General features: G+C 37.6%; 89 protein-coding genes (2 of these 89 cut by a window edge). 32 read left to right on the plus strand and 57 right to left on the minus strand.

Translation table 11 applies throughout. From position 1 onward, the window contains the following. The 14 genes from AAOP42_RS16930 to AAOP42_RS16995 all read right to left on the minus strand — a co-directional run. Nucleotides 1-846, minus strand: the 5' portion of a protein-coding gene (locus tag AAOP42_RS16930) for a glycoside hydrolase family protein (RefSeq protein WP_349529739.1). The gene continues 213 nt to the left of window position 1, outside the view; 846 of the gene's 1,059 nt are visible here — the first part of the coding sequence; its start codon is at nt 844-846; its stop codon lies off the left edge, out of view. A 95-nt stretch (nt 847-941) separates the two neighbouring features. After that, on the minus strand, nt 942-3,650 hold the full coding sequence (locus tag AAOP42_RS16935; RefSeq protein ID WP_349529740.1) for a DUF6797 domain-containing protein: 2,709 nt from the start codon (nt 3,648-3,650) through the stop codon (nt 942-944). Between the two features lie 4 nt (nt 3,651-3,654). Further along, nucleotides 3,655-5,328 (minus strand): sulfatase-like hydrolase/transferase, encoded by a 1,674-nt coding sequence (locus tag AAOP42_RS16940; RefSeq protein WP_349529741.1) that lies wholly within the window; start codon nt 5,326-5,328, stop codon nt 3,655-3,657. Between the two features lie 11 nt (nt 5,329-5,339). Then, the gene (locus AAOP42_RS16945; RefSeq protein ID WP_349529742.1) at nt 5,340-7,175 is read right to left on the minus strand and encodes a glycoside hydrolase family 97 protein; all 1,836 of its coding nucleotides are present in this window, start codon (nt 7,173-7,175) and stop codon (nt 5,340-5,342) included. A 55-nt stretch (nt 7,176-7,230) separates the two neighbouring features. Next, nucleotides 7,231-8,619, minus strand: coding sequence for a sulfatase (locus AAOP42_RS16950; protein ID WP_349529743.1), 1,389 nt, complete (start codon nt 8,617-8,619; stop codon nt 7,231-7,233). Nucleotides 8,620-8,636: 17 nt separating this feature from the next. Beyond that, on the minus strand, nt 8,637-10,133 hold the full coding sequence (locus AAOP42_RS16955; protein WP_349529744.1) for a sulfatase family protein: 1,497 nt from the start codon (nt 10,131-10,133) through the stop codon (nt 8,637-8,639). 127 nt (nt 10,134-10,260) lie between these two features. After that, complete coding sequence (locus tag AAOP42_RS16960; protein ID WP_349529745.1) at nt 10,261-11,826, minus strand: RagB/SusD family nutrient uptake outer membrane protein; 1,566 nt, start codon at nt 11,824-11,826, stop codon at nt 10,261-10,263. 19 nt (nt 11,827-11,845) lie between these two features. Further along, nucleotides 11,846-15,226: a SusC/RagA family TonB-linked outer membrane protein gene (locus AAOP42_RS16965; RefSeq protein WP_349529746.1), complete on the minus strand. Its 3,381-nt coding sequence runs from the start codon at nt 15,224-15,226 to the stop codon at nt 11,846-11,848. Between the two features lie 145 nt (nt 15,227-15,371). Beyond that, nucleotides 15,372-16,373, minus strand: a complete 1,002-nt coding sequence (locus AAOP42_RS16970) for a FecR family protein (protein WP_349529747.1) — start codon at nt 16,371-16,373, stop codon at nt 15,372-15,374. 76 nt (nt 16,374-16,449) lie between these two features. Further along, complete coding sequence (locus tag AAOP42_RS16975; protein WP_349529749.1) at nt 16,450-17,049, minus strand: RNA polymerase sigma factor; 600 nt, start codon at nt 17,047-17,049, stop codon at nt 16,450-16,452. A 156-nt stretch (nt 17,050-17,205) separates the two neighbouring features. Continuing rightward, nucleotides 17,206-17,802, minus strand: coding sequence for a 3-keto-disaccharide hydrolase (locus AAOP42_RS16980; protein WP_349529750.1), 597 nt, complete (start codon nt 17,800-17,802; stop codon nt 17,206-17,208). Nucleotides 17,803-17,982: 180 nt separating this feature from the next. Further along, a complete protein-coding gene (locus AAOP42_RS16985) occupies nt 17,983-18,537 on the minus strand; it encodes a 1-acyl-sn-glycerol-3-phosphate acyltransferase (protein WP_349529752.1) in 555 nt (184 codons plus the stop codon). 11 nt (nt 18,538-18,548) lie between these two features. Beyond that, nucleotides 18,549-19,496 (minus strand): acetyl-CoA carboxylase carboxyltransferase subunit alpha, encoded by a 948-nt coding sequence (locus tag AAOP42_RS16990; protein WP_349529839.1) that lies wholly within the window; start codon nt 19,494-19,496, stop codon nt 18,549-18,551. Nucleotides 19,497-19,560: 64 nt separating this feature from the next. Beyond that, nucleotides 19,561-21,024 carry an SLC13 family permease gene (locus AAOP42_RS16995; RefSeq protein ID WP_349529753.1) on the minus strand — a complete coding sequence of 488 codons (1,464 nt, stop codon included), beginning with the start codon at nt 21,022-21,024 and terminating at the stop codon, nt 19,561-19,563. Nucleotides 21,025-21,195: 171 nt separating this feature from the next. On the opposite strand from AAOP42_RS16995, the gene AAOP42_RS17000 reads away from it, so the two are divergent. From AAOP42_RS17000 to AAOP42_RS17050, 11 genes are all read left to right on the plus strand, one after another. After that, a complete protein-coding gene (locus AAOP42_RS17000) occupies nt 21,196-21,849 on the plus strand; it encodes a response regulator transcription factor (protein WP_349529754.1) in 654 nt (217 codons plus the stop codon). A gap of 130 nt (nt 21,850-21,979) precedes the next feature. Then, on the plus strand, nt 21,980-24,319 hold the full coding sequence (locus AAOP42_RS17005) for a TonB-dependent receptor plug domain-containing protein (RefSeq protein WP_349529756.1): 2,340 nt from the start codon (nt 21,980-21,982) through the stop codon (nt 24,317-24,319). 39 nt (nt 24,320-24,358) lie between these two features. Further along, nucleotides 24,359-25,888: an HmuY family protein gene (locus tag AAOP42_RS17010; protein ID WP_349529757.1), complete on the plus strand. Its 1,530-nt coding sequence runs from the start codon at nt 24,359-24,361 to the stop codon at nt 25,886-25,888. Nucleotides 25,889-25,890: 2 nt separating this feature from the next. After that, complete coding sequence (locus AAOP42_RS17015; protein ID WP_349529758.1) at nt 25,891-26,328, plus strand: DoxX family membrane protein; 438 nt, start codon at nt 25,891-25,893, stop codon at nt 26,326-26,328. Nucleotides 26,329-26,332: 4 nt separating this feature from the next. Continuing rightward, nucleotides 26,333-27,277 carry a DUF6607 family protein gene (locus AAOP42_RS17020; RefSeq protein WP_349529759.1) on the plus strand — a complete coding sequence of 315 codons (945 nt, stop codon included), beginning with the start codon at nt 26,333-26,335 and terminating at the stop codon, nt 27,275-27,277. A gap of 257 nt (nt 27,278-27,534) precedes the next feature. Beyond that, nucleotides 27,535-28,602: an OmpA family protein gene (locus tag AAOP42_RS17025; protein ID WP_349529760.1), complete on the plus strand. Its 1,068-nt coding sequence runs from the start codon at nt 27,535-27,537 to the stop codon at nt 28,600-28,602. Between the two features lie 298 nt (nt 28,603-28,900). After that, complete coding sequence (locus tag AAOP42_RS17030) at nt 28,901-29,956, plus strand: glycoside hydrolase family 113 (RefSeq protein WP_349529761.1); 1,056 nt, start codon at nt 28,901-28,903, stop codon at nt 29,954-29,956. Between the two features lie 320 nt (nt 29,957-30,276). Next, complete coding sequence (locus AAOP42_RS17035; RefSeq protein ID WP_349529762.1) at nt 30,277-30,756, plus strand: KdsC family phosphatase; 480 nt, start codon at nt 30,277-30,279, stop codon at nt 30,754-30,756. A 154-nt stretch (nt 30,757-30,910) separates the two neighbouring features. Further along, nucleotides 30,911-31,783: a succinate--CoA ligase subunit alpha gene (sucD, locus tag AAOP42_RS17040; RefSeq protein ID WP_349529763.1), complete on the plus strand. Its 873-nt coding sequence runs from the start codon at nt 30,911-30,913 to the stop codon at nt 31,781-31,783. Between the two features lie 299 nt (nt 31,784-32,082). After that, the gene (locus AAOP42_RS17045) at nt 32,083-32,841 is read left to right on the plus strand and encodes an SDR family NAD(P)-dependent oxidoreductase (protein ID WP_349529764.1); all 759 of its coding nucleotides are present in this window, start codon (nt 32,083-32,085) and stop codon (nt 32,839-32,841) included. An 84-nt stretch (nt 32,842-32,925) separates the two neighbouring features. Then, nucleotides 32,926-33,417, plus strand: coding sequence for a pathogenesis-related family 1 protein (locus tag AAOP42_RS17050; RefSeq protein ID WP_349529765.1), 492 nt, complete (start codon nt 32,926-32,928; stop codon nt 33,415-33,417). Here AAOP42_RS17050 and AAOP42_RS17055 read toward each other — a convergent pair. Next, nucleotides 33,414-33,923 carry an HNH endonuclease gene (locus AAOP42_RS17055; protein ID WP_349529766.1) on the minus strand — a complete coding sequence of 170 codons (510 nt, stop codon included), beginning with the start codon at nt 33,921-33,923 and terminating at the stop codon, nt 33,414-33,416. The genes AAOP42_RS17050 and AAOP42_RS17055 overlap by 4 nt on opposite strands. Nucleotides 33,924-34,212: 289 nt before the next feature. On the opposite strand from AAOP42_RS17055, the gene AAOP42_RS17060 reads away from it, so the two are divergent. From AAOP42_RS17060 to AAOP42_RS17070, 3 genes are all read left to right on the plus strand, one after another. Then, nucleotides 34,213-35,307 (plus strand): Mrp/NBP35 family ATP-binding protein, encoded by a 1,095-nt coding sequence (locus AAOP42_RS17060; protein WP_349529767.1) that lies wholly within the window; start codon nt 34,213-34,215, stop codon nt 35,305-35,307. Between the two features lie 28 nt (nt 35,308-35,335). Next, entirely contained in the window at nt 35,336-35,590 is a 255-nt protein-coding gene (locus tag AAOP42_RS17065; protein ID WP_349529768.1) for a NifU family protein, read from the plus strand. A 137-nt stretch (nt 35,591-35,727) separates the two neighbouring features. Beyond that, a complete protein-coding gene (locus AAOP42_RS17070; protein ID WP_349529769.1) occupies nt 35,728-38,703 on the plus strand; it encodes a T9SS-dependent choice-of-anchor J family protein in 2,976 nt (991 codons plus the stop codon). Here the strand turns inward: AAOP42_RS17070 and AAOP42_RS17075 are convergent. The 7 genes from AAOP42_RS17075 to AAOP42_RS17105 form a co-directional block, all read right to left on the minus strand. After that, entirely contained in the window at nt 38,700-39,437 is a 738-nt protein-coding gene (locus AAOP42_RS17075; RefSeq protein WP_349529770.1) for a DUF6048 family protein, read from the minus strand. The genes AAOP42_RS17070 and AAOP42_RS17075 overlap by 4 nt on opposite strands. Further along, nucleotides 39,409-40,116: a hypothetical protein gene (locus AAOP42_RS17080; RefSeq protein ID WP_349529771.1), complete on the minus strand. Its 708-nt coding sequence runs from the start codon at nt 40,114-40,116 to the stop codon at nt 39,409-39,411. The genes AAOP42_RS17075 and AAOP42_RS17080 overlap by 29 nt, the downstream gene beginning before the upstream one ends. Before the next feature lie 122 nt (nt 40,117-40,238). Then, nucleotides 40,239-43,643, minus strand: coding sequence for a VCBS repeat-containing protein (locus tag AAOP42_RS17085; protein ID WP_349529772.1), 3,405 nt, complete (start codon nt 43,641-43,643; stop codon nt 40,239-40,241). 172 nt (nt 43,644-43,815) lie between these two features. Further along, complete coding sequence (locus tag AAOP42_RS17090; RefSeq protein ID WP_349529773.1) at nt 43,816-45,285, minus strand: RagB/SusD family nutrient uptake outer membrane protein; 1,470 nt, start codon at nt 45,283-45,285, stop codon at nt 43,816-43,818. A gap of 43 nt (nt 45,286-45,328) precedes the next feature. Beyond that, nucleotides 45,329-48,667 (minus strand): SusC/RagA family TonB-linked outer membrane protein, encoded by a 3,339-nt coding sequence (locus tag AAOP42_RS17095; protein WP_349529774.1) that lies wholly within the window; start codon nt 48,665-48,667, stop codon nt 45,329-45,331. A 94-nt stretch (nt 48,668-48,761) separates the two neighbouring features. Further along, nucleotides 48,762-49,937 carry a FecR family protein gene (locus tag AAOP42_RS17100; RefSeq protein ID WP_349529775.1) on the minus strand — a complete coding sequence of 392 codons (1,176 nt, stop codon included), beginning with the start codon at nt 49,935-49,937 and terminating at the stop codon, nt 48,762-48,764. A gap of 146 nt (nt 49,938-50,083) precedes the next feature. Beyond that, nucleotides 50,084-50,650 carry an RNA polymerase sigma factor gene (locus tag AAOP42_RS17105; protein ID WP_349529776.1) on the minus strand — a complete coding sequence of 189 codons (567 nt, stop codon included), beginning with the start codon at nt 50,648-50,650 and terminating at the stop codon, nt 50,084-50,086. Nucleotides 50,651-50,931: 281 nt separating this feature from the next. On the opposite strand from AAOP42_RS17105, the gene AAOP42_RS17110 reads away from it, so the two are divergent. The 3 genes from AAOP42_RS17110 to AAOP42_RS17120 are packed head-to-tail and all read left to right on the plus strand — an operon-like array spanning nt 50,932 to nt 55,296. Next, a complete protein-coding gene (locus tag AAOP42_RS17110; RefSeq protein WP_349529777.1) occupies nt 50,932-51,642 on the plus strand; it encodes a 6-phosphogluconolactonase in 711 nt (236 codons plus the stop codon). Next, on the plus strand, nt 51,639-52,532 hold the full coding sequence (locus tag AAOP42_RS17115) for an ROK family protein (protein ID WP_349529778.1): 894 nt from the start codon (nt 51,639-51,641) through the stop codon (nt 52,530-52,532). The genes AAOP42_RS17110 and AAOP42_RS17115 overlap by 4 nt, the downstream gene beginning before the upstream one ends. Nucleotides 52,533-52,581: 49 nt before the next feature. Continuing rightward, complete coding sequence (locus AAOP42_RS17120) at nt 52,582-55,296, plus strand: PQQ-dependent sugar dehydrogenase (RefSeq protein ID WP_349529779.1); 2,715 nt, start codon at nt 52,582-52,584, stop codon at nt 55,294-55,296. A gap of 28 nt (nt 55,297-55,324) precedes the next feature. Here the strand turns inward: AAOP42_RS17120 and AAOP42_RS17125 are convergent, their stop codons facing one another. The 3 genes from AAOP42_RS17125 to AAOP42_RS17135 form a co-directional block, all read right to left on the minus strand. Beyond that, nucleotides 55,325-56,041 (minus strand): 3-keto-disaccharide hydrolase, encoded by a 717-nt coding sequence (locus AAOP42_RS17125; RefSeq protein WP_349529780.1) that lies wholly within the window; start codon nt 56,039-56,041, stop codon nt 55,325-55,327. 236 nt (nt 56,042-56,277) lie between these two features. Beyond that, nucleotides 56,278-57,369, minus strand: coding sequence for a sensor histidine kinase (locus AAOP42_RS17130; RefSeq protein WP_349529781.1), 1,092 nt, complete (start codon nt 57,367-57,369; stop codon nt 56,278-56,280). 364 nt (nt 57,370-57,733) lie between these two features. Next, entirely contained in the window at nt 57,734-58,729 is a 996-nt protein-coding gene (locus AAOP42_RS17135) for a lipid A-modifier LpxR family protein (protein ID WP_349529782.1), read from the minus strand. Between the two features lie 194 nt (nt 58,730-58,923). Here AAOP42_RS17135 and AAOP42_RS17140 point away from each other — a divergent pair, with 194 nt between their 5' ends. From AAOP42_RS17140 to bioA, 3 genes are read left to right on the plus strand one after another with little or no spacing between them, the layout of a single operon-like run. Further along, complete coding sequence (locus tag AAOP42_RS17140) at nt 58,924-60,057, plus strand: aminotransferase class I/II-fold pyridoxal phosphate-dependent enzyme (RefSeq protein ID WP_349529783.1); 1,134 nt, start codon at nt 58,924-58,926, stop codon at nt 60,055-60,057. Nucleotide 60,058: 1 nt separating this feature from the next. After that, nucleotides 60,059-60,658: a dethiobiotin synthase gene (gene bioD / locus AAOP42_RS17145; protein WP_349529784.1), complete on the plus strand. Its 600-nt coding sequence runs from the start codon at nt 60,059-60,061 to the stop codon at nt 60,656-60,658. 4 nt (nt 60,659-60,662) lie between these two features. Next, nucleotides 60,663-61,934 carry an adenosylmethionine--8-amino-7-oxononanoate transaminase gene (bioA, locus tag AAOP42_RS17150; RefSeq protein ID WP_349529785.1) on the plus strand — a complete coding sequence of 424 codons (1,272 nt, stop codon included), beginning with the start codon at nt 60,663-60,665 and terminating at the stop codon, nt 61,932-61,934. Nucleotides 61,935-62,292: 358 nt separating this feature from the next. Here bioA and AAOP42_RS17155 read toward each other — a convergent pair whose 3' ends face one another. The 4 genes from AAOP42_RS17155 to AAOP42_RS17170 all read right to left on the minus strand — a co-directional run bounded on the left by AAOP42_RS17155 (nt 62,293) and on the right by AAOP42_RS17170 (nt 69,622). Further along, a complete protein-coding gene (locus AAOP42_RS17155; protein ID WP_349529786.1) occupies nt 62,293-63,684 on the minus strand; it encodes a c-type cytochrome domain-containing protein in 1,392 nt (463 codons plus the stop codon). Nucleotides 63,685-63,792: 108 nt separating this feature from the next. Continuing rightward, nucleotides 63,793-64,905, minus strand: a complete 1,113-nt coding sequence (locus AAOP42_RS17160; RefSeq protein ID WP_349529788.1) for an NHL repeat-containing protein — start codon at nt 64,903-64,905, stop codon at nt 63,793-63,795. Between the two features lie 10 nt (nt 64,906-64,915). Continuing rightward, entirely contained in the window at nt 64,916-66,406 is a 1,491-nt protein-coding gene (locus AAOP42_RS17165; RefSeq protein WP_349529789.1) for a DUF1501 domain-containing protein, read from the minus strand. A 3-nt stretch (nt 66,407-66,409) separates the two neighbouring features. After that, nucleotides 66,410-69,622, minus strand: coding sequence for a DUF1553 domain-containing protein (locus AAOP42_RS17170; protein ID WP_349529790.1), 3,213 nt, complete (start codon nt 69,620-69,622; stop codon nt 66,410-66,412). Nucleotides 69,623-70,026: 404 nt separating this feature from the next. Here AAOP42_RS17170 and AAOP42_RS17175 point away from each other — a divergent pair, with 404 nt between their 5' ends. Beyond that, the gene (locus tag AAOP42_RS17175) at nt 70,027-70,899 is read left to right on the plus strand and encodes a helix-turn-helix domain-containing protein (protein WP_349529791.1); all 873 of its coding nucleotides are present in this window, start codon (nt 70,027-70,029) and stop codon (nt 70,897-70,899) included. 372 nt (nt 70,900-71,271) lie between these two features. Here AAOP42_RS17175 and AAOP42_RS17180 read toward each other — a convergent pair whose 3' ends face one another. The 3 genes from AAOP42_RS17180 to AAOP42_RS17190 all read right to left on the minus strand — a co-directional run bounded on the left by AAOP42_RS17180 (nt 71,272) and on the right by AAOP42_RS17190 (nt 74,196). Then, on the minus strand, nt 71,272-71,562 hold the full coding sequence (locus AAOP42_RS17180; RefSeq protein WP_349529792.1) for a chaperone modulator CbpM: 291 nt from the start codon (nt 71,560-71,562) through the stop codon (nt 71,272-71,274). Then, nucleotides 71,559-72,449, minus strand: coding sequence for a DnaJ C-terminal domain-containing protein (locus tag AAOP42_RS17185; protein WP_349529793.1), 891 nt, complete (start codon nt 72,447-72,449; stop codon nt 71,559-71,561). The genes AAOP42_RS17180 and AAOP42_RS17185 overlap by 4 nt, the downstream gene beginning before the upstream one ends. A 244-nt stretch (nt 72,450-72,693) precedes the next feature. Further along, a complete protein-coding gene (locus AAOP42_RS17190; RefSeq protein WP_349529794.1) occupies nt 72,694-74,196 on the minus strand; it encodes an arylsulfatase in 1,503 nt (500 codons plus the stop codon). 184 nt (nt 74,197-74,380) lie between these two features. Between AAOP42_RS17190 and bamJ the strand changes: the two genes are divergently transcribed. Next, nucleotides 74,381-74,977 (plus strand): BamJ family beta-barrel-assembly machinery protein, encoded by a 597-nt coding sequence (gene bamJ / locus AAOP42_RS17195; protein WP_349529795.1) that lies wholly within the window; start codon nt 74,381-74,383, stop codon nt 74,975-74,977. A gap of 72 nt (nt 74,978-75,049) precedes the next feature. Here bamJ and AAOP42_RS17200 read toward each other — a convergent pair whose 3' ends face one another. The 5 genes from AAOP42_RS17200 to AAOP42_RS17220 all read right to left on the minus strand — a co-directional run bounded on the left by AAOP42_RS17200 (nt 75,050) and on the right by AAOP42_RS17220 (nt 83,791). Then, nucleotides 75,050-76,528 carry an alkaline phosphatase D family protein gene (locus AAOP42_RS17200; RefSeq protein ID WP_349529796.1) on the minus strand — a complete coding sequence of 493 codons (1,479 nt, stop codon included), beginning with the start codon at nt 76,526-76,528 and terminating at the stop codon, nt 75,050-75,052. Between the two features lie 128 nt (nt 76,529-76,656). After that, nucleotides 76,657-78,405, minus strand: coding sequence for a RagB/SusD family nutrient uptake outer membrane protein (locus AAOP42_RS17205; protein WP_349529797.1), 1,749 nt, complete (start codon nt 78,403-78,405; stop codon nt 76,657-76,659). A gap of 28 nt (nt 78,406-78,433) precedes the next feature. Then, on the minus strand, nt 78,434-81,745 hold the full coding sequence (locus AAOP42_RS17210) for a SusC/RagA family TonB-linked outer membrane protein (protein ID WP_349529798.1): 3,312 nt from the start codon (nt 81,743-81,745) through the stop codon (nt 78,434-78,436). 196 nt (nt 81,746-81,941) lie between these two features. Beyond that, the gene (locus AAOP42_RS17215) at nt 81,942-83,030 is read right to left on the minus strand and encodes a FecR family protein (RefSeq protein WP_349529799.1); all 1,089 of its coding nucleotides are present in this window, start codon (nt 83,028-83,030) and stop codon (nt 81,942-81,944) included. A 119-nt stretch (nt 83,031-83,149) separates the two neighbouring features. Further along, nucleotides 83,150-83,791: an RNA polymerase sigma factor gene (locus AAOP42_RS17220; RefSeq protein ID WP_349529800.1), complete on the minus strand. Its 642-nt coding sequence runs from the start codon at nt 83,789-83,791 to the stop codon at nt 83,150-83,152. Nucleotides 83,792-83,978: 187 nt separating this feature from the next. Between AAOP42_RS17220 and AAOP42_RS17225 the strand changes: the two genes are divergently transcribed. After that, complete coding sequence (locus tag AAOP42_RS17225; RefSeq protein ID WP_349529801.1) at nt 83,979-84,707, plus strand: pseudouridine synthase; 729 nt, start codon at nt 83,979-83,981, stop codon at nt 84,705-84,707. Here the strand turns inward: AAOP42_RS17225 and AAOP42_RS17230 are convergent. The 8 genes from AAOP42_RS17230 to AAOP42_RS17265 all read right to left on the minus strand — a co-directional run bounded on the left by AAOP42_RS17230 (nt 84,683) and on the right by AAOP42_RS17265 (nt 95,302). Then, nucleotides 84,683-85,159: a DUF456 domain-containing protein gene (locus AAOP42_RS17230; protein ID WP_349529802.1), complete on the minus strand. Its 477-nt coding sequence runs from the start codon at nt 85,157-85,159 to the stop codon at nt 84,683-84,685. The two genes, AAOP42_RS17225 and AAOP42_RS17230, sit on opposite strands and share 25 nt — an antisense overlap. Further along, entirely contained in the window at nt 85,159-85,779 is a 621-nt protein-coding gene (locus tag AAOP42_RS17235) for an HAD family hydrolase (protein WP_349529803.1), read from the minus strand. The genes AAOP42_RS17230 and AAOP42_RS17235 overlap by 1 nt, the downstream gene beginning before the upstream one ends. A gap of 35 nt (nt 85,780-85,814) precedes the next feature. Beyond that, nucleotides 85,815-87,473 carry a porin family protein gene (locus AAOP42_RS17240; protein WP_349529804.1) on the minus strand — a complete coding sequence of 553 codons (1,659 nt, stop codon included), beginning with the start codon at nt 87,471-87,473 and terminating at the stop codon, nt 85,815-85,817. An 82-nt stretch (nt 87,474-87,555) separates the two neighbouring features. Then, nucleotides 87,556-90,657 carry a tetratricopeptide repeat protein gene (locus AAOP42_RS17245; RefSeq protein WP_349529805.1) on the minus strand — a complete coding sequence of 1,034 codons (3,102 nt, stop codon included), beginning with the start codon at nt 90,655-90,657 and terminating at the stop codon, nt 87,556-87,558. Between the two features lie 4 nt (nt 90,658-90,661). After that, nucleotides 90,662-91,684 carry a DNA polymerase III subunit delta gene (gene holA, locus AAOP42_RS17250; RefSeq protein WP_349529806.1) on the minus strand — a complete coding sequence of 341 codons (1,023 nt, stop codon included), beginning with the start codon at nt 91,682-91,684 and terminating at the stop codon, nt 90,662-90,664. A 167-nt stretch (nt 91,685-91,851) separates the two neighbouring features. Continuing rightward, entirely contained in the window at nt 91,852-92,295 is a 444-nt protein-coding gene (locus AAOP42_RS17255) for a DUF302 domain-containing protein (protein WP_349529807.1), read from the minus strand. A gap of 4 nt (nt 92,296-92,299) precedes the next feature. Next, complete coding sequence (locus AAOP42_RS17260) at nt 92,300-93,094, minus strand: alpha/beta hydrolase (RefSeq protein WP_349529808.1); 795 nt, start codon at nt 93,092-93,094, stop codon at nt 92,300-92,302. Between the two features lie 24 nt (nt 93,095-93,118). After that, nucleotides 93,119-95,302: a carboxy terminal-processing peptidase gene (locus AAOP42_RS17265; protein ID WP_349529809.1), complete on the minus strand. Its 2,184-nt coding sequence runs from the start codon at nt 95,300-95,302 to the stop codon at nt 93,119-93,121. Nucleotides 95,303-95,558: 256 nt separating this feature from the next. Between AAOP42_RS17265 and AAOP42_RS17270 the strand changes: the two genes are divergently transcribed. Next, complete coding sequence (locus tag AAOP42_RS17270; protein ID WP_349529810.1) at nt 95,559-96,689, plus strand: aspartate aminotransferase family protein; 1,131 nt, start codon at nt 95,559-95,561, stop codon at nt 96,687-96,689. Nucleotides 96,690-96,695: 6 nt separating this feature from the next. Here the strand turns inward: AAOP42_RS17270 and AAOP42_RS17275 are convergent, their stop codons facing one another. The 4 genes from AAOP42_RS17275 to AAOP42_RS17290 form a co-directional block, all read right to left on the minus strand. Then, nucleotides 96,696-97,868: an aspartyl protease family protein gene (locus tag AAOP42_RS17275; protein ID WP_349529811.1), complete on the minus strand. Its 1,173-nt coding sequence runs from the start codon at nt 97,866-97,868 to the stop codon at nt 96,696-96,698. Between the two features lie 167 nt (nt 97,869-98,035). Next, complete coding sequence (locus AAOP42_RS17280) at nt 98,036-99,073, minus strand: leucine-rich repeat domain-containing protein (protein WP_349529812.1); 1,038 nt, start codon at nt 99,071-99,073, stop codon at nt 98,036-98,038. A 117-nt stretch (nt 99,074-99,190) separates the two neighbouring features. After that, nucleotides 99,191-100,996, minus strand: coding sequence for a M23 family metallopeptidase (locus AAOP42_RS17285; protein ID WP_349529813.1), 1,806 nt, complete (start codon nt 100,994-100,996; stop codon nt 99,191-99,193). Nucleotides 100,997-101,069: 73 nt separating this feature from the next. After that, a complete protein-coding gene (locus AAOP42_RS17290) occupies nt 101,070-101,681 on the minus strand; it encodes a fumarylacetoacetate hydrolase family protein (protein ID WP_349529814.1) in 612 nt (203 codons plus the stop codon). 95 nt (nt 101,682-101,776) lie between these two features. On the opposite strand from AAOP42_RS17290, the gene AAOP42_RS17295 reads away from it, so the two are divergent. The 7 genes from AAOP42_RS17295 (at nt 101,777) to AAOP42_RS17325 (ending at nt 108,456) form a co-directional block, all read left to right on the plus strand. Further along, a complete protein-coding gene (locus AAOP42_RS17295) occupies nt 101,777-102,586 on the plus strand; it encodes a M48 family metallopeptidase (protein ID WP_349529815.1) in 810 nt (269 codons plus the stop codon). 260 nt (nt 102,587-102,846) lie between these two features. Beyond that, nucleotides 102,847-103,842: a biotin synthase BioB gene (gene bioB, locus AAOP42_RS17300; protein WP_349529816.1), complete on the plus strand. Its 996-nt coding sequence runs from the start codon at nt 102,847-102,849 to the stop codon at nt 103,840-103,842. Between the two features lie 36 nt (nt 103,843-103,878). Next, complete coding sequence (queD, locus tag AAOP42_RS17305; RefSeq protein WP_349529818.1) at nt 103,879-104,232, plus strand: 6-carboxytetrahydropterin synthase QueD; 354 nt, start codon at nt 103,879-103,881, stop codon at nt 104,230-104,232. A 36-nt stretch (nt 104,233-104,268) separates the two neighbouring features. Beyond that, a complete protein-coding gene (nadA, locus tag AAOP42_RS17310) occupies nt 104,269-105,228 on the plus strand; it encodes a quinolinate synthase NadA (RefSeq protein ID WP_349529819.1) in 960 nt (319 codons plus the stop codon). 6 nt (nt 105,229-105,234) lie between these two features. Further along, nucleotides 105,235-106,800: an L-aspartate oxidase gene (gene nadB, locus AAOP42_RS17315; protein ID WP_349529820.1), complete on the plus strand. Its 1,566-nt coding sequence runs from the start codon at nt 105,235-105,237 to the stop codon at nt 106,798-106,800. Between the two features lie 149 nt (nt 106,801-106,949). Continuing rightward, on the plus strand, nt 106,950-107,531 hold the full coding sequence (locus tag AAOP42_RS17320) for an RNA polymerase sigma factor (RefSeq protein ID WP_349529821.1): 582 nt from the start codon (nt 106,950-106,952) through the stop codon (nt 107,529-107,531). Between the two features lie 28 nt (nt 107,532-107,559). Continuing rightward, nucleotides 107,560-108,456 (plus strand): hypothetical protein, encoded by an 897-nt coding sequence (locus AAOP42_RS17325; protein WP_349529822.1) that lies wholly within the window; start codon nt 107,560-107,562, stop codon nt 108,454-108,456. A 5-nt stretch (nt 108,457-108,461) separates the two neighbouring features. Here the strand turns inward: AAOP42_RS17325 and AAOP42_RS23805 are convergent, their stop codons facing one another. From AAOP42_RS23805 to AAOP42_RS17360, 8 genes are all read right to left on the minus strand, one after another. After that, on the minus strand, nt 108,462-108,875 hold the full coding sequence (locus tag AAOP42_RS23805) for a GtrA family protein (RefSeq protein ID WP_502947672.1): 414 nt from the start codon (nt 108,873-108,875) through the stop codon (nt 108,462-108,464). 8 nt (nt 108,876-108,883) lie between these two features. Beyond that, on the minus strand, nt 108,884-109,834 hold the full coding sequence (locus AAOP42_RS17330) for a glycosyltransferase family 2 protein (RefSeq protein ID WP_349529823.1): 951 nt from the start codon (nt 109,832-109,834) through the stop codon (nt 108,884-108,886). 32 nt (nt 109,835-109,866) lie between these two features. Continuing rightward, nucleotides 109,867-110,529, minus strand: a complete 663-nt coding sequence (gene trmB, locus AAOP42_RS17335; RefSeq protein ID WP_349529824.1) for a tRNA (guanosine(46)-N7)-methyltransferase TrmB — start codon at nt 110,527-110,529, stop codon at nt 109,867-109,869. A 4-nt stretch (nt 110,530-110,533) separates the two neighbouring features. Then, on the minus strand, nt 110,534-111,814 hold the full coding sequence (locus AAOP42_RS17340) for a bifunctional folylpolyglutamate synthase/dihydrofolate synthase (protein ID WP_349529825.1): 1,281 nt from the start codon (nt 111,812-111,814) through the stop codon (nt 110,534-110,536). A gap of 3 nt (nt 111,815-111,817) precedes the next feature. Continuing rightward, nucleotides 111,818-112,690 carry a hypothetical protein gene (locus AAOP42_RS17345; protein ID WP_349529826.1) on the minus strand — a complete coding sequence of 291 codons (873 nt, stop codon included), beginning with the start codon at nt 112,688-112,690 and terminating at the stop codon, nt 111,818-111,820. 2 nt (nt 112,691-112,692) lie between these two features. Then, nucleotides 112,693-113,082, minus strand: a complete 390-nt coding sequence (locus AAOP42_RS17350; protein ID WP_349529827.1) for an ExbD/TolR family protein — start codon at nt 113,080-113,082, stop codon at nt 112,693-112,695. Continuing rightward, complete coding sequence (locus tag AAOP42_RS17355) at nt 113,079-113,759, minus strand: MotA/TolQ/ExbB proton channel family protein (RefSeq protein WP_349529828.1); 681 nt, start codon at nt 113,757-113,759, stop codon at nt 113,079-113,081. Before AAOP42_RS17355 ends, AAOP42_RS17350 begins: the two co-directional genes overlap by 4 nt. A 110-nt stretch (nt 113,760-113,869) precedes the next feature. Beyond that, on the minus strand, nt 113,870-115,069 hold the full coding sequence (locus tag AAOP42_RS17360) for an SPOR domain-containing protein (protein WP_349529829.1): 1,200 nt from the start codon (nt 115,067-115,069) through the stop codon (nt 113,870-113,872). Nucleotides 115,070-115,298: 229 nt separating this feature from the next. Here AAOP42_RS17360 and AAOP42_RS17365 point away from each other — a divergent pair, with 229 nt between their 5' ends. After that, a protein-coding gene (locus tag AAOP42_RS17365) for a hypothetical protein (RefSeq protein WP_349529830.1) crosses the window boundary here: on the plus strand, nt 115,299-115,343 show its beginning. Its footprint extends 342 nt past the window's final position; only the first 45 of its 387 coding nucleotides appear in the window; it begins with the start codon at nt 115,299-115,301; its stop codon lies beyond the right edge, outside the window.

The raw sequence follows: 115,343 nt of genomic DNA on the forward strand, positions 1-115,343 counted from the left end.
AACCAATCCTATAAATCCCTGTGCATGAAAAATAGCATAAAACAGATCTCTATTATTGTCATACCACATTGATATATCTTCAGTATCTACATAATCTATAACCGGCTTTTTCTGCATTTTAAAAGGCCCAATTGGAGAATCCGAAATAGCTATTGCCTGATCTCTTACTCTTTTTGGCCCTGTTTCATTTGGTTTGTCTCCCTTTACAATTAGAAAATATTTACCATCCTTTCCCTGGATAATTGCCGGGTTGACAGTCAATGTAGTAATTGGTCCTGATGGTTCTATTAAAGGTTGATCCATTCGTTTCCAGGGTCCATTGAGAGAATTGGATACTGCTACACCTGTTCGTTGATTGGATCGCAACCCTTCCCAATCAGGGTGAGTGCGGCCAGTTCTACCTATAATTCCTAATTCTTTATTTGTAAAAGAATTGTCACCCATATTTGTAGCTATATAGTACAAATAATACTTCCCTTCAAAGTACTTTATTTTAGGATTGTGCGCTGTGATAGCATCCCAATTGTTACCTCCTCTTCCAGTGAGAACTACTTCTTTAAACTTCCAGGGGCCAAAGGGTTTATCAGATGTAGCATGGGCTATTTCCGAACGTGTCAGCCATCCGGGGTAATCATATTTTTCTTTCCACCTGGCATAGAAAAGGTGGTATTTTCCATCTTCCCCTTTTATAACAGATGTACCCCAATTATGATATCCCTTAGACTTAAAAATATTGTCATCAGTAACAGGCACCATTCTGTCCGTTAGGCTAAAACCATTTCCTGCGGTTTGAGCTAAAGTGTTCTCTACTGCTAATGAAAAAAGTAATAAAAGTGCATATTTCATGCATTTACAATTGATCATACTCATGCGATATTCAGAATATTGTTTACCTGATTCTTATTTTTTCCTAAAAAAATGAATTTCAATCAACAAGTGTATTAGTCTCCTAAATTGTGAATGGTGGAATGTATCGTACCTTCGGTTTTATTTCCTTCTATATTCTTTAGCGTAAATAATATTTCCATTTGCCAGACTGGTTTCATATCGACAAGATTCAAATTCAAGGTGATTCCATCATTAGCCAAATCAGCTCTCAAAACCTGTACTTGTTTTTCATCATAATGGTCGGATCCGTAGTTGCTTGTTCGCTTCAATGACCATGTACTTATTTGATAATTTGACACATTCTCCGCTGAACTTTTATCCAATTGAGTGGCAAAGACCAATTTTAAACCGGATTTGATTGCATGTACTTTGACAGGTGCTATAACAGGCTCACCTGTATATTTTACCCTGTATAATGCTCCTGGCTGGGCTCTTTGTTTGGTTCCCCAGGCTGACATTCCACAAGCATATAGTTGTCCGTCAGTAGGATGAAATCTACCTCTCATTACCCCGGTTTGGAAATTTGGTATAGGCAATTCAAACAAAGATCCTTGCATTTGTCCATTTACCTTTTCGTGAGGGACAAGAAATACTTTACCAAAACCATAAGACAAACTGAGCAAACTTCCATTGAATGCCCCCCATTTATCACTATCCACCCAAAGTAATTCTGAAGGAGAACGATCTAACTGCTTGTCCACCCAGGACATAGGAGGCAACATCGCTTCATCAGAACTATCTACCGGAGGGTTGTAACCAAACATATTTCCATAGAACCCATTCTGATTTACCCAATTTATCCTATTCATAGGATTCCAATGCCCTTCTTGATCCGTTACCAAAAAACTGCCGTCTGGATTAATACATACTCCATTAGCTGCACGAAATCCATTGGCTATTATTTCTGTTCTTAAACCATCTTTATTTACTTTTAATAAGGTACCATGCTGGGGTACCAGTGCTTCTCTTGCATGCCTACCACTTTTTGCATAATACAAATTGCCTTCAGCATCAGTTTGCAAGCCCATAGCAAATTCATGAAAATGGTCAGTAACCTGATGATCGCTATTGAAATTTTCATAAAAATCTGTTTCTCCATCTCCATTCAAATCTCTCAAAACAGCTATTTGATCTCTACATGTGACATATATTTCTTCTTTGATTACTTTTATCCCCAATGGCTGAAACAGTCCGGAGGCAATTCTTTTCCATTTCAATTTTCCATTGACATCTTTAAGTCCCTCGATTATCCAAACATCGCCTTCAGTACAACATACTACTGCTTTGTTGTCATCCTCAAAAAAGTCTATTCCACTAATCCTCAACCTACTTTGCCATTTATTATAATAAGGTGGAGCAAGTACATCTACAACAAAGGCTTCCTCGGTATTTAACTGCGTAATTTCTGTCGTTAATTCTTCCGAATAATGAGGTCTTCCTCCCAGAGTGTATTTATTCAGAGATTCAGGCAATGATGAATTTTGTGCCAGTTCCTTAAGACCCGCAGAATATTTGGAAACAAATAATTTTAATGTAACATTTTTCCCCCGAGACAAGACGAGAACATGATACCCCTCCTCCTTTTGCAATTCGCCATGCTCTCCTGCCAGTTCCACAGCAACATCAATTGGGGCTACTCTCATTTTTAAGGGTTGTTCTACATTGCCGATGTTCAATGTACGTGTGTAAACCGGATTGTTGTTCAATAGTTCTACCCCGAATTCTTCAAGGGCGCTTGAATTCCCTACAGAATAAGATACGATTATGTGCTCTTCATGATGATATAGCCCTTTGTACTTAGCCCAGTTTCGAGGCAGTGGACCGAACCTCCTACCATCTCTGGCCAAAAATCTCACATCTTCAAACGAACCCGTCTCGGGGTTTGCCCATCCGGGTGTAGTAGAATTGCTAAACTGTAATTGACCTACGGTTCTGGGAGAAATATTGTGTTTTCCATTTAACAGTATGCCATTCCAATCTATAAAGCCTTCTCCAGACCACCCTCCTGCCACTCTTAACAGGTCATGATCAAAGACAGTCCAAAAACTTCCTTTTGCTACCCCCCCCTCACCTTTATCCAATCGTATTGCTATTCCCTTATATGCAAAATTAGCATTACTAAAATCTTCATCTTTCAATGGTGCCTTTCTACCAGATGACATCACCCTTTTAGGAGTTCCCTCATCAACTAACTCATAGGTGTTAATTAAAAAATCACCATAATCCATATCTACCCAAGGTTGAATTATTTTTGGTTTTGGTCCTAAAGATGTACCAGTTGGCAGACTTGCTAAGTATTTACTATCTACAATTGAGTATTCTTGTGGATTGTTTGCTTTAACAAATTGCTCGCGGATGTAATGAATAACTTCATATTTTTGCATCGGAGAGAGTTGAACTTGCGGTGGCATTGCATTAAATCCCCGGGTCATAGTTTGATACATAGAAAATGGATCGTTTCCTACTTTAAATTTTTGATTCCAAAACCTATGAGCAGTTGGTAAGGAACCTTCATCGTTTATGTTCCCATGGCAATTATGACAAACTGTTTGATAAGTTTTGGCTCCTTTTTGAAATGATGTTTCATCAAGCTGTCCAATTATGCCAGCATGATCTATGTTGGTTTCGTACTCGGCTAGTTGTTCTTGTTGTAGCGTAAATTGAATCCCGGCATGCCATTCTTTTTTGTGATTGCATGATAATAAAATCAGCATCAAACTAATAAAAACAGCCATTTCATTGACTTTTCTTACAATTAACATCTGCTTACTTTTTAACTTCAAATTCATTATTACTCTCAGTAGTATATCTTAACACTTCGGGTGTCCCCATACCTCTGGCGAACATTATTTCTTCTTTCCAGGCTTGCCTCATTTCTCTTAATTGAATGGAATATTGCTCATCTTTAATCAAATTGTTTGATTCGCTCGGGTCGTTTTTTAAGTTATACAACTCTTCATAGACAGGTTCCTCTCCTTGCAAGGATGCTTCTATATAATCCCTGTAAACAACAATATCATAATCATGAACAGTCGATTGAATCTTTTTTACACTTATTCCCAGCAAATTGGCAACTTCTGTCTTCTTATACAGAGACAAATTATTGTTTCTGTAATACCGAATGTATTTCCATTCTTTATTTTGAACAGCTTCACACCTTGGATTCCCAAACTGATTGGACCATAAATTCTCAGTGAAAAGAAATTCTCTTACTTTTTGGTCTTTCCCTTTAATTAAAGGGTATAAACTTTTCCCCTGAAATGATTGAGGAATAGAAATATTGGCCATATCAAACATGGTTGGAGCCAAGTCAATACTTTGTACCAGTTCGTCTGAGACCTTTCCTTCATTATTCAAATGATTTTTAGGATCATATACAATTAAAGGGACATGCGTTGTAATTTCATAGCAAAGGGCTTTTCCTCCCAATCCAAACTGCCCCATAAACAAACCATGATCAGATGTAAAAATCAAAACAGTATTTTCTTCCAAATGTAGTTTCTTGAGTTGCTTTCTCAAATTACCTACCATACGGTCTATACCTGTCATAGCTTGCAATTGGCGAATATATCTTTCCCTGACTCCCTCAGGAGTATCTACGTAATCATAACCATTTTGCCTGTTTTCTGTCAATAGCAAATCTGTTGGCAGTTTGGGGTTCTTTATTTCTTTTTTTGAAATGTAATTTTCTGGCAATGGAATCTCAACGTCTCTATACATCGTCTTGTAGATATCATCGTCTGACTCCCTCAGTTCCATACTACCAGCACCTGCATCATGCGGTAAATTGAAACAAACCGAAAGGATGAAAGGCTGATCTTTCGGTCTGTTTTTTAAAAAAAAGACTGCTCCTTTCAGCTTGTTTTCATTATCTACAAAATCCATTACGCCCTCTTCTATAACTTCTACCTGTGTATCCTTTATTGCATGAGAAAAAATATCATGTCTCTCTTTGGGATAAAAACTGAGATGTCTATGTGCTGCATACCAATAATCAAAACTACTTTCCATCAAACCACTTCTATAGCCTCCATTGCCTACAGGAGCATGATTTTTTCCAATCCATCCAGTGTAGTACCCAGCCTTTTTCATCAATACCGGGTATGAATAATTCCATGCCTTTTCAGACAGGCTTGTGCCTGAATTAAAATTCACACCATGTTTTCGTTCGTATTGACTCAATAAAATAGATACCCGACTAGGAGTGCATATAGCACTGGTAATATGAGCATTAGTAAACTGAACACCTTCTTTCGCTAACTGATCAATATTTGGGGTTTTGACAATTTGATTTCCCTCACATCCCAGCATTCCGTAAGACTGATCATCTGTTAGAATAAAAATAAAATTGGGCTTATCATTTTTTTGAGCTAAAAGTGAATGCTCATGGAGAAATATGAGAACCAATAAGAAATATATTGTTTTGAAACTGTGCTTCATTATCTATCCATTCATGAAGGTTTTACCCACATACAATGTCCTCCTCCTGAAGCCATTTTTGCTTTTATTACATCGCCTTTTGAGACCAGCCCATGACGCACTTGATATGCCTCAGGATTATTTCTGCAATGTGTATCGGGAGCATCTTCGTAATAGGTTATTTCGTAGATCACACCTTCTTCCAAAAAATCAAAAACAATATCCAATTGACCACCGTTTTGATCAATCACGCTACCAATAAACCATTCATCGCCATACCTTCTTGCGGTGGAGATATAATTGCCTATTTTACTATGTAAAACTCTGGTTTCATCCCACTTTCCAACAGGTTGTTTACGGATAAATTCAAACAAATCACTCTTTGCATCATAAGCTTCAGGTGCATCAGGAAGGCACATTAAACCACTAAAAACTATTAATGTTCGGGCCGCTTCTGCCACCACCGTAGTTAGGTATGATCCTAATATCTTTGGTGCCTTTTGCCTTTGACCGGAATTAATTCCTGAAATATCAAAATTACCATTGTTCATATCTATTGGCCCTTGAACAGCATTGATCAAAGCCATTTTTATAAAAGCTTCCGGAGTAAATACCCGACGAGAATCTTGCTGTGCATGACAATATTCACGGGTAATGGCATTAGGAAAAGTACGTCTGACTCCTGTCATGGGAACCGGACTGTCATGAAAATCTATTAATAATTTACTTTCGGCACTTAATCGTATAGCTTCCCTTGTAAAAGAGACATTTTCTCCCATAAAGCCATACTTTATTCCCTTCATACCCAAATCCTTATAGTGTTTAAATAGATCATTATCACCAAAATCACCTTTTCTTCTGTCATAGTACAAGATTAAATCCACCCCACTTTCCTTTGCATATTGATTCACTTTGTCAAGATCTATCTTATCCGAATGCTCAATTTTCCCCTTGTCCACATCGGAATACCAAGCATCATCTATTAAAAGATATTCTATCTTATTTTTAGATGCAAAATCAATAAAACGCAAATAGCTGTCTGTATTTATACCGTAAATAAAACCGTCTTTCGCTGTATATCCATGAACCCGCCAATCCCAAAGGGCTTTACCCGGTTTTACCCATGATGGATTGTCAAGTTTGCAGGGTGCAGCCAAGTTAACAGACACTGTATTCACGACTAAATCACCGGCCGTTTCACCTAGTAAGACAACTTTCCAAGGCGTTATAATATCATCATTAATATTTGATGCGACATTTTCAGAGTATAATACACCTGTTTCATTGTTTGTTTTTATGTTCACTAAATCAAACCCCATTGCGGAATAAAGATCGGATTCTAAAATGGCCATGTATTTGTCTTCCCGGGTTTCCACGATCACGGGAAGTTTTATTTGAGTTGTTATATCTTCAATTGATATGGGTCCTATTGGCTCATCCTCACCAGCAGAATAATATACCTTATTTTGATTGGATAAATTATAATCACATTTAAGAACAACCTTACTTAGATTAGGATTTTCGGGAATAACAAACCTAAAGGCAATTCCATCATCGTATGCTCTACACAAAAGATTTCCCTTGACCCCATCAAAATCTACAGTTAAATTTATTTCATTGTACTGATCATTAATTTCACTGAATTGACCCCAGACAGGCCTCCATGACTGATCAACTGATGTAACGGTTGCATTGACTATTTTAGCATCAGGTAATATCGAAATACTGGAGTTCTGAATTATTTCTTTTTCATTCCAAAAAACTGAATATTGTATTACTCCATCATTTTCACTAAGTATAATTTGTACCTTATTATCCGGTGAATTCAATACAGGAATATCTTCAGGTGCTGAACACCCTTCTAACATAAAGATTAAACATATTATTAATATTGGCTTCAAAGTAGGAAAAAGTAATTGTTGTTCAATTCTCATACGATGGGTTTAATTTTGGCATTTGAGCATAAGTTGCTTTTTGCCACTCTTTTAATTTAATATGCATACTTTTAAGTTTTTCGGGATATTTTCCCGCTAAATTTATGGTTTCACCTATGTCATCCCTTAAATTGAAAAGGCTTAATTCACCACTTTCAAATTCCCATATCATTTTCCAATCACCTTCACGTATTGCTGATGCCATCGATTTTTCGGTTGTTCTGTGGTGTGGATAATGCCAATAAATTGCCCTATCGATTTCAGCCTGTTTTTGGGTCAGTAGTGGCCAAAGGCTTTCCCCTTCAACTTGCTTATATTTTTTATGATCAACACCTGCTGCTTCCAAAATTGTAGGAAATATATCAGGACTTGTGACAGGTACGTCAATAGTGCTTCCTTTAGGAATTTTTCCTGGTAAACTAAATATCATCGGAACACGAATACCTCCTTCCAGCAAGGATCCTTTAATTGACCTTAATGGTTTATTTCCCCATAACCCTCCATTGTCTGAGTAAAGTACTATAAGCGTATTGTCATCGAGTGATAACTCTTCAATCTTTTGAACAATCTTTCCTACATTTCGATCCATTATAGCTATCATAGCTAAGTACTTGTTGCCATTAAACTTAAGTGTCATATCTTCAGGAACCTGCAATGGCGTGTGCACAGAGTAAGTAGAGAAATATAGCAAAAATGGGTCATCTTTATTATCCTCAATGTATTTACATGCTTCATCACCTAATCTATCCGTTAGGTATTCTCCTTCCAAGCCATCAGATAAAGTTCCATTTTTGTATGGAGAAAAATAACTGGCAGGCTGACCATAAGCGCACCCTGCTATATTTAAATCAAAACCTTGTTTGTCAGGATGAAATTGTGGGCGAAGTACTCCATCCAAACTTTTGGCATAACCTTCACCAGCCAAATGCCACTTGCCCATAAAAGCAGTGTTATAACGATACTCCTTTAACACCTCTGCAAAGGTGACCTCTTCTAAAGGCAATCGATCTATGAATTCAGCCTCCATGAACTTTTTTCCTTTGTTGTTTTTGGCTATGTACTTTTCCATGCCTATACCAGGAATGTGACAGGTTAATTTTAAAGAGGAGGGATACTTACCAGTCAAAATACTCGCTCTGGTAGGAGAACACACCGGACATGCAGCGTAAGCATTAGTAAAAGTTGCACCCTTATCCTTTAATTTATCAATATTTGGTGTACTTACACCAGCCTTTTGATTTACATATCCTACATCTGAATATCCCAGATCATCAATCAAAATGAAAACTATATTAGGTTTTTTGCGTGTTTTTTGAGAAAATAGAAAACTACTTTGAAAAATTGAAAGTATGATGAATATTGGAACTTTTATACTCATTGTTGCTTTAAGTTTAATTACTGTTTCGATTCATTAAGCAATGTTAGTAACTCATTTACTATCTTAGGCTTCTCATTGTATAGGTTAATGGTCTCTTCAGGATCATTTACTAAATCATAAAGCGTACCTTCTTTTCCCTCTTCTTTTTTATCAAAATCCTTAGGTTCCGAAAACCCTCCAGATCCCAAGTGAGGTGTGAGTTTCCATTTTCCTTTTCTAATAGAAAAATAGCCTGATAGCGAATGATGAATGGTGTAATCCCGAATACTCTCATCCAGATGTGGATTCAAATAAGCAGGTAACATGTTGTAACTATCTTCTCCTGCATTTTCAGGTAACGGTTTGTCAATAATTGCAGCTATAGTAGCTAACAAATCTGTAGTACATATAACCTGATTTGAAGATGTTCCGGGTTTTATTTTTCCAGGCCAATAAGCAATATAAGGAACATGATGTCCCCCTTCATATATATCCGCTTTTTGTCCTCTAAAAGCATAGTTTGACCGATGCTCATATTCCTCCTTGTCTTCGGGTGTCCAGTGAGCACCATTGTCAGAGGTAACAATTATCAAAGTATTGTTAATTTTTCCTGCTTGCTCTAATGCTTCTATGACTTCTCCAACAGTATCATCCACCATGGTCACAAAATCTCCATATCTTCCGGCTTGAGAACTTCCTTTTGCCTTATCGCCTGGAAGCCATGGCGTATGTGGAGCCGTCAGGGGAAAGTATAAAAAAAATGGATTTTCTGAGTTTCGCCTCTCCTTGATATACCTCACAGCCTTATCTGTAATGTTTTCTAAAACTTCTTCAAACACAAAATTGGAAGCTACCTCTCCAGCACGCCAAATAACCCCACGACCATCCTTTGCCTGATTTTTACCTGGAGTATATGTCATCGGCAACCCCAAAGCTTTACCATTTTCCAGGTACAAATATGGAGTCATATCCAAAGAGGCCGGAATTACATATGAATAATCAAATCCAACTTCATTTGGTCCACTTACATCTTTGGCAAAATCCACATTACTCCCCAATTCACTATCATAGAGATTGTGCCAATGATAATTTTCTATTGGTTTATCTGAATCTATTGGATTCCAACCTATACCCAGGTGCCACTTGCCAATACATGCGGTATGATATCCGTTTTGTTTAAGAAAGGAGGCAACCGTTACTTGTTTGTTTTCAATTAAAGGAGCGTCATATCCCCATAACACACCTTCTTTGAGACGAGTTCTCCAGGCATACCTACCTGTAAGTATTCCATACCTGGTGGGTGTACATACAGATGAATTGGAATGTGCATCAGTAAAATAAACTCCCTGATCCACTATTTTATCCATATTTGGTGTCTTTATACCTGAATTCTTATTCAGACTACTCAAATCACCATAGCCCATATCGTCGGCCAAAATATATACAATATTTGGATAATCCCCTTTGATTGGTTCCTGAGCATAGCTAAGACTAAAAATAAAATAACAACTAATTGAAATCAAGCATTCTTTCATTTGATATAATTAATGTTTCATCTGGTAATTAAGGTAATATCAGATTTTCAACACACCTCTTTTGATAGATATAAAAAATCCAGATGAAGGTGTCGAAACCTTCATCCAAATCTTTATTATTTTGTCATTATTGATATCCTGGGTTTTGGATATCTTCCTCCAACTCAAGGATGTCTAATTGAGATTTAGGGATAGGCAAGAGATTAAAATGAGATTGCACATTTTTTTCTATTACCATTGTTGAAGCAGTAGCCGGATTAGGATAATCCTGAAGTGTATTGCTAAAACTTTCCATAGTAGAAATATACCTTCCCTGCCTTACCAAGTCAAACCACCTGATGTTTTCAGCAAAAAGTTCTAATCGTCTCTCTAAATATACAGCCTCTCTAAAATCATTTTGACTTAACGTAGTTGATAAATCTATCAGTCCAGCCCTATTCCTTACTTCATCTATTGCATCAAAAGCCGCTGTTGTGGGCCCGGAATTTGCTTCGTTTAATGCTTCAGCATATATCAGTAGTATATCTGCAAACCTCAAAATCTTCGTATTCCTATTGCCATCGTTAAGTATTAATCCCTGATACAAAATATCCTCTACCTCAATATACTTGAATACATGTGGGTCAAATGTGGCTGTAGCAGATCCATCAGCGTTTGACAGGCTGGTAAAAAAAGCCGTTTGTAATCGAAGATCGGATGGATCATAACTGTTAATTAAATCCGGAGTAGGCCTCATTAAAGCATTACCTCTATAACTAGGACCAAGAATGGGTGTCAAATTTCTTGGTAAAAATTGAATTCCAGCCAATGCACCTTCATTCCCTAGGCCTTGAACCATTTGACCTTCAAACAATGACTCTTTACTCAAATCATTTTCGAAAACATCCATATAATTATCTTCCAGGTCATAGCCATATCTTGAACGGTTATTAACCACTTCTCCTGCTTTGTCTGCAGCCAATTGGTATTTAGATACATCACGAAGAGGTTCTCCTGCCCAAGTCAAATATACTTTGGAGAGCAGCCCTTTAGCCGTACCGGCTGTCACTCTCCCAGCATTAGCTCCAGCCCAAGTATCGGGAAGATCCTTTTCTGCATCCAGCAAATCCTGTTCTATCATATTGTATATTTCTACTGACGGAGTACGCGTAGATGCAATCTGAACCGCATCATCAAGATTTGTGATAACACTATAAGTCATAGGCACATCTCCAAAAAACCTAACCAGATCGAAATAAGCCAAGGCTCTAAAAAACTTAGCTTCTCCCAATAATCTATCTCTTATTTCCAAATCAGTCGAAATATATTCTATTGCAGCATTAGCCCTGCCTATCATAAGATAGTGATGATTCCAAACATCTAGTAGCTGGCCTATTTCAGGATAAATATTGAGCCTTCCCCATTCCTGCCATGCTACATTCCCAACTCCAGGATCGACAAACATATCATCTGTGTTTACATCTGTTTTGCTGAAAAATTCTCCCCAATACATACCATTCGTTCTAGACTGAATAGTCGCATACAAAGCATCAACTGCCGAAATAGCATCGGCCTCTGTTTTATAGAAATTAGATTTTGTCAATATGCCTGGTGGATTTTCTTCCAAAAAGTCTTGACATGAACTCAAAAGCGGGATAAGTAAAGCCAAAGTCTTTACTATATTTATATTAGATAGTTTATTTAAAATTTTCATTTCCTTCAATTTTTAATGGTTAAAAGCCAATATTTAACCCAAGCATAAAAGATTTTACTTGAGGATATACCCCTTGATCAAAACCTTGTTGAGTCACAGATCCTGAAACTGACACATCAGGGTCATAACCAGTATATTTGGTGAAAGTAATCAAGTTAGTAGCTGTCACATACAACTTAAGCATTCGGACATTGAGTTTTTCAAGCATATACTGAGGGAGCTGATATCCAAGGGTAATTGTTTTTAATCTAATGTAGGATCCGTCTTCCAACCATGAATCAGAAAATTTGGTTGAAGGCCTCAAAGCTGTGGCACGCGGTATGTTCGTATTTGTATTTTGAGGTGTCCATCGATTCAACACTTCAAGGTTATTGTTTGACTTTCCATCCAGTGACAATGAAGTAACCTGTCGTGTTAAGTTCACCAATTTATTTCCGTGGCTACCCATTAAAAAAACAGAAAGACTTAAACCTTTATAACCAAAAGTATTTGTTAAACCCCAAAATTTATTGGGAATGCCTGTTCCCAATACAACTTTATCTTTGCTATCAATATTTCCATCTTCATTGACATCCACATATTTCAAATCTCCCGGAGCACGAGTAGAACCATCAATTGTAAGAGATGCATCAGAATCATATAATCCATCATTGAGGTATCCCTGAAATACACCCAACTGCCCTCCTACAGCAAGAATCTGACTATCGGAACCATTACCAAAATCTCCAGAAAAACCAGTAATAATTGTATCATTTTCTGCTAAGGCAAGTACTTTATTTTTGGTATAGGTAAAATTGCCCATCACATCCCATCTAAACCCTTCAACATCTAAAACAGTAGCATCAACTTCTAATTCCAATCCTTTATTTCTTACACTTCCAATATTTGTAGTAGCTGCTACTCCCGTAGTACCTACCACTGATGGCAATGCTTTGTTAAAAAATAATCCTTCTGTTTTGCGGTTAAAATAATCCACCGTAAGTCCCACCCTTCCTTCTAAAAAAGTCACATCGGCTCCTATATCCAGTTGCTTTGATATCTCCCAGGTAAGGTCTTCATTAACAAAGTTTGCAGGAGCAAATCCAATGTTTTGGTTTTCATTTGCACCAATAATCGCAGTAACAGAAGTTAACCGACTAAGCGTATTATAAGTACCTACACTTTGGTTACCAGACTCCCCGTAACTCACCCTAAACTTGAGTTCATCGACTGCATTTACCGACGACATGAAAGACTCTTCACTTACTCTCCAGGACAAAGCTCCTGATGGAAACAAATACCATTTATTTCCTTGAGCCAACCTAGAAGATCCGTCGTATCTTCCAGAAACTGTAAGCAGATATTTATCATTTAAAACATAGTTTATTCTGGTCAAATAAGATAACAAAGACCATTTAGAAGCACTACTTGTTGGTGTTTGTGCTACCGACCCGGAACTAAGGTTATTCCAAAGCAAGTTATCTACTACAAAACCTGTAGCAGTGGCAGAAAAAGCTTCGTCCTGAACTTCTTGAGCCTCAGTTACCAAAGTAGCATTTAGTTTATGTATCTCACCAAATTCTTTATTGATATTCAATTGTGTGGTACTTATCCAATTTGAATTTTGATTTGTATTCCTTATTGCTCGTCCATCGCTACTTCCGATTATAAATTTTTTGGTGTATTTACCTTCCATGGAATTTAACAAACCAAAGCCAAAAGTTGATTTAATACTTAACCAATCAAACAGATCGTAATTCAAATAAAGGCTACCAATTATTTCAGTAGTATTTGACTGCCTAAGGTTACCATTAATTAAGGCCACCGGATTGTCGAAAATCGGGTCAGGCACATTAGAATTAAAATTACCATCTTCATCTTTTATTTGCAATGTTGGATTGGTAACCAATGCAGCCCAAACCACATTTGAGTCTCCATTGTTATCTCTGGTAGTTGTGCCAACTGCAACACCCGAATTAAATTGTCTATTAATGGATAGGGTATTACCAACAGATAATTTTTTAGTGATATCTGCATCAATATTTGCTCGCATTGTATATTTCTCAAATTGTGAGGTTTTAACAATACCTTCCTGGTTCAGGTAATTACCTGACATGTAAAACTTCATTTTTTCATTACCACCCCTTACTGAAATTTGATGGTTTTGCATAATGGCATTTCTATAAATTTCATCTTGCCAGTCTGTTCCTTTTCCATTGTTGTGAAAAGCAGCAATATCAGATGAGGAATATCTCTCAGGATTGCCAATTGCTAGTTCTGCTTCGTTTGCCAATTGGGCATATTGCGTAGCATCAAGCAAGTCCATTTTTTTTCTCAATGACTGAATGTTATAGCTACCATTATAATCAATAGTCAGCCCGTTTGTTCCTTTTTTTGTTGTGATGAGTATTACTCCATTCGACCCTCTTGATCCATATATTGCAGTAGCCGAAGCATCTTTTAGTACTTCAATAGACTCAATATCGTATGCGTTGATAGAATTTAAACTTCCGGTAAAAGGCAAACCATCTACTACATATAAAGGATCAATCTGACTATTGATACTTCCAATCCCTCTAATTCTAACCTGTACACCACTACCGGGTGCCCCACTAGTAGAATTAACTGCAACTCCAGCAGCATTACCCTGTAAAACATCTACAAAGTTTGATATAGGCCTATCTGCGATAGCAACATTGTCGATAGATGCAACAGATCCGGTCATTTCACTTTTCTTTTGGGTACCATAGCCCACAACAACTATCTCTTCTAATTGAGCTGCATCTAGTTGTAGTTGCAGGTCAATTACATTTCTCCCATTCGGAGTTACTTCCTGAGTAATATAACCTACATAGGATACCACCAGTACCGAGTTCTCGGGAACCTCCATTTTGTAATTACCTTCAAGGTCTGTAGTTGTACCATTAGCAGTACCTTTCGCTACAACACTCGCCCCTGGAAGTCCCTCTCCGTTTTCGTCGGTGATTTTTCCGGAAATATCCACGTCCTGGACAATTTCAACAAATTCAGTTGTTGTTTCTCTTTTTGTATAAGCTGCTTTTTTTACAGTAATATTATTATTGTATTGCCGAAAAGCCAGGTTGGTTTTTTTTGAAATATCCATCAAGACTTCATATAATGGAGCATTGATGTAATCTCCATTCATTTTGATCTCCGTATCAATTTCTTTTGCTGTGTAAACAAAAGTAAAATCTGTCTTTTCCTCGATTTCTCTAAAAACCGTTTCCAAATTTTTTGAAGTGAATTGAAAGCTAATGTTGGTGTCTTTTACACTGGCATTTTTCTGTGCATGAGTGACCTCTGTAGCCAATACCACAGTGCCTATCAAGAGTTGAATTACTAAGCCGTAAAATGAATACATTATGATTTCCTTGTGTAGGAGTAATAGTTTATTTTTCATACTTTTGAATGATTTTGATGTAAATACATTGAAATACTTCTCCCATTAGAAATTGATAGCTGCAAACTTTTATGTTTCTGGTGGGAAGATACTTTCAGCAGTGCTCCTTGAGCATTGCTGTTTTTATTTAGATGGTATTTTCAGATCATATATTTTCATATTTTAGTATCACATTATTATCTTTTATCTTAAAATCAAACCCTATTTGATGCCCTACTACTTTTAATACATGTTCAAGCGTTGAGTTTTCAAACCGGGCATTCAAATCCCATTTTTTTTGTGTTCTATTTTCCATTGAAATATCAACACCATACCACTCTTCCAACCGTTTGATTACATCAGGCTCTCCTGCATGTTTGAATATGATCACACCATCTTTCCAGGCTATATCCTCTTCAGCAAGGAAATCCATCTTATTTAATGATTTGGTGTTGGCATTGTAAACAGCTTTTTTATTTGGTTCTAAGTAAACAACAGCACTATTAGAACCTGCATCAGTATTTTCTACTTTTACTTTTCCTGTAACAACTGCAATTTCAATTTTATCAGAGCCAGGAGACGCATTTACATTAAACGATGTACCTAAAACAGTAGTAGTGATATCTCCTGATCGAATAATAAATGGTTTGTTTTTGTTTTTAGTTACTTCAAAAAATGCTTCTCCTTCCAGTATTACTTCCCTCTTTTCATTGTCAAAATATTCCGGAAATCTGAGGGAAGAGTTGGAATTAAGCTTAACAATAGTTCCGTCGGGTAAATTAAAAGTTGTTTTTCTTCCCTTTTCATTGCTCTTTTCTATGACTTTGGCATACTTCGGTATAACCTTTTCTTCATTGGTCAAATCGTAAGCAAACCAGGAAAAACCGATGGACAACAATATAATTGCTGCATATTTGAACACAGACCATAACCTGATCTTATGTTGTTTGGGTTTAGTAGAAGATAATATCCGGGTGAGCAGTGTGTACTTGGCTATGTCGTTCAGAGAATTTTCTCTGTCTCCAATGGATTCCTCATTGATTACTTCTTCCCAAATATCAAGGTGTTGTCCTTTCTTTAGAAAAGTGTCAACCATCAGGAAATCTTCATCGCTTAATTTGCCTGTTATATAATTTTGGAATAATACTTTTACTTCTTTTTTTTTCATTTAACTCCCGGTTATTGTTCGGTTCATATATAGTACAATTAAGTAGATACATATATATACCGGGGATCGAAAAAAATTAGATAAATATCAAAAATGATAAAATCAGCATCGGAGAATAATGTCCGTGTTGAGCAAAATAATTCCGTATTGAATGCAAAGCCTTTACCATTTGCACATTTACAGTTCCTTTGGTGATTCCCAACTGGCTGGCAATTTCATCATGTGTAAGCCCTTCTATCCGGGATAGCTGAAATACTTTCCTTCGTTGAGGTGAAAGTCCACTCACCGCTTCTTTGAGCAATTGATTGGCTTCATTGTACATCATCTCATTTTCTACAAGAAAATGCTTATCCATAGACATGTTAGCAACCATCTCTTCATATATGGTATTTTCGTTTGCAGCTCTCTTTATAATATTGAGCACATGATTTTTCGAAGAAGAAAATAAAAATGATTTAAAAGAAAGTTCAGAATTCAAATCATGTCTCTTATCCCAAACCTTTGTGAATATATCATGACAAACATCTTTGGAAAGCTCCGGAGACTTGCAGATGGTTAATACAAATGCATAAATACGGTCAATATACTTCAGGTATAGCTTCTGAAATGCTTCTCTGTCCCCTTCATTTAATTTGAGGACTAAACTTTCATCATTTTCTACACTGTCCTGTACCATAATACTTCAATCATCAATCGCAATATTGTGAAATATTTCTTCAAGTACCAGTAATTTATAAGCTACTCTCTCCAGAGTTGTACGAAATATGTAAACAAAAATGCCTGAATAATCTCATCCAGGCATTGTCTTTAGTGGGAATTAATGACTTGAAATCTATATTTCACCGATCATAATGTTACGAAAATCAATTGCCATGTCTTTGCCAGGATGCAATTGCAAGCCAATTGGTCCTTTGTCAATTGCATTTTCAGATTCATATTGAAGCACCTGTTCGCCATTGAGCCAAACCGTATAGACTTTCTTAACCGCCTGAACCTTCATTGTATTCCACCCTTTCATTTTGAGTAGTCTGGGTATATTTTCCGCCTCTACCGGATATCCTTTTCCGGGAATGTATGGAGAACCCGTCATATCTCTCTTTAACGATCCTGAGATTCCTATTTGTATCTGTTGTTTTTCAGTTCTTAAAAAAATACCTGAATCGACTGTTCCTTCTCCAAATTTGAAGTCAGTCTCAATAACGAAATCTTCAAATTTTTTTTCTGTCCATAGAATACTGCCTGTTTTATCAGGATCACTTTGCACTGACAAAATACCATCATTTACTTTCCACCAAATATTATTTTCCGGTTCTACCCAACCTTTTAAGTTCTTTCCATTAAATGCTTTTTTGAGCTTTGTGGTTTGAGCACTAGAAAAAAAACCACATCCGATAAGGATGAGTGTCATTACTATCAATCGACTTTTCATATTTGTATAACTGTTTAAGGATTTTGTATAGAACCTGTTCTTTGTCAATCTCAATCATATAAGACTAAATCAATTGAAAAAACTAAGCACAACAAATCTGTGCACAAAAAATGAAAATAACAAGCGCTTGCACTTATCATAATTTATGAATTATCGAAATGATCAGTGCAGTTAGCAGAATCAGTTTAACCCTAACTCAGGATTCTTTCCTGTAACTCCTTTGTAAAAATTCATAATGAAATCCATATCAGACTGCATGTCTTCACCTGGTAAAAAGGGTTCAAGAAATTCTACCGTTCTTTTTTTGAAATCAAACCCCGCAACTAATATGGGAACATTGGCTTGTTTGGCTATTCGGTAAAAACCAGTTTTTAATTGTTTGACTTTCGAACGGGTACCTTCTGGTGTTAAGGCTATAACAAACTGTTCTCTTTTGTTATAAATTTCTACGACAGAACCAACAACATCTGTATTCCTATTTCCTCTGTCAACAGGTACTCCACCCGTCCAAGTAAGTATCTTAGCCAAAATAGGATTTCTAAAGAGTTCCGCTTTAACTAAATAGTTTGATTTGAAGCCCAGCAATCCTCTAACTGCCACTCCTACTGCAAAATCCCAAAGGCTGGTATGAGGACCTATTATTATAATTAGTTTTTTTTCATGGTAGGGGTATTCTCCAATAATTTTCCAGCCAAGTATTTTAATAAAAACCAGCTTGAAAAATAATTTAACCATATTAATATTTTCTAGGCTTCAAAAACGCCCATTGTTTCAAACTTTGCAATTCTTTCCTCGATTCTCTTTTCAACACTTAATTTATCCAGATCCTGAATGTTTTTAAGAATAGTCGATTTCAACTCTGCCGCCGCAGCTTTCATATCTACATGAGCTCCTCCAAGCGGTTCCTTTATAATTCCATCAATCAGCTTGTTATTTAGCATATCGTTGGCCGTCAACTTCAACGCTTCAGCTGCCTGTTCTTTGTAATCCCAACTTCTCCATAAGATTGATGAGCAGGATTCTGGTGATATCACCGAATACCACGTGTTTTCCATCATCAGTACCCTGTCTCCTATAGCAATGCCTAAAGCTCCTCCGGATGCACCTTCTCCAATGATAATACATATAACCGGAACTTTAAGCATAAACATTTCTTTCAAATTTCTGGCAATAGCCTCTCCTTGTCCACGCTCCTCGGCTTCAAGTCCGGGAAACGCACCCGGAGTGTCAATCAAACAAACGATCGGAATATCAAACTTTTCAGCCATCTTCATCAATCGAAGAGCCTTTCTGTATCCTTCAGGATTTGGCATCCCAAAATTTCTGTATTGCCTGTCTTTAGTATTCCGCCCTTTCTGTTGGCCAATAATCATAACAGATTGTCCGTCAATTACTGCCAAACCACCCATCATAGCTTTGTCATCCTTCACACTCCTGTCACCATGCAATTCCACAAACTCTGTAGTGATCTCATAGATATAGTCCAATGTATATGGCCTGTCAGGGTGTCTCGACAGTTGAACCCTTTGCCATCTGGTAAGGTTAGAAAATGTTTCCTTTTTTAGATCTATGATTTTCTTCTCAAGAGATTTTACAGCATCTTTTACATCAACTGCATTGGTAGAAGCCAGTTGTTTCATGTCAGACAATTTAGCCTCTAATTCAGCTATAGGTTTTTCAAATTCAAGGAGCATATATCCAATGGTTATTACGAGTGCAAACCTAAACAAAATTTCATTTTTGTTTAGGTATAGCATTCTATTTAAACTCCATGGGAAAATTGAAAATATCAATCTCCCATAATAGAGGTAAAACAAAATAAAGGTACAAGCCAATTACTATGATGGAAATAATATTCAACAAAAAGCCAGTACGCATCATATCACTTATTTTTAAATAACCAGATCCAAATACCACAGCATTGGGTGGAGTAGCTACCGGAAGCATAAATGCACAAGATGCAGCTATAGTAGCACCAAACATCAGGATAAATGGGTGAACATTGATGATTTGAGCAATTGGAGCAATAATTGGAAGAATCATAGATGTAGTAGCCAGGTTGGAAGTGATTTCAGTGAGAAAGTTGACCATTGCTACTATTATTAACAAAAGTAAAATCAGAGAAATGCCATTAAGTAGTGTTGTCTGATTTCCAATCCAAATAGCTAATCCCGATGACTTAAAACCTTCTGCTATCGCCAAGCCGCCACCAAACAAAAGAATAATTCCCCATGGAATGGTCTTACAGTTTTCCCATTCCAGAATTCGCTTTTCCTTTTTACCCTTTGCCGGTAAGATAAACAATACAACAGCTCCCATTATTGCTATTATGGAGTCATCAATATTCGGTAATATTTTTACCAGTAAAAATGATCTGGTGATCCACGAAAAAGCCGTTACTAAAAAAACCGCAAGTATTAATTTCTCTTCAAAACCCAGTCTCCCCAAATCCCTTATTCTTTCTCTGATTTCTTCCTTGCCTCCAGGCAAAACTTTGTCTTTAAGAGGAAAAGCAAAAGTCACCAAAAATTTCCAGCAAACGAATAAAAGAACCACGCTGATCGGAAATACTAATATAAACCAACTTCCAAAGGCAATTTCAACTCCATAAAATTCTTCCACCACACCTGCCAATACCAAATTGGGAGGTGTGCCAATCAATGTAGAGATACCACCAATAGAAGAGGAATATGCGATACCAAGCATCAGCACCTTGCCAAATTTTTTCACTGTACTTCTATTTACTTTTTCAGATTCTGAAAGTTGGAGAACAATTGCCATACCTATGGGCAACATCATCACCGTAGTAGCGGTATTTGAAATCCACATGGACAAAAAACCAGTTGCTACCATAAAACCAAGAACCATTTTATTCATATCGGTACCAATTACCCTGATTACATTCAAAGCAATTCGTTTGTGGAGATTCCACTTCTCAATGGCTATAGCTATAACAAAACCACCCAGATAAAGAAAAATCATCTTATTTCCAAAGGCTGAGGCTGTACTTTTTATATCCAAGCCTCCGGACAGTGGAAATAATATAAGAGGTAACAGCGATGTAACTGCTATAGGGATAGCTTCTGTAATCCACCAAATAGCTACCCAACTTGTACTTGCAAGTATGGCATGCGCTTCTGGTGACATTCCTCCATAAGGGCCAGTCAATAAAATAATAATGAATGACAATGGCCCTGACAGAATAGAGATCAGCTTTTTCAAATTGAATAGTTAAATAAGTGAATTGAAATTTGAAATTATATGTTTTAGATACAGGTTCAAAATAATCACAGCATTTTTAAAAGAACATGACCAATATATACCAGTGATTCTTATTCAATATTGGATTTGTTAAATTCTCAAAGTAATTTTGTTTAGAATGATTCTAAATAAATGAGAGAACATCAAAATACTACATTTCTATTATCAAATTTTCAATTTATTACTCAAAAAGGAGTAATATATCTAATTGACCAAATTTCTGAATACAATATCGTTGGACACATTGACAAACTGGATAATCTATTTGGCACTGTATTATCAAAAAAACCGGATGTATTATTCTTAGAAACAGATGGAAATAATTTATCCCTTCATTCAGAACTTGAATCAATCATAGAACATACCAATACAAAAATATTGTTGATGACTGATAATCAGGACAATCAAACGATTGAACATTTTATAAAAATTGGAGTCAAGGTGATGGTGACCCCTAACTGCTCTGAAGAAGAAATCACAAATGCCTTAAAAGCAGTATCAGTTGGTAATAGCTTTTTTTGTAATAAACTACTGAACCTTGTAATTGAAGAAAAAGCAGCACGTCCAAAAGGTAAAAAACCTAAAGAGATTTCACAACGGGAATTTCAGGTTTTGCAACTGATCACAAAAGGATATTCCAGCATGGCCATTGCAGAAAAGTTATTTTTGAGTGTCCACACTATCAATTCACATCGTAAAAACATTCTGAAGAAACTAAACCTCACCTCTCCGGCAGAACTTATAGTCTATGCATTGGAAAATGGTATTGTAAAAAAAACAAAATAACAAAGCAGTCACTAGCCTTAGTGACATTCACTAGTACTAATGAGGATAAAATCACCTACTTCTAGCGATTGACAAGCAGGAATTTCTAATTCATTTTTGCATTATTTAGAATCAATCTAAATAATTCGCCATGCCGAAATCAATATTCCTGTTTCTATTCAGCTCTCTCATATGTTTCACTGCATCAGCACAAAAAACCGAATTGACTTTTTTAGACAAGGAGAATTCTGAACCAATAGTGGGCCTTTTGGTCAAAATGAAATCAGATATCAATGGAAAAAAGCGAACGGTCATCACGGATATTGATGGAAAAGCTTCAACAGGTCTTCTCCAATTTCCAATACTGATAGAAACCAATCACCTGAGTTATGCACCATATATAGCAACAATAAATAAGGTTCAAGATTCACCTATAGGGCTCATCCCGGCTTCTCACATCATGGAAAATGTAGTAGTTGCTTCTGATCAATATCAAAATGTAGCGATAAACCCGGCTTTGTTTATTGTAGATGAAATAGATAGGCAGGAAATAGAAGAGTTGGGAGGAAACAATCTGGCCGATGTACTCAACTATCAATTGAATGTAACCATAACACCGGATGCTTCTACAGGTCGCTCCACAGTAAGCATGTTTGGATTGAGTGGTGAATATGTGAAAATATTGATCGATAATGTACCAATGGTAAGTGACAATGGTGCCGGAAACAATATTGATATTACCCAGATCAATCTGGAAAATGTTGAGAAGGTCGAAATAGCCGAAGGATCAATGGGCGTTATGTATGGTTCCAATGCTGTCGCCGGGGTAATCAACATTATAACAAAAAAAGAAACTGAAAGCAAATGGAATATTGGTGCTTCATTACAAGAAGAAACCATCGGATCTGAATACAACTTTCAGGATAGAGGAAGGCATATTCAAACCGTTTCTCTTGCTAATAACATTTCAAAAGACCTTTTTGCTTCTGTTCAATATACACAAAATGATTTTCAGGGTTTTTTCAATACCTATCAGGGAGAAAACTACTCTGGTACAGACAATTTGAGAGGATATGAATGGAATCCAAAAGACCAACATTCCTTAAATGGATTAATAAATTATCAGTTGAGTCCAAAAGTCAGTGCCTTCTATAAATATGAACGATATCAGGATGAGCTTAATATTTACGGGCATGCGGTTAGTGGCAGATTGGGAGTGGATGGTGAACCAGACTATACTGCTAATGACGAACTGTTTAAGACCATCAGAGACTCACACCATCTCAATTGGAGTGGATATATTTCTGAGAGTCTGAACTTCAATGCCCTGATCTCCTATCAGAAACAATCGAGGAAATACGAGGACTATACTTACAATATTGATTACCAAGCCAAAGTCAGTTCAAGAGGTGAAATCACTAACCAATCCAGTGAAGTTCTATTTTCCAAAGGATTGTTGAGTGGAATTTTGTCTAACTCTGAATTCACAGACTTAACAGTGGGATATGAGATCGAACATCAAAACGGTTATGATGCTGTAGCAAGCGGAGATCACTCTTCCAATACTTCAATTCAACACTTAAAATACCACGACCTGTTTATCACTCCAAAACTCTCCCCTTCTTCTGCTTTAACCATCATACCAGGCCTGAGATGGAACAACAATTCACGATATGGCAATCACCTGATATGGTCGCTTTCTTCCAGTTACCATTTTGAGAAAAACTTTTCAACAAAACTCGTAGTGGGATCCGCCTACAAAACACCTACATTCTCCCAGCTCTTCAGGTATTTTGTAGATGCCAATCATGACGTAAGGGGAAATTCAAACTTAACTCCGGAAGATGGGATTTCTATCCTGTTTGACCTTACAAAGAAATACAAGATAGGATCGGTGGAACTAAAACAATCCATCAACGGATACCACTTCAACATACAAGACAAAATAATGCTTAATCAGGTGATGGAAGAAAATGACGGCCAAACCACCACCCGTTTCACCTATTTGAATATAAACAAATACAAAACACTTGGTTTTTCCTCATCTATCAATCTTTCATACAAAAAGATAAATGCAATGATAGGAGGTAACTATATAGGAGTGAAACAAAATATAGCCAATGAAAAACCTGATGGGTACTTCTACTCACTTGCGCTAAACTCCCGCTTTAATTATTTGATACCAAAATACGATTTGAATTTTAGTGTCAACTTAAAGTACAATGGTTCCAGGCAACAATACATAGATGGAGATGATGGAGTCTCTAAAGTTAATATAGATCCCTATACGCTGATCGATACCAGTATCAAAAAATCCTTCTTTGGTAAATCACTGGAAACTACTCTTGGTATAAGAAACATAGCAAATATTGTTTCCGCTAACACCACCGGGCAACCTTCTTCCGGACACGACGGGCAACCCGACACAAGCCTGCTATTTGCTTATGGAAGATCCTATTTTTTGAAACTGGCTTACAAACTGAATTTTTAAAACAGAACAATATATCAAACATTTCTAAATAAGATAAAAATGAATAGAATACAAAAACAATTGAAATTACTAGTAGCAATGCTGTTGCTTGGAATAGTCTTTAGTGCCTGCTCAGGCGATGAAGATGTAGTCAGAATATTTGAATCTTCACTACAAACTAGCTCGGCTGGCCTGGCAAGTGCCAATGAGCAGGTAGATGTGGTTGTCAATTTTTCCGTTCCAACCATAGTTGAGGCCACTGTTGTGCTGGAAGTAGTTGAAAACGGTGTGATCTACGGTACAGATTACACCACCTCTCCTGCCGTAGCAGATGGCCTGATTACCATAACAGTTCCCGTTGGCTCCCAGTCAGCAGGCTTTACAATTACCCGACTGACAGAGTTTCTGGATTCAGGGAAAGATGTAACCTTCAACTTACTATCTGTAGATGGAGAAGAAGATGTAAACCTCATCGGTACTCTGTCCACTACAGTGTCTTTCGACGAAGTAATAAACACAGGAAGTACAATCGATTTGCTGACAGGTGGTTCTACACAACCAAATCAATGTTATATTGATCTGAGTTCAGGAAAGCAAACGGCTGTAAGAAGAGATACATGGGAAATTGGTTTTTACAATGGAAGTGAAAACAGGGTATTCTTAAATGCCGCATTAAAAGTTTCCATTGCCGAAATTCCGGGTGTAACAGACTTAAACGCTATCAACTCCTCTACTCAATTTTCCACTCCAATCGACTTATACACTGACTATGGATCAACTGAAATTGAAGTAAAGAATGTTGAAGAACTACTTGTTGGCTTGCCTTTAGGCTATGGACAATATGGGAACTTAGGCAATGGAGTTGCATTTACTGACAGCCAGGCGGGTAACATCGACGAAACTGCCATGGGAGAAATATCTACAGCTGACACTGAAAACAACGTATATATCATTTCTTTGGGAGATGCTATTCCCGATACAGAAGCAGAACCAAGTGCTATAAACACAGCAGGAGATCACCGTGGTTTTATGAAATTAAGGGTACTAACAGACGGTTCTTCCTACACCTTGCAATATGCCGATTTGGACGACACCAATTTTAGCGAAGCAACAATAACCAAGGATGAAAGCTATGTTTTAAAGGCATTCAGTTTGGTAAATAAAGAAGAAGTAAGTGTAGAACCTGAAGCTGATAAATGGGACATAAACTTCAGTGGAGTATTTTCATATTATGGTCCGTTCTATGGTTATCCCGGAGCAGGGCTTACTTTCTCTGATTATGGGCTGCACAATACATTAGGTAATGTAGGCTTGTATCAGGTAATTATTTACTCAGGAGATGATGTATATGATGTCCCGTCTTATGATAATTTCAGTCTAACTGATATAGATGAATCGGCTTTAGTCTATGACAACCGCACCATCATAGCGAGTGATTGGCGAAACAGCACAGATGGCATTGCGAAAGATGACAGATATTATGTCATAAAAGATTTTCAGGGCAATTATTTCAAATTAAAGTTTACTGCACTTGTTAGTTCTGAAGGTGCACGAGGTTATTCTCAGTTCACTTATGCTTTACTTCAGTAATTATGAACAAGTCTGTTAAAATATCAGTCATAATAATCAGGGTAGCTCTGGGGCTACTTCTGATTTATGGCGGTGTGAATAAGTTCATACCCAAACCTCCCAGGCCACAAACAGAGGAAACCAAAGAGCTTGCTCCCCATGTATTGAAAATAAAAGCATTCATAGGAGGATTAAAGCAAAGTGGCTACTTCTGGCCATTTTTAGGTGCAGCAGAAATAGTATGCGGAGTGTTGCTCATAAGCCAGATATTGTCACTACTTGGTGCTGTGATGTCTGTACCAATCACACTAAACATCTTCCTATTTCATGCTTTTCTTGAACCTCATGATACAGTAGAATTGTTAATGACAGGGGCTTATTTAACAGGAAACCTTCTCGTAATAGCCTATGCATTTCCCAAGTTGAAATCAGTTTTCTTTCCCATAAAACAAAATAAATAAAGAAATGAAAAAATTATTCACAATGGTATTTGTTGTAGCTTCATTCGCAGCAATTGCCCAAAAGAAAAAACAAAAACAAGACATAGAAGCCATCAAATCCATGTGCGGATGTTATGAAGTCTCTTTCAATTTTGCCGAGACTTTTTCTCCAAACAAAGACTATGAATTTTATGACAATTACTCTACAGGAGCACTGGAATATGTACTGCCTGTGGAAGAAGAAAATGACAAAATAGTTTTACAGCACCTGCTGATAGTGGGTAAATCCATGATCATCAAGCATTGGCGGCAAGACTGGCTTTATGAAAACACTGATTTCATGGTGTATGATAAAGACAGCAACTGGAAATATGTAAGCAAAGATGCTAAAGAGGTAAAAGGTCAATGGACACAAAAGGTGTATCAGGTTGATGACAGCCCAAGATATGAAGGCAGTGCTACCTGGGTGCATTTTGACGGAAAACACTATTGGGAAAACACTGCTGACGCTCCTCTCCCACGTAGAGACAGAACCAAACGAAGTGATTACAATGTGATGACCAGAACGAACCGTCAGGAAATCACCGATTATGGCTGGCTGCACGAACAAGACAATGATAAAGTCTTAAGGACAAGTTCAGACAGCCTTATTGCTCAGGAAAAAGGATGGAATACCTATACAAAGGTTGACAACTCGAAATGCAAAGCTGCAAAAGACTGGTGGACAAGAAATCATCAATACTGGGCAGACGTGAGAACTGTTTGGGATGAGCTTTTTTCACTCAAAAAAGACCTTGCGTTGAATATAAAAGTCGAGGATGAGATGTTGTTTCAACGCCTGTTTAAACTAGGAGACGAATATAGTGACACTACCGATTACAACAGCGGGCAAGTGAAAACAGCAATCCGGGAAATTATCCAAAAGCATATAGCCAATGATATTCAGGTTGCCAAAGCCAGTAATTACTAGTTAAATCATTTTAAACATACTAAAAGCCACCTCGAAAGGGTGGCTTTTGTTCTTTTAACATTTACATTAAGTCAGTATTAATCCTATCAAAAGAATAAAATTTTGACATCAAAAATCGTTAATGATGTTAAATTGCGGCAATGCATAAATTTCGTTATATAGTCTTTTTAAGCTTAACCTTTTCTTTCTTCTATGCAAGTGGCCAAAACATGGTTACAAACCCTGGTTTTGAGGAAATGAAAAATTGTCCATTTACAATGAACCAGCTAAAATTTACTAAAGCCTGGTTTCCTTTTGGCACAGCCGACCCCTCTCCTGACCTGTTTCACGAATGCTCCTATGGCACTATGGTTGGAGTTCCCATCAATGTATTTGGCACTCAAAAACCCAGATCAGGAAGTGCATACGCCGGGCTTATTACCTACCTGACTTCAAAAAGTGGCAAAACCTGGAAGCTACCGGCAAACCATAGAGAATTTTTAATGGTACAACTCACCAAACCATTGATAAAAGGAAATTCATACTACGCAGAAATGTGGGTAAGCCTGGCGGAAAACTGTGAATATGCGACCAACAGCATCAGCATGTATTTCACAAAAGACCTGCCTCATATAGACTGGCAAGCCATGGATTTGGGTTATTACAAACCCCAGATTCAAAGCCACCCGGACTCACTAATGGAAGACATAAATGGCTGGATGAAAGTATCAGGAACATTTGTAGCCAAAGGAAACGAGTTGGCATTGACCATAGGAAATTTCGTGAGTGACAAAAACACTCAGGTAAAGAAAACAAAAAGGAAATTTCCGGTATCAAAAAAGGATAAAATGCCCAAAGCCCTCCAGCCAATGATCTCCTATTATTTCATTGATGACGTGAAAGTAACTCCGCTGGATCCTAATGAACCAATTTATCCCGATGAACTCCTTGTAGAAAAGGATACATCTGACACTGACTACTTCGGTCCTGCTCATGTAGGCAAAAAGTTTATTTTGAACAACATACAATTTGATTTTGATCAGGCTGTGCTTCTGGAGTCGTCTTATGACGAACTAGACAAACTCTATGACTATATGATTGAAAACAAACGCATCAAAATAGAAATAGAAGGACATACAGACAACAAGGGAACGAAAGAATACAACTTAAAGCTATCTACCCAAAGAGCAAAAGCAGTGGCAGACTACCTTGTAAAATCCAGAGGACTCAATGAATTTAGAGTGGACTACAAAGGTTTTGGCAGCTCCAGCCCCATAGTGTCCAACGAAACACCGGAAGGACAAGCCATCAACAGAAGGGTTGAGTTTGTTATAGTTGGAAATTGATTCTAATTTATTGGTGTCCGAGAAAAGATTTTGCCTTCTAAGGAAATTCATCAAAATCACCCCTAAATCCCCTAAAGGGGACTTTTTGATCACCCCTTCAGGGGGCGGGGGTAGTTTTAGGAAATCGAAAAAATCTTTTCTCATTTCGTTTAAACGTACTTTTTTAGGGTATTTAAAATTTAGTCGGACACCACTAATTCTAATTCTAAAAATTACTCAACTCTGCAACAAAACATTTTTAGATTGTTAAGGAAAAATAATTGACTTCAAATATGTATTTTCGTTGTAGTTAATACTTATGAAAAGTCGCAAAATATATTCATTTCTGTTGCCGCTCCTTATCCTTCCCATTTTGGCTGGATTTTACTTTTCCGAAGACAAATTGAAATTTACAAAAAAGGTCAATGGAGTATGTTTCGTTGCGCCAAGACACGAAATAACTACAGAACACATAGATCCTGTTGTCAAAATAAATGCCAATTGGATAGCGGTTACTCCCTATGCTTTTTCTCAGAAAGGCAAGCCTGAAGTTCACTTCAACCACGACAGACAATGGTGGGGAGAACGAGTTGATGGTACTATCCAAACCATCATTGAAGCGAAAAAATATGATTTGAAGATCATGATGAAACCACACATCTGGGTAAGAGGACAAGGATGGGCCGGAGAGTTTGAGTTGGGAAATGAAGCCGATTGGAAAAAATGGGAAAGTGATTATTCCAAATACATCCTTACTTATGCTCGGATTTCAGATTCACTCAATGTAGAATTATTATGCATTGGTACCGAATACAAAATAGCAGTTCAAAAACGACCTGAGTATTGGAAGCAACTGATAAAAGAGGTGCGAGCCGTTTACAAAGGCCAACTCACTTATGCTGCCAATTGGGACAACTACCCCAATGTTACTTTTTGGCCTCAACTGGATTACATCGGAGTAGATGCGTACTTTCCCATTTGCAAAGAAAAAACACCTGAGGTCTCTGTACTGAAACAAAACTGGAAGAAGATAAAATCAGAATTAAGTGATTTTTCTGACAAATACCACAAGCCTATTCTATTTACGGAATACGGTTACAGAAGCATGGACTATACTGCCGATGGTCATTGGGAAATGGACAGAAAAGAAGGTGTATTGAATATGGAAGGGCAAAAAAATGCCTTGGAAGCATTGTTCAATACTTACTGGGAAGAAGACTGGTTTGCAGGTGGATTTCTATGGAAATGGCATGCCAGTCATCTAAAACACGGGGGTGAAAATGATTCTAGATATACCCCTCAAAACAAACCGGCTGAGCAGGTAGTAAGACTTTGGTACGGAAAAAATCAGGGTAAAGGAAAAAACACTTTATAGTTATTTTATCAACTTGTTATAAGACATCAGCCTTCGCAGAGGTGACGGTTCTAATAGCTCCAGACCTGTAAGGTTTATCTAATTAACTCAGATGGTGACGGTAGTTTTCTGGTTCTTCTTGGGAAGAAACCTTACAGGTCTTATATCACTAGTTTATAGCTTACCTTCTGAGAGATTTCTCCTTCGTCGAAATGACATAGATTGTTAAATTCATAGCTATAAGTAAACACAAGTCGAGAGGGTAAATGATATTAAACATCTCTACAGATTAACTCACCACTTTAATTTCATAAATTGCCATTCTAATATTCAATCAGATTATGAGTAAAAAATTAGAAAATATAAAGCTATTGATTCTGGATGTGGATGGTACGCTAACTGATGGTGGAGTCTATGTGACAGAAGAAGGAAAACAATTTAAAAAATACAGTGCCAAAGACGGATTGGGAATTCGTGAATTGATAAAATCCGGTTTTCAGGTAGGCATCATCAGCCATAGTATGGTCTCGGAAATGGTAACCTTTCGTGCCAAAGCTCTTGGCATTCAAAACTGCTATGTCGGTATGCAGAACAAATTGAAAGTATTGGATGGATGGTGCGAAAACCTCAACATTTCAAAAGAAGATATCGCTTATATAGGGGATGATATCAATGACCTGGAAATCATGGGAGCTGTAGGTGTGTCGGCGTGTCCTGCGGATGCCCACAAAAAAATACAGGCCATTGCCGACATCAAACTTCAGAACAAAGGTGGCAAAGGAGCAGTAAGAGAATTTATCGATGATTACTTAATGGATTGAGTATAATTTTTCAACTCAAAACCTCCATTAAACTAAATTTCAACCTTACACTTTCATGGGATATTTAGCCTGTGAAAATATTAAATAAATCAATTGAAATTCTTCCTTTGGTTAAGAGATTAATTCTTCTATTTTTGCACAAAATAGAAAAAGCATGAGTGTATTAGTAAATAAAGATTCTAAAATAATAGTACAGGGGTTTACAGGTTCTGAGGGAACATTTCATGCCTCTCAAATGATTGAATACGGTTCTAACGTAGTAGGAGGTGTAACTCCGGGAAAAGGAGGACAAACTCACCTTGACCGACCAGTTTTCAATACTGTAAAAGAAGCTGTAGAAAAAGCAGGAGCAAATGTGACGATCATATTTGTACCCCCGGCATTTGCTGCAGACGCTATCATGGAAGCCGCAGAAGCAGGCATCAAAGTAATCGTAACGATTACTGAGGGTATTCCTGTGAAAGACATGGTGACCGCTAAAAATTACCTGAAGAATAAAGATGTTACTTTAATCGGGCCTAACTGCCCTGGTGTTATCACTCCGGGAGAAGCCAAAGTAGGCATCATGCCCGGTTTTGTTTTCAAAACAGGTAGGATAGGTATTGTATCTAAATCCGGTACATTGACTTACGAAGCTGCCGATCAGGTAGTGAAAGCAGGTCTGGGAGTATCTACTGCCATAGGTATCGGTGGTGACCCGATCATAGGTACTTCTACCAGGCAAGCTGTGGAAATGCTAATGAACGATCCTGAAACTGATGGAATCGTGATGATAGGTGAAATCGGTGGAAACTACGAAGCAGAAGCCGCCAGATGGATCAAAGCTCAGGGCAATCCTAAGCCGGTAGTAGGATTCATCGCAGGACAAACTGCACCAAAAGGAAAAAGAATGGGACATGCTGGTGCCATCATAGGCGGTGCTGACGATACAGCAGAAGCCAAAATGAAGATCATGGGTGAGTGTGGCATACACGTAGTAAAATCACCTGCTGATATAGGAGCTACTATGGCAAAAGCCATGGCATAAGCCAATACAAAACATATAAGTGCTCAAAAGCCGTCCCGAATATTCGAGGCGGCTTTTTTTATGTTTAATGACCCGTTCTAAAATAAGTTGACAACAAATCGATTTATAATGCAGAACAGCAGTTTTCGAGAATCCTTTCCTTTCAACAACTGTACTAATCAGCTTATCTATAAATAATGTGGTGGACTGAAACAAAAACGTGAACATGAGCCTTAAGGCGAGGTATTTTCTCCCATTCTCTGAGTGAGACATTAAAAGCAATGTGTATATTTAGAGTTCAAATTGAAATTCAGGCAAATATGAATACATTTTCTTTGAATAATAAAGTGGCAGTTGTCACCGGAGCAAGCAAAGGTATCGGACAGGCTATAGCAGAACTTTATGCTGAATACGGTGCTAAAGTGGTGGTGTCAAGTAGAAAACAGGATGCCATCGACCTGGTGGTTAAGAGTATAACGGACAAGGGACAGGATGCCATTGGAATAGCTGCCAACACCGGAAAAGCGGAAGACTTGAAAAACCTTATTGATCAGACGATTGCCCATTATGGACAAATAGATATTTTAGTTAATAATGCAGCAACCAATCCTACTTTTGGCCCTATGCTCAATACGGATGCTGATGCTTTTGACCATATTATGAATGTCAATGTAAAGGGTCCTTTTGAATTGTCTAAAATGGCATTTCCTCACATGATGAAATCAGGCAATGGGTCCATTATAAATATCAGCAGCATCGGTGGGCTTTCTCCGGAACCGTTACTCGGGATTTATAGTGTAAGTAAATCGGCTTTAATTTCTCTAACCAAGGTAATGGCTAAGGAATTTGGCGTAGCAGGTATCCGGGCCAACGTAATCTGTCCCGGGCTTATCAAAACCAAGTTCAGTGAGGCACTGTGGAGCAATGAACCCATTGCTGATAAAATGATCAAGCGGCTTCCTATTTCAAGAATTGGCACGCCTGAAGACATTTCAGGGCTGGCACTCTTCCTTGCCTCTGAAGCTTCCGCTTATTCTACAGGAAGTGTATTCACCGCTGATGGAGGTTATACCATTTAGAATTAGGACACAAAATTAAACCTATTGGAAATAAACAATATTTGAGAACTTGTTCTGTTTAATAATTTGTATTTTTAGATCATTATGAAATTTGTATTCTTTTCATCTCTTACGGTAGTCATTTTACTATCAATGACAACTCATGCCCAACCAGCACAAGAAGCTGAAATAAATGACATTCTTCTCCGTCACAACTACTGGAGAGCTGATGTAAGTGTAGGAAAAATAGAGTATTCTCAGGAATTGGCAGATGTGGCTTTCATATGGGCAAAAAAGCTCAAAGAGAAAAACTGTGCTTTCGAACACAGTGGCAATGGGTATGGTGAAAATCTTTTTAAAGGCACCAAAGGCTATTATTCAGTAGCTGATGCCATTGACTCTTGGGCCGGGGAGAAAAAAGATTACAACTACAATAAAAACAAATGTAAATCAGGAGCAGTTTGTGGTCATTACACTCAACTGGTGTGGAAAAATACCACCAAAGTAGGATGTGCTCAAATCGAATGCAATGGCATGATAACCTGGGTTTGCAATTATGATCCACCTGGAAATTACATCGGCCAAAAACCCTACTAAGCCACAGCTATTTTTTTGAGAAAAGGCTGCCAGTCGTCTTTCACTACTCCTACTGAATTTTTCAAGAACATTATATAAGAGGGTTTGAATGGAGGCTTTTTCAATACAAGGCCTGCCTCTTTGGGCGTGCAATCACCTTTTTTAGAATTACATTTTTTGCATGCTGTCACCAAATTATTCCAACTTGATTTACCTCCTTTTGATCTCGGAATCAGATGGTCTAAAGTCAAATCTTTGGTAGTACTGCAATACTGACATTGATAGGAATCCCTTTTAAAGATATTGTAGCGGGTAAGAACAACACCTTTGTAAGGAACATGAACATAACTTTTGATTTTAATCACCGATGGCATGGGATATGACCTGGAGATACTTCTTAGTACATTGTCTTTATCTGCAGCGAGCAATTCGGCTTTATCAAGGAAAACCAATAAAAATGCCCTGCTAACCGTACACAGTGTTAGTGGAGAATAATCCTGATTTAGTACTAATACTTTGTTATCCATAAGCCCGTATTTCACCTGTTAGTGTCCCTATACCCTCCTATTCCTTCATACTATTCTTTGCTATTTAAATTTAAGCCATGAAAATAGATAATTATATGCAAAAAAGGTATAGAGGTATTATTAAAAGTGTCATTTATTTATTCCTGACTCACAAATAACAACACAGAACACTTCCAAAGTGTTAATCCATGAAGTATGATCACCTGATCAAAATAAAAATATTTTAATTCAAAAAATCCACATAAGATGTAACTTGCAGTAAATTTTATTAAAGGAAAAGATTCGGCAATTGGATATTACAAAAGAAGACATATTAAAAGCACTGAGCACGGTAGAGGATCCTGATTTGAAAAAAGATTTGGTTACTCTAAACATGATTGAGGACTTAATAGTAGAAGGAGGCAAAATAAGTTTTTCTGTAGTATTGACCACTCCTGCTTGTCCTCTGAAAGAGATGATAAAAAAGGACTGTCTGAGTGCCATTGATAAGGTGACAAATGGAGAAATAGAAGTGATTATCAACATGACTTCTAATGTAACCACCACACGGGGAAGCTCTTTGTTGCTTCCTAATGTGAAAAACATCATTGCTGTGGCTTCAGGAAAAGGAGGAGTTGGCAAATCAACAGTAACAGCTAACCTGGCCGTAGCTCTTGCCAAAACCGGAGCAAGTGTAGGAGTCATAGATGCCGACATTTCGGGTCCTTCAATCCCTACGATGTTCAATTGTGAATATGAAAAACCATCAGTTGTTCAAAAGGAAGGAAAAAATCTGATTGTGCCCATACAACAGTACGGTGTTAAACTTGTCTCCATTGGTTTCTTAACTCCCCAAGATGGAGCTGTAGTGTGGAGAGGACCAATGGCAAGTTCTGCATTGAAGCAGTTTATTGGTGATACAGAATGGGGAGATCTGGACTATCTGCTGATAGACCTTCCTCCTGGAACCAGTGACATTCACCTGACACTGGTGCAGTCTGTACCTGTAACAGGAGCCGTATTGGTTACAACTCCCCAAAAGGTAGCTTTAGCTGATGCAAGAAAGGGGCTTTCAATGTTTAAACAACCTCAAATAAATGTACCCGTTTTAGGTACTGTGGAAAACATGGCCTATTTTACTCCGGAAGAATTGCCGGACAATAAATATTACATATTTGGTCAGGGAGGAGGACGAAAATTGGCAGAACAGTTTGATGTTCCTTTTTTAGGAGAAATACCGTTGGTACAATCTATCAGAGAAAGTGGTGACAATGGCTATCCTGCTGTGATGAAAGAAGGGCCTGTTGGAGAAGCTTTTACGGCTCTTGCTCAGTCTGTAGCCAGACAAGTTGCCATTAGAAATGCTTCCAAGGACAAAACAAAAGTCGTTCAGATGAATCAATAAGGCCAGGTAAGGTCTTTAAATATATAAAATGGAAACAGATATAAAACAGGATTTACTATCCAGGGTAGAACAAGCTCTCGAAAACATCAGACCCTATCTGCTCACAGATGGAGGAGATGTGAAACTCATCGAAATCGATGATGATCATATCGTGCAAGTGGAATTGCTTGGAGCATGTGGCTCTTGTCCTATGTCTCCTATGACCATGAAAGCTGGCATAGAAGAAGCTGTTAAGAGAGTTGCCCCGGAGATTAAAGGGATAAATGCAATAAATGTTGAATAAATACATTTAAACTACGCTATAACCTAGGGGTATAATGATTTCAAGATTATCTTCGTTAGTGAAAGATATTTTTGAAATTGTTTAATTCCTATTAGGCCTCATCATTGCGTTACGTATTAATTTTCATATCATATTTTTTGTCACAATTGTCCTGCTATAGCCAGGAAAAATGTGGAACTGACCAATACCAACAGATTTTACATCAGCGATTAAGCTTGCCGGAAAATGAAGATCGGTTTGAAGGTTGGATATATAAAAGAATCTCTGAAAAAAGAATCTCCAACTTTTTCATCAATGAAAACGATGAAACGATATATACCATTCCGGTAGTAGTGCACATCATTCATCAGGGGGAAGCATTAGGCACCCGCAGCAACATTCCTGACGAACAAATTACATCTCAAATTGAAACTTTAAATGAGGATTTCAGGAGGTTGAATGCAGATGCATCCAGTACTCCTACAGAGTTTCTACCAGTAGCGGCCGATATTAAAATTGAGTTTGTATTGGCCAAAAGAGACCCTGAAGGATTGCCAACCAATGGAATTGTCAGGAAAAAAAGTCAACTGGCCTCATACTCCTTCAATACAGACAGAGAGTTAAAAGCCCAGAGTTACTGGCCAGCAGAGGATTATTTAAACTTGTGGATCACTACTATTTCAGGAAACCTTCTGGGATATGCGCAATTCCCAACATCTAACCTGGAAGGTATGGATGTAGATCAAAGCATCAGCAGATTGACCGATGGTATTGTTATCGATTATCAGTACATGGGCACAGGCTACAATGCAGTAGCTTTTTCTAAGGGAAGAACCGCTACTCATGAAATAGGCCATTTTCTGGGATTAAGACATATTTGGGGAGAAGGAGGCTGTAGCAGCGACGACTTCTGTGACGACACTCCAATCAAATCCGGAAGTACGGAAGGATGTCCTTCAGCAGGAAGTGTTGAATCTTGCGGTTCGGTTGATATGTTTCAAAACTTTCTTGATTTTTCAGATGATCTATGCATGAACCTGTTCACCACGTGCCAAAGTCAGCGAATGAGAACCATTCTCGAAAATAGCCCAAGAAGAAAAAGCTTAATTACATCTAAAGCATTGCAAGATCCCATAGTTGTAGCAAATGATTTGGGTATCAGACAAATTCTATCTCCGTTATCAGGCGATTGCAGTACTGCCATTACACCTCAGATCGAAGTGCGCAACTATGGATTGAATACAATAGAAAGTTTTGAAATAGACTTGTATATAGACAATGTTTTCATTGAAAAAATCTCCAAAAACACTATAATCTCAGAATTGGGCTCTTCACTGGTTTCTTTTGATGAAATTACAATTGCTCAGTCAGGTGTCTGTTCCTATCGTTTTGAAATAACAGAAACAAATGGCGTGGATGATGGCAATGAAGAAAATAATACATTGCTAGTCAATGTAAGTTTTTCAGAAGAAGAACAAATTCCGTTCTTTGAAGATTTTGAAAGTTCGATTAGTAAATGGAACTTTCAAAGTACCTCCGGTGGATCATCATGGTCTCAACAACAAGCTCCATATCAGGTGATCAACAATACGGGAATGGTACTCTCTTATTTCCAAAGTCCTGCTGAGAAATATGGAGAAACTGATTTTTTGATCAGTCCTGTATTTGACCTTTCTTCCTTACCTTCAGCCGACATAAGCCTAAAATATGCTTATGCAGCTTATCCCGGAAATATTACCGATGTATTTACCATTGCTGTTTCCACTGATTGTGGCAATACATTTCCAGAGGAAAATTATGTATTCCAAAAATTCAGCCCGCCTCTAAGTACCACAGGTTTAAGTACTGATGCGTTTGTTCCGGAAGGAACCGGTGACTGGGAGGAACTTGACATCAACATCACTGAATTTGTAGGGAACGAAAATGTTGTTATTGCATTCATTGGTCACAACGGAGGAGGTAACAACCTGTACATTGATGATTTTTCCATTACCTCAGAAAATAAACTTGACTATGATCTGTCTCTGAGAAGTGTGTACAACACTCCTGCTGTAACGTGTGGTGAAGATATTTTCCCTTCAATAGAAGTGAAAAATTCAGGGATAAACACCATCACTGATTTTACCCTGAATTATGAGCTGGACGGGCTGAATCATACACTGTTTATTAATGATCTAGATCTGTTGCCTGGAAAAACTTATACCGCAAAACCAGGCATTCAAAATATTGATAATGGAAAACATGAGATTCTATTCAGTGTATCAAACCCGAATGGTGTAGCAGATCAAAACACCGCAAACGACAGCCGAAATGTCTTTTTTGAAGTAAATACAGAAAGTGCCACCAATCCAATCAGGGAATCATTTGAAGATGAAAACTTCCTGAAGTCCTGGAGTTTTGTCAGACCAGATCAGGCTCACAATTGGACTGTTACAGATGTTCCATCTGATAATTCTTTCAATAAGGCTGTGAAAGTTGACGGATACAACATTGAAGAAATTGGCATAGAAAACTGGCTTGTAAGTCCTTCGATCGATTTCAGTGAAAGCAACGAAGCATCATTGGCATTCAAAGTTTCCTACGCCAATGTGCAAGGAAGAAATGACAGGTTGAAAGTACTGATTTCTTTGAATTGTGGCAGAAGTTATGACCATGTCGTCTATGATAAGAAAGGAGCTGATTTGGCTGTCGTTCAACAATCGGAAGAATGGATTCCTGACGGAGCAAATGATTGGAAAACCGAAACCATCGACCTGTCAGAATACGCTGGTTGGAATCAGGTAAGAGTAGCTTTTGTTATTGACAATCAAAACGGAAATAACCTATATCTTGATGATATTGAGTTCTTTACTACATCTGAGCCAAACCTTTTGGATATTGAAGACGAGAAGGTGAGAATCTACCCCTCTCCTGCCAAATCGACTATTAACTTAAAATTTGACCTGAAAACCAAATCAGATCTTGAAGTTCAAATTCTGGATCTTATGGGCAAAGTGGTAAATGAAATGGAATATCCCAACACCCTAAATCAAACTTATCAAATAAACAACCTCAATGTGGATAATGGTATTTACCTTATTCATGTAAGCGGTTCTGGAATAGATTTTTCCCGCAGGGTTCTGATTTGGAACTAATTTGGGCCTCTATTGCCGACAAAAAAATACCTCAGGTATAAGTTAACAGCAGGAACAGTATTGTCAAAAGTACGGCCATAGCCTGGAATGGTAAATACATCATAAGGCTCTTGCTCATCATATTTACTCATCACTCTTAGTCTAAAATAGAAGCCTAAACTGAGCTTAGTATTAATTTTTTTCTCCGATCCCAATACCAGTTCATACCATGATGCAGTAAGAGATTTTCTGGAAAAAGACTCTTCATAAGGTTCAAACAAACCTGATGAACTCGTTACATTGATCGTTCCCTGATCTTCAAAGTCAGACATTGCGTATCGAACTGAAAGTGATAAACTGTTTTTAGGATCTATTACTTTCCTAACACCAGTTCCGAATCTAAAATATATGCCCCTTACCTGATAGTCGGCATTTACATACGAATCGTTTGGATTCAACGTGCTGTATCCACCTTCAGCCACTATCAACAGGTTCTTTTTGATTCCTAGTTGAACACCAATTTCATTTTTCTTCTCTACTCCACTGAGGTATCCAAGAATTTTTCCATAATCCACTACGGCACTTACATCTCTGATCAATGGATAGAAAGTTTTTATTTTCACCAAATCTTCAATTGACTTTTGATTGCTTTCAACAATCAAAGAATCAACTTCGACATCCTGAGCTTTTAATTGAAAGCCCATCAAAGTGCAAGTAACTAGTACACTAAAAATAAAGCTTAACCGATGTTTCATTTTCACAGTTTAGTGATTGACAGCTTGTGGAATCAAAGCCATTATGACTTATAATATTAACATCTGATACTACAATTTTAATCCTTCTTTTTTCATCTACCACTTGCTCTTTCACATATTCCACTTCCAGATTATAAGAGATTCCATCTATTTCAATTGAAAACTTAGAAACATTAGAATTCATGGACAAAGGCAAATTATACGTAGTAGCACTATCGGAATACGTTTGAACAGAATTATTCTCAACATTGGTGATGGATGTTACCTGAACATCACCCGATTCAATAGTGTTGATGACATCTGTCAATTCGCTTTTCAAGTCAGCTAAAAGGGTTGAATTTTCTTTCATCAATTCCAATGATGAGGTAAACTCTGATTCCATCTCAATCAAGGCATCTCTGATTTCAATATAGTCTGTTCTTCCGATATCAATAGAATCGTTGAGCTCGTCAATACTATCCTCCAACACATTCAACCCACTATTCAGGTAGGTGATAACTTCAGTAACATTGGCGATGTAACTATTTGTAATATCCAGACTATCATTGGCCTTTTTCAGACTGTCAGCATTTATGAAGCGGATTTTAAGGCTTGGGTCATTAAAAAACACTTCAGCATCTTCGGCGCAAGACCACACCAAAAAGAAAAGGAAAAAAACCGGAAACAGGTGCTTGTTCATGCTATTGCAGCGAAAGCTTAAAGTCAATGTATAAATACAACAACAAACTTAAGCTATATCCCAGAATAGCTTAAGTTTAAAGTCAATATTTCATCAAAATGTCTTTTATTTATAAGAAAAAATCAATAGCCAACAACCTGAAGTTTGTCATCATTTTTGGCGAAAACAATTTTTTTACCGCTTTCAGAAGGTGTTTTTAAAATACCTGCATTCTTCACGTCTCCTTTCACAAACAAGCCACTTTCATAGGGGAACTTTGAAGTAAACTCTCCTTTACCATTTCCTTCCAGAAGTACTCCGTAACCGGCATCATTTCTTGGAGTTTCCACTTCAGCCTGATATAGATTGCCAGACAGCAATGCATCCAGATTACCATCATTATTAAAATCGTCAATTAAAATACTATTAACTGAAGAAAACTGCGTAATGCCATCCAGTTTGGTCACTTTAAATTTGAAGTTGCCTAAATTTTCAACATAAGAGGTAGCAAATGTAGTAGCAGCATAATGAAGGGATTTTTTCAGATCTTCTTCTCCATATACCGTAGAAATGTCAGCCAGTCCATAGTCATTGTAACTCGGAAATTTCTTTTTGATAAAAGGCATCTGATTTGAAGAGCACTCCCTACCACGCAAAGGATATACTTTTCCATTTTCATGATAACCCAACACTATGTCCAGGCTTCCACTCTTGTCAAAATCATTAGCATATACTTCGAATGGTTCGTCTGTAGTAGCCTGATATTTGTAATTCGTCCCCAGATTTCCAACTATAAAATCCTGGTCTCCGTCATTATCAAAATCAGCAGAGGCAATGCTATACCACCACCCTGTTTGATTCTCAAGCCCAGATTCAATAGTAACATCTGCAAATTTATCACCCAGGTTCTTAATGATTTTGATGGCAGTCCACTCACCTACCACAACCAAATCCATTTTTTCATCATTATCCAAATCAACCCATTCTGCATTGGACACCATTCCAAATTCCGACATAAAAGGAGCCAGATCGTTAGTGGCATCTGTAAACTTAACAATCCCCCCCTGACTTTCATTTTTCAATAAATAACTACCGGGAGAAAGAGGGTATTTACCAGGTATTAGTTTGCCTCCAACAAAAAGGTCAAGATCACCATCATTATCATAATCTGCAGACCTTACACAAGAACCGGAGATTCGGTTATCGGGTAATGCATCTGAAGCTTTGGAGAAAGTTCCATCTCCCATGTTTTCATACAATCTATCCTGATAGTAGTCACTTCCCTCCTTTTCTTCATAGCCACCGGAAACCACGTACAAATCTACATCACCATCACCATCTGCATCGAAAAATACCGAAGCAACATCTTCATGTCTTTTATCTTTAAGCCATAGTGACTTTAATTCAGAATAGAACTTTCCATTTTTCTGTTGAATAAAAAGCTCTCCGGACTGACCTTTAGCTCCTCCTATATAAAAATCATCTAGTCCATCATTGTTCACATCACCTATTGACAAGGCAGGGCCATTTTGAGACATTTTATGAGGCAATAAACTTTCTCTTTCAAAATCATTAAATTCGTTTTCTTTGTGTACAAATCCCTGTCCCAATTCAGGTGTTACATCATTAAAAATTTTCTTGGTTTCTATGGATTTTGCCACCACATTAGAAGCATCAGAATGACTCACCGTAATCTGCTGATTAGAAGCAATATTACTCAATGATTGAGTTTTTCCATCAGGCCAAAGAATCGTCATATTGTCAACTGAGGTGGCATCACTAATACCGAAATGCAGGATTCTATCCACCGAAGATTGAAAACCTCTTGACAAATACAACTCCCTGGTTTGCTTTATACCCTTGCTCTCTAGAATTACCCTTGCTCCTATTCCATCTTTGTTCATTGGTGAACCTTCCAGTTTCACTTTCAGGTAGTTGCTTGACAAACCCAGTTCTCTTGTATTATTCTTATAAATGTAAGCAGCACTATTGATATTGTTACCTATAATGTCCAAATCACCATCATTATCTAAATCCGCATACACTGCTCCATTAGTGCAACTGGCTTCTGTAAGTTTCCAGTCAGCATTTTTTTCCGAGAATGAAAAGTCTTTATTATTCAAATAAAGCAAGTTGACTTCCTTTTTTTCCGGCATTACGGCTAGAATGTCTTCATAATACTTTTTGATCAGAGAATCTTTATTGGAGTATTTCTCCAGGTCTTCATACAATTGAGCGACCCGCTTTCTCTTGTAAATCACAAAATCATTGTTTCTGAAAGACCTCAATACTCCATTGGAAACAAAGAAGTCCTGCCAGCCATCGTTATCCATATCGAATAAAAGAGGTGCCCAACTCCAGTTTGTATTAGATATCCCTGCGAGCTTGGCAACATCAGAAAATGCAGGAATGCCTTCTTCAAGTATGTCTCCATTATTCACCTGCAAAGCATTGAACATGTATTGATGGTGTAGCCCTTTACCGACCAAATCATAGAATCGTTTTGGATTCATACCGCTCATACTGGTTTTCAAATCATAATTGTTATTCGAAACCATATCTAATGATATGAAGTCAAGCCAGCCATCGTTGTTGATGTCACCAATGTCATTTCCCATGGAGAAATTAGAAATGTGATTGGTAGCGACTCTTATGACCTCTTTATAAGTTCCATCTTTTTGATTGATGTATAAATGATCTTTTTCTGAATAATCCTGTCCTACCAGAATATCCGGCCATTGATCATTGTTTAAGTCGCCTATGGCTATACCAAGGCCAAAACCAATAGAATTGTTAAGAATGCCACTTTGGGCAGATACATCAGTATATTTTCCTTTGTCATTTCTGAATAGTTTATCGCTGCTGTATTCGGATTTCTTATTGAGCAATTTTTCGATATTGGGTTCAACATCAGCTGGTTCAATCCCATGATTGATTAAAAACATATCCAAATCTCCATCTTTGTCATAATCAAAGAATGCAGCTTGCGTAGAGTAATCAGGAAGATCTAATCCATAAAGAGAAGCTTCTTCTTCAAATACAGGTATGCCATTTTTGTTGTTTCCTTTGTTGACGTAGAGTTCGTTCCTTCTATAGTTCAGGTCAGCATAATCACCGGATTTGCACACATAGATATCAAGCAGACCGTCAGAATTGATGTCCACTAATGCCACTCCGGTAGGAAAACCATCTTTTCCTTTCACTTTAGATACCAGGGTAGTTTCTTCAAACACCAAATTTCCTTTATTGATAAAAAGTTTATTAGAGTATAGATTGGATGTAAAGTAAATATCTGGAAGATTGTCATTATTAAAATCTCCAACTGCCACCCCACCACCATTGTAAAGGTATTCATACAATACTCCGTTTATCGAAGGACTTTCGTTGATTACATTTATGAAATTTAATTTTGTGTCGGATGGATTTAGTATGGTAAACAGTGCCTCCTCTTTGACCTTATCTTCTTTTGAAATGGTATTTGTTTCAACTTTTTCTCCACACCTTGAAAACAAAACAACCAATACTATATAAACAAATATCTTTCTCATCTTTGAAAATTTCATTCTAAAAACCTCAACACCGGATTTCAAACCACTGCTGTAAAAAAACCCAACGAGTAATCTCAAAGGTAGTAATATACCATAAAGAAAACCTGTTGGGTTTAGTCATTACTTGGATTCATGTCAGCCCTAATATATTAAGACAACCAGGAATCAATACCTATTGATTAGTCCAATATTGATTTTGTTTAAGGACATCATTACTCAAATCAATTTCTCGTTGAGGAATTGGGAAGTAATAATTTTTTGGACGTACAAATGTTCTGGGTGGATCAAATTGTCCCCTGTCTTCACCATAGATTGCAACAATATCAACGATTCCAGCCTTGTCCCATCTCATCAAATCCTGATGACGCTGATTTTCTCCAAATAACTCTACACGTCTTTCATGTATTAACTCAGGCATACCTGCATTGCTAACCAGCGGCATATTTACACTTGCCCTGCTTCGAACCTCATTAATTTCATCATCTCCTGCACCCACACCATTCAATCGGATTTTAGCTTCAGCAACTAACAGGTACACATCTGCCGAACGAAGAATTGGTACATTTTGATCATTGTCTAAATTGCCATCATCAGTAAATGTTGCATATTTTGTTTGAGCATAACCTGTTGCAGTCAGATCAGCAGTAAATTCGGTAATACCATAATCACCTTTTCGATCAACCATATCACCAGGTTGCCAGATAGACATACCCAAACGTGGATCACCATCTTCAAACTCATCTACAATGCTTTGAGTAGGATCATGAAAATCCCATCCACCCCATGGTCTTGGAGCTATCCAAAACTGAGGAACATCTGCCCAGTTAGCCGAACCCTGTGCAGCAAAAAGCATCTCAGGATTATTCTCAGTAGCCGGAGTAAAGTTATCTCTAAAGTTATCCGCTAATGGATAAGGACCTTTGGTTACTTTTTCTCCGGCGGTAATTGCATCCGCAAACCTTTCCTCATAAAGATACAATTTGGCCAGCAAACCATTGGCAGAGCCCTTGTTGGGTCTTCCAAGATTTTCAGGGGTGTGGGTATCAGGAAGAAGACCAACCGCTGCTATCAAATCTGATTCCACTTGTGCACGAACTTCTGTCAAAGAAGATTTTGGCACGTTAAAGTTACCTTCAATAACATTTTGTTCTAAAATCAAAGGAACTTCTCCATATATAACAGAAAACCTCCAGTAACCAAAAGCTCTGATAAAATGAGCTTCTCCTAGTATTCTGTTTTTCAATACAGCATCTATATCTTCAATGTTTGGCACATTAATTAGAATGGCATTCGCACGAGTAATCATTTCATACTTGTTCTTCCAGCCATATCTCACACCGTTATTGCTGGCGTCAAGCGTGAAGTTTTCCATTGCTTCTTCATAACCATGATCTCCTGCCCTGTACAAGTCGTCCGAACAGTTATCAAATACATTTTCACTATGTCCATAAAAATCTTCCTCCCTGAGCAACGTGTACATGGCGTTTGACGCAGCTATAGCGTCATCACCGTTTCTCCAAAAAGTGGCAGAAGTTGATTCCCCATAAGGGGTTGTTTCAAGCAGGTCATTGTCACAACCGGATATTACCAAGAACAAACAGGCTGCCGGAATGATGTAAATATTTTTTATAATCTTTATCATAATTTTAATTTTTTGATTGATTAAACTAAACTGTGACATTTAATTAAAAGCCAATATTAACCCCTAACATAAATGTTCTGGCCTGTGGAAATTGCGCATAATCCACATTCAGCTGGGTAGTACCATCTGTCAAGCCCAACTCAGGATCTAACCCTGAATACCCGGTTATGGTAAACACATTCTGTCCAGTGAAATAAAACCTTAATCTTGATAATCCAACTTTATCTGTAACATCGGATGACAGAGTGTAACCTATGGTTAAATTCTTTAACCTTAAAAAGTCACCTGATTCGATAAACATATCTGATGTCCTGTAGTTTAAGTTAGTTCGCAAAGTAGAAACCCTTGGTATTTCATTGCTTGTACCCGGACCTGTCCACCTATTAGTTACTTCAGAATACAAATTAAACGGATAAGAGGCATCAATTCCCTGCATTCTGTCAGCATTGTAAATATCTACACCTGCAACACCCATAAAGAAAAGTGTTACATCAAACCCTTTGTAGCTCATATTGGCATTGATACCATAAGACATTTTAGGATGTGGGCTTCCAAGAATTGTCCTGTCCTGATCATCAATAACATTATCATCATTGATATCAACAAAACGAACATCACCCGGAACTGCTCCTGGTTGTTCAGCATGGTTGTCAATATCGGATTGTGTTTGGAACAAACCATCGGTTTTCCATCCATAAAATGTTCCGATTGGATTGTTTTCATAAGTTCGGGAGATCTCCTGATCAGGCCTGCCATAGAATCTGGAAGCCAAAAATGTTCCATCGACTAATTTTGTAACTTCATTGCTAATAAAGGATGCATTACCTCCAATGTTGTAGCTAAATTCACCTTTGGTATTTCTCCAGTTCAATTCAATTTCTAATCCTTTGTTCCTTACTTGTCCAATGTTCAAATAAGGAGATGGATTGTTGCCCTGTGCTCCAATAGTTGGAGGAGAAAGCAACATATCTTCCGTATCTTTAATGAAGTAGTTGAAATTTGAAGTCAATCGATTATCCAAGAAACCAAGATTCACACCAATATTAGACATTTTCACAGTTTCCCATGTAATATTCTCATTAGCAAAACTTGACTGGTTTGCACCTACGACCTGATTGCTTCCATCATAACCAAAAGAATATCTTTGTCCACGACTGATCCTTGCTAAATACTGAAGCCTGTCTATATTCTGGTTTCCAAGTGCTCCCCAACCACCTGTTACTTTCATATCACTGATAAAGGGAACGTTGAAAAAATCTTCATCAGAAACTCTCCAACCTAATGAAAATGCCGGGAAAACTCCTCTTCTGTGCCCATCGGCAAATTTGGAAGATTCATCTGAGCGAACTGTAACGGTCAACAAATATTTGTCCATGAAAGAATAATTAGCTCTTCCAAATACGGATCTCAAACCATCATGAGCACGATACTCTGTAGTAGAATTCGCTGATCCGGTGCTTAAAAAACGTTGACTGGAATCCTCATCAGGGAAATTTGTAGCAGTGGCACTAAAACCTTGATAATCAAAAGATTGCTGTGTGTAACCTCCAACAAATCCAATTGTATTATCACCGAATGTTTTGTTATAGGCTAGAAAATATTCCATAAGCAATGAGAAATCCTGAGCATAACTTCTTCCAGCTGAGTTTGTTGTCCTTTGTCGTATTTGGTTCAAAATCAACGGATTAAAATATCGACTATCTGATATAGTTCCATCAACTGCAAAATTTGTTTTAAATTTCAAATCTTTTGTCAAAGAAATTTCCGTTGTTACATTACTCAGCATACGGGTTTTCCTATTATCAGAGTCATTAATAGACACTTCATATATAGGGTTATTGATGTCTCCAAATTCACCGCTTACCTGGTTAGTACTATAGTTTCCATCAGCATCCTGTACCGGAAGCCCCGGATGAAAACGAATGGCACTCCAAATTAATCCACTTTGAGCTGAATTTGTATCAAACTGGTTACTAGATCTTGTTGACAAAGCCAGATTTTGTCCTACCTTCAACCACTTGGTTACTTTATGGTTTGAGTTAATCCTAAGGGTGTACCTATCAGCTTTAGCCTTATCAATAACTCCCTGTTCATTATAATACCCCATGGCTACCAAAAAAGTAGATTTTTCATTTCCCCCACTTATTGAAATATCAATATTTTGTGTCTTTCCAGTTTTGAACAACTCATCCTGCCAATTTGTTTTTTGTGTTTGGTATTGAGAATCTTGCCAAATTGGATTAACAGGGATCCCATCATTGGCATAACGTTCTCTTTTGATTTCAGCCAAAGTTGGAGCATCTAATACATCCAACGTTTTTGTTACATCTGTAACACCAGAATACATGTCTATGTTGAACTTTAAACTGCCATCTTCTGCTCCTTTTCTTGTTGTAAGAATAACAACTCCATTGGCCGCTCTTGTTCCATAAATAGCAGAAGCAGAAGCATCTTTTAAAACTTCTATGGACTCAATATTATTTGGGTTGATACCATCTATACTTGAAGTAGGAATACCGTCAACAATATATAGAGGTTCAGAATTGTTAACAGTACCTGTGCCTCTAATGCGAATTGAAGTAGATGCCCCAGGTGCTCCACCATTTCGAACTACCTGAACACCAGACATTCTTCCTTGCAAAGCTTTATCTATTCCTGATACCGGAAGATTTTTAAAATCCTCTCCTTTAACAGAAGATATTGCACCGGTAGCATCTTTTCTCTCTACCGTTCCATATCCTACTACCAACACCTCTCCCAATGTTGCCAAATCCTCTTGCATAGAAACGTCAATAACTGTTCTTGATCCAACAACTACTACCTGAGTCTTGTACCCCACGAATGAAATCTCCAATATTGCATCATCCGGCACGCTCAACTTGTAATTACCATCCAGATCAGAAGTAGTTCCGGTAGTAGTTCCCTGTACTACAACTGAAGCTCCCGGCAAACTACTTCCATTTTCATCTGTTACTTTTCCAGTAATTGACACATCAGCTTCTTCTTGTGCGGAAGCCTCTAGTTCCAATTGCGTTTTCTTTTTGATAATAATGGTTTTTTCAAATACCTCATACTTTAAATCTTTAGGCATTATTGATTTCATTATCGTCTTAATGCTGGCTTTTCCTGCTTCCACCGTTACCTTAGGACGATCTTTAAGCAGTTCAGACTTGTACAAGAAATCAAACTCGCTCAGTCGCTCAATTTCTTCAAGCAACTCGCTGATTTCTACGTTTTTCAGATTTATGCGGAGTTTGGTTTTTTGGGCATAACTGTTTGCAGAAACCTGCATTATTGCCAAAAACATCAAGAGAAGTGTTATTCGCATAATTCTGACTAATTTTTCGTTCCAGTCATGGAACAGATGAGTACAGTTTTTCATAAATTGCATTATTAAGTTAAACATTTAGTTAATTGACTTTGACTGGATGACTAAGGGGATGCTCGCAACATTCCCTTTTTTTAGTTCTCGTTTATTACTTTATGATTACAGTTTTATTGTCTATTTTAAATTTCACTTCATCAGTTTTTTCTATTAATTTTTTAACTGTTTCAAAGTCATCGTATCGCTTAAAGCGGCCTGTAAACCTAATACTTCGAACAGCTTCATTTTCATAAAATACATCTATATTATACCACCTTGACAAGACTTTCATCATGCCATCAAATGTTTTGTCCTGAAAGTAAAATGCACCTGACTTCCATGCTATAAAATTCGTAGGATCAACAGTTTTGCTGGTAATTTCGCCAGAACTCCTGTTCATTGTAGTTTGTTGGTTTGGTAGTAATATTTGCTGATTTGCTTTGGTAATTGTACCATAGACGCTTACTTTTCCTTTAACCAGAGTAGTTACTATGTGTGAATCGTCTTTGTAAGCCGATACATTGAATTCTGTTCCTAAAACTTCTAAACTTTGCCCCCCTGAAATTACATGAAATGGTTTTGAAGCATTGTGCGCTACTTCAAAATATGCTTCTCCGGTTAATTCCACATTACGTTCATCGCCTACAAATTGTACCGGATATTTCAGGGTCGTTGCTGCATTTAACCAAACCTTAGTCCCATCAGATAACTCAACTAAATATTCTCCTCCTTTGGGTATCATCAAAGTATTGTATTTAGTTACCGATTGCTCTATTTCATCCGTGGTATATTTTATTTTGGCTCCTTCGCTATTTATTAGGGTTTTTCCTGATCTCAAACGCACGTTAGCTCCTTGAGAAAGGTCATAAGAACTTCCATCATCTAATATCAAAGTAGCTTTCGACTGCCCGGGTAATATCTCATTTACCTTCTTAGTTAAGACGGGTTGCGCATCCTCTTGAAGCTCTTGAAATAAAAACACAGTAGCAACAACCAAAGCGATTGCTGCTGCAATTGAGATTCCTAAGGTTAGGAATCTGTTTTTACCGGATTTGTTTGAAGTGGAAGTAGTGACTGATATTTTATTCCAGGCTGCATTGGCATCCAATGGTTCTATATCAAAAGCCGACCCCCTTTCAAAATAAGCCTTAGCATGCAGAAAATACTCCTGATGTTCCGTACTTTCATTATACCAGGATTGAAAAAGATTATCTTCTTCTTCGGTAATTGTATTGTTGATCTTTTTTAAAATCAACTCTGAATCAATAATGTTTTTTAATTTGGCCATTTACTCTTATTAATATTATAAATTCTACTCTAATAGTGAATATATATATATATGTTGACCCTTTTATGACAAGGTGCTTTATAAAAAGGGTGACAGAAAAAATATTTTTATTTTATATAAAAATGAGACGCAGAGAAAAAATGGTCTCAAATATTTCTAAATACTTCTTTAATGACCATAATCAACGCAGGAGCCACTTGAAGAAGTTTTCTCAATTTCCGTTTGGATCTGAGTAATTGAGTTTTAACAGTGTTTTCCGATATATTCAATTGAACAGCTATGTCTCTCAACTTTCGGTTTTCTAAATATTTTAATTTGACTATTTCTACCATTTTGTCCGGAAGTTGAGCCAAAGAAAAGTTTAACCTATCTAACAATTGTGGATCTATATCTTCGCTGCTATCCGAATTCAGCATTCCTTCCAAATAGAGAAGTTCATTTTTATCCCGAATCTGTAATTCTTTCAAACAATTCAAACATCTGTTCTTTACAGCCATAAACAAATAAGCTTTGAGAGATGACTTAATATTGATATTAGCAGCATTTTCCCATAGATGTATGAAAAGGCTTTGCACCAAATCTTGTGCAAGATCAGGATCGAAAATCATTCCTTCTGCAAACCGTACCAATTGATGATAATGGTTATGAAAAAGAGCTTCGTAAACCTGACGATCACGATTTTGAATTGATTGTATAGTTAAAAAATCGTCCAATTTGTATTATTCTATTAGTGCCATAATAAAACATGGCTGTCTAAACTCGGGTCAAATATATAAGAAAGAAGCTACATAATAAACTAATCGTGTTATGGTAAGATAAAAGGCCTTAAATGTTGATTTCAAAATAATTTGATTCATTTCTTTAAACGATAATTAACAAAACTATCTTCTCATTAATGACCTGTCACCCTTTTTCTACCTTAAGCTGTCTTAAAGTTAAACATTTCTTTACCCTCATACATAAAGGTAAAGAGGATAAATTAAAGAAATATTAAATGAATATTAAGGTTTTAGAAGATAGCATTGAAATAGCCAATGTTATTTCGAATTTGATAGTCGAAAATATTAAACTAAAACCTGATCTGTTACTTTGTGCAGCCACCGGAAATACTCCAACTGAGACATATCGCCAACTAATTGAAAAAAAAGAACTTTACCCTTCCAATCAACTTCGCATCCTAAAACTGGATGAATGGGGTGGTGTGCCTATGGACAACCCCGAAACATGTGAATCTTATTTGGAAAGATACATTTTGAAACCACTCAATATTCCGGAAAGTAATTATTTCGGTTTTAATAGCAATGCAGCAAATCCGGAGCACGAAATCCAAAGAATGAAAACTATTCTTTACAAACAAGATCCGATTGACATTTGTATTTTAGGATTGGGATTGAATGGACACATTGCTTTTAATGAGCCTCCTTGTGAGATAGACACTGAATGCCATGTGGCTACTTTATCTAAACAAAGCTTATTGCACCCTATGGTCACAGGTATGAGTATAAAACCTGGTTACGGTTTGACTCTGGGTATTAAGGAAATAATGCAATCTAAAAAAATATTTATTATCGTTACGGGGGAACATAAACAAAAAATTGCAAAAGAGTTTTTATCCGGAAAAGTATCTAAAAACCTTCCTGCATCCTATTTATGGTTGCATCCGAACGCATATTGTTTTATAGATCAAAAAGCAACCAATCAATGATGACAGTACTGGGAATTGATATAGGTGGCTCATCCATAAAGGCTGGATTAGTAAATACTCAAGGTGTTATTTCAGAAAAGAAAACCATTTCGATTCAAGAATTAAGAAACGGAAATATGGTGAATAATATCCTGGATTGGATAGACACCATAATGGCTGACAATCAACCAAAAGCTGTAGGGATAGGAGTACCTGGGCTCTTATCTAAAGATAAAAGGACAATACTTGAGGTAACAAACCTTCCTGAAATCGAAGGAGTACGGTTTGTGAATCAACTTTATTCCAAATACCCTGATATAAAATTTTATTTCAGCAATGATGCCAATGCGGCTGCCTTAGGCACTTACAAATTCTGTCCTCAAGTCAGCACCGATTGTTTTGGATATATAACAATCGGTACAGGTATTGGTAGCGCAGTTATAATCAACGGTAAGTTATATGAAGGCGGAAATGGGAATGGCCCTGAGTTGGGAATGATATCACTACACAATGGCAAAACAATTGATGATACTGCTGCTAAGAATGGTTTGATTGACATCTGTAAAAAACTTTATCCTGCATATCAGGGAAATACGATTGTAAACCCTGATACCTTAACCGCTGAATCACTATTCCGGGCTGCCAATCAGAATGATCCACTTGCTTTAAAGACCTTTGAAAGCCTGGGAACCAACATAGCAGAAGCTCTGGCCATATTTATCATGCTGTTTGACGTAACGACCATATATATTGGTGGTGGCATCTCTCCTAGTTTCAAATTTTTAGAAAAACCCATAAAAGAAAAATTGAAATCAAGCCTGACAAATTACTATTTGGAGAATTTGGTGATTGAAGAGGCTTCACTGGGTAACGATTCGGGTATTCTGGGAGCAGCAGCACTCTGTTTTTGACCCGTACAGATGACACTAAGCCATCGAATAACTATAAAACTATTGCATTATGTACAAATCTTTCAATTTTCAATTCAGAAACATTTTGTTATGCTTAATCATCTTTGGAATACTCATTAGATGTCAATCTCAGCCAGAGGAAGTTGAACAACCCGACGAACATCGTTTTAAAATAACAGTACTTACGGAAGAAGCGATGAACCCCACTGCCATTTCGATAGCTGAAAATAATAAGGTATATTTTGCAGAAGATTATGGTAACATAAAAGTGTATGACCCTAAGACCAAAAACACTTCGATTGTTGGAACACTATCTGTATTCAAATGTGGAGAAGAAGGTTTAATAGGAATGGTATTGGATCCTGATTTCGCCCATAACGGTTGGATATACATCAATCGTACTATATCTGACTATATGAACCTGCCTTGCTCCGAAGTATATAGAGATCCTAAACGGAGACATGAAGACTCATCTTCCAATCAGTCTATTTCAAGATTTACAATTATAAAAGATACTTTGGACATGGAGTCAGAAAAAATCTTACTCAATATTCCGAATCAACACATGCGCCATATTGGAGGGTCAATGGCCTTTGACGGAGCAGGCAATTTATATATTTCAGTAGGAGAAAATACCCATCCGGGATTTATCAATCCCTATGCTCCTCTGGATGAACGACCTGGCCGAAGCAGATTTGATACCCAAAGAACATCATCTAATACGATGGACTATAGAGGAAAAATATTACGAATTCATCCTGAAAAAGATGGAACTTATACCATACCGAATGGGAATTTGTTTGCAAAAGATGACACTTTGGCTCTACCTGAAATATTTGTAATGGGTTGTCGCAATCCGTTTCGAATATCAGTAGATAAAGAATCTGGTACGCTGTACTGGGGAGAAGTAGGCCCGGATGCCTATGCCGATACAGAAAGAGGCCCAAAAGGTTATGATGAAATCAACAAAACTACAACCGGAGGTTTTTTTGGCTGGCCCTATTTCATTGCAGATAATCAGGCCTACTCAAGGTATGATTATGATACAGAAAAAGCCGGAGAACACTTTGATTTCAACAACCCTGTAAACAACTCTCCTAACAATACAGGTAAGAAAATACTGCCTCCTGCCAAACCAGCATTTATCTGGTATCCTTATGCTCCTTCACCAGAGTTTCCGAAACTTGGTGAAGGCGGAAGATCAGCTATGTCAGGACCAGTCTATCATTATAATGCTGGCAATAATTCCGATATCAAATTCCCTTCCTACTTTGACAATGCCTTGTTCATATATGACTGGATGCGTGGTTGGATAAAACTAGTGAGAATAGATAAAAATGGAGAACTGCAAAAAATTGAAGACTTCATGCCCTCTACCCGGTTCATAGGTCCAATTGATATGCAATTCGGTATGGATGGAGCCCTGTATGTAATGGAATTCGGTACCACATGGGGGGACAACCCTGATGCCAGATTAATCAAAATTGAATACATTAAAGGAAACAGGCCACCTCATGTAGAGATAACAGCCGATAATGTAGTTGGTAAATGCCCACTTACTGTAAATTTCAGTAGTTCCGGAACGATAGATTACGACAAAAACGAACAGTTAACATATTCCTGGCAATTTGATTCAAACAAAATTCAATCTACCGAAAAGAATGCATCTTTTGTCTTCCAAAAGCCAGGTAATTATATAGCCAGACTTACTGTAACAGATTCGCATGGAGCGGCAACAACTCAGGCTCTGGAAATAAAGGCAGGTAATGGAAAACCCGAAATATCTATAGAAATACCAGACAGAGGAAGTTTTTATTGGAATGGAGATAAAATTCCTTATGAAATATTTTTAGAAGATGAAGAAGACGGTAGCCTGAAAAATGGAAAGATAAAAGCCTCACAGGTACAAGTAAGCCTGGAACGTGTGAAAGGAGTTTACACCATAGAACAATCAACTACCGGAGTAAGTCAACTAAAAAGCCCGGGAGAAAAACTTATTGGAGAAAGCGACTGCAAAAGCTGTCATAAGGTGAATAAAAGAGCCATTGGCCCCTCGTTTATTGAAGTTTCTGAAAAATACAAAAATGACAGCAAAGCCCCTGATTATCTGGCTAATAAAATACTTGCCGGGGGAAGTGGAGTCTGGGGAGATATAAATATGAGTGCTCACCCATTGTTTTCTGAAGCAGAAGCACTTAGTATGGCAGATTATATTTTATCACTAGCCGAGGGAAACCAAAACGTTAAACCAGTGCCTACAAAAGGATTTATTCAAATTCCTGAAGACATTGAATCAGGAGAAAACATTACTTATATACTAAAAGCCAGCTATACTGATAAGGGTACTACTGAGATGGATCCGATTACAACTACCGCCATTCGTACAATTCAGAATCCTAAACTTCAGGCAGAAAACTTCTCTACAATGCATGATTTATTAAGTGAATCGGGAGACAAAATGGTATTCATGGGCTTTTCATCTACATACATCTCTTTTAAAAACATTGACTTAAATAATGTCGATTCCATTACCTTCCGGTACAATTATAAAGGTCCGGAATGTTTTATCACAGTAAAGCTGGATTCAGCAACAGGAAAGTCCATAGGTAAAGCTCAGTTTATTGGTGACCTTAAAAAACGAGGAGTGAAAGAATTAACAATTCCGATTGAACCTACACAGGGTAACAGAGAAATATTTTTTCTCCATAGCAAAGCACCGGATATACATGAAGAAATTGGATTGGATTGGATCTATTTTCATTAAAGAAAATAAGTTCACAAACTATTGCGCATTAGATTAATTTGACCCGAATATTTCGCCATTTGATATTTAGTGGTTTGTCACTATCAGTGGCGTGTACCTGTAATCCTATAAATCCTTCAGAATCGAGATTGTCGGTATAATTGGCAGCAGGTACTCCATTGACCCAGGTTTTGATGCCAGGGCCATCAGCTATCACCTTAAAATGGTTCCATTCACCTGGCTTATATGCCTTTTTTGCCTGAGGATTATCTCTCAAATCATGTACCCATCCTCTCCTGCCTTCATCATATATTCCACCGCTTCTGGCTGTGGTATCAGGATCAATTTCTACCTGATATCCATGCACCAAACCGTTGCTTAGTTCAGGTAAGCTGTGACTCCTGATTTGCACACCGGAATTATGGTAATTGTTGGGAGCCAAATCCAAAAACACTTCAAACTCAAGAACAAAATTGTCATAGTTTTTTTTGGTAACTAAGAAGGTGTTGCTGGTGTCACTTGGAGGAGCGGTGGTTCCTACAATCATTCCTTCATTTACACGGTAAGTAGCATCACCTCCCAATTTTTCCCATCCATTGAACGTTTTGCCATCGAAAAGATATTCCCAACCATCATTTATACTTTCTTTTGGCTGAATACTATCAGAGGATTGACTAGTGCCTTGTTTAGATTTTTTATCAACACAGCTTATAAGTGCAGCTACGAGTATTACAATACACAATATTGTGTTTTTTGTTTTTTTCATTGTAAATATGATTTAATGAAATAGCATGAATAATTTACTTGCGAAAAGAGTTTGCCAGAAACCGGTACGTTATTTCTTATCTTTATAATAGATCATCAAAATAGATTTTGATCACTGTATCTTTTACCAGAGCTTATTAATAATAAGGACATCTTAAATCAGGAAAAGGGTGACAGGCAGGCAAGATTTTTGGAATAATTACCAATGTGCAGGACACAATGAAAGTAAGGTTTAAATCAACCTGTATTCCGTTTGATTTTAATTATGGGTAAACTGACTTCAAATTGTTCGTCAGTATTTACAACTCGTATCTTTTTACCTGTAAGGAAGTCATACCTCGCACTGATATTATTCAGCCCTACACCAGATGATTTCTCTTCAGAAACCATCGGATTCTTGTTGTGGCTCACAATAATATTCTCAGAATCAATAGAGATAGTAATGATTAATTGATTTCTTTTTGACACCTCATTGTGCTTAAATGCATTTTCAAGTAGCATTTGAAGTGCCAAAGGTGGAATCAAAAAGTCTGAGTTTATGTTTTCTTCTCCTCTAATGTCAACATAAAGGTTGTCTCCAAACCTGATAATATTAAGGTGTAAGAAAGATTTTACGTATTTCAACTCTGTGGACAAGGTAACTACTTCATCAAACTGATGCTCTAAAACATAGTGATAAACATCGGCAAATTTCCTAATAAAATCTGCTGCCTTGTCCTGATCTGAATAAACAAGGGAAAGGAGTGCATTGAGCGTATTAAAAAGAAAATGAGGATTAACCTGATTTTTCAAAGACTCATATTGAGAAATCAAATTTTTGTTTTTCATGCGTTCAAGATCTATAGCTGTCTGCCTCCAGGATATCAGGAAAGACCTTCCATGCATTACAAATGCTATGAAAAAAGTAACTGACACAGGAAGAGAAAGCATATAAGCCCACCCTTTCTTTGACATTACTTCTTTAAAATCCAGATTGAGATACACTTCCAGATATATCAGCAAAATGAAGCATGATGCCAGCACTGTAAATACAGCCAGAGCCAACATTCCAATAACAAACCTTTTTCCCGGCTGACCTATCCAGGTCCATCGCTTATCCAATAATTTCTCTATGAATCTGTTGCCATTCATCAAAACCGTCCAAAAAACGGTTGATAAAACAGTAGTAGTAGCGAATTGTCTATAATCTCCTTGTTTTAGGCCTTCCAGATTCAAAAAGATGGAGATAATCAAACCTCCAATCAATGGAATGGCTACCCAATAAAAGAGGATTTTTTTAAACGAACAAGAATTAACTGTTGACAAATCATAGCTGGTTGATTGGGTCATTAGATGCTGTTGTTTTTGAAACACATTGGTGAAATTTTCACCAGAAGCGTAACGTTTTATTTAAGAAAATTAACACCCTTTATCTCATAAAAAAATATAAATATTCTTACTCTTAGCAAAATACTATATTATTTGTGAATACTAAAACCAACTCATATTAAATTTTAGATTTATAATTGAAAATAAAAATTAAGGTGACGCTGAGTATAAATTAGCGATCTGAAAGAAATGTTTTATTCAAATATGAGATCAGAATTACCTTAAGGCCAGCGAGCATATCTGGAGTAATGATTATGAGAATTTGTTATACATAAAAGTATAAAACTAACTTTCGGCAACAAGTACTATTTAATACAAGAATGGTTTATGAAAATCTCTTAACCAGAGTAATTGCAATGTACTTGTGCTTACCAGCATTTTTCACTTCTCTGGAGCGGAAAATGAGAGCTATACGATAGTCAAAAAACCTGCCACTTCGCTCAATGCCCCATGTATGATGAAACACGCATGGATTGGATTCCTTTGTAAATTCACTTGGAGTGCCTAAAAAGTTGCCATCAATCGTTGCGTTGTAAAAAACATACTCCAAAGTAGCATTAAAATAAAAATAAAATTCCTGTAAACGCTCATCTTGAGGAATATCTTGCACCTTTTGTTTTACTTGGCCCATTTTGCTATAAGTATAAATGGAGTTGTCCAAGCTTCCAACTTTTCCCAACCTCATAGTCATTCCGGATCTTGCATTATTCCTTATGGTTCCTACTTGCACAAATTGTTCTGCGATTAGGTCAAATGCATCTCCGGATTTCAAGATTCTCTTTTGATACAAAGCTGAAAAATTGGTAGCCAAAGTATTATTGATTTGGTATTTCCATCCATTGGGTTGCTTCATATTAAATAAATGATGCCACCATATTTGTATATCATCCGTTCTGGTAGCAGATCCCAGCCACCCCAAGTCATAGTTAAAAATCAAAGTAGCATTGTTTTTGAAATGGTAATTCATACCGACATTTAAATTAAGCCAACCGGCATAAGGCCTGTCAATATTAGCCTCATCCGACTCGTCTATGTCATAGGGTGTGTACATCCTGTGTGCTAAATCATAGGATACTATCGCTTTGGATAAATTATCCCTCTTATTGAACAGTTTATACCATGAACGATCCTCATCAACTAGTCTTCTGTATTTTATAAAAATACCACTACTGTAATACTTATCGTTTTTACCGAAAAGTAAAGCGTCATTATCAACAGTTAGTATAACCTCTCTATTCAATATATCTGAAGACTTATCCTGTCCTTTGAGGGTCAGAGAACCAAAAGTAATTATTGTTATAAAGATGATATATTTAGTCAAAACAAGAAGAATAGTTAAATCGCACTCTGAAACATTACTTAATTGTAATGAAATTCTGTAAAAATGCATCAGGTATGTCAATCGAAAAAATTATTCACAGAATATAAGGTTGCATTTTACCATTTGCTATACATTAAATCAAAATTGAACAATATTGTCTTGCTTGGCATGCATTATTGTTCAAAATTTGCCCCATGAATGATCAGTTGAAAAACAAGTTGAATGAGAGAAAACAAACTGGTAATTTACGTCAGCTATCAATTAAAAAACATCTGATAGATTTTGTTTCCAATGACTATCTAGGCCTCTCTCGATCCAATGCTCTTTATGAAAGGATTTCATCTTATGATTATTCCAAAATAATTAATAAAAATGGCTCAACGGGTTCACGACTATTGGCTGGAAATTCCGAAGAATATCAGGCTCTGGAAATAAAACTTGCTGGCATATTTAACGCAGAAGCTGCTTTATTATTTAATTCGGGATACAGTGCAAACCTCGCCCTAATATCTTCCATTCCACAAAAAGGAGACACCATCTTGTATGATAGTCTTTCTCATGTCTGCCTAAAAGAAGGTGCATGGTTAAGCAAAGCTGACAGCATATCCTTTCAACACAATGACATTGAAGATCTTGAAAGAAAACTCAACCGAGCTAATGGCAATGTCTTTGTTGTTATTGAGTCAGTATATTCCATGGACGGAGATAAAGCCCCTATTCAGGATATTATCAGGCTGTCAAAAAAATACAATGCAGAATTGATTGTTGACGAAGCTCACGGGACTGGTGTATTTGGAAAAGATGGCTCTGGCCTGGTCTGTGAAATGGGAGTAGAACAGGACTTTTTGGGAAGAGTTTACACATTTGGAAAAGGTATGGGTGTACATGGCGCCTGCGTATGTGGCAGTCGGGAATTAATAGACTATTTGATCAATTTTGGAAGACCTTTTATTTACACTACTGCACTACCTGTCCACAGTATTTTTTCAATTGATGCGGCATTCGATTACCTCAAAGAAAATATCAAGCTTCAGAATCTTTTAAAATCAAAAATTACATTCTTCAATCAGTTGTTTCTTGAACAAGTAACAGAAGTTAATGGATTGAAAAAGCCATTCAGTGACACAGCCGTTCAGCCAATTGTCATTCCAGGAAATGACAGAATCAAAAAAATATCAGACAAGTTGCAACAAGGTGGACTGGATGTGAGGCCGATACTCTCCCCCACTGTTAAAACCGGAACAGAACGGTTAAGGGTTTCTCTACATACACATAACTCAGAAGATCAAATCGAAAAATTGGTTGATACACTGGTAAAACACTTATAATTTGAAAAAAAAATACTTCGTAACCGGAATAGACACAGATAGTGGTAAAACAATTGTAAGTGCCATTATCATGGAAACACTGAAAGCTGACTACTGGAAACCAGTGCAGGCAGGTGAACCAACAGATTCTGATTTCATCAGAAATATCCACAAACATGCGACCATACATCCAGAGGGAATAATGTTGCACCATCCTATGTCGCCGCATGCTTCTGCCGATCTTGAAAACAGGAAAATTTCAATGAACGATTTGAAGCTTCCTAAAACTGACAACAATTTAATAATAGAAGGTGCGGGTGGTATCATGGTTCCTGTCAATGACAATGAATTGATTGTTGATGTGGCTAAGAAGTTTGACTTAGAAGTCATATTGGTATCCAGAAACTATCTGGGTAGCATCAACCATACCCTGCTTTCCATAGATTACCTCAAAAGAAACAATTTCAACATAAAAGGTATAGTCTTCAATGGTGAACCCAATCCTTCTTCTGAAGAGTACATTTTAAAACATTCCGGCTTAAAATGTCTTTTTAAAATCGGCCAACTTTCTATCATTGATACCAAAACAATCGAAGAAATAGCCACAACCATAAAACTATAATCCCATGTCAAGCAAAGAATCACTCATCTGGCACCCTTTCACTCCATTAATCACAGAGCATGAACCCTTAAAGATTGTAAAGGGAGAAGGTGTCTATTTACACACAGAAGACGGAAGGAAAATCATAGATGCTGTATCGTCATGGTGGGTGAGCATTCATGGCCATGGAAACAAAGACATAGCCAAAGCCATTTATGAACAAGCCTTACAATTGGAACATGTAATCTTTGCCGGATTTACCCATAATCCTGCTTTGAAACTGGTGAACAACCTGAAACAAATTCTGCCGGAAGGGGTCAGTAAATTTTTCTTTTCTGATGATGGCAGCACATCCATAGAAGTAGCCTTGAAAATGGCTTTCCAATACTGGTACAATCAGGGTGTCCTCAATAAAACCAAGGTGATTGCCATCAAAGGAGCTTATCATGGGGATACATTTGGCTCCATGTCTGTAGGAGACAGAAGTGTGTTCACAAAACCCTTCTTTCCTTTTTTGTTTGACATAGAATTACTGGATTTTCCTGAAAAAGATAAGGAACAAGAAGTAATCGAACAGTTCGAGCAACTGACCGATCAAGGCGATATCGCCTCTTTCATATTCGAACCACTGGTGCAAGGATCAGGTGGCATGAGAATGTATAGCCCGGAAGTGCTGGACAGGCTAATTAACATAGCTCAGTCAAAGGGAATTATTTGTATTGCAGATGAGGTAATGACCGGGTTTGGCCGTACCGGAAAGCTTTTTGCTATGGATCACTTAAAAAATGATGCTGATATCATGTGCCTGTCTAAAGGATTGACCGGAGGTACGATGGCCATGGGATTAACTACCTGCAATCAAAAAATAGTGGATGCATTTGAAAGTGATGAACTAAGCAAAGCACTCCTACATGGACATTCTTATACAGGAAACCCTATAACGTGTGCTGCAGCCAATGCCAGCTTTAACATATTGATGGATAAATCCTGTGAAGACTCCCGCATCCGAATCAACTCACTACATAATGCCTTCGCCGAAAAACTTAAGGAATATAAAGTAGTGGAGAATGTTCGCATTTTAGGCACTATCCTCGCATTTGATATCAAAGGTCACGGTAGCACTTCTTATGATAATGAAATCAGGAAAAAAATCTTCCCTTATTTTATTGAAAAAGGCATTCTCCTGCGACCTCTTGGAAATGTTATCTATTTCATGCCTCCTTATATCATTTCCAATGAACAACTGGAAGAAGTGTACAAAGCTGTATTGGAATTTGTAAATGAGCAAACGGAGTGAAAACAAAAAGGGTGCTGATTCCTAAGAATCTGCACCCTCATCAGTCAATACAAACCGTAGTTTCTACCAACCGCCAAGTTACCGTTAAAAGTCCTCAACATTTTCCTACCAACTTACGCCGATTTTCCAATATTGAAAGTCTCTTTGAACTTCGAACCAAAAGGACGTGTCCTTCTTTATCTTCCCTTCTCTGAGACCAATCCGAAAGATTGACTTATTATCTCTCCTTGGTGATACTAAGGTAGAATAGATTATTAATTTTACCAAAAAATACCACCTCTAGTTATCTACAATTTCTCCACGTGTTATTCACAAGTTTTCAACCTGCTTTTTTTAAACTCTTCCTAAAAAGGATTTACTAGGTGTTTGAACCAATACTTTCAACACCCATATAAACAGTAACTCCTTTCAATTCATTTTTCAACCGCTCAGCACCTTTGTTGGTCATATTTGTTTGCCACAAGTAAACTCGTTTTAAGGAAACCATCTGTTTCAGCGTAGAGATGCTCTCGTCTGTAATTTGTGTATCGTACAAATTCAATACTTCCAGGTACTTCAGTTTCTTAAGCTCAGCCAGCCCGGCATCAGTAATTGGATTGTTGTTCAATTTTAGCTTAGTAAGATTAGCCAATTGACCAACAGCAGAAAGCATATTATCACTTAATTCACTGGATGAAAGATCAAGCCAGGTGATTTGTTCTTTTGCAAGAAGCAGTGCATCGATTTGATCTTGCGATACTTTACCCGTTGCTGGTTTGACCTGTAAAAAATGATGTCCGGACGACAGGGGCTTTACCATCAATCCAGCTTCAGACATTTGCTTCAATTCATCATTTGACACAACAGGCACCTCAATCATTTCATAGTGTGGTTTGGCTTTCGTATCCACACCATAGTCACGTAAAAGCAATGTTTGTATTTCTCTAGGTACTTCATTGGCAGAAAGGCTTGCTTCATACGATGCACCACTTGCCATCCACCATTCCATGATTTTCAATTCACTATATGTCAATGGCTCACCTTTTGGAGGCATAAATTTCTTACTACTCTGAGGCAATGTTACACGGACGAAAAGCTCACTTTCATGAGCTTTTCCAGGTAACACAACCTCACCATTTTCTCCTCCTTTTTCTATCCCTTCTTTTGTAGTAATTAGTAACCCTCCCTTCGTTTTAGTCTCATTGTGACAACCACTACATTTATTAATCAAAGCTGGTTGAACCAGATGTTTGAATACAATAAGGGAATCCGGATGTGCAGGAATATCTTTTTTATCAATACCTCCGTCTGCATTAACTCCTGCAATTTGTTGCACAAATTTTGGCGCATAAACCAATAAATAATCACTACCATGTGTTAAATTACCTCCCAAATGCCCGGTAATGGAAACCAACACTACGAGCAGTCCGATTATTGCACTTGTAACTTTTGTTGATAATTTAATATAACCTACTTTAACAGCCCAACCTGCAAACGCTACAACGGCCAGAGTTATCCCCATCCATTTATGCCAAAATAAGGTCTGTTCATCATACCCCCCACCTCCGGCAAGCAATAAGCCAATCACAATGGAAGCAACCGCTCCAAAACAACCACAAAGTATTGATATAGAGATGGCTAAATCAAGACCTTTGTATTTTTCAGTGAAAAACCTTGATAAGACTTCCATTATAGCCGCCAACAATAAAAAACCTATAGGCAGGTGCACTACCAACGGGTGAAAACGTCCCAGAAATAACTCAAAATTCATAATATTAGTTTTAGTAGTTTATTCTGCTTTAAGAAAGCAAGTTGATTTATATGTTAATTGTGAAAAACGATAATGGGCTAAAATAATAACAAAGAACGATTCTAAGAACTAAACTCGTTCCAACTTAATAGGATATGTTCTGCCGCCGTTCCACTGACAAACATATACATTTTGATCTCCATCGACACAAACATCGTGTCCATGCCTTAAGAAAGGCACTTCTTGTATTTGATATTGTAATTCTCCGTTTACATACCTTGGCTTTTGTCCTCCGGGGTTAGAAATCACTTTATCATTTTCATCCAAAATAGTGACATATCCTGTACCGTCTTTTGCCTTGCCATCTACCTGAGACCAACATACTCCGGCATAAATATTTTTCCCATGGACTACTGCTCTGTTTACCATTGCTCCGGGAATAGTTACGGTCTTCTTATAAACACCATCAAGTGAATAAAACTTAAAAGAACACTCCTGTCTGGAGGTTACTATTAATTGAGGTTCATTTGGATTTCTCAAATCTACAGCCACTCCATGAGCATTAAGCAACCTATAGTTTGGATCAGGGTTGTCACTTCCACCAAAGTGTCTGATGTACTTTCCATACTGATCATATTGAATAATAAAATTGGAACCATATCCGTCTGCTACGTAAATATCTCCATTTGGTGCCACCGCCGTTTCTGATGGTTTGAATTGATCCCCAGGTTTGTATATGCCAATGGTATGAGGATGTCCCAGGTTAAATATCAACTCCCCTTTCATACTAATCTTAGATACAAAGCCATTACCACTAAAATATTTCCAGTCATCAGGGTGTTTATGGTCATGAAACCAACCACTATCTGTTACATATAAAAACTCCTCACCTCCTTCTTCATTAATTGTTAAACCATGTCCACCGGGAAAACGACTACAAAATGCATCTATCAGGTTGCCGGACTGATCGTAAATAATCAAATTGTTTTTTGGCTCATCAGTTAAAAGGATGATCCTTCCCTTTGAATCTACCACCATTTCATGGCAGTTGTCAACCGGAACTTTTTTGGGATCTAGCTCGCCCCATTTTGAATTTACCTTATATTTATAATCTCCATGACCTACTATCATACCATTATCTTTTTTCATACCTTTCATGATATTGAAGCCCAATGATGGAGTAGCGAATGCCATTCCTGAAACAAGGGCAGAGTTTTTAATGAATTTTCTTCGAGTCCTCATGTACAATAAATTAAGCAAGAATATCTTTTACAACATGGCCATGCACATCAGTCAACCTGTACCTTCTTCCCTGGTGTTTGAAAATTAGTTTTTCATGATCTACTCCGGTCAGGTGCAGTAATGTAGCGTGAAAATCATGCACATGTACAGGGTCTTTTACAATATTATAGCTAAAATCATCAGTCTCTCCATAGGTAAATCCGGGCTTTACTCCGGCACCTGCCATCCACATGGTAAAACATCTGGGATGGTGATCCCTACCATAATTGTCTGCAGTCAACTTACCCTGTGAATACACCGTACGTCCAAATTCTCCTCCCCAAATCACCAAAGTATCTTCCAACAGGCCTCTTTGTTTCAGGTCTTTGACCAGGGCTGCTGATGCTCTGTCTGTTTTGTTACATTGACTCTTGATTCCGGATGGCAAGCTTCCATGTTGATCCCACCCCTGATGGTACAATTGCACAAATTTCACATCCTTTTCCAATAATTTCCTTGCCAGTAAACAATTGGCCGCATAGGTTCCTGGGTCTCGACTGTCCTCTCCATACATGTCATAGACATAGTCTGGTTCATCAGACATATCGGTTGCTTCAGGCACAGAAGTTTGCATTCTGTAGGCCATTTCATACTGCGCTATTCGTGCGTTGATTTCAGGATCTCCATAGCTGTCAAATTGTGCCTCATTCAGCTTTTTCAGATAATCCAACATCTGTCTTCTATCTGCTCCTTCATAATTTTCAGGATTGTTCAAATACAAAACCGGATCCTTTCCTGACCTGAATTGCACGCCTTGATGCTCTGTAGGTAAAAAGCCATTTCCCCACAATCTGGAATACAACGGTTGTCCCCCTGCATTTTTAGAAACCAATACAATAAATGAAGGAAGATTCTGATTATCAGAGCCTAATCCATAACTCAGCCAGGAACCGATGGACGGCCTGCCCGGTAATTGATGGCCTGTCTGAAAAAAAGTAATGGCAGGATCATGATTGATTTGCTCTGTGTGCATCGATTTGATAAAACACAGATCATCAACTATCTCAGCGGTGTGTGGCATCAATTCACTCACCCAGGCACGGCTTTCTCCGTATTGCCTGAACTTGTAAATAGATGATGTCATGGGAAAGGCTGTTTGATCAGCACTCATACCTGTAAGCCTCTGACCTTGCCTTACTGATGCAGGCAAATCCTGTCCATGCAGATCATATAGTTTTGGCTTGTAATCAAATGTCTCTAACTGTGAAGGGCCACCACTTTGAAACAAATAGACAATTCTTTTTGCCCTTTGAGCAAAGTGAGGCAATCCGGGAATCCCGTTCATTCCTGAAACGGGATTCCCGGATGAAGCAAACAGTTTTTCGGTACCAAGCAAAGAACCCAAGGCCATAGCTCCTAATCCTAAAGAAGTTTTGGTCAGAAACTCTCTTCGGTCAATTTGCTTTTCTATCTTTTGCAGGTCTTTGCTGTTCGACCTTAAAATATCGTGATGATGGCACATAGTTTATCTTTTTGTTATAGTCGCATCAGAATTCATAATAGCACTGGCTACTACCGCATTAGCTGCAATAAGGTCGGCATCTAATTTACCATCGGGTTCATACTCACCACTAGTGAGCCAACCAGTTGCTTTCCCTTTATGATGTTTGAATTCTGCGTACTGTTTTTCTTGTAATTCAAGTAAAATTTTCAATTCTTTATCACTGGGTTTTCTTCCTGTCAGCTTCATAAACGTCTCCGTAATCCCTTCCTGAATACTATCAAACTTAGCGATCTTCTCTCCCATCACTTTTGATGCTTCAACATAAGTAGGATCGTTCAACAGTACGAGTGCTTGCAAAGGAGTATTGGTCTTTTGTCTCCTTACAGTACACTCACTCCTGCCTGGCGCATCAAAAGTAGCCAATGTAGGATGAGGCACAGACCTTTTCCAGATAGTGTACATACTCCTTCTGTACAGCTTATCTCCAGTATCCTGATCGTAATTATATCCATTTACTTTCCAGAGTCCTGTCGGTTGATAAGGCTTCACACTTTCCCCTCCTATTTTAGTATTGAGCAAGCCACTGGTCATCAGTGCATTATCCCTAATCATTTCAGCTGTCAATCTCACTGCAGGACCTCTTGCAAGAAGGATGTTTTCTCCATCCAATTCCCTAAGTTCATTACTCGTTTTAGAGCTTTGACGATAAGTAGCAGACATTACTATCAGTTTTTGCAGTGCTTTTACATCCCAACCCGAATCCATAAAATCTACAGCCAACCAATCCAATAGCTCAGGATGAGTTGGAAGCTCTCCCTGATTGCCAAAGTCCTCTGTGGTTCGCACAATGCCTCTACCAAAGTAGTTTTGCCAATAACGGTTTACAGTTACTCTGGCTGTCAAAGGATGATCCGGATGAACCAACCATTTAGCAAATCCCAATCTGTTTCGGGGCAGGTCTTCCGGCATTTGAAATACACTTTCCGGTGTATTTGGAAGTACCTCTTCTCCATGAGCATCATAAAGCCCTCTCTCCAGCAGATATGTTTTCCTTCTTTCAGGCATTTCCTCCATTACCATTACCTCCTGAATGCTTTCCACGCTATCAGAAAAAGTCATTCTTGCTATTTCAAGCTCATCAAGATATTTTTTATAGACTTTAGAATGGTTTAGCAAAAAGTAAGATTCTAGCATGGCTGATTCAACTTCTGCCAACTCACTATGCCTTTTAGACATTATATCCCGAAACTTCTCATAATCTACCACCTGTATTATTTCCAAAGGAGTTAATTCCTGATCAAAAACCATAAGGTCATCCACTGTTGCTCCACCGATTCCTTTTCCCCTCATCCTGGCTCCTATCTGTATCCCCGGCTCATCTTTTCTTCCAAAATGAATATCCTTGTACAAATTGTCATTTTTAACATCAGTTTCCAGTTCCACTCCATTCAAGTAAACCTTAAGCCCGGAAGCCTTAGATGATCCATTATAAGTCAACATTAGATTGATCCATTGATCTCTTGGAATATCCTGTTTTGTATATTCTATAATGGCATTTCCCGGAGCAGTATGCGCCATTAACACCTGAAGTTTGTTGTTTTCCAAAGCCAGGTGAAATCCCCTGAAGCAATACAGAGCAGCTCCTTCGCTTTTATGAAAAATCACTCCGTTTTCCAGGTTTTCAGGAATTTTCACATTCAATCCGACACTAAACGATTCGCTTTTGCGAAAAGCTCCAACCCCGTGAGAGTCAAACCAGGCATCACCATCAAGCAACAGCCCCTGTCCTGTTTTCCCAACACCAAATTCAGGGTTTTCTGACGAAGAACCTACACGCTTCATTCCTCCTTTTTGTGATGGATTTAGCCTGTCTTTTAATTGAGAATTTTCAAAATCAAAATGAGCAATTAAACCCTTTGGATATTTCGATTTTACGCTTTCTTTATACTTTTCATTAGAAATCCAATCCTGGAAGTTTTCTTTTTCTGAAACCCGAATAGATACCAGTTTATCCGCTTTAGTTTGTGCTGTTGATTTCAAAAATTCAAGTACTTCATCCTGCTCTTCAGTAGTATAAAGCATGGTAGGAACAGGCATTGCATTGTCCCATGATATTTGCCCGGATTCTTCCACATTATTAAAAAAAGCAGACATCTCATAATAGTTCTTCTGAGAAATGGGATCATATTTATGGTCATGACACTTGGCACAGGCAACCGTTAAAGCCATAAATGCCTGACCGGCCGTATTTACCCTGTCCAACACGTATTCGACCCTGAACTCTTCGGGAACAATCCCTCCTTCCATATTTTGAGGATGGATTCGGTTGAAAGCAGTTGCCAGTATTTGCTCTTTAGATGGATTTGGAAGTAAATCCCCTGCCAGTTGCCACTCTATAAATTTGTCATAAGGCATGTTTTCGTTAAAAGCCTTAATCACCCAATCCCGCCACGGACTCATGTCCCTGTATCGATCTACCGTATATCCATGTGTATCGGCAAAACGGGACAAATCCATCCAATCCATTGCCATTTTTTCACCATATTGAGGCGATTTCAAAAGTTTATCTACTTGCTTTTCATAAGCATTGTCAGACTCATCGTTCAAAAACTCTTTAATATTCTCTACCGTTGGTGGCAGTCCGGTAAGATCAAATGTCACTCTACGCAACAGTAATTCTTTCTCAGCTTGTGATGATGGTTGCAGATTTTCCTGTTCAAGTCTCTTTATAATAAAATTATCAATTGGATTTTTTATCCAATCTGCATTGCTAACAGCAGGCACATCACGTTTTTCAGGTTTGATAAATGCCCAGTGCGGTTTGTACTCAGCACCATCCTCAATCCATTTGATAAGCACTGCTTTTTCATGTGCACTGAGTGTCAAATTGGATTTTGGTGTAGGCATTAAAACTTCCGGATCATGCGAAATGATTCGATGGAACATTTCACTTTTAGCCAGCTTTCCCGGTACAACTGCCTTTTTTCCCGGAGAATTGATCAACTCGCTATAGGCAGATTCTGCCAAATCAAGCCGTAATTCAGCCTGTTGCTTTGCTTTATCCGGACCGTGACATAAAAAGCACTTATCAGACAATATCGGTTTTACATGAACATTAAAGTCCAATTCTTGTGGAAGTTTGTCGTATTCCAAAGCCACATCTTCTGGAAGCTCCACACTACAGGAGGTAATTGTACCGATCAGAAATACGGCTATCAGTGCATTAAAATTCATAGGCAAACCTATTAGTTGTATAGTTGCAAAGTAAAATTAACGGTAATGCGATCATACATAATGGACATTTTGCTCAAACTGGTGGATAATATATAAACAGGCTGTTTAGCCTTCCATTATCAATATCATTAGAACAAATGCATTTAAAAATTCTTACCATTCCCTGATCTATTCTGGCGTCTCTTAGGGTGTGTTGTGACTCTAAAAGATACCGCAACGAGTGCAGTAAGGCAGCTTTGTTTTTAAATGCGTGTGCTTTATACATACGATGTGCTTCCCATTAAAGCCTTCAAAAGTATTGTTATTATAAAAAATCAGGAATATCCTATTCTGACATATATTTGTACATATCCGACCTTTATCTGCAAATAGCAACTATTAAAAGAATAAATACACTCAATAAAATGCACAAATCCTTAAAATCATTATCCCTTACTTTGCTAAATACAGATTATGTTCAGCTGGATCACAGGTGGAACTATGACAATGTGGTAAGCCCATTTTCCCGCTTATACTATATAGATGCAGGTAATGCCAAAATCTACCACAGCGGACAAGAGTTTGAATTGAGGCCCGGATATTTATATCTGGTGCCCAGCTATACTTACGGCAGGTACAAATGTGATCATTATTTGAATCAATACCATATCACATTTTTGGAGAAAATCGGAGATGGACTTTCTATTTACAACCTGAAAGCATTTAATTATGAAGTTAAAGCCACCGAATTGGATATTGTCAACTTCAAGAGGCTTTTGGAAATAAACCCAAACAGAGGCCTGTTCAATCCTGATCCCAAAGTGTATGACAACCACCCCACCATAATCTCCTTTGAGGAAAGGAATGAGGAAATGAACTCTGCAGATTTTTTAGAAACGCAGGGAATATTGTTGTCGCTCTTTTCCAGGTTCATCACGGACAAAAACATCATCCCCAACAACGACTCTCTCACTACAAAAAAGATCACTGAGAGTGTACAATTTATACATGAAAATTTACAGCAAACATTAACTGTAGATTTGTTGGCATCTAAATCTCACCTAAATGTTGACTACTATTCCAGGGCTTTTAAAAAACTGTTTGGAATCAGGCCAATTAGTTACATCCAAATCAAACGCATAGAACGAGCCCAACTCTTATTGACATCTACTACAGAGACTATTCCTGATATTGCCAATAAAACAGGGATTTCCAACCTGTCTTATTTTACCCGTTTGTTTAAAAAAATTACAGGCAAAAATCCGGGAGAGTTCAGACGACATCAATGGAGGATGTAGAGGTTGTTTTTATGTTTTATGTAAAGAAAGTACAATTTTCTTTTTGTAGCGGTCGGTGATAGCTGGTTTGTGATCCATCAAAGCAGCAGGCATGTTATTGAAAAAATCAGGATTGTTAACTAGAAATACTCCTCAAAAGCACACAATATTGGAGCTTTTTTTAGTCTTAGGGAGATCCTAAGATTAGTTGTCTGCATTTGCAGGTCTTGTGACCTGCAAACATCCAAACACTCATGCTTCTGTTTTTTTCGAGGTAGAAAAAGCTAACTCTAGGGTTTGTTGGGCACAAGTCCAACAAAGGCTAAAATTATCATACTAGAGAAAACCTAAGTGTAGGGAATCAACAATGCACCAATCCACCCTGTCCTTTTCCTACTCATAGAGGCTCAATCTGTTTTTGACTCTATCCAGTTCAGTGGTGAGGTCATCAACTTTTTGTAATAGATTCAGTATGGCATCAATGCCTTCTATATTGATTTTTAGTTCACTGTGAATTCTAATGATTTTCTCGATTTCGACAAGGTTGTCCTGATGCAGGTATTGCGATTCTCCGATGGAGGTGAGTTCGATAAGGCCAACTTCATGGAGCTCACCAAAAAAGGACACTTCCAAACTATAATGATCACACAGTTGAATTATGGGTATGTATTCTTTTACATTCATGATGCTCTTAGTTTTGCAAGTTCTTCAAACAGTTTTTTCTCTTTATCCGTCAGTTTTGTTGGGGTAGTGAGTTGATAGGTGACATATAAATCACCAAACTGGCCTTCCTTTTTGTACACCGGAAAACCTTTGCCTTTAAGTTTGACTTGTGAGCCGTTTCTGGTTTCCGGCTGTACCTTAAGCTTCGCCTTGCCATCAAAGGTGTCAATAATTACCTCTCCTCCCAACATTGCCTTGTACAAGTCCAGATCTACAGATGTATATAAGTTGTTTTCATCACGTTTAAACTTGGTATCATTTAGAATAGAGAACTTAATATTCAAATCTCCATTAGGCCCACCATTGATGCCTTCACCCCCATACCCTTTGATCCTTATTACCTGTCCGTTTTTCACACCCGCCGGAATTGTCAGCCTTATAGATTTGCCATTGACCGTTAAGGTCTGCTTGTGCGTGGTATATACGTCCTTCAAGTTTAGTTGCAGTTCAGCACTGAAATCCTGCCCCCTGAATTTAACACTTCTGCCTCCTCTTTGAGCATCGGATGAAGCTCCTCCAAACATTGAACTAAAGAAATCGGAAAAGTCTTCATCTGTAAATGATTGCGAACTGGCATGACCTGAACTCCTTTGCTGCTGTTTTGCCTTTTCAAATTCCTCCGCATGTTTCCAGTCTTTGCCATATTGGTCATATTTCGCCCGTTTCTCAGGATTACTCAGTACTTCATTTGCCTCATTGATTTCCTTAAAGTTCTTTTCCGCTTCTTTATCGTCTGGATTTAAGTCCGGATGATACTTTCTCGCAAGCTTTCTATATGCTTTCTTTATATCATTTTCCGACGCTTTCTTATCAATACCAAGTACCTTATAATAATCTATGTATGTCATTGTTTGATTGTATCAAAAAATATTTAATGCTTGGATTCTGTTCGAGTTATACCCTTGAAAATTGCATTTAAGGTATTCATTTTTTGAGGTCTGAACAATGTTTTGAGGATGTTTATTATCAAAACAAATCAATGTCAGAATTGTAACAGCCAATAATCATGAAACTGATCAGAAGGAGATAAACCTTCACTAAAATCTGTAATTATATCCCACCCTAATGACCTAAGTCTACTAGTTAGTCAACCTAGATTTCTACATTCTCCACTTCTAATGCCCAGTTTTCGAATTTGGCTTTGAGTTCCTTCAATTTTTCAGGATGAGAGGTAGAAAGGTCACTTGATTCCACTGGATCAGTTTTTAGGTTGTACAACTCCCAAGTACCTTTAAACGATACCAATTTCCAATCACCATCGCGAACAGCACGTCCTTTGGACCATTCCCAAAACAAAGGTTTCTCTCTTGCAACTTCTTCTCCTTTTAGGAGTGGAAGAAAGCTGATTCCCTGCATGGGTTTAATTTCTTGTCCGTTGAGTTGTTTCGGATATGCTGCACCAGTCAAATCTGCAAATGTGGACATGAAATCAATAAAATGCAGTGGAGTATCAGAAATCGTATTCTTGTTTTTCAATCCTTTTGGCCAGTAAGCAATCATAGGAGTTTTGATGCCCCCTTCATGACTGTAGTTTTTATAATACCTCAATGGCGTATTGGAAACATTGGCCCAATCGCCCCGAAGAGACGTCCACCTGGTCATTGACCCAATAGGACCTGTTCCCTCTAACTTTACATTTTCAGATGAGGCTCCATTGTCTGACACAAAAACAATAAGGGTATTTTCATCCACTTTCATTTCCTTCAACTTTGCTTGTAGCCTGCCAATATTCTGATCTAGCCTGTCAATCATTGCTCCATAAACAGCCATAACAGTATCTTCCCTTGCCTTTTCATCTTCTGTCAACTCTTCCCATTTTTGGTGCATGGATTCTGACAAAGGATAGTTTTCAGGCAACAATCCCATCGCCTTTTGTTTGGCAAACCTTGCCTGTCTTATTTTCTCATACCCCTCCTTGTATTTTCCTATGTATTTGGCAATATCTTCCGGCCAGGCCATTAGTGGGTCATGAGGCGCATTGTATGCCATATAAAGAAAAAATGGTTTCTGTTCGTCTTTGTGCTGATCCAACCATCCAAGTGCATAGTCGGTAAAAGTATCTGTGGTATAAAAATCTTTAGACTCAGGAGTAAATGGTTGGATCACCTCACCTTCAATGCACCACGGGCGATCATTACGCTTTTGGGCGGGCTGGCCTTCTCCTTCTCTTCTCATTCCCGGGTTGAAATAATTGCATGCTCCTTCAAAAAGTCCACTGTAATGATCAAAACCACGGGTAACGGGATTTTCAGTACTGTGGTGCTTGCCTGACCACATAGTTGTATATCCGGCACTTTTGAAAAGCTCTCCCAGTGTTATTGCATTATTCATGGGTTGCTTGTATCCCTTATTATAACCCGTTTGTTGGGAATAGAGACCTGTCAGCAAACATGCTCTGGAAGGAAAGCATTTGGATGTATTATATACCTGAGTAAACCTCATGCCATTAGAAGCCATTTTATCCAAATTGGGTGTTTTTACCTCACTACCAAAGCAACCCAGATCAGACCACCCCATGTCATCAGCTAGAATTAATATTACATTGGGTTTCGCATCAACTGTAGCAGATTGTTTCTTGGTTTCCTTACAAGACATCAACACACAACAGATTGATAATGATAAAATTAAATTCTTATTATTCATAATTTACTATAGCTATTTAAACAGTTGTATAGGTGTAAATATACATGATAGAATACCGCTCCTACAATAAAAATTGTGTCATTTACATGGGTAAAAAAACCATTTTCCTAACTTCGTGCTGAAATAACAAAAAATTATGAATAACGAATTAGAAAAATTAAGTTACAGTCTGGGTGTGAATGTTGCCATGAGCTTACAATCTCAGGGGCTGGATGAAGTGGATACAAAATTATTTGGACAGGCTATTGATGATGTATTAAAAGGATCAGATTTACAAATAGACCCACAGGAAGCTGGAAATATTCTCAACGCACACTTCAGTAAGTTGCAATCCAAGCAACATGAAAGTGCAATAAAAGAAGGACAAGAATTTTTGGAGTCAAACAAGGCAAATGAAGGTGTTGTTACATTGGAAAGCGGTTTGCAGTATCAGGTGTTGAAAGAAGGCACTGGAGCAAAGCCAAGCATAGACAGCACGGTGACTACACATTATCATGGTACTACAATTGACGGCTCTGTTTTCGATAGTTCTGTGGAAAGAGGCACTCCCGCTTCGTTTCCTGTAAATGGCGTAATCGCAGGGTGGACAGAAGCTTTGCAATTGATGCCTTTAGGTTCAAAATGGAAACTTTTTGTACCTTCTGACCTTGCTTATGGAGACCGTGGTGCCGGCCCAAAAATAGGTCCTCATACTACTTTAATTTTTGAAGTGGAACTACTTGAAATCAAGTAATTCTATAAACCATAAAAAAAACTCTTGTTACTTCATTTGTAACAAGAGTTTTTTTATTTCACCCTTCTTAACCTACCTCACAAACTCTTCTTTGTGCATGACATTACCATCTACATCCCGGTGTTCAAATATCAATTTGACTTCATCACCGTCACTATAGACTTTACCAAATAAATAGCCGCCCTTCACACGAAGAAAACGATGTTCTGGTTTGACATTGTCCTGCGACCACCCTCCGGCATGAGAATCTGACCCTGCACCACAGCCAAACTCCCAAAGATTGGTATCTTTAAAATGGCTGACATATTGCCAATGACGGTCGCCAGTGCATACAATCACATTGTCATGTTTATTGATAAATTCTCTGATTTCATTTCCTTCATAAGCAAATGCCTCATTGGAGTAATTGTCGTTTTTGCCTTGTGGACGATCAGGCCCTAAGATTGGTGATGAAGTGATAACCACTTTATAAGTAGCATCTGATTCATCAATGGTGCTGAACAACCATTCCTTCTGTTCCTTGCCAAGTATAGTCTTATTCGAGCCATCTTCATCAGTATTTTTACTCCTGTAATTTCTACCCTCCAAAATCCAGATCTGAAGGTCTTTGCCCCATCGTACAGTTTTATATGTTGGTGAATTGCTGGGAAATTGTTCCTTATCAAATATCTCCAAACCTCTTTCAAACGAAACAGGCCCGTAAAATTCATCAGGATATGCATCATTTTTTAATGCATCATGATCATCCTTCATAAAATAGCTGCTCGTTCTATTGTAAAAACTACGTTGCAAAGGCAATGCAAACAGACGATCCCATTTGAAACGCATCAACTCCTCTGTCATCGCATAAGGATTTGGTTTGTCATAATACTCTATATCTCCAGTATGAACAAAGAAATCAAGGTTGTCTCTGTCCATAGCAGGATAAATTTTATGCCCAGTGGTACTGTCTTTTCTAATATAATCATGGCAACTCACTATACTGAAAGCGATATCTTTTGCTTTATCTACCAAAGGTGGAGTTGTAAATCCTCCTATAATAGTATCCGCAATATTTTGTCCCTCTCCCATTCTGGAAAACATTTCAATGACATACCGGGCATCAGGAGAAAGTTCTTTCAGTTTCCATTGTTTAGTAAAATTTTTATCTGCTTCCACTTTTGTCCAATCCAACCGGACTTTGGTTTCCGGTTTGTTTTCTTCGTAGTAGGTTAACTGTACTTCACCTTCCGACCCTAAACACGCACCTTCCATATCCTTCAATGACAACCCTTCAAGAATTTGTTTTTTATTCAGAAAATCTTTGTCTTTCATTTCACCAAATTCCTTTTGTTCTTCTTTGGTCAATGGTATAAATACCTGTCCCTCCCAGTTCATCTCAGGACTTTGAGTGAGCCGTGTCCAGATGGTAATGGAATTCTGATCTACCCATCCATTGTGCACACCATTTCCGAAGTAAGGCCCTTGTTGTGATAGCTGTTCCTGCTGCTTTTGTTGAGAACAGGATATTAAGAAGAGTAGCACTGTTACTACAATTGATATATTTTTCATAATTTTTACTGAATGATATTTTATTTACACGTGTAGATAACCTTGAAAAGATGTGATTTATATATTTTTTAGCAAAAAATAAACAGACATTAATTATTAATGTCTGTTTATCTCATTTTTCATAACCATTACTCAAAGTACCCTGGATTTTGAGTCAACACGGCCTCAGTGTTTGCTTCTATCTCACTATATGGTATGGGGTATAAGTTGTGATGGGATTGCATTGAGTTCCCAACAAATATTGGATTGTAGTCCTTTGTCCTTTGTACCAGTTTACCCAATCTGGTCAATGTCAATAGTCTAAACTCTTCAAAATTTAATTCCCTTAAACGTTCGTCAAGTATATAGTCAATATTCACTTCACCATCAGTCACCTCAGGTGCATTAGATCTTCTTCTCACCACATTGATATCATCAGCAGCTAAACCGGGATTATTGTTTCCTAAATGCGCCTCAGCTCGAAGTAAATATGTTTCTGCCAATCTCATTGAATAATGATCTCTATAGGTTCTTCTGGCATCACTGGTAAGAGCCCCAGCTACTTTTTGGTCTGTAGTCCACAAGTCAGAAGGGTGCAAACCAGGTGTAGACAGTTTTGCCAGAACAGGGAAAAAGTTTCTAGCCGAGTCTGTATAAGTATTCAATGGAATTAAATTATTTGCAACAGCGTACAAACCATGAGATGGACTGTCTGGATTATTAACTTTGAAATCACGCACTATATTATATTCAGAGTTTCTAATATCTGTCCCTCCATCATTATCCCATAACTCATTGTAGAAATAAGATGTCGGTCTAAGAAAACCAGATCCTCGCCCGTAATAATTTGTATTGGGCTCTCCACCAGCTATTAAGCTTCTGGATTCTCCATCTGTATCTTCTATGTCTGTTCTCCAAAGTCTGGGAATACTCATACGCTCCAGAAGCAAATTTCCTCCACCAGCTACCTGATGTTCAAACTGCAACACCCACAATGCTTCCGTATTGCCTGTAGATCTGTTTTGGTTACCTTGACGAAAAAGATCCCAATAAACATCTCCCCCAAAATTAGAATCATTAATTCTGGTACCGAAGCGAGAAGTCATTAAATCAGTTGCTGAATGATTAATTACTTTGGTCGCTGCATCTATTGCATCAGTCCATCTTTCCAATGAAATATACACCTGAGAAAGTAAGTGGTTTGCTGTTTCTTTACTAATCCTATGATCTTCCACATCGGAAATATCCGGCAGATGGGTAGCAGCAAACTCCAAATCCAAAGCACATTGTTCATAAACTTCATTTCTGGATGCACGAGCATAATCTCTCTTAGGAGATGATGTTTCTTCGACTACAATAGGAACTCCACCGTAAAGATTGGCTAACATATTATAACCAAGTGCTCTAAAAAACATTGCCTCTGCTTTAACCTTGTTACTCTGAGTTTCTGATAACTGACTCATTTCAGCATCTGCTCTGGCTATAATTACATTGGCATTGTAAATAATTCCATACGCTTCTACCCAAACATATTTCACTCTATTTGATGTAGGCAATAATACAGAAACATAATCCGGTGGGTTTTCACCCATATCTTTGTCATTCATTATCATGTCTGTGCCAGAAAACATCATTTGCGGGCTTTGATTGGCATTAGCTGATCCCCAAAAATTATCACGGTAATCTTTATGCAATCCTATAATAGCAGCATCGAATTGTTCCAAGGTAACATACGAGTTTTCTGGAGAATAAAAATCCAGAGGTATCTCTTCTAAAAACTCTGTTTCATTGCAACCCATGATTGAAATTGCAACTATTAAGTACGACAGAGTAAAGTGCTTGAAATTGTCACTCAACTCACAATAAGTTCTGTTAGTATATATAATTATGTTTTTCATTTCTTTACTGTTTTGTGTAGCGATCATATTAAAATTCAATATTCAGTCCCAAAGAATAGCTCTTCATAACGGGTCTGCCATCTCTAACCAAAGCTGTATTAGTTTCCGGATCCCATCCGTTGTAGCCCGTCCAAGTAGCAAGGTTTTTTCCGCTCACGAAGACTTTCAACCTTGTGATATTGAATTTACTTAACAGTTCAGAATCAAAATTATAAGACAATGAAACATCTTGTAGTCTCACAAAGCTTCTGGAGGCATAGCGTGTTCCTATAAGCCCATCCGAAACATTAATTCTCAGTTTTTGATACCTGGCATTAGGATTTTCCGGTGTCCAGTAGTCGATACCTGCCGGCACATTTCTATCAAATACATTTTCTGAACTGATGTCGTTCCAACTTGTCAAAACATCTTCCCCTAAATACCTGTTTTTTCCTCCCTGAACGGAGTTGATGAACAAGCTTAATGACCAGTTTTTATATTGTAATTTATTTTGCACACTAAACCTGTAACTCGGTGATGTATAACCAATTATGGTTCTATCATCCGGAGTAAACCCATCTACTCCATCCAAATCCTGTAATTTGTATGCACCTACATCAAAACCGCTGGGAATATCATCTCCAATTTGAAATAACTCACCAGTAATTTTATAGTCATAAATAGCATCAATAGGCTCACCAATAAACAAGCCTGAAGAGACGATATCATCTTCTACTCCATCACCGTCATTATCAAAACCCAGCAATTCAACCAGTTCATCCCGATTTCGGGAAAAATTGAAAGTACTGGTCCATGTAAGGTCGTTTTTCTCATAATTCACACTTGAGATTGACAAATCGATTCCCTGGTTTTTCAGCTTTCCTAGATTGATGGGAATTTTAGAAAACCCTGCCAATTGTGGAAGATTGACCTCATAAAGAACATCCTTCGTATCATTTTTATAGTAATCAATATTCCCCATGATTCTACCCTTGAACAAGGCAAAGTCAATTCCTATATTGATTCCAGTTGTAGTTTCCCATTTTAGATTCGGACTTGCAAGGCTTATAATTTCCTGTCCATACAAAGGACTACCATTTGAGTCCACATATACAAATGCTCCATCTACTTCAGCTAGTGTCTGATACCTGCCTATGGTTCTGTTACCACTGGTACCATAAGAAGCCCTTATTTTCAATGATGGCAACCAAGACACCTGACTGAAAAAATCTTCTTGAGAAATGACCCATGCTACAGAGGCTGAAGGAAAAACTCCAAACTTGTTGTCTTTACCAAATCCGGAAAATCCATCCCTTCTAATAGTACCTGTAAACAAATATTTTCCCTGAAAACCATATATTAGTCGCGCCATGCTATACAGACTTGCTTCCTTATAAGCTGTAGTGCTTACTGATTGCAAATCTGCCTGTCCTGATTGCAAACTATTGTAGCCCAATACATCATCTAAAAACACTGATGCTTTTGCCAATGTGCCGTTTCCAACCCTTTTCTCAAAACCATAAAGCAAAGTAGCAGTAAGGTTATGATTCTGGGCAAAAGTTTTTTGATAAGTCAGGATATTGTCAGAAGAATAACTCCTTCGTGTGTCATTCTCCTTTGATCCTTCTCCCTGAAAATTTGCTCCATAAGGCCTGAAAAGAAATTCATTTTCATTTCTATAGTTCGTAGTGTAATTGATTTTATAAGATAGACCCTGAATGAAAGGAATGTCAATTTTAGCATAAATATTTCCAAACAAATTGAGCCTCATATCAGAATGATCAGCTTCTTCTAAATCTCGTAATGGATTGGTGGCATTTCCTCCTGGTTGAACTGTCAACTCTCCATCTTCATCTCTAGCTAGAGAATATGGTGAGAGGTAACGTAAATTTCTGGAAATATCAAGCCCGGAAAAATCACTTGAAGTAATAAAAGACTGTATTCCTATAGTTAGCCAATTGGTAACATAATTATCAAGATTCAAGCGGGCATTCCATCTTTTGTAATCTTCTCCTACATGATATCCTGCCTGATCGGTATAGCCAACCGACATGAAGGTAGAAACATTTGCATTGCTATGAGCCAGACTCAAATTTTGACTAATAAGATAAGGCTTATCATTGGTTAACAAATCGTACCAATTGGTTTCAATACCTGCATCATAAGCTTCTACCATATCCTGAGTTTTAAATAATGTTCTGGGGTCATAAGATGGATTGAGCTCCAGATAGTCGGGTCCGATTCTACTATTTAAAATATCACCATTGATAAACTGGTTAATATAATCTTGCCCACTGCCAGCTTTATATTCCTTTGCAGCTGATTGTGTGGTAAAAGTCGAGGAATAGTTAATGGTTGTTTTTTCGGTCTTATTGCCCGTTTTTGAAGTAATAATAATCACACCATTGGCAGCCTGAGAACCATACACAGAAGCAGCACTGGCGTCTTTAAGAATATCTACAGACTGGATGTCATTTGGATTAATATCGACAATGTTTCCTCTGTAAATGGTACCATCTAACACCACCAAAGGCGATTGCTCCCCGGAAATAGATGTTCTACCTCTAATAGAAATTTCAGGGTCTTCACCTGCAGCATCCACCTGTCCTACATTCAAACCAGGCAAACTTCCCTGAAGAGATTGAAAAAGTGAAACATTTGGTTGTTCTCTAAAAGACTCAATGTCTGCCTGCAATACAGAACCTGTAAGGTCACTTTTTTTCTGGGTACCATATCCTATCACCACAATTTCATCTAACTGTTCAGCATCCGGCACCAACTGAATATCTATTACACTTCTTGTTCCTACCGATACTTCTTGAGAGACATAACCAACATAGGAAATCTCTAAAACCGCATTTTCAGATACCAGTAGTTTGTAGCTTCCAGATAAATCCGATGTGGTACCATCTGATGTTCCCTTAATCAATACAGTAGCACCTGGCAACCCTTCTCCATTCTCATCTGTAATAGTACCGGAGATTTCAACATCAGCAAATTCAACAACAGCCTCATCTTCTTCCGTTCCTTCTTTTACAACATGAATTGTTTCTCCTACACGCCTAAAACTCAGACCTGTATTTTCTGAGATGAACCGAAGCACATCAGCCATAGAATGATGCGAAAAATCAGATTTCAGAAACTGCTTTTTAGCCTGCTTTATAATTTTTTTCTTGTAGGCAAAACTAAATTCTGTAGAGTTTTCAATTTTTGAAAAAGTCTCCTCAATAGAAGTGTTATTCAGAGCAAACGAAACATATATCTCTTCTAAGCTGAGTCCCTGAGCTTTTCCATTTTCAGCTAAAAGTACAGTATATAATATACACTGTAGCATAAATCCTAATGTCGCATACTTCGACATAGTTAAAATTTTTTTAAGTAATTTTGTACACATAATGTAATAGTTTTTGGTAACAATTAATTATCAAGAACATCGTGACTTGGGAAGTGCTTTCTACGTATCGTCAAATATCAGCTAGCACCACTAAGTCCATAAGCCAGTTTTGTCTAACAAGACTGGCTTAACTTTTTTTAAATAGCTTTTCTTATCATTCTTCTCATTTAATTATAACAATATGGTGATCGATTTCATACTCAAATTCATAGGCAAAGCTTAATCCTTTGAGCACTGCATCCAGTGTTTTATTTTTATACTTACCTGTAAAATCCTTGTCTAAGTCTATGTCATTTTTTTCTAACACAATTTTCACATCGTACCACCTCTCTATTATTTTTATGATACTTTGAATGTCCAAATCTTTGAAAGATAAAATGCCATCTCTCCACCCAACGACCTCATCATATCGAAAAGTTGATTTTTCAAATGATTTTTCAGATTGATCGTAACTCGCCATTTCTCCCGGCTCAAGTAATATTTGCTCATAAACAATATTTCCTTCAAATGACCCTACAGATACCTTTCCAGTAACAACCGCTACTGTAATTAGGTCTGTTTCCACTTTATATGCCTTCACATTAAATGATGTGCCCAAGACCTGTGTACCAATATCTCCGGTAATAATCCTAAACGGACGTTCCTTATCTTTCTCAACTTCGAAAAAAGCTTCTCCCTTCAGCTTTACTGTTCGATTGTTAGAATCAAAAAATTCGGGAAACACTAACTTGCTATTCGAATTAAGCTTGACCAATGACCCATCTGCTAGTTGAAAAGTCAGCTTTTCTCCTTTCCCAGTCTGTTTAACTACTTCCTTTATTGTAACAAGGTCAGGCTGTATCTCATCTCGGTTTTGCCAAAAATGGCTGAGTGATAAACCAAGAAACAATGCTACCACCAGCACTGCTGCAACTTTGAAGACAATAGGTAGATATTGAGCCCTGAACACTTGAAAAACAGGTGGATTGTTTGCTTTTTCACGGTTGCGCCTTAAAATAACATTGTTCCAGACTCCATCAAATTCGTCCTGAGTGGGAAAATCTTCTTTAAGACGAATAGATAGTACCAGCTGCCTGGCTTTTTCAACCTCAACTCTTTTATGTGGGTAATTGTTTAACCAAGCTTCCCAAAAAGAAGCTGTCATCGAATCATTATCGAGTATCCATTTCTGAAAGTACTCATCCAGAACAAAATCTTCTACCGTATAGTCCAAATAATCCATTTGCAATTTATTGACAATGAAATTCTTCATTTCAATAATACAGAGCAGATATTGGTTTACTTTACCCCATGAAATTTTATTTTTTCTAAATAAAAATAAAAAAGTTTAGAATTGAGCCCACTAATGGAATCCCGAAATCCAGTAAAGTATTAGTAAAAAGCTTTTTTCAAAACATCTATTGCTCTTGCCATAACCTTATATGTCGCCTTTACTGTAATCGACATGACATCTGCTATTTGCTCATAAGACAGTCGTTCGTAAAATTTCAGAAAAATGGCTTCTCTCTGCCTGTAGGTAAGTTTATTCAAGGCCTCTTTCAAACGATCATTTTGAAATACAATGTCTTCCTCTCGTATAAGTTGCATATCGTGAGACAGTACAACTTGAAAATTATAATCCACATTAACCGAACCCGAATATAAAAAGCTTTCTTTATTTGATTCTTTAAGAATTCTTCTTCTTAAACTTTTAATCAAATACGTTTTTAACCATTCCACCTCTCCCAATTTGGTTCTACTATTCCAAATATCAATAAACAAATCCTGAATGCAATCATTGATCAGTTGCCTGTTAGGGTCTATTTTAATACCATAATTAAACAGCAAAGAAAAAAAGCGGGCATAAATTTGAGCAAAAGCTGAGTCACTTCCATTCAAAAACTCAAGCCACAAGTGCTGATCCGATAGGTTCTTCAACATTCCTTTATGGTCATTCTGATCTGGTCTATTTTCCATAAAGGTATCTTCCTTAATTCCCGATGATTTGTGTTCGTATTTATGAAAGATGGTCATTGATTGTGGGGGGTAGTTGCAATAGCGGATTGCAATATAATGGAACTATGATAATATTAAAAAAAGAAGTTCATTGGGTCATGATAGTGTTGGAAGAACCTGGCAATGCCGTAAGGTCTTGCAAACCAATTCGCCAAATACTTAACCGGGATAACCGTTTAAGATTGGAAGAGTATAATTTTGCACCATGAAACCAATCGAAATACTATTCCAAGATGAATACCTGGTTGCGGTAAATAAACCTCATGGGTTGCTGGTACATCGGTCACGAATTGCAAGGGATGCCACAGAGTTTGCTTTGCAGCAAGTACGCAATATGATTGGACAAACTGTATATCCGGCACATAGATTAGATCGAAAGACCGGTGGTGTTCTTTTGTTTGCATTGGATCAACAAACACACAAGGATGTACAGGAACTGTTTGCCTCAAGAAAAGTACTTAAAAAATATTGGACTATACTAAGGGGACATACCGATGACAATGGAATCATAGATTACCCTTTAACCAATGATAGTGGAAAAGTACAGGAAGCGGTCACCAATTACAAAACACTACATAGAACAGAACTGCAAGTACCATTTGGGAAACATTCTACCTCTCGCTATTCATTAGTAGAAGTGATTCCGGAAACAGGAAGAATGCATCAAATCCGTAAACATTTCGGGCACATTTTTCACCCAATTATTGCAGATCGCAAACATGGCTGCAACAAGCAAAACAAGCTTTTTAAAGAAAAATGGGGAATGGATACCATGCTTTTACACGCAAGTGAATTAAGTTTCACACACCCAATAACCAATCAATACATAGTTATCACCGCACAATTACAAGATGAATTCAAGAGGATGATGCAATTGATGGGTTTTGAAATCAATCAGAATGATTTGAATCAAAACAAAGAAGCCGTAAAATAATAGCCCATAATAAAAACAGTGGTAAGCTTTAATACACTTCCTGTCACAAACCCTATAAGCGAACCAAAAGCCGATTTCAAAGCAACTCCCCTTTGTTGGCCGTCTATGATCTCACCAATGAATGCTCCCAAAAAAGATCCGACAATCAATCCAAATGGAGGAAAGAAAATAAGCCCAACAACCAAACCTACGATACTGCCTGTCACTCCCTTACGACTACCCCCAAATTTCTTGGTAGCCATTGGTGGAATTGTATAATCCAAAGTAAAGACAGCAATAGTAATTGCCAGCCAAATTAAAATAAATGATGTACTAAAAGGCGGGTTGGTTTTAAACTGTAATACAAGCAGAGATAAAAAACCTAAAGGAGGGCCGGGCAATATGGGTAAAAGGCAACCTATGATTCCGGCAATCAGTAAGACAATACCCAAAATAGTCCAGAAATAATCCATCAGACTTTGATATCAAAAGTCAATAGTGATTTTTTAAGTTGATCGGGTGATGAGAAATGAATACCATTGATGCCCAACTCCTTCGATGCTTCAATGTTGCGCAGGTTGTCATCTATGAAAATCGCCTTTTCAGCATCTATATTGAACCTGTTCAGTGTCAGTTCATAAATATCATGAAACGGTTTTCTGGTTTTCTCTGTACCAGATACAACAATCCCCTCAAACCAATGAAGGAAATCAAATCGATCCAACGCAATAGGAAATGTTTCAGCACTCCAATTGGTAAGTGCATACACCCTGTGATCTTTCTGATGTATGAGTGATTTCAAAATATTCACAGTATCGGATATAGAATCTCCCAACATCTCTACCCATCGACCATAATACATTCTTATAAGCTCCTCATGCTCAGGAAACATCGCTACCCTTTCTTCAGTAGCCTGTTGGAGGCTATATCCTGCATCCTGCTCCTCATTCCAATCTGAAGTACATATATTGTCAAAAAACCACTTCATTTTGCTCCTGTCTCCTTCAAAAACATCCAGATAAACATATTCGGGATTCCAGTCTATAAGAACTCCTCCCAAGTCAAAAATTATGGTGTCAATATTATTTTTCATTCTAATGATTTAATTCGATTTGATTATTTAAAGATTTAGAATCTGAAGCTCACTCCTGCTTTAACCTGCAACCCTCTCATGGGATAGTTATAGAAACGTTCATAGTTTTTGTTTAGGATATTATCAAATCGTAAAAACGCTCCAATACGATCATTAATTTGGTAATCTAAATTGAGATTGAATTCGGTAATGGCAGACATTGATGTAGTGGTTTCATTGCCAGTAGTAAGTCCATTACTTGCCAGTCCTTTTATTCCACCCAGCAGGTTAAATTGCCATCCGATGGACAGCTTATCCATTATTTTATGATTTCCTATCAACTCAACTCTGGATGTCGGTAAGTTGTAAAAATCTGTCACATCTTTTGATGAGTAGCTCAATATGGCGGCATTCAATCCTATCTGATTGTCGCTGTTTATGTCAAACTGCATTTTCGAACCAAATTCAACAACACTTGTATTTCCAGGAATGTATGCCACTTCGAAAGTAGTAGTATCAGGCAACATATTCTGATAGTAACCCATATTCTTGATAGATTGCAATTGCACATAAGCTGTCAATGCAAATTGTTGAGCAGGCTTAATAGCAGCTCCCGCTTTAAAGTCATAGTTGATTCTGGAACTAAGAACAGCCAGATCATCCATCAAATATGGATTTTCTCTGGCATAGTCGGCATAAGAATTGAAAGACATTCCTCCATCCAGATTGGCGAATAAATTCACTTGCTCTGATATCGAATAACTTGCTCTGGCAAATGGAAATATCGTAGAAGAACCAAATGTTTCTACTCCACCAGAAATTGCTGTAAATGAAAATCCTGCATCAATAGTAGCTTCTCCCGCTTCAATGCGGTAATACGGATTAATTCTAAAAAAACTTCTGCTCAGGTCAAATGATGTCTGTTTGTATTTAGTCAGGATTGCTTCATTATCAATAAATATGGTCTTGGCATAATTAAATCCAGCTCCTATTTCAACACCACTTTCTGATGCCGCATAATTGTCTTTTACACTTTCATAAGATACAGATAGAGAATAATCAACCAGATTGTCCTGGTCATTATCCTCAATACCAACCAAAGCATTTATAAAATCATACTTATGTTTGATATCCGATCTATCAACCTCTAATCCCGGTTGATAACCGTAGAAATAATCATTGGTTATCGAATAATTCACTCCGGTAGAAAAAGTGATACTCTCTCCTATTATTTTTCCATTGATACCAGCATTGGTATATGCGGATCCACTGTTTTTTCCATCTTTAGCTCCTTTGCCAAAAGAAAGATGATCCAGGTTCAATCGAAAAATACGGGATTGGTTCGTGATAAGGTTCATATCTGCTACCAACATTGGAGAACTGTAATTCCCAAACCCAACTTTCACATAATGATTGTAAACATCGTCTTGTGTGCCTTCCAGTTTTGGCTGAGCAGCCCTTAAGGTTGGCAATTGTGTAGCCGGGCTGTAATTGAAAATTTTAAATTCTCCGGGAAAAGTAGCTGCTTCTATTTCATATTCAGGAGAATTGACCTTCTCATAAAGCTTTCTTGCCTGAGGCAACACTATTTTTCTATCCTTTTCAATAATGATTTCACCTGTTTGTACTTCACCATCTTCTTCAATCTCCAAGTCCTGAGCCATTGCTAAAGGAACTAAGCAAATAGAACAAATCAGCATCAAAACGAACTTCATTGCATTACCATTTAAGCATTTAATCAGAAAATGATTTGTCCTTGATTGAGACGACATGAATATATATTTGTTGCTCTTCATATTAATTCTGATCCTTTTCTTTAACCTCAACAGTGTCTTTTGTTGTAATCAATTCTTTTTTCTTCGCTGATTCTATTTCTTTCAGTTTGTCCTGTGCTTGTTTCTTTATAGATTCCACGGGAGAATTTTCAATCAAGGAATTCAGAGTAGCTTCAGCCTGAAATAATTCGTCTGTTGCCAAATAGTTGTCTGTCATGAGTAGAAATGCCTTCCCGACCCACAAATCATAGGCTTTGTAATTTTCAGTAAGCTCAAACAAGGATTTTAATGATTGGGCATATTCCTTTTTATCGTAAAAAATCCTGGACACATAATACTTGGCCTCAGCACTTCTTTCATCTGGTGCGCTGTTTACCAACAGTAGCAACCAATCGAATGCTTCATCCAGCTTGCCTAAATTGTATTGCGATTTGCCTATATGCAAAGTAGCACTAGACTCAATTTCATTGGATATTCTATGGTTATCAATCAAGTCCTGCCCATAGAAAGATGCAGAATCATATTGATTCAATAAAAAATGATTTTCCATCAACCCATTGAGTGCATTTACTGTTTCTTTTGATGAATTTGAATACTTCTTCAACTTATGAAAGTATTTCATACTCTCCTTGTAATTTTTCTTATCAAATTCCAACGATGCTATTCTATATACTACTTTGGTATATTTAGAATAATCAGGATTGTCGGCTATGGCATAAAAGCCACTCAAAGACTTTTCAAAATCTGACTTTCTATAGTTGGCGTCCGCAATAAAATAGTTAGCGTCAGTTGCCAAAGTACTGGATGGATACGCATTGAGAAATTTCTCAAATGACCTGATTGACTCATCGTATTGTAAATTATAGTACATAGATTTTGCCGTTTCAAATTCAATATTCTCAAGGGCATCACTATCAGGATTGGCTTGTTTGTATTTATCCAGATATGTAGAAAAATCATCAAATTCTCCCATTCCTGCAAGTCCTTGCAAGCCCAACAAGGCACTATTTGCAGTTTCATGCCTTGAAAATCGCTCTAGCATCATTTTGTAGTTTTCTGTAGCTCCTTTATAGTTTTTCAGATTGTTATAAGACACTGCCTGATTGAGCAAACAGTAAGGGATGTAATTGCTTTCAGGGTATTTTCGGATGTAATTCTGATACTTGTTGATCGCACTACTATAGTCTCCTGCTTCATAGGTAATCTGTGCAATCTGAAATAAGGCATCATCGGCCTTATCAGAATCCGGATATTGCTGAATCAATTTTTCAAATGATTGGATCGCCTTATTGTCATCACCTTTGTAGCGGTAAACCACTCCTGACTGGTAATGAATATATGAAAGGTCTTTGGCACCTTCCTGCTCAGATTTTTGGTAATAAGTAATAGCCCTGTCGTAATCTTTTGACACATAAAAGCAATCTCCGGCTCTAATCAATGCATCAGTCAGGTATCTTTTGTTCACTTCCGGAGTATAGCTCATAATAAAAGATTGAAAACTGGTAGCTGCTCTGTCATATTGTTTTTGGTTGTAATACGCATAAGCCAAGCTGTACTTTGCTAAATCTGATCCCTGCTGAACAGACTGTTGATAGAATGGCACGGCATTCTGATATTTCTTTTCAAAAGAATAAGACTCCCCAGTCCAAAAGTTAGCCTCTCTGGACAATTCAATGTCTATAGGGTGTTGCAGGGATTTTTTAAACAAACTAATTGCGGATGCAAACTCCTTTTTATTAAAAAACTCTGTCCCCTTCAGGTATGTGATCCTTTGGTAAGCCTTCTTAATTTTAGGAGACAAATAATTCAACGATTCAATGTACGAAATGGCAGCCTGGTAATCCTTGTTGTTCAGATACGACTGGGTAAGCATTTCATTTACCTCACCAGAATGACTTCCAGATGGAAATTTTGTCCTGTAATCTGTAAATACAGTGATGGTTGTTTGATAATTGGTCAAGTCAAACTCTGTTTTACCATGTGCATACAAAGCTTCTTCTTGTATCTCTATCTGGTACTGTGAAGCATTTTTGAATGCAGGGGAAGCAAAAACCAGATTCTTATCCTTTGTATATAACACCCCAAGATAGTATGAAGCATAAGCACCCAAAGTATCTTTGGCAAGTGCTGCTTTTTTCAGATTGTCAATGGCATCCTCTGCATCGTCCATTTTATAATAGCACCATCCTATTTTAAAATAGCTGGCAGCATCCGCTTTTCTATTATGTTTCAGATATTCTTTGTAGTTCAAAGAAGCCAGACGATAATTGTTCAACTCATAATTTGAATCACCCAGTAACTTTAACAAAATCGGGTCGTTCGTTCCTGCCGCTTCTCTGTCAATTACCGAATTCACTTCCTTATATTCACCCTTTTCATACAACAACACAGCATACAACTTTAGGGATTCCGCACCATACTCATTTGAAGCAAAACCATTTTCCAGGAATTCCAGTGCTTTTTCATTGTCTTTGTTTTCCTTATAAATATATCCAATAAAATAAGCAGCATCCGATTTCAGTGCTTCATCATACTTAATTGACGAAAGCACTTCGATTGCTTTATCATACTCATTTTCAACAAAATAGGCATGACCAATTTTAAAGCTAATCCGGTCGTTTTGGAAACTCCTCTGATCTGAAGATTGTTCGAAAAATGAGATCGCTTTTTTATAAGATTTTTGGTCGTAATAATACTCTGCCAGTTCGATATAAGCCGAAGATGCATGGCTGTCGTTGGGATAAGTTTCTACATAAGATTGTATCAGTGCCTCTCCATCCTTTTGAGAAATTCGAACTGCACTTACAGCTCTGTAGTAGCTGGCATCTGGCAAAGTAGCCCCGGATGAATATGTAGCAATGTGCTTATCAAAAGCAAGCCGTGAGGCAGAATAAAGTCCTTTGTCATAAAACTCTTTGGCCTTTACGTAAGATGACTGCTCCTTTGATACAGATTGGGCACTCAAGGTAGCAGTGCCAGTAAAGAAAATTATAATTATTCCCGAAAGAACTGCAAAATATTTTGAATACATCATTAACCTTTGTTCGATTTTGTTATAACTGGAAGCCCATGAAAAAATTGCCTTTTCTCCTCCTTGTTTAGTCGTTTCTAATGAGGCTGACATTTGATCAATGCATCAATTTGAATATCAATTCTTTCAATATCTGGCCGTCTTCTATACTTACATTGTCTATTCCTTTGGATCGCAAATCGGCTTCCCGAATATAGGAGATATTTCTAATGACATGACCCAAGGGGTAATTCTTTGCTGCCATCATATACTCCTTTACAAAAAATGGATTCACTTTGAGCAAGGAGGCCACCGCCCTATCCGATTTGTCCTTAGAATGATGTACCAAAAGAATCTTATTGAAGAACGAAAATATGATTGCAATGACCGGAATAATAGGATTATTTTTCAAGTCAGATTCAAAATATTTAATAATTTCATTAGCCTTTAACACATTCTTGTATGCCAGCACTTTTTGCAATTCAAACACATTGTATTCCTTGCTGATACCTATGTATTTGTAAATATGATCAGGATTTATTTTCTTTTCATCCTTGAAATTGATCAACATTTTATCAATCTCGTTGGAAATCCTTGACAGGTTGTTTCCAATGTTTTCAACAATCAAATGAACTGCCTTTTGATCTATTGAATAGCCTTTTTTCTTCACAAATGACTCCACCCAATCCGGCAATTGATTGTCGTACATCTTAACAGATGATAGCACTATGGCATGTTTGTCCAGAAACTTGTAAAGTTTCTTTCGCTTATCAAGAGTCTTGTATTTGTAGCAAAAAACCAGCACTGTAGAAGGCTGTGGGTTTTCTGCATAGGCAGACAAAAGTTTTTCACCCTGTTCTTTATTGATCGCCTGAATCTCCTGGGCCTCCTTTACGATAATCACCCGTCTCTCTGCCATCATTGGAAACTCTCTGGCGTGACTCAATATCGTCTGAAGATCGGTCTCTTTCCCATACAAAATGGTCTGATTAAAACTTCTCAAACCCTCGTTCATTCCATTTTCTTCTATAAAATCAGAAACCTGATCTATAAAAAAAGGCTCATCTCCCTGAAGAAAATACAAAGGAGCAAATTCATTGTTTTTAAGTTTTTCAAGGATAGACTGACTGGTTACACTCATAGCAACTCCTCCTTGTTTATCAAATGTCTTGCATGAAAAACTGTAGCGTCAATTGATGGGGTTGTACCTCTTATTTTTTTACTATCCAAGTCTGCGAAAATTCTGTTTTTCATTTATTGAAAATATAGTAGCGAAGATAAGATGATTTATACTCAGAAAAAATTTCACTACCGCTTTCTGATCACATCATTTACTACTTTGAGCATGGCTCTGTTCAATAGCATCAAAACTTCATCGCACTCCTGGATCATGAATCTTTTTTTCATCACATCTGTTTGCATAAATCCTATGTATGTGTCCCCATACTCATTCCACAAAATGAGTTTGAGTGGCATATCGAGCATGGCAGTTGGGGCGCAGGATAAGAGATTTTTTACAGCTTGCGTTTCAAAAGAGATTACATAAATTTTACCAGAAAATTTCTTTTCTTCTTTCTCTGAAGCAAACTCTTTCTTTCCAACTATTTTAAAGCTATTCTTTTCGATGACTTCATAAATTTTCACTAATGTGGAATCAACAGAATATGGGCTTCCATAAACAGTGAGTTCTTGTGCTCTGGAAGCGAAAGCCATTGATAGTAGCAACAAAACAATCGGTAGAATTTTATTCATTATATCAATTAAGAATTTTCTTCATCAAATCATTGTACTGGCTAAATTCATTCAAATTATTGTGTTGACCATTCTCAATGGTAAAAAACTTCAATAATTCTTTATTTCCGGATTGAGCCAACCGTTGGCCATATTCAATAGGAACCACGTTATCTGAGGTTCCATGGAAGATGTAAATCGGACAGGTAATTTTTCCTATGTAATCCGCAGAATTGAATTTGTACTTAAATATATTCTTGGAGGGTAGAATCATGAGCCTTTCGAAAAGCATTTCACTAAAATTGTGATAGGGTGTTTCTAAAATCAGTGCCTTTGCTTTTACTTTTGAAGCCAACTGACATGCCAGCCCCGTACCCAGCGATCTTCCGTAAATGATAATATCCGACTCACTGTATTGTTTGGTAAGGTAATCGTAAGCCAATAAGGCATCTTCATGTAACAGGGTCTCAGTTCTATTACCAGTGCTTTTACCATAACCCCGGTAGTCGATCACAAAAACATCATAATCATATTGAGTGAAATAGGCAGCCAAATTGCCCCATCGGATAATGTTTTTTCTATTGCCGTGAAAATACAGGATGACACCCTTTGGAGCTTTTGATTTAAGCATCACTCCGTGTATTCTGGAGGAGTCAGGAGTATCTAAATACACTTCTTCAAAAGGAACTTCTATATCAAATTTGAAATCATCAGGAAGTGGAGAGCCCTGAAAGATTAGTTTCTCCTGAAATAAATAAACTGCCAGAATAATCAGCGCATAAATCAGTACCGCACATATTCCAATATAGAGTAGCTTCATTTAGCGCTGCTAATATTTATCGGATTAACCGACTTTAAATTTCACTATTTCAGCCAGTAATCTTAAGCTTTCCTTTAGATAAGGGTCTTTTTTCAGTTTCTTATTTTCTTCTTCTGTTTCTGCTATTTCAGAAGTTTGAACTGAAATTCCATTTTTCAACCTTTTTTCTATTTCATCCGAGGTTTTCACCTTCGCTTGTTTATTTACGTAACCATTTTTACCGGAAAAGGAAGTTGACTCATTGTCGATTTCATTAGGATTTTTTAGCCTACCTTCGTTAGCAACGTAATCATTCTCATCAGAAGAATCTGGGTCTTCTTTGGCTTGCTCACTTTTTCTTTCCTGATAGTTCAAAGAAATACCATCTGAATCACGGTCTTTTTTCGACCGTTCTATATCCTCAGAGAGTTTCTTTAAATCTTTATCAGTTTGTAAATGACTCAGGTATAGAGTATTCAATTTGGATTTCAATTCAGGTGAAATTGTATTCACTTTTTTATAATCACTTTCATTGATCTTATCCCAGGGCAAGGCACTTGGTTTAGAGCTTTCTCCAAACTCTTCAGCACTAAATGCTGATGGGAAATGCACATCCGGAGCAACACCGATGTTCTGGGTGCTACTTCCCGTTACCCGATAAAACATCTGTAAAGTCAGCTTCAAATTACCCAGCTTATCCGGAAAGTTTGGCATTCTTTGGTTGAGCCCAACCATCCTTTGCACAGTTCCTTTTCCAAAAGTAGTTTCCCCAAGAATTAATCCTCTTTGATAATCCTGAATTGCTCCTGAAAAAATCTCTGATGCCGAAGCACTGAACCTGTTGGTCAATACCGCCAAAGGGCCTTTATAAAGGGTATTTGAGTCAGTATCCTTTAGTACATCTATTTTTCCATCAAAGTTTTTAACCTGCACTACAGGCCCATCTTCAATGAACAAACCGGTAAGATTTATCGCTTCTTCTAAAGAACCACCTCCGTTGTATCTCAAATCAATAAGGATGCCATCTACTTCCTTAGCTTGCAAATCAGTAATCAACTTAGCAACGTCTCTGGTAGTACTTTTGTAGTCTTTCTGACCACTTCTCGCTCCTTCAAAATCCAAATAAAAACTTGGAATGGTAATTACCCCCAAACTATATTTTTCTTTGCCCTCCGTAATTGGAATGATCTCCGACTTGGCTGACTGGTCTTCCAGTTTGATTTTATCCCGTTCCAGTCTGATGATTTCAGGGTTAGACACTGTCAATTTCCCTCTGATCACCTGCAGTCTTACAATAGAGCCTTTCGGCCCCCTAATCAGCTGTACCACATCCGACAATCTCCAGCCTATGATATCTACAAAGTCTCCATCATCGCCTTGTGCCACACCAATTATTTTGTCATCTTTTAGAAGTTCTTTGCTTTTGTAAGCCGGCCCTCCGGGGATCTTTTCATCAATCACGGTATAGTCCATATCCTGTGTCAGCCTTGCTCCTATTCCCTCTAAGGAAAGACTCATATTTATGTTGAAATTATCAGAGGATATTGGGGAAAAATAATTGGTATGTGGATCCAATGTTTCAGTGTATGAGTTCATATAAAGCTGAAACACATCGTCATTGTTGTTCTGATTGACATTCTTTTTGTACCTCTTGTATCGCTGTACCAGCAGGCTATTGATGGTAGTATCTGCTTTTCCTGCAAGCTTCAGGTTTAAAGCCTGATTTTTCACCATTTTTCTCCAACGTTCATTTAGTTCGGCTTCATCTTTTGCCCAATCCAACTTGTCTTTGTCAAAGTCTAATGTTTCTTCTTTAGAATAATCAAACCCCTTTTCAAGTAATTCAAATACATAATCCAATCTGGAATTGGTTCTGTCTCGATATACTCTGAAAATTTGAAAGGCTACATCTACATTTCCCTCTAGTAAATCGTCATCTAACCTCTCTCTGTATTTAGAAAAATAATCCAGATCAGAACTATAAAAGTATGATTTATTGTAATCCAATGAATTGAAATAATTGTCATAAATGACTCTGGAAAGTGAGTCGTTGAGTGGAGCTTTTCTATAGCTATACCTTTCCAGAAGATTCCTTATTTCTCCAACCTCTATTTTGTGTTTTGGCTCTGGTTTCAATACGATAACAGAATCCTTTCTATCTATGGCATAACCCAGAGAAGCCATTCCAAAATAAAGTGTTGCTAATATTCTAAATGCCCATTTATTCATCTTCACAAATTTGATTTACTTAAATAACTGTTAAAACAACATATAAATGTTAAAAACAACAACTAAAAATACCTTTATAATTCATACTGATAATAATTAGTTGTTTTTAGAAACGAGATAAAAGCCCGTTATTGTTATTACGCTTGAAAACTATTTAAATTCGAACTTTATTTTACAAACGAACATTTACATCGATTTGACTACTTCACGAAACCACTTCTTGCAATACTTAGGCCAAACCTCTCAATTTCCCCTAATGCTGGAAATAGAAAAGGCAGAGGGTCTTTATATGTATCAAAAAAATGGAAAGGAGTTGATGGATCTTATCTCAGGCATAGGTGTGAGTACCATCGGACACAGGCATCCGGGAGTAGTTCAAGCAATAAAGGATCAGGTAGATAGACACCTGCATTTAATGGTTTACGGTGAATTTATAAGCTCGCCTCAGGTGAAACTTGCAAAAGCACTGTCAGATACCCTGCCTAACCAACTGAACAATGTTTTTCTGGTAAACTCAGGCAGTGAAGCTACCGAAGGTGCAATTAAACTTGCCAAAAGACATACTGGTAAAACTGAAATAATTTCGTTTCAAAATGCATACCACGGATCAACTGCCGGAGCTTTATCCGTTTGTGGCAATGAAGACCTTAAGAATAGCTTCCGCCCTCTGATTCCAGGCAATAAGATACTCAGATTTGGAAACATTGAAGATCTGTCTCAAATATCTGAAAATACTGCTGCAGTGATTATTGAACCCGTTCAGGGTGAAGGGGGAATCCGAACCGCATCATCAGAATATTTTCAGGAATTGAGAAAAATATGTAATCAACAGGGTGCACTTTTGATTTTTGATGAAATACAAACCGGATACGGACGAACAGGAAAATTCTGGGCGTTCGAACATTTCGGCATAGTCCCGGATATACTGCTTTGCGCCAAAGGCATGGGAGGTGGCATGCCTATCGGAGCATTCATTTCTTCCAAAGAAATAATGTACTCGCTCACTCACAATCCTATTCTGGGTCATATTACTACATTTGGAGGGCATCCGGTTAGCTGTGTAGCTGCACTGGAAACACTCAATATAATCTTAGATGAAAATCTGATGGAAGGTGTAGCGGAAAAAGAAGCTTTGTTTCACAACCTACTACAACATGATAGAATCAAAGAAATCAGAAGCAAAGGGCTCATGATAGCTGTAGAGTTTGAATCGTTTGAAGTATTAGAAAAAATAATCAAAAATCTACTTGATTTGGGTGTACTTTCAGATTGGTTTTTGTTTTGTGACAACTCCATGAGAATAGCTCCTCCCCTGATCATATCAAATGAAGAAATAAAAAAAGCCTGTAACAAAATATTACAGGCCATTGATTTATCTTATCAATGATTAAACCTAAATCAGAGCTTTAAGCTTTAAATCAATTGACTTCCCATCTACTTTAATTTTAACAGTTTTTCCACTTTCGCTTAGGATTCTTCTCAATTCAGGAAGTCCAACTTCTATAGCGGACTTTCCACTTACCTCATTCAATTCCGAATCTACTTTAATACCAGCATCCTCCGCAGGACTATTGTCAAAAACTTTGTGAATCATCACTTTGCTCATATCTTCACTCAATTGAAGTTCCAGACCCGAAGCATTGATTTGAAATGGTTCACTATATCTGTCATTTTTCTCCCAATACATTTCATGTTTGGGATAATTGTAGGTTACGTTAAATTTTCTAAGTAAACCACTTCCCAAAATACCAGTTACCTTTTTGTGGTTTTGTATTCCATGTTCTGCATGACTCAAACCGACAGGTACATTCTCAAAACCAAATCCACTAAATGTCAACGACTTTGCCTTTCCCTGATGGTGCTCATATTCCTTTTTTCCTAACCCTGATACGAGGTAAATATAACTGTCTCCGATTTTATCAATCATGCCATGCTTTGTTACATAAGGGGTATTAAAATCAACAGTTGCCTTTGCTCCGGTATCGACAAAGAATTCTCCTGTGATAGTTTCTCCATTTGCCAGTACTACATTGGCTGAGATATGAGGAATATAAGAGGTCAATTTAATAGGAAGGGTTCTACCCGTACCTTTGTATTCATAGCCTTTAGAATCAAACAGGTCAAATGACATTTGATTAAAATTCATCGAAACCACATAGTTTTCAAGCATGTCATATCCAATAATCCCATCTATTTTACGTCCAATACTGATTTCCAAATGCCTCAAAGAAGTTTCATAGATTTCAATATCCCTCAACTCTATATTATTGATTTCAATACTTTGATGCTTCAAAAGTTTACCCGAAATCTCACCTTCGGCACTGGTTTTTTTTGTATCCGCCCCTGAAACCATGTTCAGTTCCTTGGCAGTCTCTATATTCAAAACTGTAAGACCATCTCCGGTATCAAAAATAAAATCCAGGTCACGGGAGTTGTTCACTTTTATCTTTACAAAAACATGATCACCATAAAGTTCAAACGGAACGCTTGTTAGTGGTGATTGTGCCATAGAGACGGCAAGATTTGAAAAAATTGCAATTATTATTAATCCAATTGTCTTTTTCATTTTTCTAAGATTTTTATCTGATTTCAAATTAAATCCAATATTTCCAATATACAAAATATGGATGTTAATTAAATCTGACAGACAATCTCCCGGCTTGTAGTAAGAAATGAATGTTACAAATCAAAAACACAGCAACTGAGCAATAAGCAGGAGAGCTTTTTATCATTTCAGCAACCCTCAACGCTCAACACCTGATGCTCCTGCTTGCGCACGGTCGCTATCAATTGACCATCTGCAATTTTGACACAGGTAAGACCAGAGTTCCTTCCTATACTTAAATCATAAAGTTCGGTAAGTTTACTCACATCTAATTGTTGCAATTGATTACTTGAAATCCATAGATAATTCAGATTTACATTGTTCTCCAAATTGATGGTAGCGATCTTATTTGCAGAAACTAGCAGGATTTCGAGTGCAACGTTCGAATCCACATCCAATCCTTCGATCTCATTTGTGGTAGCAATCAGGTTCTTCAGTGATGTGCTTCCACTCACATTCAATGTACTGAGAAGGTTTTGTTCTACATTCAAGTCTTCTAATGAGGGAATATTGACAATCAATTCTTCCAGGTAATTCCAGGACAAGTTCAAGGAGATTAATTTGGTGGTGGCCTCTAATCCCGAAACAGATATAAGTTCATTAAACAACAGGTCTAATTCGAGCAAATTTACATTCCTACTCACATCGATAGTTTTTAGGAGGTTAACCTGAAGTCTCAATGTATCCAGGTTATTATTAGCCTTTAAATCAATCTCCTCCAATTCATTGAAACTTGCGTCTAAGAAAGACAAGGAAGCATTGGCACTCAAATCAATCGAAGTGAGCATGTTACCGTTTACATTAAGTCTTTCTAAAGCGGTATTTTCACTCAATGATACAGATGTTAGGGCATTGTCCTCAACCGATAGGATGAGTAGATCTTTAAATGCTTCGATACCAGTCAAGTCTGTTATTTTCTTCTCAGAATCAGTTCCCTGAAATGTCAAATTCAATAATGTTACCCCATCAGCATCTTCACTAAGTAGTTTATGGTTAACAATCCCATCACTATCTATGCCCTTCTCTATCAATTGTGCTTCAAAATTAACATCCGGTATCTCAACAAAAATTGGAGAAATGGGATCTTGAGGTACAGGATCATTTTCTTCGGTGCAAGAAAAAAACACAACTATGGCTGCAATTGCCATCAATAAATTCACTTTCATTATCTTATTATTTGATCTGGATGCAAATAGACCAAAAAGGAAGCACCCCTATGTTCGGTATTATAATTCAGAACAAATTTACACAAGTTGGTAATTGAAATGATTAGATATCAAAACCTAAAAACTCCTACGCCACTCCTTTTTATTTCCAGAGTTGTCATTTACAGTCAACACAAACTCTCCGACTATGTCCGTTTTGGGATCTGAATAAAGGTATCCGGTTTTGGCATCATAATTCATCAATAACCATTTACCGTTGAGTGTGGCAGTAAATGTTCCTACGCCAGACATTTCATCTTCAATCCTAAATTTCAATCTGTTTGGCTTGGATTTAAAATGCGAAATGGTAGGTGGCACTATGTCAGTGGCTATGGTATAATTTACCAAGTCTCTGGTTTTGAAAGTGATGTTGCCATCAATCGACCACTCTCCTCCTACAAAATACAGTACCTTGTTGTCACCCACAGAATACACAAAGGAATGCTGCCTGTCGTACTTGAGTTCAGGCGTGATTTTCATAGTAACATATTTGCGAAGTGGCTGGTCATAGTGGGCAAAAGAAAAGTATTCCGATTGTTTCACCGAGTCAATAGTTTTAGCATAACTCAGATGTAGCGTGTCGAATAAGGAATACCTCGGAAAAGTAATTTCCACATTTTTATCTGCATAGGCATCATCCACATTGGATGGGATACTGTTTTTGTAGTTGAATGAAAATTTCTGATCGCAAACAACGGCTGAGTCCGGGTGACCGTTTCTTACATCCCAAAGATAAAAATAGCGGCCATCCGCCGAGTAGGTATGCGCCAGCAGTTTTTCTTCTCCCTTGATATAAAAACGGGCAAAACAATCCTCTTTAATACCTTTACTCATCACTTCAAGGATTTCATTTCTCATATCGAACCCATCTCTGTTGAGTCTGTACATGTTTTTGTAGGAAGCATTTTTCAAATATCCCTTGTCATTGACCATGATATGATATTGTCTCACATTGCCATAGTTATCCTCCAGTTTCACATCAATGGCATGCTCCAACGGATCTGAAAAATGCAATACCCCTTTATTATCATCAATGTTGTAAAACTTCAAAAAATTACCATCATCAACATAGAGTTTATTGAACCTTCGACCACCTTCCACCATTCTTTTATAATTGGTGTGCACCAATATATTTCTCGAAGTACCAAAATTGATTCTATCTATTTCTTGATTGAAAACAGGTTTGAAATCAAACAGTAAAGTCTGTCGTACTACTCCATTTCGATTGTTAACACCATTCAATTGATCATAAACATACACCTCTACTCCTATTTTGCCAGTCAAAGTAACCGGTACTTCCAGTACATAGCCACCATCCTGTTCTATCACCGCATATTCAAAGCGTCCAAACATGCCATTGACCCGGCTGTCAATATCCATAGTCACAAACGCAATGTGTGACAATGTGGGAGGCAACAGGTCTTTAATTTCACTAAAACCATAAGTAAGTGGATTCAAGACCTCCTGATTGGCATCTCTTATTTCAAAATGCAAATGTGGTCCGGAAGAAGAACCACTATTTCCCGATAGTGCTATTACATCACCCTTTTTAAAAGTAAATCTGTCTTTTGGCACACTGATATCTACTGCAAAAGATTCCCTTTTATATTGATAATCTCTAACGTAATTGGCTACTGCATCCTGAAATTCCTGCAAATGCGCATATACTGTGTATGTACCATTAGGGTGTACCATATACAATGCATTTCCATAGCCACTTGGAGACACTTTGATGCGCTGAATATATCCATCTGCGGCAGCAAAAACAGGAAGCCCGGAAACTCCACTGGTCTTAATGTCAATACCTGTATGAAAATGGGTAGAACGCAGTTCTCCCATTGTTCCGGCCAGATAGTTTACTTCACCGGGTCTCACAGGGCACATATAATATCCCTTTTCTATACTTTGCGACTCAGCAAAAAAACAATTAAAAACCAGTACAAAAAATGTTGTGTATTTACCTAATCTCAAAATCCAATAATTTTTCTCCTTCTAAATATCCTTCCAGCCTGTTTCCAATCTGAACCGGGCCTACTCCCTTCGGTGTGCCTGTAAATATAATATCCCCTTTTTTTAGCATAATATATCTGGAGATGTATGCGATAATAAAACCGAAACTAAAAAGCACCAGTGAAGTGTTGCCTTTTTGAACATTTTTACCATCTATATCTAAACTAAAATTTAAGCTATTCAAATCCTTATAATCCGATTTAGGTCTAAATTCAGAAATTGGAGCCGAATGGTTAAACCCTTTAGCCAATGCCCATGGAAGCCCTTTTTCTTTTGCCTTGGTTTGCAAATCCCGTGCCGTAAAGTCAATTCCCAAACCAATTTGGTCATAATATTTATGGGCAAATTTTTCTTCGATGTTCTTACCATTTTTACATACTTTCAACAGTACTTCTACCTCGTAATGTATGTCTTTGGAAATAGAAGGATAATAAAATGGCTGATTGTTTTTGAGTAATGCCGTCTCCGGTTTGGTAAAGACCACTGGCTCTGATGGGCGTTCATTATTTAATTCTTCTATGTGATCAACATAATTTCTTCCTATTGCTAATATTTTCATGTCTGAGATAAATAAAATAGTGGTATTTGCTCTAAATTCGTTTTTGAATTAATTCAACGAAAGTAAAAAAGTATAATTTATTAACACCCAAATTCATGAAATATATAAGCTCACTTGTCATAATGCTGGCGACATTTTTCCTGTATCAATGTGCCACCGTTCCGATCACAGGCAGGAGACAACTTAATCTGGTTTCCAACTCCGAAATAATACCTATGAGTTTTGATCAGTACAGCCAGGTATTGAAAGAAAGTAAACTATCTACTGACAAGCAGCAGACCGCTATGGTCAAGAATGTGGGCAGTAGAATACAAAAAGCTGTAGAGCAATATATGGCAGACAACAACATGGCAGATCAACTGGAAGGCTTTGCCTGGGACTTTAACCTAATCGAAGAAGATGTACAAAATGCGTGGTGTATGCCCGGAGGTAAGGTTGCATTTTATACAGGCATCATGCCAACCTGCAAAGACGAAACCGGAGTAGCGGTAGTGATGGGTCATGAAGTAGCACATGCCATAGCCAACCATGGTCGGGAAAGAATGAGTCAGGGGTTATTGACACAAGGCTTTTTAGGTGGCATTTCGGCTGCCATGGGAGAAAACCCAACAGGCACACAAGAACTGCTCATGCAATCAATTGGAGCAGGAACTCAAATCGGAATGCTCAATTTCTCCAGGCAACATGAATCAGAAGCAGACAAACTGGGACTTATATTTATGTCAATTGCAGGATATGATCCAAGACAAGCACCCAAGTTTTGGGAAAGAATGTCTGCTGGCGGTGGAGAACAACCTCCGGAGTTCATGTCCACTCACCCATCGCATGAAACACGTATTTCGGATTTGAATGCACAAATACCCAATGCTTTAAAATACTACGAAGCAAACAAAGACAAATACTAAGAGTAATAAAACAAGAAAGGTGGCTAAAAACCACCTTTCTAAAATTAACAACCTATAAACCTAAAATCTTGTGTTTCTGACCTTCCCTTCAATATCCTTAGATAAGGACTTCAATTGTTGGTGCTCTTAAGACAAGTAATTATAAACACACCCCTAAATGATTTGTTTGAATTAATTCAATACAGATATTTTTTTGATTTCACTTACTCCCCCTTACCAATCCTATATTACTTTTGCGGGTAACAAAAACGCTTTTCTTTATGCAAATACGAAACGACTGGACACGAGAAGAAATTACTGCTATTTATAATTCACCTATTTTAGAATTGGTTTACCGTGCGGCAACCGTCCACAGAGAAAATCACGATCCCTCAGAAGTGCAGGTATGTACACTGCTCTCCGTAAAAACAGGTGGTTGCCCTGAAGACTGTTCTTACTGTCCTCAAGCTGCACGTTATCATACAGATGTAAAAGTGCAGAAGTTGATGGAGGTAGATGAAGTATTGCAAGCGGCTAACAATGCCAGAGAGAGCGGTAGTACCCGTTTTTGTATGGGTGCAGCCTGGAGAGAAGTCCGGGACAACCGTGATTTTGACAAAGTGCTGGAAATGGTAAAAGGGGTCAATTCTATGGGAATGGAAGTATGCTGTACACTCGGCATGTTGACAGAAGAACAAGCAAACAAACTAAAAGATGCCGGTCTTTATGCCTACAACCACAACCTGGATACCAGTGAAGAACACTACGAAGAAATCATCAGTACCAGAACTTACGATGACAGATTGGACACATTGGAGAATGTAAGAAAAGCAAATATATCTGTTTGTTCAGGCGGTATTATCGGCATGGGCGAACAACATGAAGACAGAATTGGTATGTTGCATACCTTGTCAAACCTACCTGAACATCCGGAATCTGTACCTGTGAATGCTTTAGTACCAGTAGAAGGAACTCCCTTGGCAGAGCAACCACGTGTGTCAATCTGGGAAATGCTCAGGATGATTGCAACAGCAAGAATCATAATGCCAAAAGCCATGGTGAGGCTTTCGGCAGGCAGAACTGAAATGAATACAGAAGAGCAAGCACTGTGCTTTCTTTCAGGAGCTAATTCTATATTTGCAGGAGATAAACTACTCACCACTCCTAACCCTGAAATAGATGCCGACAAACAAATGTTCCAGACGTTGAATCTCAAACCAAGAAAATCGTTTAAGGATCAGGAGGCAACTGTGAAATTTGAGCAAATTCCATTGTAGGAATATGTAAATCTTAAGAGAGAATTATTAAGGAGCATGTTGATATTTAAAAAATTTACTTTTGACTCGGCTCATGCCTTGCCGAATGTACCGGATGGCCACAAATGCAAGGAAGTTCACGGGCACACCTACCAGCTTACACTATTCATAGAAGGTGACCTTATAGATCAATTGGATTGGGTAATGGATTTTGCTGTGGTAAAAAAAACTGTCGATCCTATCATCGACATTGTTGACCACAAATACCTCAATGACATAGAAGGGCTTGAAAACCCGACCTGTGAAAAAATAGCCATATGGCTATGGGATAAAATCAAAGAAGGCATACCAGCATTAAAACGAATTGAACTAAACGAAACACCCACTTCTGGTGTTATATACGAGGGTTAACAATCTAATATACCATTAGATAGTAAATAGACACTTATGGAACAAGTAGCAACAAGGGCTAAAAAAGATATTGAGTTGATAGAAGAAGTCAATCGACTTAGAAAAGAAAAGAATGCTGTTATTCTTGCTCATTATTATCAGGAAGCCGTTATTCAGGAACTGGCCGATTTTGTTGGCGATAGTTTAGGTTTGTCACAACAGGCCGCTACCACAGAAGCAGACATTATTTTATTTGCGGGTGTTCATTTTATGGCCGAAACAGCCAAAATCATCAACCCAAGCAAAAAAGTCATCCTTCCAGATGTAAATGCCGGATGTTCTTTAGCAGACTCCTGCCCTCCTGATGAATTCAAGAAATTCATTGATGCACACCCTGATCACATGGTAATTACTTACATCAATTGCTCAGCAGAAATCAAGGCAATGAGTGACATCATTTGTACATCTTCCAATGCCGTTAAAATCGTAGAATCTCTTCCAAAAGACCAACCTTTGATTTGTGCTCCCGATAAAAATCTGGGCAAATACATCATGAAACAAACCGGACGAGACATGCTCTTGTGGGATGGCACTTGTATGGTACATGAGGCTTTTTCGATAGATAAAATATTGAAATTACACAAAGAGCATCCTGACGCTCAATTTATTGCCCATCCGGAATCTGATCCCAACATTTTGAATGTTGCTTCCTATGTAGGATCTACGACAGGTTTGATCAATCATGTAAAAAACAATCCTGCAAACAAGTTTATAGTAGCAACAGAAGCAGGTATATTGCATGAAATGCGCAAGGAAGTTCCACATAAAACCATTATACCTGCTCCAGCTGAGGAAAATAACTCCTGTGCTTGTAGCGAATGTGGATTCATGAAAATGAATACACTGGAAAAACTATACTTGTGTTTGAAAAACGAATCACCGGAGATTCATGTAGCTGAACACATCAGAGAAAAGGCTCTGATACCTATCAACAGGATGCTTGAATTGTCGAAATAATATACGATGCATAAATATGATTTTCTGGTTATCGGTTCGGGAATTGCAGGACTTACCTACGCAATCAAAACGGCTATTGAATTTCCTGAGGCTAAAGTAGCCATCGTTACGAAAGCCGATGCAAAGGAATCCAATACCAAATACGCTCAGGGCGGAATTGCAGTCGTTACAGACATGCTGGTTGACTCATTTGACCAACACATACAAGACACGCTGATAGCCGGAGACGGCCTTTGCAATCCTGAAATTGTAGAAATTGTCATTAAAGAAGGCCCGGAACGACTCAATGAACTTTTAGAATGGGGAACTAACTTTGACAAGAAAAAGAAAGGCGATTTTGATCTGGGACGTGAAGGTGGGCACACACAAAACAGAATTTTGCACCACAAAGACATTACTGGTTATGAAATAGAAACTACCCTCTTAAAGCAAATAAATGAATTGCCCAATATTACTGTACTTCAGCAACACTTTGCTGTTGATTTAATCACCCAACACCATATCAAAAACAAAAAAAACAATGTCTCAGAAGATACCGAATGTTATGGTGCTTATATTTTTAATGAAAAAGCAAAAAAGGTAGAAACCTATTTATCCAAAATTACCATGCTGGCAACAGGAGGTATCGGGCAAGTATATCAAAATACCACAAATCCAAAAATTGCTACAGGTGATGGCATTGCTATTGCTTACAGGGCAAAAGCTCGTGTCAGCAACATGGAATTTATACAATTTCACCCTACTGCACTGGATCACCCTCAACCCAATGCATCATTTTTAATTTCTGAGGCTGTAAGGGGTTTTGGAGGATTGCTGCGAAACAAAGCTGGCGAGCTTTTTATGCAAAACTATGATGACCGAAAGGAGCTCGCATCAAGAGATATTGTATCCAGAGCAATTGACAGTGAACTGAAAAAAAGTGGAGATGAACACGTTTACCTTGACTGCACTCATATCAAAAAGAAAAAATTCAAAAAACACTTTCCAAACATTCTCCAAAAATGCCAGGAAATAGGAATCAATCCTAAAAAAGACATGATTCCGGTTGTTCCGGCAGCTCATTATTTATGTGGGGGCATAGATGTGGATGAGCATGGACAATCGAGTATAAAGAATCTCTATGCATGTGGGGAATGTACCAATACCGGCCTTCATGGAGGTAACCGGCTGGCATCCAATTCACTTCTGGAAGCACTGGTATTTGCACACAGGGCTTACCTAAAATCAAGGCTGGAAATAGAAAAAGCTCAGTTTGTAACAGACATACCCGATTGGAATGATGAAGGTACTACTCCCCCAAAAGAACTTATCCTGATCACTCACAATAGAAAAGAACTTAAAGCCATTATGAACAATTATGTGGCTATCATCCGAAACAATGAACGACTGGAAAGAGCTTCGAACCGTCTGAAGGTATTGTATGAGGAAACAGAAGTGCTTTATAAAAAAACACAAATCTCAGCGCAATTATTCGAACTCAGAAATCTCATCACAGTCGCCTACCTTATTGTAAAGCAATCACAAAACAGAAAAGAAAATTGTGGGGCTTTTTACAATTCTGATCTTGCGTAAAACTTGATCTGACTGTTACATTACAAACAATTGGTATGCTGCCCGACACATTAACATTCGTTAACATCTTTTAACTGACCTTTAACATTTCTCCAGAGACTTTCGATCTAGATTGCTGCAATATCTTACACAAGGCAACTATTAGCAATTTGGAAGCATTATTAAATAAAACAAAAATCCTTAACCCCGATTTCAACTTGGATGATGAAAAACTTACGGAGTTATGTCAGGCGAATGACGCTTATGGACAAGAGGTACTCTACAACAGATATGTTCATATAATGCTAAGGCTATGCCTTAGGTATATGAAAGAGGAATTAGAAGCAGAAGACATAATGGTCACTGGTTTTGTGAAAGTATTTTCCAAAATCAATACATTTGAGTACCGTGGAGTTGGCAGCCTGGAAGGCTGGATCAAGAGAATTATGGTAAATGAATGCCTTATGGCTCTAAGAAAGAAGAAATATGACAAAGTAGGCTTAGACCATGTTTCGCACTTTCTAGACAATGGGATACAAATTGACAGCCAGCTGCATGCAGAAGAAATATTCTCAGCAGTTCAAAATTTACCACGTGGTTACAGAACTGTTTTTAACATGTACGCAATAGAAGGATATAGCCACAAGGAAATTGCAAAAAAGCTAAACATCAACGAAAACACTTCAAAATCTCAGCTGAGCAAAGCAAGAGGTTCTTTGAGGAAATCGCTGATAAAAATGGGTCTGGTATAGCCCTATAACCCGTTAAATGAAAATTTACATGGAAAGAAAAAAAGTAAATATTGAAGACATTAAAGGCAGTAAAATTGATCTTTTAGCAAAAAGAAAAATTGAAAGCCTTGACCTTTATTCACCACCAATATCCGGATGGAACAGAAGCAACACCTGGCAGGTTATTAAAAGTAAACTAGAAGGAGCTAATAAAACTGTAATCGTATGGGGATTTGCTGTAGCAGCATCAATATCTCTGCTGGTTGCAGCCAGTATCAATATCAACACTGATGCATTTTTTCATCAGGAACCAAAAATGGAACAAGTCCTGATATTAGAAAATAATAATTCGTCCAAAATAAATCATTTGGCTGAGGGAACAAATAAGACTGCAAGAAACGAGTCTGTCCTAAAAAATATATCCATCAAATACCCAGACCAAAGGAAGACTCAAAGTGATTTTAAATCTCCTGTTAAAATCATCAAACATGTACCAACACTTACAATATCACGTACTGCAAATAACACAGGAAAAAGCATTGAACTAAACCCATTTTTTTCGGCTCGTTACTCAGATTATTCGGGTATTTCTCCAACCTTTGGAATTGATTTTAAAGTATTTACTCTCTACAAACATCATATACGACATGATGTAATATTAGGTGGAACAGTAAATTTTCAAAAGGTAACAAACGAAAATTCAAGTAAAATACATCCCTTTACTTTTTTGCATGTTGGGTATGACAGGGTAAATGAAACCACAAGTAAAGGCTGGAGTACACAGGCAGGTTTTATGGTAAATCCTGATAGTAATGTCTATAAAAACAACACTGTTAAATTTTCACTAAACCGACAATTTAACAGCCATATAAAAGCTGGTCCTGAAGTCATTTTTACCGATAATTTTAAAAAGGCTTATCCTGGAATTTCTATTGTTTTGAGTTAAATTCATCACCTTCTCTCAAAAGAAAATCTTTTTGTATAATAATTATAGAAGAATATAGCTCCAGTCACAATGATTTTGGTTAGGAATTGGTATTGAAAAAAAACATCTAATTTGTTTAAAACTGATATCATTATTGTGCTCAACACCAAACCAATTAAGGAGAACATCATAGACAATAAGAAAACACTCTGCACTTTTCCTTTTATTGTAAATACATATTTTTTCTGAAGGATAAAATTCAATACCACCGCACATGAGTAAGAAATAATATTGGATACCTCTGGAGAGAAAAAGTTATAAAATAGTATTAGATAAAAAACATAGTCAAAGGCTGTAGCTATCACAGAAGTAAACGCAAACTTCATCTTTGGTGCAATAAAATGAAGTATCATGAAATACAGCTTTGCTAATGTCTCCATGATAATAGTTAAACTTTTACTGCTCGCTCACTTCCAACAAACTCCTCTCTGATTCTGTAAGTCTTTTTATTTTGAGTTTCAAAATAGGTTCTCACTATAAGCTCAGCCAAAAGCCCAATAGTAATCAACTGAACTCCTCCTAACAGCAATGTGATTCCAAGAATCAACAAAGGCCTTCCCCATATATCTTCTCCCATTATTTTGAGAACCAACAAATACATATTAATAGCTGAACCGAGCATAAATGTGATAATTCCGGCCGTTCCAAACAAATGCATTGGTTTTTGAAGGTACTTCTGAAAAAACACCATCAACAAAAGGTCACTCATTACCTTAAATGTCCTGCCCAAGCCATACTTTGATTCACCATGAATCCTGGGATGGTGCTTTACAGGCATTTCTGTAATATTAGCCCCCTGCAACTGCGCCAATACCGGAATAAAACGATGAAGTTCCCCATACAATCCCAAGTTCTTTGCAATATCTTTTCTGAATACTTTCAATGTGCAACCGTAATCATGGAGATGCACCCCTGTGAGCTTTCTAATCAATGCGTTGGCTATCTTGCTAGGAATTTTTCTAATGACCATAGAATCTTTTCTATTGGCTCGGATACCTGCTACAACATCCCAATTCTCATCTTCAAGTTTTCGCAGCATTTCAGGTATATCAGAAGGGTCGTTTTGTAGATCTCCGTCAATCGTTACAATAAAATCTCCATTGGCCTGATCTATGCCGGCAGCCATGGCAGCAGTCTGACCATAATTTTTGTTCAAAATTATGAGTCGGGTATTTTCACCTGCATTCGCCTTGATGTTAGGTATGGTTTTATCACTGGAACCATCATCTACAAAAATCAATTCGTAACTATGATTAACCATGGCTTTTTGCACATTCTCAATCAAAGGGACGATATTTTCCTCTTCATTGTAAACCGTAACTACAATCGAAAGCTCCATAAACTCACTTGGTTAGATTAGTTGCAAACCTACTATGATTTTTCAAATTGAAATTTCATATACTTAATTGATTCACCCTGATCATGAAAAAGTTTTTCGTATTTGGTTTTCACTCCATAATGCTCATCCATAAACTCAGAATTGTATAAGTCGTATGTATATTGAAGGTTTTTGATTTTGACCTGGTCCTCAAAAAGAGATAGTGTATAATCGAAAAGAGGTGTGTTATCAGTTTTGAACTTCAACCAGCCATCTTTTTTTAAAATACCTTTATACATTTCCAGGTATCTTGGACTGGTAAGACGCCTTTTTTCATCCCTGTCTTTTGGTCTGGGATCAGGAAAAGTAACCCAAACCTCAGATACTTCATCTTTTGCGAAATAGTCTTCGAGCTGAACGATATTAACTCTCAAGAAAGCTACATTATCCAGTTGGTTATTGATAGCGTATGTGCTTCCAACCCATATTCTGGCTCCTTTAATATCAACTCCAATAAAGTTTTTATCTGGAAATTTTTCTGCTAAACCCACTGTATATTCTCCTCTTCCGCATCCAAACTCTACCACCAAATCATTATCGTTACCGAATAACTCCTTTTTCCAGTTTCCTTTTATGACCTCAAAAACAGGCTTGCCTTTTTCAATAACATTTCTTCGCTCAGCATTGTCACTAAACCGCTCTAATTTCTTTCTCAACTAATTATAAATTTTCAATTTCAGCCACTACAAATGTGCTGCCCCCTATAAATATTACATCTTCTGATTGTGCATTATTTCTTGCACTTTGCAAAGCATCCCCGACTGAATTGAACTGTTGCCCCTCCAACCCATATTTAGTAGCTATCTCATACAATTCCTCTACTGGCAATGCCCTGGGTACTTTTGCAGCGCAAAAATAGTAATAAGCATCTTTAATCAACAATGCCATAATGTTGTCAATCAACTTATCATTTACAGTCCCAAATACAATGTGCAATTTCCTGTACTCAATTTTCTTCAACTGACCCACAACTTGTGCAATACCATCCTCATTGTGTCCAATATCGCATATAGTCAACGGCTTATCTGAGAGCTGCTGCCATCTCCCTTTCAAACCAGTATTGCTGCATATATTTTCCAATCCATTCTTCACATGACTGGCATTCAAATCAAAACCAATCCCATTCAATTCTTTAATTACTTCCAATACTGGCGGTATGTTTTTTAAAAAGTATTCCCCTTTTAGATCAGGATCAACCGACTCATAAATCTTTTTATTTTGAAATAGTAAATCATAAAAACCATCCTTATCAATCACTACTTCCCAACCATTACCTGCATCATTCAATGGAGCATTCATCAAGGCAGCTTGTTTTCTAATGACTTCTTTAGGTCGATTCATGATGTCACCCAGCACTACAGGAATACCTTTTTTGATAATGCCTGCTTTTTCATACGCTATCAAATCAAGTGTATTACCAAGCAAATCTTCATGATCTTTCCCAATAGTAGTGATCAACGACACCAGTGGTTTAATAATATTAGTCGAATCAAGCCTCCCGCCTAAACCTGTCTCTATCACAGCTATGTCGACATTCTCTTTTGCGAAATATTCAAACGCCATCACCACCGTAATCTCAAAGAAGGAAGGCGAAATTTTCAATATCTCATTTTCGTAATTGCTTACAAAACCCGCTACAAAGTCTTCACTGATCATTGCGCCATTGATCCTGATTCTCTCTCGATAGGATTTCAAATGAGGAGAAGTGTAGAGTCCTGTTTTATAACCCGCCTCCTGTAAAATAGAGGCAATTGCATGAGCGCTACTCCCCTTGCCGTTGGTACCGGCAATATGAATAGATTTGAATTGATTATGGGGGTCTCCTGTTATTCTGGAGAGTTCTATTGTATTCCCTAGGTCCTTTTTGAATGCTTTTGCTCCAATCCGTTGGTACATAGGCAGTCTATTATACAAGAAGTCCAGGGCTTCTTTATAATTCATAAACTAACGAGATTGTATAATAAATGTAATTTTACCCTGTGATGTAGCGGCTACCGAACGGTTTTGAGCAGTCTTACTAAATGTAAGGTCCATTACAGCGTCCTTGTAAATTTTTTCAACAGCAGGTGATACTGTTTTTTCCAGTGTCTTCACTCCAATAATCTCTCCGTCACTATCTACAATTATTTGGAAAACGATTTTACCACTTTCATCCGACTTATCATCAGGTTCCGGTTCAAAATCCCATATCCAACCACTTAAATCAAGACTTGCTCCGCCACTATTGCTTTGTGAATTGGTATCTCCTTTTGATCCTGTATAAATGGCACGTGAATCGATTGTTGGATTTTCTGTCGGCTTTTCTTCAGAATTTTCCTTTCCGGTTTCGCTTTTTTCTTTGGTATTTTCAGTGGGCTTCTTTTCCTCTTTTACCTCTTTAGGTTTTTCCTCTACAACTTTCGTCTCCTCTTTCACTTCTTCCACTACATCCGGACTATTTATATCTTCCGTTTCCACTACCTCTGCCTCCTCTACCGGTTCGGCTTGAGTCTCTTCTACCACTTCCTCCTCTACAGCTTCCTTACTTTCACTGGATTCTGAAGTTTCTTGTACAGGTTCTTCTTCAACTGGCTCCTTGGCTTCTTGCACTTCCTCAACACTTTCCTGCTGACTTTGCTCCTGCTGATCACTTTCTACTTTCCCGGTAGAATTGCTCTGCACAAAACTCAATTCAATGCCATATTGTGGAATTGGTGGATCGGGCTCTGACCATGCCAACAGGAAAAAGAAAAGTATCAACAAAAAAGCATGAAAACCCAATGAGGTTATCATACTGATTCTACGATTCTTTTTTTCTTCAGGATCAATGATTTCCATGATCAATCAGGTTTCGTTGCAATAGATACTTTAGCTTCAAGTTTTGTGGCTATTCCTGCTACCATTACCAGATCTTCTACAGGTACATTTTTATCACAGTGCAATACGACTACTCCTTCTTTTCCACTCAATTCATTTCTCAATACCATTTCCAATTTATTGGACGATACTTTTTTATCATTTACGAAAAAATTACGGTCCTTAGTAATGGTTACGCTTACTTTTTGAAGTATTATTTTAGAACTCTTACTGGAGGGTAGATTTACTGGTAGTCCTGAAGGGGTAACAAATGAAGCTGTAAGCATAAAGAATATCAATAACAGAAATATTACATCTGTCATTGAAGACATGCTAAATGATGCTTGTACTTTATGTTTAGATTTTATATTCATTTGCTCTGAGGCTCTTGTAATAAGTCTATAAATTCTATAGAAGTATATTCCATACTATGGACTAATTTTTCCACTCTGGCTATAAGAAAATTATAACCCAAATAGGCCAAAATACCTACGAATAAACCAGCAGCAGTAGTAATCATAGCTTCATAAATACCACTGGAAAGCAGCTTAGGGCTCACTACTCCTTCTTCTTGCGCTATTGAAATAAAAGCCTGAATCATACCCGTTACGGTTCCCAAGAACCCGATCATAGGAGCAGCACCGGAAATAGACGCCAGCAAATTAAGGTTTTTTTCGAGCTTATACAGCTCTATTTTTCCCACGTTTTCGATAGATGCCTCAATATTTTTCAGGGGGTGACCTATTCTCACAATGCCCTTTTCAATCATACGGGCAATAGGAGTTGCAGTTTGGTTGCATAGCATTTTTGCTCCGCTTATATCTCCGTTTATTACCAATTGTTTTATCTGATCGTTGAATTGATCGGGGGTTTTTGCCGCCTTGTTAATGGTCATAATGCGTTCGACAAAAATATACACTGCCGTGACCGACAGTAGTAAAATGGGGATCATCATATAGCCCCCTTTAAACAATAATTCCAGAAGAGAAATATTCGCAGGTATTTCTTCAGGCAAGTCCTGAAGCCTTGCCAAAAGGATTTGTCCAATCATAAATTTTATGTTTATTTTCGATTATAAAACAAAAGAAAGGCATAATACCTTTCTTTTATAATATTCTTTAAATTTTAAACGGGAAATCATCAATATAAGTATATCAACAATTAATATTTAAGAGTCCATATATCTTCACCATAAGTAGATTTGTATGAACCTATTTGAGCCATGGCATCTGCATAAGAATCAAAATCAACTACAGATACTCTATACCTCTTAGATTTTCCAAAGGGGAAAATAACTTTAACACCTTTTCCACTGGCGGATAATTCCTTAGCATAGTCATTAGCCAAATCCTGATCAATAAAGCTACCAATAATGATGTATGACCTGCCTGTTTTAGATTGTATCTCTACGATCTCTCCCGCTGGTGCATTACTTCCAGGTTTGGGGCTTGCTTTAGAGGTACTGCTTTTAGTCGCAGCAGGCTTAGTTGTTGTTTTGGCAGGTGTAGTGGTATTTGATTTTGAATCTTTCTCACCAGCAGTTTCTGCTGTCTTTTCACCCCCGTCTTTGGATTCAGCCACTGGTTTTACTTCGGGCTTTTTAGTTGATGCTACTTGTTCTACCTTCTTTTCTGACTTTTCAGAACCTACTCCAATATCCTGAGTAAAGAAATAATAAAAAATAAATCCAACAAGTGTAAACCCAATTGCTCCAAATATAATTACCTTGGCAAAACCACCTTTGGACTCATCATCTGAGTACGGCTTATATGTTGGAGGCAATTCCGCATCTTCAGCAGATTCAAATTCCATCTTTTCTTCCTGCTTCAGACTGATGTCATCGCTTGCAAAAATCGACCCCCCATCAAAATCACTATCATTACCAAACACATCACTCTCAGATGGCTCGCTATCATCCGCAGCAAACAAAGATTCTGTAGAACTTTCTTCTTCATCTTCATCAGCCATACCAAGAGCAGCCAGTTCGTCAGGGCTTGATATCTCGTTCAGGCTGTCATCCTGATTATCAACATTATCATCAGAATTCATGTCAATTGAATCCAATACAGACATGTCATCATCATTTGTCTCGTCAGACGATTCATCATCATCCGAATCTTCTCCCAGCCTGTCTGAAATAAGTTGAGCACTATCCATGACATCTTCTACTTCATCAATGCCTTCGTCAAGTGCAGAAACATTGGAATCAGTGTTATCAGAAGAATCATCGTCTAAATCCAAATCTAACTCTTCCAATTCTTCAAATTCAAGATCAGGAAGACCGAAATCATCATCATCTTTTGAACCTGAACTTTGTTTTTTATCTTCTTCGAAACCTTCTTTATGGAGATCTTCAGCCATAATAATTGTATGTGTGACGTTTAACTTTTAACAAATCTATTTAAATATAGCCATAAAAGTAACAATATTTTTAATAATACGATTTAATCTTTAACATGAGTAAGTATGACGATACTTGGTATTTTTATCCTTATTTGATGGAAGCAAAATAAATCATCAACACAAATCCCTACTTATCTATGAATGATATTGTGAATGTTCATAGTTTCGCCATAAATTCATTGAAATCATGAAAATAAAGTTTTTATTGGCGTTTACATACATCTTACTTGTT

The sequence above is a fragment of the Reichenbachiella sp. MALMAid0571 genome (genome assembly GCF_040151475.1).
GTDB lineage: Bacteria > Bacteroidota > Bacteroidia > Cytophagales > Cyclobacteriaceae > CAXBNB01.

Bases quoted from the DNA above. Each gene is read 5' to 3' on its own strand.
- AAOP42_RS17260 (WP_349529808.1), bottom strand. From the start codon at position 93,094: ATGAAGCTACTCTATATTGGAATATGTGCGGTACTGATTTATGCGCTG.
- AAOP42_RS17190 (WP_349529794.1), bottom strand. From the start codon at position 74,196: ATGTCTTGTAAGGAAACCAAGAAACAATCTGCTACAGTTGATGCGAAA.
- AAOP42_RS17180 (WP_349529792.1), bottom strand. From the start codon at position 71,562: ATGAATGTAAAAGAATACATACCCATAATTCAACTGTGTGATCATTAT.
- AAOP42_RS17345 (WP_349529826.1), bottom strand. From the start codon at position 112,690: ATGGAAATCATTGATCCTGAAGAAAAAAAGAATCGTAGAATCAGTATG.
- AAOP42_RS16990 (WP_349529839.1), bottom strand. From the start codon at position 19,496: ATGCTCCTTGAATTTGAAAAACCTATAGCTGAATTAGAGGCTAAATTG.
- AAOP42_RS17245 (WP_349529805.1), bottom strand. From the start codon at position 90,657: ATGTCAGCCTCATTAGAAACGACTAAACAAGGAGGAGAAAAGGCAATT.
- AAOP42_RS17100 (WP_349529775.1), bottom strand. From the start codon at position 49,937: ATGGCCAAATTAAAAAACATTATTGATTCAGAGTTGATTTTAAAAAAG.
- AAOP42_RS17210 (WP_349529798.1), bottom strand. From the start codon at position 81,745: ATGTCGAAGTATGCGACATTAGGATTTATGCTACAGTGTATATTATAT.
- AAOP42_RS17230 (WP_349529802.1), bottom strand. From the start codon at position 85,159: ATGGATTATTTCTGGACTATTTTGGGTATTGTCTTACTGATTGCCGGA.
- AAOP42_RS23805 (WP_502947672.1), bottom strand. From the start codon at position 108,875: ATGGAGACATTAGCAAAGCTGTATTTCATGATACTTCATTTTATTGCA.
- AAOP42_RS16965 (WP_349529746.1), bottom strand. From the start codon at position 15,226: ATGAAAAATAAACTATTACTCCTACACAAGGAAATCATAATGTATTCA.
- AAOP42_RS17285 (WP_349529813.1), bottom strand. From the start codon at position 100,996: ATGTGCCCTGTGAGACCCGGTGAAGTAAACTATCTGGCCGGAACAATG.
- AAOP42_RS17240 (WP_349529804.1), bottom strand. From the start codon at position 87,473: ATGAAGTTCGTTTTGATGCTGATTTGTTCTATTTGCTTAGTTCCTTTA.
- AAOP42_RS16975 (WP_349529749.1), bottom strand. From the start codon at position 17,049: ATGGTACAGGACAGTGTAGAAAATGATGAAAGTTTAGTCCTCAAATTA.
- AAOP42_RS17290 (WP_349529814.1), bottom strand. From the start codon at position 101,681: ATGAAAATATTAGCAATAGGAAGAAATTATGTTGATCACATAGAAGAA.
- AAOP42_RS17270 (WP_349529810.1), top strand. From the start codon at position 95,559: ATGCTGGAAATAGAAAAGGCAGAGGGTCTTTATATGTATCAAAAAAAT.
- AAOP42_RS17205 (WP_349529797.1), bottom strand. From the start codon at position 78,405: ATGAAAAACATAATTATATATACTAACAGAACTTATTGTGAGTTGAGT.
- AAOP42_RS17355 (WP_349529828.1), bottom strand. From the start codon at position 113,759: ATGATTGGACAAATCCTTTTGGCAAGGCTTCAGGACTTGCCTGAAGAA.
- AAOP42_RS17220 (WP_349529800.1), bottom strand. From the start codon at position 83,791: ATGACCATCTTTCATAAATACGAACACAAATCATCGGGAATTAAGGAA.
- AAOP42_RS17140 (WP_349529783.1), top strand. From the start codon at position 58,924: ATGAATGATCAGTTGAAAAACAAGTTGAATGAGAGAAAACAAACTGGT.
- AAOP42_RS17015 (WP_349529758.1), top strand. From the start codon at position 25,891: ATGAACAAGTCTGTTAAAATATCAGTCATAATAATCAGGGTAGCTCTG.
- AAOP42_RS17170 (WP_349529790.1), bottom strand. From the start codon at position 69,622: ATGAATTTTAATGCACTGATAGCCGTATTTCTGATCGGTACAATTACC.
- AAOP42_RS17275 (WP_349529811.1), bottom strand. From the start codon at position 97,868: ATGAAAAAGACAATTGGATTAATAATAATTGCAATTTTTTCAAATCTT.
- AAOP42_RS17065 (WP_349529768.1), top strand. From the start codon at position 35,336: ATGGAAACAGATATAAAACAGGATTTACTATCCAGGGTAGAACAAGCT.
- AAOP42_RS17280 (WP_349529812.1), bottom strand. From the start codon at position 99,073: ATGAAAGTGAATTTATTGATGGCAATTGCAGCCATAGTTGTGTTTTTT.
- AAOP42_RS17255 (WP_349529807.1), bottom strand. From the start codon at position 92,295: ATGAATAAAATTCTACCGATTGTTTTGTTGCTACTATCAATGGCTTTC.
- AAOP42_RS17075 (WP_349529770.1), bottom strand. From the start codon at position 39,437: ATGAAACATCGGTTAAGCTTTATTTTTAGTGTACTAGTTACTTGCACT.
- bamJ (WP_349529795.1), top strand. From the start codon at position 74,381: ATGAATAACGAATTAGAAAAATTAAGTTACAGTCTGGGTGTGAATGTT.
- AAOP42_RS17080 (WP_349529771.1), bottom strand. From the start codon at position 40,116: ATGAACAAGCACCTGTTTCCGGTTTTTTTCCTTTTCTTTTTGGTGTGG.
- AAOP42_RS17090 (WP_349529773.1), bottom strand. From the start codon at position 45,285: ATGATAAAGATTATAAAAAATATTTACATCATTCCGGCAGCCTGTTTG.
- AAOP42_RS17125 (WP_349529780.1), bottom strand. From the start codon at position 56,041: ATGAAAAAAACAAAAAACACAATATTGTGTATTGTAATACTCGTAGCT.
- AAOP42_RS17215 (WP_349529799.1), bottom strand. From the start codon at position 83,030: ATGAAGAATTTCATTGTCAATAAATTGCAAATGGATTATTTGGACTAT.
- sucD (WP_349529763.1), top strand. From the start codon at position 30,911: ATGAGTGTATTAGTAAATAAAGATTCTAAAATAATAGTACAGGGGTTT.
- AAOP42_RS17165 (WP_349529789.1), bottom strand. From the start codon at position 66,406: ATGTGCCATCATCACGATATTTTAAGGTCGAACAGCAAAGACCTGCAA.
- AAOP42_RS17155 (WP_349529786.1), bottom strand. From the start codon at position 63,684: ATGAATTTTGAGTTATTTCTGGGACGTTTTCACCCGTTGGTAGTGCAC.
- AAOP42_RS17085 (WP_349529772.1), bottom strand. From the start codon at position 43,643: ATGAGAAAGATATTTGTTTATATAGTATTGGTTGTTTTGTTTTCAAGG.
- AAOP42_RS17030 (WP_349529761.1), top strand. From the start codon at position 28,901: ATGAAAAGTCGCAAAATATATTCATTTCTGTTGCCGCTCCTTATCCTT.
- AAOP42_RS17120 (WP_349529779.1), top strand. From the start codon at position 52,582: ATGTACAAATCTTTCAATTTTCAATTCAGAAACATTTTGTTATGCTTA.
- AAOP42_RS17235 (WP_349529803.1), bottom strand. From the start codon at position 85,779: ATGAAAAATAATATTGACACCATAATTTTTGACTTGGGAGGAGTTCTT.
- AAOP42_RS17330 (WP_349529823.1), bottom strand. From the start codon at position 109,834: ATGGAGCTTTCGATTGTAGTTACGGTTTACAATGAAGAGGAAAATATC.
- AAOP42_RS16950 (WP_349529743.1), bottom strand. From the start codon at position 8,619: ATGAGTATAAAAGTTCCAATATTCATCATACTTTCAATTTTTCAAAGT.
- AAOP42_RS16935 (WP_349529740.1), bottom strand. From the start codon at position 3,650: ATGTTAATTGTAAGAAAAGTCAATGAAATGGCTGTTTTTATTAGTTTG.
- AAOP42_RS17360 (WP_349529829.1), bottom strand. From the start codon at position 115,069: ATGGCTGAAGATCTCCATAAAGAAGGTTTCGAAGAAGATAAAAAACAA.
- AAOP42_RS17050 (WP_349529765.1), top strand. From the start codon at position 32,926: ATGAAATTTGTATTCTTTTCATCTCTTACGGTAGTCATTTTACTATCA.
- AAOP42_RS16980 (WP_349529750.1), bottom strand. From the start codon at position 17,802: ATGAAAAGTCGATTGATAGTAATGACACTCATCCTTATCGGATGTGGT.
- AAOP42_RS17110 (WP_349529777.1), top strand. From the start codon at position 50,932: ATGAATATTAAGGTTTTAGAAGATAGCATTGAAATAGCCAATGTTATT.
- bioB (WP_349529816.1), top strand. From the start codon at position 102,847: ATGCAAATACGAAACGACTGGACACGAGAAGAAATTACTGCTATTTAT.
- bioA (WP_349529785.1), top strand. From the start codon at position 60,663: ATGTCAAGCAAAGAATCACTCATCTGGCACCCTTTCACTCCATTAATC.
- AAOP42_RS16955 (WP_349529744.1), bottom strand. From the start codon at position 10,133: ATGAAAGAATGCTTGATTTCAATTAGTTGTTATTTTATTTTTAGTCTT.
- AAOP42_RS16960 (WP_349529745.1), bottom strand. From the start codon at position 11,826: ATGAAAATTTTAAATAAACTATCTAATATAAATATAGTAAAGACTTTG.
- AAOP42_RS16970 (WP_349529747.1), bottom strand. From the start codon at position 16,373: ATGAAAAAAAAAGAAGTAAAAGTATTATTCCAAAATTATATAACAGGC.
- AAOP42_RS17115 (WP_349529778.1), top strand. From the start codon at position 51,639: ATGATGACAGTACTGGGAATTGATATAGGTGGCTCATCCATAAAGGCT.
- AAOP42_RS17025 (WP_349529760.1), top strand. From the start codon at position 27,535: ATGAACCAGCTAAAATTTACTAAAGCCTGGTTTCCTTTTGGCACAGCC.
- AAOP42_RS17295 (WP_349529815.1), top strand. From the start codon at position 101,777: ATGAAATATATAAGCTCACTTGTCATAATGCTGGCGACATTTTTCCTG.
- AAOP42_RS17010 (WP_349529757.1), top strand. From the start codon at position 24,359: ATGAATAGAATACAAAAACAATTGAAATTACTAGTAGCAATGCTGTTG.
- AAOP42_RS17325 (WP_349529822.1), top strand. From the start codon at position 107,560: ATGGAAAGAAAAAAAGTAAATATTGAAGACATTAAAGGCAGTAAAATT.
- queD (WP_349529818.1), top strand. From the start codon at position 103,879: ATGTTGATATTTAAAAAATTTACTTTTGACTCGGCTCATGCCTTGCCG.
- AAOP42_RS16945 (WP_349529742.1), bottom strand. From the start codon at position 7,175: ATGTTAGAAGGGTGTTCAGCACCTGAAGATATTCCTGTATTGAATTCA.
- AAOP42_RS17185 (WP_349529793.1), bottom strand. From the start codon at position 72,449: ATGACATACATAGATTATTATAAGGTACTTGGTATTGATAAGAAAGCG.
- AAOP42_RS17175 (WP_349529791.1), top strand. From the start codon at position 70,027: ATGCACAAATCCTTAAAATCATTATCCCTTACTTTGCTAAATACAGAT.
- nadB (WP_349529820.1), top strand. From the start codon at position 105,235: ATGCATAAATATGATTTTCTGGTTATCGGTTCGGGAATTGCAGGACTT.
- AAOP42_RS17225 (WP_349529801.1), top strand. From the start codon at position 83,979: ATGAAACCAATCGAAATACTATTCCAAGATGAATACCTGGTTGCGGTA.
- AAOP42_RS17020 (WP_349529759.1), top strand. From the start codon at position 26,333: ATGAAAAAATTATTCACAATGGTATTTGTTGTAGCTTCATTCGCAGCA.
- AAOP42_RS17130 (WP_349529781.1), bottom strand. From the start codon at position 57,369: ATGACCCAATCAACCAGCTATGATTTGTCAACAGTTAATTCTTGTTCG.
- holA (WP_349529806.1), bottom strand. From the start codon at position 91,684: ATGAGTGTAACCAGTCAGTCTATCCTTGAAAAACTTAAAAACAATGAA.
- AAOP42_RS17005 (WP_349529756.1), top strand. From the start codon at position 21,980: ATGCCGAAATCAATATTCCTGTTTCTATTCAGCTCTCTCATATGTTTC.
- AAOP42_RS16985 (WP_349529752.1), bottom strand. From the start codon at position 18,537: ATGGTTAAATTATTTTTCAAGCTGGTTTTTATTAAAATACTTGGCTGG.
- AAOP42_RS16940 (WP_349529741.1), bottom strand. From the start codon at position 5,328: ATGAAGCACAGTTTCAAAACAATATATTTCTTATTGGTTCTCATATTT.
- AAOP42_RS17035 (WP_349529762.1), top strand. From the start codon at position 30,277: ATGAGTAAAAAATTAGAAAATATAAAGCTATTGATTCTGGATGTGGAT.
- AAOP42_RS17000 (WP_349529754.1), top strand. From the start codon at position 21,196: ATGAGAGAACATCAAAATACTACATTTCTATTATCAAATTTTCAATTT.
- AAOP42_RS17200 (WP_349529796.1), bottom strand. From the start codon at position 76,528: ATGAAAAATATATCAATTGTAGTAACAGTGCTACTCTTCTTAATATCC.
- AAOP42_RS17340 (WP_349529825.1), bottom strand. From the start codon at position 111,814: ATGAATTATAAAGAAGCCCTGGACTTCTTGTATAATAGACTGCCTATG.
- AAOP42_RS17095 (WP_349529774.1), bottom strand. From the start codon at position 48,667: ATGAAAAACTGTACTCATCTGTTCCATGACTGGAACGAAAAATTAGTC.
- AAOP42_RS17055 (WP_349529766.1), bottom strand. From the start codon at position 33,923: ATGGATAACAAAGTATTAGTACTAAATCAGGATTATTCTCCACTAACA.
- nadA (WP_349529819.1), top strand. From the start codon at position 104,269: ATGGAACAAGTAGCAACAAGGGCTAAAAAAGATATTGAGTTGATAGAA.
- AAOP42_RS17045 (WP_349529764.1), top strand. From the start codon at position 32,083: ATGAATACATTTTCTTTGAATAATAAAGTGGCAGTTGTCACCGGAGCA.
- AAOP42_RS17350 (WP_349529827.1), bottom strand. From the start codon at position 113,082: ATGAATATAAAATCTAAACATAAAGTACAAGCATCATTTAGCATGTCT.
- AAOP42_RS17265 (WP_349529809.1), bottom strand. From the start codon at position 95,302: ATGAATAAATGGGCATTTAGAATATTAGCAACACTTTATTTTGGAATG.
- AAOP42_RS17160 (WP_349529788.1), bottom strand. From the start codon at position 64,905: ATGAGGACTCGAAGAAAATTCATTAAAAACTCTGCCCTTGTTTCAGGA.